The 113527-nt window shown below is 71.4% G+C and carries 102 protein-coding genes, 4 tRNA genes and 2 pseudogenes (1 of these 108 cut by a window edge); 53 read left to right on the top strand and 55 right to left on the bottom strand.

The annotated features are described in order from the left end of the window. Positions 1-703, top strand: the 3' portion of a protein-coding gene (locus AC07DS_RS32000) for an MrcB family domain-containing protein (protein WP_479150945.1). The gene continues 410 nt to the left of window position 1, outside the view; only the last 703 of its 1113 coding nucleotides appear in the window; the start codon falls outside the window, past its left edge; it ends in the stop codon at positions 701-703. Positions 704-760: 57 nt separating this feature from the next. On the opposite strand, the gene AC07DS_RS31995 is transcribed toward AC07DS_RS32000, so the two are convergent. Next, the gene (locus AC07DS_RS31995) at positions 761-1780 is read right to left on the bottom strand and encodes a hypothetical protein (RefSeq protein ID WP_479150943.1); all 1020 of its coding nucleotides are present in this window, start codon (positions 1778-1780) and stop codon (positions 761-763) included. 161 nt (positions 1781-1941) lie between these two features. Between AC07DS_RS31995 and AC07DS_RS31990 the strand changes: the two genes are divergently transcribed. Further along, entirely contained in the window at positions 1942-2985 is a 1044-nt protein-coding gene (locus AC07DS_RS31990) for a permease (protein WP_479150941.1), read from the top strand. Beyond that, positions 2982-3743 carry a TIGR03943 family putative permease subunit gene (locus AC07DS_RS31985; RefSeq protein WP_479150939.1) on the top strand — a complete coding sequence of 254 codons (762 nt, stop codon included), beginning with the start codon at positions 2982-2984 and terminating at the stop codon, positions 3741-3743. The genes AC07DS_RS31990 and AC07DS_RS31985 overlap by 4 nt, the downstream gene beginning before the upstream one ends. Here the strand turns inward: AC07DS_RS31985 and AC07DS_RS31980 are convergent. Then, positions 3736-3929, bottom strand: a pseudogene (locus AC07DS_RS31980) (beta-1,6-galactanase); the annotation flags it as partial. The gene AC07DS_RS31985 and the pseudogene AC07DS_RS31980 overlap by 8 nt on opposite strands. A 177-nt stretch (positions 3930-4106) precedes the next feature. Between AC07DS_RS31980 and AC07DS_RS31975 the strand changes: the two are divergent. Beyond that, the gene (locus tag AC07DS_RS31975) at positions 4107-4877 is read left to right on the top strand and encodes a class E sortase (RefSeq protein ID WP_479150937.1); all 771 of its coding nucleotides are present in this window, start codon (positions 4107-4109) and stop codon (positions 4875-4877) included. A 15-nt stretch (positions 4878-4892) separates the two neighbouring features. Here AC07DS_RS31975 and AC07DS_RS31970 read toward each other — a convergent pair whose 3' ends face one another. Then, on the bottom strand, positions 4893-6302 hold the full coding sequence (locus tag AC07DS_RS31970; protein ID WP_479150935.1) for an MFS transporter: 1410 nt from the start codon (positions 6300-6302) through the stop codon (positions 4893-4895). A 68-nt stretch (positions 6303-6370) separates the two neighbouring features. On the opposite strand from AC07DS_RS31970, the gene AC07DS_RS31965 reads away from it, so the two are divergent. The 5 genes from AC07DS_RS31965 to AC07DS_RS31945 all read left to right on the top strand — a co-directional run bounded on the left by AC07DS_RS31965 (position 6371) and on the right by AC07DS_RS31945 (position 10192). Next, positions 6371-6898 (top strand): winged helix-turn-helix transcriptional regulator, encoded by a 528-nt coding sequence (locus AC07DS_RS31965; protein WP_479150933.1) that lies wholly within the window; start codon positions 6371-6373, stop codon positions 6896-6898. 42 nt (positions 6899-6940) lie between these two features. Further along, on the top strand, positions 6941-7267 hold the full coding sequence (locus AC07DS_RS31960) for a DUF6412 domain-containing protein (protein WP_479150932.1): 327 nt from the start codon (positions 6941-6943) through the stop codon (positions 7265-7267). 183 nt (positions 7268-7450) lie between these two features. Further along, positions 7451-8167, top strand: coding sequence for a YidC/Oxa1 family membrane protein insertase (locus AC07DS_RS31955; RefSeq protein WP_479151031.1), 717 nt, complete (start codon positions 7451-7453; stop codon positions 8165-8167). 186 nt (positions 8168-8353) lie between these two features. Further along, the gene (locus tag AC07DS_RS31950; protein WP_479150930.1) at positions 8354-9211 is read left to right on the top strand and encodes a fumarylacetoacetate hydrolase family protein; all 858 of its coding nucleotides are present in this window, start codon (positions 8354-8356) and stop codon (positions 9209-9211) included. 81 nt (positions 9212-9292) lie between these two features. Then, positions 9293-10192, top strand: a complete 900-nt coding sequence (locus AC07DS_RS31945) for a hypothetical protein (protein ID WP_479150928.1) — start codon at positions 9293-9295, stop codon at positions 10190-10192. Positions 10193-10208: 16 nt separating this feature from the next. On the opposite strand, the gene AC07DS_RS31940 is transcribed toward AC07DS_RS31945, so the two are convergent. From AC07DS_RS31940 to AC07DS_RS31930, 3 genes are all read right to left on the bottom strand, one after another. Continuing rightward, complete coding sequence (locus tag AC07DS_RS31940; RefSeq protein ID WP_479150926.1) at positions 10209-11093, bottom strand: LLM class F420-dependent oxidoreductase; 885 nt, start codon at positions 11091-11093, stop codon at positions 10209-10211. A gap of 92 nt (positions 11094-11185) precedes the next feature. Continuing rightward, positions 11186-11686, bottom strand: coding sequence for a heme-degrading domain-containing protein (locus tag AC07DS_RS31935; protein ID WP_479150924.1), 501 nt, complete (start codon positions 11684-11686; stop codon positions 11186-11188). Continuing rightward, positions 11686-12753 (bottom strand): Gfo/Idh/MocA family protein, encoded by a 1068-nt coding sequence (locus AC07DS_RS31930; protein ID WP_479150922.1) that lies wholly within the window; start codon positions 12751-12753, stop codon positions 11686-11688. The genes AC07DS_RS31935 and AC07DS_RS31930 overlap by 1 nt, the downstream gene beginning before the upstream one ends. Positions 12754-12809: 56 nt before the next feature. On the opposite strand from AC07DS_RS31930, the gene AC07DS_RS31925 reads away from it, so the two are divergent. The 15 genes from AC07DS_RS31925 (at position 12810) to AC07DS_RS31855 (ending at position 27068) form a co-directional block, all read left to right on the top strand. Then, positions 12810-13943: an ROK family transcriptional regulator gene (locus tag AC07DS_RS31925; RefSeq protein ID WP_479150920.1), complete on the top strand. Its 1134-nt coding sequence runs from the start codon at positions 12810-12812 to the stop codon at positions 13941-13943. A gap of 186 nt (positions 13944-14129) precedes the next feature. Then, the gene (locus AC07DS_RS31920) at positions 14130-14414 is read left to right on the top strand and encodes a hypothetical protein (RefSeq protein ID WP_479150918.1); all 285 of its coding nucleotides are present in this window, start codon (positions 14130-14132) and stop codon (positions 14412-14414) included. A 22-nt stretch (positions 14415-14436) separates the two neighbouring features. After that, positions 14437-15396, top strand: a complete 960-nt coding sequence (locus AC07DS_RS31915) for a hypothetical protein (RefSeq protein WP_479150916.1) — start codon at positions 14437-14439, stop codon at positions 15394-15396. A gap of 50 nt (positions 15397-15446) precedes the next feature. Further along, positions 15447-16202: a GntR family transcriptional regulator gene (locus AC07DS_RS31910; protein WP_479150914.1), complete on the top strand. Its 756-nt coding sequence runs from the start codon at positions 15447-15449 to the stop codon at positions 16200-16202. A 141-nt stretch (positions 16203-16343) separates the two neighbouring features. Then, the gene (locus AC07DS_RS31905; RefSeq protein ID WP_479150912.1) at positions 16344-17468 is read left to right on the top strand and encodes a TIGR03364 family FAD-dependent oxidoreductase; all 1125 of its coding nucleotides are present in this window, start codon (positions 16344-16346) and stop codon (positions 17466-17468) included. Then, positions 17465-18172, top strand: coding sequence for a phosphonatase-like hydrolase (locus AC07DS_RS31900; protein ID WP_479150910.1), 708 nt, complete (start codon positions 17465-17467; stop codon positions 18170-18172). Before AC07DS_RS31905 ends, AC07DS_RS31900 begins: the two co-directional genes overlap by 4 nt. A 1-nt stretch (position 18173) precedes the next feature. After that, on the top strand, positions 18174-19220 hold the full coding sequence (locus AC07DS_RS31895; RefSeq protein ID WP_479150908.1) for an ABC transporter ATP-binding protein: 1047 nt from the start codon (positions 18174-18176) through the stop codon (positions 19218-19220). Beyond that, entirely contained in the window at positions 19213-20058 is an 846-nt protein-coding gene (locus AC07DS_RS31890; protein WP_479150904.1) for a 2-aminoethylphosphonate ABC transporter permease subunit, read from the top strand. Before AC07DS_RS31895 ends, AC07DS_RS31890 begins: the two co-directional genes overlap by 8 nt. Continuing rightward, positions 20045-20842 carry an ABC transporter permease gene (locus AC07DS_RS31885; protein WP_479150902.1) on the top strand — a complete coding sequence of 266 codons (798 nt, stop codon included), beginning with the start codon at positions 20045-20047 and terminating at the stop codon, positions 20840-20842. The genes AC07DS_RS31890 and AC07DS_RS31885 overlap by 14 nt, the downstream gene beginning before the upstream one ends. A 50-nt stretch (positions 20843-20892) precedes the next feature. Continuing rightward, positions 20893-21948, top strand: coding sequence for a 2-aminoethylphosphonate ABC transporter substrate-binding protein (locus AC07DS_RS31880; protein WP_479150900.1), 1056 nt, complete (start codon positions 20893-20895; stop codon positions 21946-21948). A 224-nt stretch (positions 21949-22172) separates the two neighbouring features. After that, a complete protein-coding gene (locus AC07DS_RS31875; protein ID WP_479150898.1) occupies positions 22173-23699 on the top strand; it encodes an alkaline phosphatase family protein in 1527 nt (508 codons plus the stop codon). 128 nt (positions 23700-23827) lie between these two features. Further along, positions 23828-24607, top strand: a complete 780-nt coding sequence (locus AC07DS_RS31870; protein WP_145882469.1) for an HAD-IIA family hydrolase — start codon at positions 23828-23830, stop codon at positions 24605-24607. 117 nt (positions 24608-24724) lie between these two features. Continuing rightward, a complete protein-coding gene (locus tag AC07DS_RS31865; protein ID WP_479150896.1) occupies positions 24725-25270 on the top strand; it encodes a hypothetical protein in 546 nt (181 codons plus the stop codon). A gap of 15 nt (positions 25271-25285) precedes the next feature. Continuing rightward, complete coding sequence (locus tag AC07DS_RS31860; protein WP_479150894.1) at positions 25286-25945, top strand: class F sortase; 660 nt, start codon at positions 25286-25288, stop codon at positions 25943-25945. A gap of 103 nt (positions 25946-26048) precedes the next feature. Next, positions 26049-27068: a glycoside hydrolase family 6 protein gene (locus AC07DS_RS31855; protein ID WP_479150891.1), complete on the top strand. Its 1020-nt coding sequence runs from the start codon at positions 26049-26051 to the stop codon at positions 27066-27068. Here the strand turns inward: AC07DS_RS31855 and glxA are convergent, their stop codons facing one another. The 4 genes from glxA to AC07DS_RS31835 all read right to left on the bottom strand — a co-directional run bounded on the left by glxA (position 27069) and on the right by AC07DS_RS31835 (position 32220). Next, on the bottom strand, positions 27069-29006 hold the full coding sequence (gene glxA / locus AC07DS_RS31850; protein WP_479150889.1) for a radical copper oxidase GlxA: 1938 nt from the start codon (positions 29004-29006) through the stop codon (positions 27069-27071). Continuing rightward, entirely contained in the window at positions 29003-31051 is a 2049-nt protein-coding gene (locus AC07DS_RS31845) for a glycosyltransferase family 2 protein (RefSeq protein WP_479150887.1), read from the bottom strand. Before AC07DS_RS31845 ends, glxA begins: the two co-directional genes overlap by 4 nt. A 306-nt stretch (positions 31052-31357) precedes the next feature. Then, positions 31358-32080, bottom strand: coding sequence for a FadR/GntR family transcriptional regulator (locus AC07DS_RS31840; RefSeq protein WP_479150885.1), 723 nt, complete (start codon positions 32078-32080; stop codon positions 31358-31360). A gap of 66 nt (positions 32081-32146) precedes the next feature. Then, a tRNA-Lys gene (locus AC07DS_RS31835) sits at positions 32147-32220 on the bottom strand. Positions 32221-32405: 185 nt separating this feature from the next. On the opposite strand from AC07DS_RS31835, the gene AC07DS_RS31830 reads away from it, so the two are divergent. From AC07DS_RS31830 to AC07DS_RS31810, 5 genes are all read left to right on the top strand, one after another. Next, entirely contained in the window at positions 32406-33704 is a 1299-nt protein-coding gene (locus tag AC07DS_RS31830; protein WP_479150883.1) for a peptidoglycan-binding protein, read from the top strand. A gap of 88 nt (positions 33705-33792) precedes the next feature. Next, positions 33793-34932, top strand: coding sequence for an SPFH domain-containing protein (locus AC07DS_RS31825; protein ID WP_479150881.1), 1140 nt, complete (start codon positions 33793-33795; stop codon positions 34930-34932). Between the two features lie 159 nt (positions 34933-35091). Then, a complete protein-coding gene (locus AC07DS_RS31820; protein ID WP_479150879.1) occupies positions 35092-35706 on the top strand; it encodes a lytic polysaccharide monooxygenase auxiliary activity family 9 protein in 615 nt (204 codons plus the stop codon). Positions 35707-35796: 90 nt separating this feature from the next. After that, positions 35797-36261, top strand: a complete 465-nt coding sequence (locus AC07DS_RS31815; protein WP_479150878.1) for a DUF3592 domain-containing protein — start codon at positions 35797-35799, stop codon at positions 36259-36261. 40 nt (positions 36262-36301) lie between these two features. Beyond that, positions 36302-37972, top strand: coding sequence for an AMP-binding protein (locus tag AC07DS_RS31810; protein ID WP_479150876.1), 1671 nt, complete (start codon positions 36302-36304; stop codon positions 37970-37972). 56 nt (positions 37973-38028) lie between these two features. On the opposite strand, the gene AC07DS_RS31805 is transcribed toward AC07DS_RS31810, so the two are convergent. The 6 genes from AC07DS_RS31805 to ehuB form a co-directional block, all read right to left on the bottom strand. Beyond that, positions 38029-38102: transfer RNA gene (locus tag AC07DS_RS31805), tRNA-Lys, on the bottom strand. Between the two features lie 82 nt (positions 38103-38184). After that, positions 38185-38943 (bottom strand): IclR family transcriptional regulator, encoded by a 759-nt coding sequence (locus AC07DS_RS31800; RefSeq protein WP_479150874.1) that lies wholly within the window; start codon positions 38941-38943, stop codon positions 38185-38187. A gap of 213 nt (positions 38944-39156) precedes the next feature. After that, entirely contained in the window at positions 39157-39939 is a 783-nt protein-coding gene (gene ehuA, locus AC07DS_RS31795) for an ectoine/hydroxyectoine ABC transporter ATP-binding protein EhuA (RefSeq protein ID WP_479150872.1), read from the bottom strand. Continuing rightward, entirely contained in the window at positions 39929-40579 is a 651-nt protein-coding gene (gene ehuD / locus AC07DS_RS31790) for an ectoine/hydroxyectoine ABC transporter permease subunit EhuD (protein WP_479150870.1), read from the bottom strand. The genes ehuA and ehuD overlap by 11 nt, the downstream gene beginning before the upstream one ends. After that, positions 40576-41295, bottom strand: a complete 720-nt coding sequence (ehuC, locus tag AC07DS_RS31785) for an ectoine/hydroxyectoine ABC transporter permease subunit EhuC (RefSeq protein ID WP_479150868.1) — start codon at positions 41293-41295, stop codon at positions 40576-40578. The genes ehuD and ehuC overlap by 4 nt, the downstream gene beginning before the upstream one ends. Then, positions 41292-42218, bottom strand: coding sequence for an ectoine/hydroxyectoine ABC transporter substrate-binding protein EhuB (ehuB, locus tag AC07DS_RS31780; protein WP_479150866.1), 927 nt, complete (start codon positions 42216-42218; stop codon positions 41292-41294). The genes ehuC and ehuB overlap by 4 nt, the downstream gene beginning before the upstream one ends. Before the next feature lie 47 nt (positions 42219-42265). Here ehuB and AC07DS_RS31775 point away from each other — a divergent pair, with 47 nt between their 5' ends. Then, positions 42266-42760, top strand: a complete 495-nt coding sequence (locus AC07DS_RS31775) for a DUF3830 family protein (RefSeq protein ID WP_479150864.1) — start codon at positions 42266-42268, stop codon at positions 42758-42760. On the opposite strand, the gene AC07DS_RS31770 is transcribed toward AC07DS_RS31775, so the two are convergent. Both AC07DS_RS31770 and AC07DS_RS31765 read right to left on the bottom strand, forming a co-directional pair. After that, complete coding sequence (locus AC07DS_RS31770) at positions 42741-44129, bottom strand: amidase (protein WP_479150862.1); 1389 nt, start codon at positions 44127-44129, stop codon at positions 42741-42743. The genes AC07DS_RS31775 and AC07DS_RS31770 overlap by 20 nt on opposite strands. A gap of 16 nt (positions 44130-44145) precedes the next feature. Next, positions 44146-45099 carry a D-2-hydroxyacid dehydrogenase gene (locus AC07DS_RS31765; protein WP_479150860.1) on the bottom strand — a complete coding sequence of 318 codons (954 nt, stop codon included), beginning with the start codon at positions 45097-45099 and terminating at the stop codon, positions 44146-44148. Positions 45100-45226: 127 nt separating this feature from the next. On the opposite strand from AC07DS_RS31765, the gene AC07DS_RS31760 reads away from it, so the two are divergent. The 3 genes from AC07DS_RS31760 (at position 45227) to AC07DS_RS31750 (ending at position 47982) form a co-directional block, all read left to right on the top strand. Next, positions 45227-46057: a maleate cis-trans isomerase family protein gene (locus AC07DS_RS31760; RefSeq protein WP_479150858.1), complete on the top strand. Its 831-nt coding sequence runs from the start codon at positions 45227-45229 to the stop codon at positions 46055-46057. Continuing rightward, positions 46054-46797, top strand: a complete 744-nt coding sequence (locus AC07DS_RS31755; protein WP_479150856.1) for a maleate cis-trans isomerase family protein — start codon at positions 46054-46056, stop codon at positions 46795-46797. Before AC07DS_RS31760 ends, AC07DS_RS31755 begins: the two co-directional genes overlap by 4 nt. Before the next feature lie 96 nt (positions 46798-46893). Continuing rightward, positions 46894-47982, top strand: coding sequence for an LLM class flavin-dependent oxidoreductase (locus tag AC07DS_RS31750; protein WP_479150854.1), 1089 nt, complete (start codon positions 46894-46896; stop codon positions 47980-47982). Here the strand turns inward: AC07DS_RS31750 and AC07DS_RS31745 are convergent. Next, positions 47961-49775: a putative bifunctional diguanylate cyclase/phosphodiesterase gene (locus tag AC07DS_RS31745; RefSeq protein WP_479150852.1), complete on the bottom strand. Its 1815-nt coding sequence runs from the start codon at positions 49773-49775 to the stop codon at positions 47961-47963. The genes AC07DS_RS31750 and AC07DS_RS31745 overlap by 22 nt on opposite strands. A gap of 365 nt (positions 49776-50140) precedes the next feature. On the opposite strand from AC07DS_RS31745, the gene AC07DS_RS31740 reads away from it, so the two are divergent. Then, on the top strand, positions 50141-51355 hold the full coding sequence (locus AC07DS_RS31740; RefSeq protein ID WP_479151029.1) for a M6 family metalloprotease domain-containing protein: 1215 nt from the start codon (positions 50141-50143) through the stop codon (positions 51353-51355). Between the two features lie 233 nt (positions 51356-51588). On the opposite strand, the gene AC07DS_RS31735 is transcribed toward AC07DS_RS31740, so the two are convergent. The 7 genes from AC07DS_RS31735 to AC07DS_RS31705 form a co-directional block, all read right to left on the bottom strand. Continuing rightward, a tRNA-Lys gene (locus AC07DS_RS31735) sits at positions 51589-51662 on the bottom strand. Next, entirely contained in the window at positions 51653-52228 is a 576-nt protein-coding gene (locus AC07DS_RS31730; RefSeq protein WP_479150850.1) for a bifunctional DNA primase/polymerase, read from the bottom strand. Before AC07DS_RS31730 ends, AC07DS_RS31735 begins: the two co-directional genes overlap by 10 nt. A gap of 113 nt (positions 52229-52341) precedes the next feature. Beyond that, positions 52342-52713, bottom strand: coding sequence for a hypothetical protein (locus AC07DS_RS31725; RefSeq protein ID WP_145882444.1), 372 nt, complete (start codon positions 52711-52713; stop codon positions 52342-52344). A 124-nt stretch (positions 52714-52837) separates the two neighbouring features. Then, on the bottom strand, positions 52838-54175 hold the full coding sequence (locus tag AC07DS_RS31720; protein ID WP_479150848.1) for an AAA domain-containing protein: 1338 nt from the start codon (positions 54173-54175) through the stop codon (positions 52838-52840). Beyond that, complete coding sequence (locus tag AC07DS_RS31715; RefSeq protein WP_479150846.1) at positions 54172-55770, bottom strand: hypothetical protein; 1599 nt, start codon at positions 55768-55770, stop codon at positions 54172-54174. Before AC07DS_RS31715 ends, AC07DS_RS31720 begins: the two co-directional genes overlap by 4 nt. After that, a complete protein-coding gene (locus tag AC07DS_RS31710; RefSeq protein WP_479150844.1) occupies positions 55761-56993 on the bottom strand; it encodes a hypothetical protein in 1233 nt (410 codons plus the stop codon). The genes AC07DS_RS31715 and AC07DS_RS31710 overlap by 10 nt, the downstream gene beginning before the upstream one ends. Beyond that, the gene (locus AC07DS_RS31705) at positions 56890-57834 is read right to left on the bottom strand and encodes a phosphatase PAP2 family protein (protein WP_479150842.1); all 945 of its coding nucleotides are present in this window, start codon (positions 57832-57834) and stop codon (positions 56890-56892) included. Before AC07DS_RS31705 ends, AC07DS_RS31710 begins: the two co-directional genes overlap by 104 nt. Before the next feature lie 181 nt (positions 57835-58015). On the opposite strand from AC07DS_RS31705, the gene AC07DS_RS31700 reads away from it, so the two are divergent. Then, positions 58016-58612 carry a histidine phosphatase family protein gene (locus tag AC07DS_RS31700; RefSeq protein ID WP_336115267.1) on the top strand — a complete coding sequence of 199 codons (597 nt, stop codon included), beginning with the start codon at positions 58016-58018 and terminating at the stop codon, positions 58610-58612. A 127-nt stretch (positions 58613-58739) separates the two neighbouring features. Here AC07DS_RS31700 and AC07DS_RS31695 read toward each other — a convergent pair whose 3' ends face one another. Next, a complete protein-coding gene (locus AC07DS_RS31695) occupies positions 58740-60209 on the bottom strand; it encodes a hypothetical protein (protein ID WP_479150840.1) in 1470 nt (489 codons plus the stop codon). 266 nt (positions 60210-60475) lie between these two features. Between AC07DS_RS31695 and AC07DS_RS31690 the strand changes: the two genes are divergently transcribed. Together AC07DS_RS31690 and AC07DS_RS31685 are read left to right on the top strand one after the other, a co-directional pair. Beyond that, entirely contained in the window at positions 60476-60895 is a 420-nt protein-coding gene (locus tag AC07DS_RS31690; RefSeq protein ID WP_479150838.1) for a hypothetical protein, read from the top strand. A 34-nt stretch (positions 60896-60929) separates the two neighbouring features. Further along, entirely contained in the window at positions 60930-61799 is an 870-nt protein-coding gene (locus AC07DS_RS31685; RefSeq protein WP_479150836.1) for a spermidine synthase, read from the top strand. Between the two features lie 15 nt (positions 61800-61814). On the opposite strand, the gene AC07DS_RS31680 is transcribed toward AC07DS_RS31685, so the two are convergent. After that, positions 61815-62327, bottom strand: a complete 513-nt coding sequence (locus tag AC07DS_RS31680; protein WP_479150833.1) for a hypothetical protein — start codon at positions 62325-62327, stop codon at positions 61815-61817. A gap of 98 nt (positions 62328-62425) precedes the next feature. Here AC07DS_RS31680 and AC07DS_RS31675 point away from each other — a divergent pair, with 98 nt between their 5' ends. From AC07DS_RS31675 to AC07DS_RS31660, 4 genes are all read left to right on the top strand, one after another. Then, entirely contained in the window at positions 62426-63145 is a 720-nt protein-coding gene (locus tag AC07DS_RS31675) for a response regulator transcription factor (protein ID WP_479150830.1), read from the top strand. Beyond that, complete coding sequence (locus AC07DS_RS31670) at positions 63142-64542, top strand: HAMP domain-containing sensor histidine kinase (protein WP_479150828.1); 1401 nt, start codon at positions 63142-63144, stop codon at positions 64540-64542. Before AC07DS_RS31675 ends, AC07DS_RS31670 begins: the two co-directional genes overlap by 4 nt. Before the next feature lie 110 nt (positions 64543-64652). After that, positions 64653-66125: a glycoside hydrolase family 18 protein gene (locus AC07DS_RS31665; protein WP_479150826.1), complete on the top strand. Its 1473-nt coding sequence runs from the start codon at positions 64653-64655 to the stop codon at positions 66123-66125. A 172-nt stretch (positions 66126-66297) separates the two neighbouring features. Further along, positions 66298-66828, top strand: coding sequence for a hypothetical protein (locus tag AC07DS_RS31660; RefSeq protein WP_479150824.1), 531 nt, complete (start codon positions 66298-66300; stop codon positions 66826-66828). A 165-nt stretch (positions 66829-66993) separates the two neighbouring features. Here the strand turns inward: AC07DS_RS31660 and AC07DS_RS31655 are convergent, their stop codons facing one another. From AC07DS_RS31655 to AC07DS_RS31640, 4 genes are all read right to left on the bottom strand, one after another. Then, a complete protein-coding gene (locus AC07DS_RS31655; RefSeq protein ID WP_479150822.1) occupies positions 66994-68421 on the bottom strand; it encodes a GH1 family beta-glucosidase in 1428 nt (475 codons plus the stop codon). Positions 68422-68563: 142 nt separating this feature from the next. Continuing rightward, positions 68564-69448, bottom strand: a complete 885-nt coding sequence (locus AC07DS_RS31650) for a carbohydrate ABC transporter permease (protein WP_145878036.1) — start codon at positions 69446-69448, stop codon at positions 68564-68566. Next, positions 69445-70470 carry a carbohydrate ABC transporter permease gene (locus tag AC07DS_RS31645; protein WP_145878037.1) on the bottom strand — a complete coding sequence of 342 codons (1026 nt, stop codon included), beginning with the start codon at positions 70468-70470 and terminating at the stop codon, positions 69445-69447. The genes AC07DS_RS31650 and AC07DS_RS31645 overlap by 4 nt, the downstream gene beginning before the upstream one ends. Then, a complete protein-coding gene (locus AC07DS_RS31640) occupies positions 70467-71795 on the bottom strand; it encodes an ABC transporter substrate-binding protein (protein ID WP_479150819.1) in 1329 nt (442 codons plus the stop codon). The genes AC07DS_RS31645 and AC07DS_RS31640 overlap by 4 nt, the downstream gene beginning before the upstream one ends. Before the next feature lie 311 nt (positions 71796-72106). On the opposite strand from AC07DS_RS31640, the gene AC07DS_RS31635 reads away from it, so the two are divergent. Next, positions 72107-73162, top strand: a complete 1056-nt coding sequence (locus AC07DS_RS31635; protein ID WP_479150817.1) for a LacI family DNA-binding transcriptional regulator — start codon at positions 72107-72109, stop codon at positions 73160-73162. Between the two features lie 104 nt (positions 73163-73266). On the opposite strand, the gene AC07DS_RS31630 is transcribed toward AC07DS_RS31635, so the two are convergent. The 4 genes from AC07DS_RS31630 to AC07DS_RS31615 form a co-directional block, all read right to left on the bottom strand. Next, positions 73267-73339: transfer RNA gene (locus tag AC07DS_RS31630), tRNA-His, on the bottom strand. A 107-nt stretch (positions 73340-73446) separates the two neighbouring features. Beyond that, positions 73447-74049, bottom strand: a complete 603-nt coding sequence (gene orn / locus AC07DS_RS31625; RefSeq protein WP_145878042.1) for an oligoribonuclease — start codon at positions 74047-74049, stop codon at positions 73447-73449. Positions 74050-74198: 149 nt separating this feature from the next. Beyond that, a complete protein-coding gene (locus tag AC07DS_RS31620) occupies positions 74199-75419 on the bottom strand; it encodes a helix-turn-helix domain-containing protein (protein ID WP_479150815.1) in 1221 nt (406 codons plus the stop codon). A 378-nt stretch (positions 75420-75797) separates the two neighbouring features. After that, positions 75798-76055 carry a hypothetical protein gene (locus AC07DS_RS31615; protein ID WP_479150813.1) on the bottom strand — a complete coding sequence of 86 codons (258 nt, stop codon included), beginning with the start codon at positions 76053-76055 and terminating at the stop codon, positions 75798-75800. A 315-nt stretch (positions 76056-76370) separates the two neighbouring features. On the opposite strand from AC07DS_RS31615, the gene AC07DS_RS31610 reads away from it, so the two are divergent. Beyond that, entirely contained in the window at positions 76371-76898 is a 528-nt protein-coding gene (locus AC07DS_RS31610) for a universal stress protein (protein ID WP_479150811.1), read from the top strand. A gap of 125 nt (positions 76899-77023) precedes the next feature. After that, positions 77024-77584, top strand: coding sequence for a GPR1/FUN34/YaaH family transporter (locus tag AC07DS_RS31605; protein WP_479150809.1), 561 nt, complete (start codon positions 77024-77026; stop codon positions 77582-77584). Positions 77585-77656: 72 nt separating this feature from the next. Here the strand turns inward: AC07DS_RS31605 and glmS are convergent, their stop codons facing one another. Continuing rightward, on the bottom strand, positions 77657-79474 hold the full coding sequence (gene glmS / locus AC07DS_RS31600) for a glutamine--fructose-6-phosphate transaminase (isomerizing) (RefSeq protein WP_145878049.1): 1818 nt from the start codon (positions 79472-79474) through the stop codon (positions 77657-77659). 38 nt (positions 79475-79512) lie between these two features. After that, a complete protein-coding gene (locus tag AC07DS_RS31595; RefSeq protein WP_145878051.1) occupies positions 79513-79770 on the bottom strand; it encodes a hypothetical protein in 258 nt (85 codons plus the stop codon). A 165-nt stretch (positions 79771-79935) separates the two neighbouring features. Between AC07DS_RS31595 and AC07DS_RS31590 the strand changes: the two genes are divergently transcribed. Further along, positions 79936-81504, top strand: coding sequence for a purple acid phosphatase family protein (locus AC07DS_RS31590; RefSeq protein WP_479150807.1), 1569 nt, complete (start codon positions 79936-79938; stop codon positions 81502-81504). Between the two features lie 55 nt (positions 81505-81559). On the opposite strand, the gene AC07DS_RS31585 is transcribed toward AC07DS_RS31590, so the two are convergent. Further along, positions 81560-82441, bottom strand: a complete 882-nt coding sequence (locus tag AC07DS_RS31585; protein ID WP_479150805.1) for a DUF4429 domain-containing protein — start codon at positions 82439-82441, stop codon at positions 81560-81562. Between the two features lie 62 nt (positions 82442-82503). Between AC07DS_RS31585 and AC07DS_RS31580 the strand changes: the two genes are divergently transcribed. Continuing rightward, entirely contained in the window at positions 82504-84105 is a 1602-nt protein-coding gene (locus tag AC07DS_RS31580) for a beta-N-acetylhexosaminidase (RefSeq protein WP_479150802.1), read from the top strand. On the opposite strand, the gene AC07DS_RS31575 is transcribed toward AC07DS_RS31580, so the two are convergent. The 11 genes from AC07DS_RS31575 to AC07DS_RS31525 form a co-directional block, all read right to left on the bottom strand. Then, positions 84102-86756, bottom strand: a complete 2655-nt coding sequence (locus AC07DS_RS31575; protein ID WP_479150799.1) for a DUF3376 domain-containing protein — start codon at positions 86754-86756, stop codon at positions 84102-84104. The genes AC07DS_RS31580 and AC07DS_RS31575 overlap by 4 nt on opposite strands. A 224-nt stretch (positions 86757-86980) precedes the next feature. Further along, positions 86981-88750: an IucA/IucC family protein gene (locus tag AC07DS_RS31570; RefSeq protein WP_479150797.1), complete on the bottom strand. Its 1770-nt coding sequence runs from the start codon at positions 88748-88750 to the stop codon at positions 86981-86983. Beyond that, a complete protein-coding gene (locus AC07DS_RS31565; RefSeq protein ID WP_479150795.1) occupies positions 88747-89271 on the bottom strand; it encodes a GNAT family N-acetyltransferase in 525 nt (174 codons plus the stop codon). The genes AC07DS_RS31570 and AC07DS_RS31565 overlap by 4 nt, the downstream gene beginning before the upstream one ends. Next, the gene (locus AC07DS_RS31560) at positions 89268-90554 is read right to left on the bottom strand and encodes a lysine N(6)-hydroxylase/L-ornithine N(5)-oxygenase family protein (protein WP_479150794.1); all 1287 of its coding nucleotides are present in this window, start codon (positions 90552-90554) and stop codon (positions 89268-89270) included. The genes AC07DS_RS31565 and AC07DS_RS31560 overlap by 4 nt, the downstream gene beginning before the upstream one ends. After that, on the bottom strand, positions 90538-92010 hold the full coding sequence (desA, locus tag AC07DS_RS31555) for a lysine decarboxylase DesA (RefSeq protein WP_479150792.1): 1473 nt from the start codon (positions 92008-92010) through the stop codon (positions 90538-90540). The genes AC07DS_RS31560 and desA overlap by 17 nt, the downstream gene beginning before the upstream one ends. A 114-nt stretch (positions 92011-92124) precedes the next feature. Next, positions 92125-92979: a siderophore-interacting protein gene (locus AC07DS_RS31550; protein ID WP_479150790.1), complete on the bottom strand. Its 855-nt coding sequence runs from the start codon at positions 92977-92979 to the stop codon at positions 92125-92127. A gap of 136 nt (positions 92980-93115) precedes the next feature. After that, entirely contained in the window at positions 93116-94162 is a 1047-nt protein-coding gene (locus tag AC07DS_RS31545) for an ABC transporter substrate-binding protein (RefSeq protein ID WP_479150788.1), read from the bottom strand. A gap of 140 nt (positions 94163-94302) precedes the next feature. Then, positions 94303-95463: an acyl-CoA dehydrogenase family protein gene (locus AC07DS_RS31540; RefSeq protein ID WP_479151027.1), complete on the bottom strand. Its 1161-nt coding sequence runs from the start codon at positions 95461-95463 to the stop codon at positions 94303-94305. Positions 95464-95468: 5 nt separating this feature from the next. Continuing rightward, positions 95469-96410, bottom strand: a complete 942-nt coding sequence (locus AC07DS_RS31535) for a hydroxymethylglutaryl-CoA lyase (RefSeq protein WP_479150786.1) — start codon at positions 96408-96410, stop codon at positions 95469-95471. Then, the gene (locus tag AC07DS_RS31530; RefSeq protein ID WP_479150785.1) at positions 96407-98347 is read right to left on the bottom strand and encodes an acetyl/propionyl/methylcrotonyl-CoA carboxylase subunit alpha; all 1941 of its coding nucleotides are present in this window, start codon (positions 98345-98347) and stop codon (positions 96407-96409) included. The genes AC07DS_RS31535 and AC07DS_RS31530 overlap by 4 nt, the downstream gene beginning before the upstream one ends. Before the next feature lie 11 nt (positions 98348-98358). Next, positions 98359-99975: a carboxyl transferase domain-containing protein gene (locus AC07DS_RS31525; protein WP_479150783.1), complete on the bottom strand. Its 1617-nt coding sequence runs from the start codon at positions 99973-99975 to the stop codon at positions 98359-98361. A gap of 97 nt (positions 99976-100072) precedes the next feature. Between AC07DS_RS31525 and AC07DS_RS31520 the strand changes: the two genes are divergently transcribed. From AC07DS_RS31520 to AC07DS_RS31505, 4 genes are all read left to right on the top strand, one after another. Beyond that, complete coding sequence (locus tag AC07DS_RS31520; RefSeq protein WP_479150781.1) at positions 100073-100672, top strand: SACE_7040 family transcriptional regulator; 600 nt, start codon at positions 100073-100075, stop codon at positions 100670-100672. 513 nt (positions 100673-101185) lie between these two features. Continuing rightward, on the top strand, positions 101186-102343 hold the full coding sequence (locus AC07DS_RS31515) for an acyl-CoA dehydrogenase family protein (protein ID WP_479150779.1): 1158 nt from the start codon (positions 101186-101188) through the stop codon (positions 102341-102343). Between the two features lie 35 nt (positions 102344-102378). Beyond that, the gene (tesB, locus tag AC07DS_RS31510) at positions 102379-103245 is read left to right on the top strand and encodes an acyl-CoA thioesterase II (protein ID WP_479150777.1); all 867 of its coding nucleotides are present in this window, start codon (positions 102379-102381) and stop codon (positions 103243-103245) included. 428 nt (positions 103246-103673) lie between these two features. Further along, a complete protein-coding gene (locus tag AC07DS_RS31505; RefSeq protein WP_479150776.1) occupies positions 103674-104060 on the top strand; it encodes a hypothetical protein in 387 nt (128 codons plus the stop codon). Positions 104061-104134: 74 nt separating this feature from the next. On the opposite strand, the gene AC07DS_RS31500 is transcribed toward AC07DS_RS31505, so the two are convergent. Together AC07DS_RS31500 and AC07DS_RS31495 are read right to left on the bottom strand one after the other, a co-directional pair. Further along, on the bottom strand, positions 104135-104923 hold the full coding sequence (locus AC07DS_RS31500; RefSeq protein ID WP_479150774.1) for a phosphatase: 789 nt from the start codon (positions 104921-104923) through the stop codon (positions 104135-104137). Between the two features lie 67 nt (positions 104924-104990). Continuing rightward, positions 104991-106760 (bottom strand): PucR family transcriptional regulator, encoded by a 1770-nt coding sequence (locus AC07DS_RS31495; RefSeq protein WP_479150772.1) that lies wholly within the window; start codon positions 106758-106760, stop codon positions 104991-104993. A 186-nt stretch (positions 106761-106946) separates the two neighbouring features. Here AC07DS_RS31495 and AC07DS_RS31490 point away from each other — a divergent pair, with 186 nt between their 5' ends. The 3 genes from AC07DS_RS31490 to AC07DS_RS31480 are packed head-to-tail and all read left to right on the top strand — an operon-like array spanning position 106947 to position 111126. Continuing rightward, positions 106947-108407: a sodium:solute symporter family protein gene (locus tag AC07DS_RS31490; protein ID WP_479150770.1), complete on the top strand. Its 1461-nt coding sequence runs from the start codon at positions 106947-106949 to the stop codon at positions 108405-108407. Positions 108408-108463: 56 nt separating this feature from the next. Continuing rightward, positions 108464-109435 carry an agmatinase gene (speB, locus tag AC07DS_RS31485; protein ID WP_067131203.1) on the top strand — a complete coding sequence of 324 codons (972 nt, stop codon included), beginning with the start codon at positions 108464-108466 and terminating at the stop codon, positions 109433-109435. Positions 109436-109440: 5 nt separating this feature from the next. Next, positions 109441-111126, top strand: a complete 1686-nt coding sequence (locus tag AC07DS_RS31480; protein WP_479150767.1) for a thiamine pyrophosphate-binding protein — start codon at positions 109441-109443, stop codon at positions 111124-111126. A gap of 30 nt (positions 111127-111156) precedes the next feature. Here the strand turns inward: AC07DS_RS31480 and AC07DS_RS31475 are convergent. The 3 genes and pseudogenes from AC07DS_RS31475 to AC07DS_RS31465 form a co-directional block, all read right to left on the bottom strand. Then, positions 111157-111291: pseudogene (locus AC07DS_RS31475) on the bottom strand (DUF6210 family protein); the annotation flags it as partial. A gap of 111 nt (positions 111292-111402) precedes the next feature. Next, positions 111403-112752 (bottom strand): VanZ family protein, encoded by a 1350-nt coding sequence (locus AC07DS_RS31470; protein ID WP_479150765.1) that lies wholly within the window; start codon positions 112750-112752, stop codon positions 111403-111405. A 167-nt stretch (positions 112753-112919) separates the two neighbouring features. Beyond that, the gene (locus AC07DS_RS31465) at positions 112920-113273 is read right to left on the bottom strand and encodes a peptidase inhibitor family I36 protein (RefSeq protein WP_145878095.1); all 354 of its coding nucleotides are present in this window, start codon (positions 113271-113273) and stop codon (positions 112920-112922) included. Between the last annotated feature and the right edge of the window lie 254 nt (positions 113274-113527).

Below are 113527 nucleotides of genomic sequence, written 5' to 3'. Positions count from 1 at the left end.
GTCCTTCGGCGCGCGGCAGGACCGACCTCGCGCATACGAGGCAGGGAGCGTGGCGGCCCGACGCTACGAAACGGCCAACCTGCCTGCAGAGAAGGTCCTCGCCGAGGACCTTCGCACTGCATCCCTACTGCTTCGTGATGCTGCTGCGAGCCAGCGCATCTGGCTGCAGACGACCACCCCGGATGATGAGCCCTTCGTGTACGCGAACGAGGGACATGTCCCTGCTGATGATCCCCTGGATGGATTCCACCCCAACGACAGCAGCGACTATTTCGTCCGCATCGAGGGAGGTCAGCACCGCAGGGAGCGTCCGCACGAAGAGCTCATCCACGACTTTGGACTCCACGTCGTCACCCGCGGATACACCCCGATCACCCGAGACATGTACCCCAGAGACCTGGTCCTGCGCCGACGTGTTGCCAACGAGTCGCGCACGTGGCTGGTTGAAGGGAAGGCGGTGATGAAGGGGAACGTCACCAAGGCCGTCCGCGAAGCCGTGGCTCAGCTCCTGGAGTACAGCTACTACTGGCATGAGAAGCGCGGTGAACCGAAGCCCCACCTCATTGCGCTCTTCACTGAAGGTATTGGGCAGTACGCCGAATACCTTGAGGACCACGGCATTGCCTCGATCTGGCGCACTGCAGATGGAGACTGGGCGGGATCATCCGAGGCTGTTGCCTGGAATCTCGCCGTGGAGGCCTGAGCCAGTCAGCCCCTGGGGGCTGCATCGTGGGCCCAGGCCGATGCCGGGGGCACGGCATCACGCCCCGTGACACCCCCCATACCCCTGAGCCGACCCACACCAACACTCCGCCCCCCTCTGCGGCGGCCAAACCACAGCCCGCCCCCGCGCAGCCAAAGTCGTCGCATACTGCGGCAGCAACGTCACATCCCCAGGCGACGACCCCTCCGACGCCGCGAACGCCTCGTACGACGGGACCGTGCCCGTGACGATGCCGAGGTTCGGGGTGCCGGAACCCGCCAGCTCCCTCAGGGAGGTCTCTATGGTCGTGAGGTGCTCGGGGTGGGAGGGGTACTCGTCGGCCAGGTCCGGGTACGCCGAGAGCAGTTCGCCCAGTTCGTCGGACGGCCAGTGCAGCACGGCCACCGGGAAGGGCCGGGACAGCGCCTCGCGGTACGCGCCCAGCTCCGCCCGCAGGCGGGAGATCTCGGCCTCCAGTTCCGCGGGGTTGTCCGAGCCGAGGGACCACACGCGCTTCGGGTCGTGGAGTTCGTCCAGGGAGACCGAGGAGACCGGGGACGAGTGGAGGGTGTCCGCCAGGGTGTCCCAGTCGTCGTGGTCCATGCCCAGCATCCTGCGTACGCGGTGGCGGCCGAAGAGCAGCGGGTGGGTCGAGTAGGGGGGCTCCGAGCCGTCCGTCAGCAGCAGGGTCGCCGCCTCCGTGAAGGTCTCCGCCGCCGCCTGCAGCTCGTCGTGCGCCTCCAGGGACTCGGCCACGATCACCCAGGGGGCCGGGTCGCGGGGCGCCGACGCCCGGATTCCGTCGATGATCGCCCTTGCCTCTGCCTCGTGGTCGTACTCCCAGAGGTTCGACGCCTTCAGGGCCCGCACCAGGTGGGGGTTCTCCAGCGGAGCGGGATCGGACAGCAGGCGGTCGTAGAGCGTCGTCGCGGCTGGGCGGTCGCCTGACAGTTCGAGGTGGGCCGCGGCGCGTAGCAGCAGGGCCTCGGCGTCCTCGGGGTACAGGCCGGCGGTCCGCTCCAGGCGTGCCGCCTCGGCGGTGTGGTCGACATTCTCGGCAGACGTGTCGGGGCGCATGGGTGACACCGTACTGCCGGGTGGTGACAAACGTGAGGCGCAAAGGGGAGGGAAAGAGGTGAGAAAGGGGAGGTGGGAAGTGGGGCCGGGCGCGCGGGAGATGGCGTGAGGGGCGATATGGGCCGCTATCGTCGACGCTGACATCGACAAGCGGAGTCGGCATGGAGAACACAGGCGCCCTGGTCGCCGAGGAGCAGGCGCCGGCCGGCGCCGTGGCGGACGGTGCGGGAGACCGAGACGCGAGGCAGGAGCGGGCCCGGTACTGGCCGCTTCTGCTGATCGGATCAGCCGTCGTGCCCGGCACGGTCGTGGTTCTCCTGGGGCGCTGGGGGGACGCCCCCGCCGTGCAGGCCTGGCGGACGGTGTGTCTGGCCGTCACGGTGCAGGCCCTGCCCTTCCTGCTGCTCGGCACGGCCCTGTCCGGGGCGATCAACGCATTCGTGCCGGAGCGGGTGTTCACCCGGGTGCTGCCGCGGCGGCCCGTGCTCGCCGTACCGGTCGCCGGTGTCGCCGGGGCCGTCCTGCCCGGGTGCGAGTGTGCCTCCGTGCCGGTCGCGAGCAGTCTGATCGGGCGTGGGGTCGCACCCGCCGCGGCCTTCGCCTTCCTGCTGTCCGCCCCGGCCATCAATCCGGTCGTGCTCACCGCCACCGCCATCGCGTTCCCCGGGAACCCGGCCATGGTGCTGGCCCGCCTGCTCGCCTCGCTCACCGCCGCCGTCGTCATGGGGTGGCTCTGGCTGAGGTTCGGGCGGGAGGAGTGGCTGCGGCCCTCCGTACGGCACACCGGGCACCAGGAGGGGCACAGCCGGTGGAACGAGTTCCGGCTCGGGTTCCAGCACGACTTCCTGCATGCCGGCGGGTTTCTCGTCCTCGGGGCCATGGCGGCCGCCACCTTCAACGTCGCCGTTCCCCGCTCCGTCCTCGACACCTTCGCCGGGGCGCCCTGGCTGTCCGTGCTCTTCCTGGCAGGTCTGGCCGTGCTGCTCGCCGTGTGTTCCGAGGCGGATGCCTTTCTGGCCGCCTCGCTGACCGGGTTCCCGCCGGTCGCACGGCTGGCGTTCATGGTGGTGGGTCCCATGGTCGACCTGAAGCTCATCGCCCTGCAGGCCGGCACCTTCGGGCGGGCCTTCGCCGTACGGTTCTCCGCCGCCACCGTCGTCGTGGCCGTCGCGTGCAGCTCGGTGATCGGCGGGGTGCTGCTGTGAAGCGATTCCTCCAGCCGCTCCTGCTCGTGCTCTGCGGGCTCGGGCTGCTGCACGTCTCCCTCTTCACCGACCTGTACCTGAGGTACGTCAAGGAGGGGATGCGGCCCCTGCTGATCGCCTCCGGGGCGGTGCTGCTCCTGCTGGGCCTGGCCGGCGCCGTGCTCGACAGGCAGAAGGAGGAGAAGGAGGAAGAGGAGGGGCACGGTGGGCACGGGCACGATCACTCAGGCCTGCCCCGCGTCGCCTGGCTGCTCCTTCTCCCGGCGCTCAGCCTGCTCTTCTACGCGCCTCCCGCCCTCGGCGCCTACACCGCCTCCCGGCAGCCTCCCAAGGTCATCGCCGAGGAGAGCGACTTCGATCCGCTCCCCGCCACCTCGCCCGTCCCCATGACCCTCTCCGACTTCACCAGCCGGGTGCAGCAGGACCGGGACGACCAGGACGTCAAGGGGCGCAGCATCCTGATGACCGGGTTCGTGACACCCGGAGGGCCGGGCGGGAGCTGGGACCTGACCCGGGTCATCCTCAACTGCTGTGCCGCGGACGCCCAGTCCGTGAAGGTGCGGATCTACGGCCGTCCCGCGCTCTCCGCCAACACCTGGGTGACGGTCACCGGGACCTGGCACCCGGGCGGGAAGCTGGGTACCAGGTCCGCGCCGGTCGCGCTCGACGCCCGTACGGTCAAGAAGGTGCCCCGCCCGTGGAACGCGTACCAGGACTCGCTCCCGCCCGGGGCGCTGAGCCTCGGGGCTGCACGGTGACCCCGTCGACCTGCAGCGTCTGCACCGACTTCGCCGCGAAGGGGACGGCCACGGTCCTGCCGGACAGGTTCGTGTCCGAGTGGGAGGCGTAGAGGTCCCCCCGCCGCCGGTGGTCACCGTGTTCCAGCGGGGGACCGGACCGCCCGTCCCGCCCGTCACCGTCGTGAACCGAGACAGGCCGAACGTGAACCCGCATGCCAACAGGAAGCATCGGGTGTGCCGCGTGAGGTTGTCGAGGGTTGTGACAGCCCTTTCTAAAACCGGTGGAGGAAGCTGACGTCAGCGGCAAGAGGCCTTACGGCTCTGGTGAGTTCACCCGGCTCGCCCTATCGTGCGGGCGGCTCCTGGGAGGCGGGTGTGCGGATGCGTGTCGTGCAGCACCGTGATCGGCGCAGGCGTGCCAGGTGGCGGCGGGGGCTGTGGGGTGGCGGCGAGGTGCTCGTCACCGTCGGGGCCGTGCTCATGCTGCTTGTCGTACACCAGTTGTGGTGGACCAACAGGGAGGCGCGGCAGGGGGCCGAGCGGAAGGTCGCCGCCCTGGAGAAGGAGTGGGGGAGCGGCAGCCCCGCTCCGGGTGACGCGCCCTCCGCGTCGGCGCCGGCGCCGGCGGCCACGAGGGCTCCCGGACGTGCGCGGCAGCGGTCGTACACCCCCGTCCTCGTCTCGGGCACGCCCCGCCGTTCCCAGGCGTACGCCGTCCTCACCGTCCCGAGGCTGCATCTGCGTGTCCCCGTCGCCGAAGGCGTGAGCAAGCCGGACGTCCTCAACAAGGGGTACGTCGGCCACTACCCGGGCACCCAGCAGCCCGGCCAGGCGGGGAACTTCGCGCTCGCCGGGCACCGGAACACCCACGGCGAGCCCTTCCGGTACCTGCCGAGGCTCCGGCCCGAGGACATCCTGCAGGTGGAGACGGAGGCGGCCACGTACACATACGCCGTCGACAAGATCCTTCCGCAGACGTCCTCCCGGGACTCCGGGGTCGTACGGCCCGTGCCGCGGTCGCTCGTCCGGCCGTCCTACGGGTACGACCAGCCGGGCTACTACATCACCCTGACCACCTGCACCCCGGAGTTCACCTCGCGCTACCGGATGGTGGTCTGGGGGAAGCTGGTGTCGATGCGGCCCAGGGGGTAGCAGGACCGAGCCGGTTCACCCCCGCTCCCGCAGCACGCCCACGGCCACGGCACCGAGTGCGGCCAGGCCCGCCGACACCACCATCGCCACGTCCGCGCCGCGCGCCGGGCCGCCGCCCGACGATGTGACGAGGGCGATGGTCAGGGCCACGCCCGCGCAGGAGCCTATGTAGCGGAACGTCTGCTGGGCGCCGGAGCCCATGGCAGCCCGGGCGACCGGTACCGACTCCACCGCAAGGAGCGGCAGGGCGGCGTTTAGGAGGCCGCTGCCCACGCCGCCGAGCACGAGTCCGGGCAGGAGCCGCGTCCAGGAGCCCGAGCCGATCGCGCCCAGCATCGTCAGCGCGCCGATGGCGTGGAGCAGGAAGCCGGCCGCCAGCTGCCGGCGCGGTGCCACCCGCCCCGCCAGCCGCTTGGCCTGCAGCGCGACGGTGAAGGAGACGCCGGACCAGAGCAGGAACAGCCACGCCGTGTCCATCGCGGACATGCCCATGGCCTGCTGCAACAGGGCGGGCAGGAAACTGAACAGGCCGATCACGGTCAGCCCGGTGAACAGGCCGCCGGCGGAAGAGGCCAGGAAGCGGGGGCGGCGCAGCAGGCCCAGGTCGATCATCGGGGTCTTCGCCACGCGGGTCTCCACCAGGGCGAACAGCCCGAGCAGCACCACGGCCGCCGCCAGCAGCAGGCCGACCGGCGCCCGCAGCCACCCGTCCCGGCCCAGCGTCAGCGCGGCCACCAGGGCCACCAGCGCCGGCCCGAAGGTGAGGGCGCCGAGCACGTCGGGGCGCCCGCCCCTCGGCGCCCGGGACTCGGAGAGCCGGCCGAGCGCCAGGCCCGCCACGACCAGCGTGGCCGCGCCGAGGACGACGTAGGCCAGCCGCCAGTCGGGTATCGCGCCCGAGACCAGCGGGCCGACGGCGATGCCACCGCTCACGAAGGCACCCCACACGCCGGTCGCGTGCAGCCGGCCGCGCGGGCTCGGGAAGGCGGTCACGAGCAGGCCCAGGCTGCTGGCCAGGATCGCCGCGCTCGCCGCGCCCTGCGCGACCCGGGTCAGGGTGAAGGCCCAGGTGGACGTGGTCAGCCCGCTCAGCGCGGTGGTGAGGCCCAGGGCCAGGGTGCCGGCGAGGAAGACGCGGCGGCGGCCGTAGTCGTCGGCCAGGCTGCCGGCCACCAGGAGCAGGGCCGCGAGGCCCAGCGGTGTGCCGTTCAGGAGCCAGGCCTGGGCAGAGAGAGGGGTGTGCAGCGCGGCCGCGGTGTCCGGGAGGGAGACCGCGGGCGCCGTGTACGTCATCAGGGCCACGCCGGTCGCGGCGCTGGTCAGAGCCAGGGTCGCCCGGGGGTGGTGCGCGGGTGCCGGGGGGTGGGTGTCCGGTCGCGCGGCCGTGGGGCGCGCGACCAGAGTTCGTTCATTGAACCTAGACATGGATGTACCGTAGCACCGGAGGTTCGGTCACTGAACCAACATGTCGGAAAGTGGCTAAGGTGGACGTCATGGCACTGGGCAAGGACTACGCGACGCAGGAATGCGCGATCGCCCGCGCGCTCGAGGTCGTCGGCGAGCGGTGGACGCTCCTCGTCGTCCGCGACGCGATCTACGGCGTCCGGCGCTACAACGACTTCCTCGTCCACCTCGGCATCCCGCGCGCGGTCCTGTCGGCCCGGCTGAAGACGCTCACCGAGGAGGGGGTGCTCGACAGGCGCCGGTACCAGGAGTCGCCGCCGCGCTACGAGTACGTCGTCACCGAGCGCGGTATCGCGCTGTGGCCGACGCTGCGGGCCCTCGGGCTGTGGGGCCGCGAGAACTTCCAGGCGAGCCGTCTGCGGTCCTTCCGGCACGCGGAGTGCGGCACCGAAATCGGCACGTACGACGAATGTCCCGCATGCGGAACCGTCGTACCCGTCGCGGACGTTGTCATGGTGCCGGGCCCGGGACTCGATCCCGACCCGGCGGATCCGGTCAGCAGGGCACTGCTCGAGCCGAAGAGGCTCCTGGAGCCCCTGGAGATCGATCCTGTATAACCGGAAGTGAGCAGAAACAGCAGGTCGGCGGAGGGGGAGGAAGTGGATCGCAGTCGTTTCGTCGGCGCGCGTCCCGTCGCCCTGCTGCTCGTTCTGGTGAATCTGCTCCTGCTCCAGGCCGCGCTCCTCGACACCGGCAGCCTCTCCACCACCGTCGCGCTCGCCGCGACCGCCGCCGCCGGTTCCGCGCTCGCCGCGAGCTCGCTCGTCGCCGCCCGCTGCGCACCCGCCGTCCCGCCCACCCGGGTCCGTACGGCGATACGCGACCGGGCCCGCCGTACGGCCTTCCTTCCCCAGCGCGACCCCGACGCCTCGGGCCGCCGCCGGCCCCGGGCACCCGGACACGCCCTCGCGACGATCTGCGCGTAGGGCGCCACTGAACCCGGTCGCACACCCGGCTTCCGCCGAGCCCGGTCAATCCGGTCAAGCCCGGCCCCAGCCGAACCCGGTCACCCCCTGTCCCCGCGCGGGTCGTCATGCCGCCATGCCATCTCCGGTCACCCCGGCACGACGACACACCCCTGCACGGAGGGTCCCGCCATGTCCGCGTTCATGTCCGTTTTCGCCCACCTGGTCGAGCAGCTCGCCGACCTGCTCCAGCCGCTCTTCCACGCCTCCGCGGCAGCTGCCGCGATCGTCCTGTTCACCGCGCTCGTACGGCTGCTCGTGCATCCCCTGTCCCGGGCCGCCGCCCGCGGCCAGCGTGCCCGGGCCGAGCTGCAGCCGAGAATCGCCGAGCTGCGCAAGGAGCACGCGAAGGACTCCGAGCGGCTGCAGAAGGCGGTGCTGGAACTGCACGCCGAGGAGAAGGTCTCGCCGCTCTCCGGCTGCCTGCCCAGCCTGCTCCAGCTGCCCGCCTTCTTCCTCCTCTACCACCTGTTCTCCAACACCTCGATCGGCGGCGAGACCAACACGCTGCTGACCCACTCGCTGTTCGCCGCGCCGCTCGGCGGACGCTGGGCCGACGCCCTCTCGGGCGGCGGGGTCTTCGGGGCGGCCGGACTCGTCTACCTCGCGCTCTTCGCCCTCGTCGCGGCCGTCGCCGCCTTCAACTACCGGCGCACGAAGCTGATGACGGCCAAGAACCCGGTCACGGTCACCGCCGGTGAGGGCGCGCAGGTGCCGGGGCTCGGCGCGGTCAACAAGGTCATGCCGTTCATGTCCTTCTTCACGCTCGTCACCGTGGCGGTGATGCCGCTCGCGGCCGCGCTGTACGTCGTCACCAGCACGACGTGGAGCGCGGTGGAGCGGGCCGCGCTCTACCGCTGAGCCGGCTCTACCGGAGCGACCGGTCCGGCTCACCCGGAGTGCGGGGCCGCCTCCTCGGCAGGGGTGTGGTTACGGTCCAGTCCGTGAACAGGGTCTTGCGGACTGGACAACCGGATTGGAGGATCGACCAGTCCTCCGATGGCTGCACCCATTGGCGGGCGCTCGCGATCGAGGGAGATTGTGACCATGAAGCTGCTGCGAGTCGGTACGGCAGGGGCTGAGCGCCCCGCGCTGCTCGACGCCGAGGGGACCCTGCGGGATCTGTCGGGGATCGTGGACGACATCGACGGGGCGCTGCTCGCGGACGCCGGCGCACTCGGCCGGGTACGGGCGGCGGCGGAGGCCGGTGAGCTGCCCGCGCTGGACGCGGAGGGTCTCAGGATCGGGCCCCCGCTCGGCCGGATCGGCAAGGTCGTGTGCATCGGGCTCAACTACCACGACCACGCCCGCGAGACGGGGGCCGAGCCGCCCGCCGAGCCCGTGATCTTCTTCAAGGCCGCGGACACGGTCGTCGGTCCGAACGACACCGTGCTCGTGCCGCGCCGGTCCACCAAGACCGACTGGGAGGTGGAGCTGGCCGTGGTCGTCGGACGTACGGGCCGCTACCTGGAGTCGGCCGAGGAGGGGCTCGCGCATGTCGCCGGGTACGCGGTGGCGCACGACGTGTCCGAGCGGGAGTTCCAGATCGAGCGGGGCGGGACCTGGGACAAGGGGAAGAACTGCGAGACGTTCAACCCGCTGGGGCCGTGGCTGGTGACCGCCGACGAGATCGCCGACCCGCAGGCCCTGCCGCTGCGGCTGTGGGTCAACGGGGAGCTGAAGCAGGACGGGACCACCGCCGACCAGATCTTCCCCGTGGGTGAAGTCGTCCGCTACGTCAGCCAGTTCATGACCCTGTACCCCGGCGACGTCATCAACACCGGTACGCCGGCGGGCGTCGCGCTCGGGCAGCCCGAGCCGAAGCCTTTCCTGCGGGCCGGGGACGTGGTGGAGCTGGAGATCGACGGACTCGGCCGGCAGCGGCAGGAGTTCAAGGACGCCTGAGGCACCGGGGCGTCGTGCTTGCCAAGCGACACTCCCGCGGGCAAGCATGGCGCCGTTGCCGGCAGTGCCGAAGGGTGGGGGATGGCCGCGACGGGAGCTGATGAGACCTCGACGACCGGTCGGAGAGGAGTCAGGCCGTTCCAGTGGGCGGCGGCCGTGCTGGTGGCACTCGCTGCGGGCGCGGCCATCGTTCTGTTCTTCACCACCGACGTGTGCGACCAGCAGATGGCTTCGAACGGGAACGTCGTCACGGTCTGCCGGCACCCGCAGATGACGGATCCTCCGATGGTCGTCCTCGGCCTCGTGATCCTGGTGCTGCTGGGTGTCTTCTTCTCCGAGATCTCCGGATTCGGCATCACCCTGAAGCGCCAGGTGGAGGAGGCCCGGAGTACGGCGCAGGAGGCCATCCGCGAGACGCGGGAGATCGAAGCCAGGCATCAGGAGGCGGCCGGCGACCTGGCCGACGGGGTGCGGGAGGCGCTCAACAGAGCGCAGCCGGGCGGCCTGCCCGCCGCGCCGACGCCGGCCGACCCGGTCGATCGGCTGGCGGCGCGGTACAACGAGATCCGGTGGACCATGTCCAGCGGGCGGGGGCGGACGCGTGCGATGTCCGAGGTGGCGGACGAGATGGTCGGTCTGCTGCGAGACGCCCGGGACTTCGACGTCGAGAGCCGTCTGCGCAGCAGCGACAGCGGCTTGCGACTGACCGCCGCCACATACCTCTACGCCAATCCGGACCCGGCGTGGGTGGGCCCGCTCGCCCGGGCGGCGGTGTCCGAGGACAAGCCGTTCAACGAGTACTGGGCGCTCAAGGCGCTGCGCGAGGTGCTCCGGGGGCACTGCGAGGCACTCGACGAGGAGACGAGAGGCCTGCTCCGACGGCGCATGCGCCGACTGCCCCCGGGCACCGACCGCGCCGAGCAGATCGGGAAGCTGCTGCGCGACTGCCCGGAGCAGGGCGGCGGTCAGGACACGATCTGAGGCACGCCGACCGAGTTCAGTCCAGCACGGACGCCAGCCTGCGCCATGCCTCGCGCGGCAGCGCGTCGCGCGAACCCCCGTCGACCACCTGGATCGCCACATGGTCCGCGCCCGCCTCGTGGAACGCGTTGATCCGCTCCCGGATCCGGTTCTCGTCCCCCCACGCGTAGAGCGCGTCGACCAGACGGTCGCTGCCACCGGCGGTCAGGTCGTCCTCGGTGAAGCCGATGCGCAGGAAGCTGTTGGTGTAGTTGGGGAGCGCGAGGTACAGGGTGAGGTGCTCGCGGGCCAGTTCGCGGGCGCGGGCCGGGTCGGTCTCCAGGACGACCCCGAACTCGGGGGCCAGCAGCGGCTCTTCGCCCAGGATCTCGCGGGCCTGAGCGGTGTGCTCGGGGGTGACGAGGTAGGGGATCGCGCCCGCTGCCCGGTCCCGGGACAGCTCCAGGGTCTTCGGGCCGAGGGCCGCCAGGACCCGGTGCCCGGCCGGGACGCCGGCCGCGTCCAGGGCGTCCAGGTAGGCGACCAGCGCCGAGTACGGGCGGCGGTACTGGTCCGCGAGCTTGGCGTGGCTCACGCCGAGGCCGAGCAGGAAGCGGCCGGTGTGGGCCTGTTCCACCTCGGCGAAGGCGGCCGCGCTCGCGTCGGCCTCGTACTGCCAGATGCTCTGGATGCTCGTGCCGACGACCAGCCGCGACGTCGCTTCCAGGAGCGGGGTGGCATGCCGGACGGCGCTGCTGCCGCCCAGCCAGGCCGTGCCGTACCCGAGTTGTTCCAGTTCCGCCGCGGCCTCGGCGATGTCGCCGCGCCGGGCCGGGTCCTCCGAGCGGAGCCCCACGCTCCAGACGCCGTACCGGCCGATCGACTCCTTGACGGAGCGCGCGCTGCTCGTCGACTCGCTCATCGGGTCCGTTCCCTCCGGGTGGGTGTCGTGCCGTGATCGTCGTGCACGTCGGTGCCAACCGGAGGGAGCCGCGCGGTAATCCCACGCACGGGCTATTCGCCCAGGAACTGCTCCAGAACCTCCACCACGAAGCGGTGGTCCTGCAGTTGGGGCAGGCCGGACACGGTCACCGTGCCGATGACGCCCACGTCCTCGACATGGATCGGGAACGAGCCGCCGTGGGCCGCGTAGGTGTCCGGGTCCAGCCGGGAGGACTCCTCGAACGTCGTGCCCTTGGCGCGGAAGCGGGCGCCGACCAGGTAGGAGGAGGCGCCGTAGCGCTCCGTCACCCGGCGCTTGCGGTCGATCCAGGCGTCGTTGTCGGGCGCGGAACCGGGCAGGGCTGCGTGGAAGAGCTGCTGGCCGGTGCGGTGGATGTCGATGGCCACCGGCGCCTGGCGCTCCCTGGCCAGCTCGACCAGGAGGGAGCCGAGGGCCCACGCGTCGTCGTGGGTGAACCGGCGGAAGACCAGGCGGCGTTCCTGCGCCTCCAGCTCCTCGACGCTCGGGGTGATCTCGGGGGCGAACTTCGGGGTGATCTTCGGGTGGTGCATCAGAGGGTCACCGTCACCTTGTCGCGGGCGGAGCGCCGGGCGGCTTCCAGCACGTCGAGTGCGGCGGCCGCCTCGAGGGCGGTCACCGGGTTGCGTCCGGCGCCGGTCAGGGCCGCGGCCACGGCCGCGTAGTAGGCCGGGTAGTCGCCGGGGACGCCCGGTACGGGGCGGCCGCCGCCGGTGAGCGGGGACTCGCCGGAGCCGATGCGGCCCCACAGGGACTCGGGTTCGGCGCCCCAGGCGGGGCCCGGCCGCAGGCCTTCCCTGAGCGCCGCCTCCTGCGGGTCCAGGCCGTACTTCACGAAGCCCGCCTGCGAGCCGAGGACCCGGAAGCGCGGGCCGAGCTGGGCCGTGGTGGCGGAGACGTAGAGGTGGGAGCGGGTGCCGTTCTCGTGGGTGAGCGCGATGAAGGTGTCGTCGTCCGTCTCGGCTCCGGGGCGGCGGACGTCGGTCTCGGCGTACACCTCGGTGACCGGACCGAACAGGACCAGGGCCTGGTCGACGACATGGCTGCCGAGGTCGTAGAGCAGACCTCCGATCTCTGCCGGGTCGCCGGACTCGCGCCAGCCGCCCTTCGGCTGCGGGCGCCAGCGCTCGAAGCGGGACTCGAAGCGCCAGACGTCGCCGAGTTCACCCTTCTCCAGCAGCTGGCGCAGGGTCAGGAAGTCGCTGTCCCAGCGGCGGTTCTGGAAGACCGAGAGCAGCAGGCCGCGCTCCTCGGCGAGGGCTGCCAGCTCGCGCGCCTCGGCCGCCGTACCCGCCACCGGCTTGTCCACGACCACCGGCAGGCCCGCCTCGAGGGCGGTGGTGGCGAGCGGGACGTGCGTCTTGTTCGGCGAGGCGACGACGATCAGGTCCAGCTCGTCGGCGCGGTCGAACAGCTCGTCGGGGGTGCTGACGACGCGGACGCCCGGGAACTCGGCCTGGGCCTGCTGCTGCCGCTCGGGGTACGAGGTGACCACCGTGTCCAGGGCGAGGCCCTCGGTGGCGGCGATCAGCGGGGCGTGGAAGACGGAGCCTGCGAGGCCGTAGCCGACCAGGCCGACGCGGAGGGGGGTACCAGTCATGCATCCTACTTTCGCAACGCTGTTGCCAAAGTGCAAGCGGAGGGGAGAATGGTGGCGTGAACAGGACGAAGAGCGGCGGGCCGGTGGGAGCGAACCTGCTGGCCGTGCGCAGTCACAACACCGCGCTGGTGCTGGATCTGCTGCGCGCGGCGGGGGCGGAGGGCATCAGCCGTCTGGAGCTGGCCGAGCGGACCGGGCTGACCCCGCAGGCCGTCAGCAAGATCACCGCACGGCTGCGCGAGGAGGGGTTCGCGGCGGAGGCCGGGCGCCGGGCGTCCACCGGGGGCAAGCCGCGCACCGTGCTGCGGCTGGTGCCGGACGCCGGGCATGCGGTGGGGGTGCATCTGGACCGCGACGAGCTGCGGGCCGTGCTGGTGGATCTCGACGGGGCGGTGGTCGGGGAGCGGCGCCGGAGCGTGGACCTCGGGGCCGGGGCGGAGGCCGTGCTGGGGGTGGTCGCCGACGCGGTGACCGGGCTGGTCGGGGAGGTCCTGGGCGGCGCCGGCGGAGGACTTCCCGCCGTCGGGTCGCTGCTCGGTGTGGGGGTCGCTCTCCCCGGGCCGCTCGATCACGCGCGCGGCGTGCTGCACCGGGTCACCGGGTTTCCCGAGTGGGACGGATTCCCGCTGCGGGACGCGCTGGCCGAGCGGCTCGGGGTGCCGGTCGTGGTGGACAAGGACACCAACGCGGCGGCGCTCGGGCTCTCGGTGGACGGCGAGGGCGGGTCCTTCGCCTATCTGCATCTCGGTACGGGCCTGGGTGCCGGCCTGGTGATCGGCGGCAGCGTGCACCGAGGGGCGCGGACCGGAGCCGGGGAGTTCGGGCACCAGGTGCTGCAGCTGGACGGACCGCCGTGCGAGTGCGGGAACCGGGGCTGCGTGGAGGTGCTGTGCCTGGGGGCCGTGGCGCGGGGAGAGGTGGCGCAGGCCGCGCGGGTGCTGGGGGTCGGGGCCGGGAACCTGGTGGGGCTGCTGGACATCGACCTGGTGCTGCTCGGCGGGCGGACGGTCTCCGCAGCGCCGGAGCCGTTCGTGCGCGGGGTCGCCGAGATGCTCGACGCACGGGCCCGGCGGGAGGGTGTGCCCGGCGGGACGGTCCCCGTGCGGGTCGTTCCACGAGGGGAGCGGGTCGTCGCGGAGGGCGCGGCGCAGCTCCTGCTGGCGCCGCTGTTCGGGCGGGCGGACGGCTGACCCGGGCGGGCGGTCCGCCGGTCCGGGCGGGTGGCCGGGCCGGGCGGGCGACCGGGCCGGGGGTGCACCGTCCGGACCACTCGCCTGCCCCTTCAGGTGATTGCCGGACGAGTCGCGAGCGGAGCGCGCGTCGCACGGGTACGGCCTCTGCGCACGGAGATGCCCCGGACTCGTGAGGAGAACAGCGTGTACGCAGCCGTCAGACGGTACGAAGGGGTCACCGATCCGGCCGAGGCCGGCCGCCAGGTGAACGAGGGATTCGTGCCGCTCATCCGTGACATCCCCGGCCTCCTCGCCTACTACTGGGTCGACGCCGGCGGCGGGGTCATGGTCTCGACCAGCGTCTTCCAGGACGAGGCGGGGGCCGACGAGTCGATCAGAAGGGCGGCGGTCTTCGTGCGCGACCACCTCGCGTCGCTGCTCCCCAACCCTCCCCAGGTCATGTCCGGCCAGGTCGTGGCCTCCGTCTAGCCCGTCGGCCGATCGAGCGGACTTGCCGACCACCCCGGAGCGGCACACCGTGCCCGCGCTCCCCACCCGGCATGGTCATGTGTTCATGCGACTGTGCACGTCCCTGCCCTTCTGTCTCGCCGCGGCCGTCGCTCTCGTGCCCGTGTCGTCGGCTGCCGCGCACGCGGACGCGTCCTCCTCCTGCGCGGCACCCGGCGGCCGTGCCTTTCCGGTGACCACCCGGATCCACGGCGGGCCCGCCTCCTACGAGGCGGGCGGTGGCTTCGGCACCTGGTACATCGACCTCACCAACACCACCGGCCGCACCTGCACCGAGGTCCACCCCGTCGTCGTCCTCGTCGACGACAAACGCACCCTGAAGCCGTCCCAGCCCAAGCTGGACTTCTACGACGGCTCCCGCGCCCGGCCCGTCACCTTCGAGAGCACCGACGAGCAGGAACTGGTCGGCGTACTGGACGGCACGGGGTTCGACGGGTTCACCGTGGCGCCCGGCGCGACCGTCAGCGTCAAGGTCAGGCTCTCGCTCACCTCCGACGCCGTACCCGACGACATCACCGTCAAGGCGGCCGTCGTCCAGCGCCGGGGCGAGGACGGCGACTGGATCGGGGAGTCCAACGACTACCGCTTCGGCATCGGGGACGAGCCGGACGAGTCCGTGGCTCCACAGGATTCGCGAGGTCCGGGGGACCCGGAGCCGACGGCGACCACCCCGTCCGGCACGCCCACGGCCACCCCGAGCAGCACCGGCGACCCCGACGGACTCGACGACCCCGACGACTTCGGAGACCCCCACGACTTCGGAGACCCCCACGACTTCGACGACCCCTCCCTCCCCTTCGCGGCCGAGGCGGAGGAAGCCGGAGAGCGGGCCCGGGAGCTCGCCCGCACCGGGCTCGGGCTCGCACACGGGCTGCTCGCGGCGGGCGCCGCCCTCCTCTCCGTCGGCGCGGGCGCGTTCCTCCTGGCCCGCCGACGCCGCTGAGGCGCGGGCCGCCGTAGGACCGGCCCGCCCCCGTCTGCGACGATCCCTGCGTGGACTACCCGAACGACCAGGCCCCCGGCGCCCCCGTCCGCTCCGGCATCCCCGAGCACGGGCGCATCCCGAAGTACTACGCGGTCAAGGCGCGCATCGCCGGACTGCTGGAGGAGCTGGGGGAGGGCGGCCTCATCCCCACCGAGCGCGATCTCGCCGAGCGGTACGACGTCGCCCGCGAGACCGTGCGGCAGGCCGTGCGGGAGCTGGTGCTGGAGGGGCGCCTGCAGCGGCGCGGCCGGGGAACCGTCGTCGCCGGGCCCAAGCTGGCCCAGCCGCTGTCCCTCGCCAGCTACACCGAGGGCGTACGCCGGCAGGGCCGTACACCCGGCCGTACGCTCGTCACCCTCGACCGCTTCCCGTGCCCGGAGCCCCTCGCCGCCGAGACCGGGCTGACCCGGGGCGAACCCGTCTGGCACCTGGAGCGCGTGCTGCTCGCCGACGACGAGCGGGTCGGCCTGGAGAGCACCTACGTCGCCGTCGACCGGGTCCCCGACCTCGACTCCCGCTTCGACCCCGACTCCTCCTTCTACGCCTATCTGAAGGATCAGGGCATCGAGTTCGGCGACGCCGACGAACGCATCGAGACCGTGCTGGCCACCCCCCGCGAGGCCCTGCTCATCGGCACCCCGCCCGCCCTTCCGATGCTGCTGATCCACCGCGTGTCCCGGGACACCGGCGGACAGCCGCTGGAGCGCGTGCGCACCCTGTACCGGGGCGACCGGTTCTCCTTCACCACGCACCTGAAGGGCTGAAAACCGCCTGAAATCACCCATAATCCATCCCTTCTATTATCACGAGAAGATAACGGGTCTAGCCCAAACGTGATGGGTCGTTCACGCTCTCGTTGTCAGCCGGACCCTTCCGGTTCCCTGTGCGCGAGGAGCGTTGCCGCCGTGAGAGTGACAGTCGTAGGAGCAGGCGTGGTGGGCACCATGCACGCCTGGCAAGCAGTGCAGCGCGGCCACCAGGTCGTCCAGATCGAGCGTGAGGCGGAGGCGCGCGGCGCCTCGCTGCGCAACTTCGGGCAGATCTGGGTCAGTGGGCGCGCCGGTGGCGAAGAGCTGGAGACCGCGCTGCGGGCGCGGGAGTTGTGGGAAGGGATGGGCGGGCGCGTGCCCGGGCTCGGCTTCCGGGCCAACGGGTCGCTCACCCCGGTGCGCGGCCCCCTCGAACTCGCCGTCGCCGAGGCCGCCGTGGCCCGTCCGGACGCCGCCGAACGCGGCTACAAGCTGCTGACCCCCGGCGAGGCACGAGCCCTCAACCCCGCCCTGCGCGGCGAGTTCACCGCCGCCCTGCACTGCGAACGCGACGCCGCCGTCGAACCGCGCACCGCCCAGCTGGCGTTGCGCGCGGAGCTGCTGAAGTCCCCGGACTACACCTTCCTGCCGGGGCGCGAGGTGCGCGAGGTGGTCGGTGCCGGGGCCGTCCGGGACGACCACGGCGACGTGCACCACGCGGACGCCGTCGTGCTGTGCACCGGCGCCTGGCTCGGCGGACTGGTGCGGGAACTGGCCGGGCCCGAGCTGCCCGTGCGCCGCGTCCGTCTCCAGATGATGCAGACCGACCCGCTCGGCGAGCCGCTCACCACCTCGGTCGCGGACGCCGACAGCTTCCGCTACTACCCGGCCTACGCCTCCCCGGCGCTCGACGCGCTCAACGCCGGGCAGCCGCAGCCGGCGACCGCCGCCGAGCACAGGATGCAGCTGCTCATGGTGCAGCGCGCCGACGGCGGCCTGACCATCGGCGACACCCACGAGTACGAGCACCCCTTCGCCTTCGACACGCTCGAGGACCCCTACGACCACCTCACCGAGGTCGTCGAGTCCCTCCTCGGCCGGCCGCTGCCGAAGATCCGGCGCCGCTGGGCCGGCGTGTACGCGCAGTGCACCGACACCAGCCGGGTCGTGCACCGCCAACAGGTGAGCGACGGCGTGTGGCTGGTCACCGGGCCCGGCGGGCGCGGCATGACCTGCTCGCCGGCGATCGCCGAAACCACCGCGAACGAACTGGGCTGGTGAGAGAGTTGACCAACGACATCCACGACATCCGTCTCGTCGTCCTCGACATGGCCGGCACCACCGTCGCCGACGGCGGCCTGGTCGAGCGCGCCTTCGCGGCGGCCGCCGCCGAACTGGGCGTCGAGCCCGGCTCCGCCGACCACGCCGAGAAGCTGGACTACGTCCGCGCCACCATGGGCGAGTCCAAGATCTCCGTCTTCCGGCACCTGTTCGGGGACGAGAGCCGTGCCCAGCGCGCCAACACCGCCTTCGAGAAGGCGTACGGCGACCTCGTCGACGCGGGCCTGATCGCACCGGTCCCCGGCGCCCGCGAGGCGATCGAGGAACTCATGGGCAGCGGCCGTACGGTCGTCCTGACCACCGGCTTCGCCCGCGTCACCCAGGACGCCATCCTGGCCGCCCTCGGCTGGCAGGACCTCGTACCGCTCACCCTCTGCCCGGCCGACGCGGGCGGACGCGGACGGCCCTTCCCGGACATGGTCCTGGAGGCCTTCGTGCGGACCAAGGCCGCGGTGGACGTCCGGCAGGTCGCCGTGGCCGGGGACACCTCCTACGACGTGCTGAGCGGCGTACGGGCCGGTGCCGGCCTGGTCGCGGGTGTGCGCACCGGGGCCCACGGGGACGCCGAGCTCCGCGCCGCCGGCGCCACCCATGTCCTCGACTCCGTCACCGCCCTGCCCGCCCTGCTCACGGGAGCCCGGTGAGATGGGCATCCGCTTCGACTCCGTCACGGTCGCCTACGACGGCAACGTCGTCCTCGACTCCCTCGACCTGACCGTCGAGCCCGGCGAGGTCATGGCGCTGCTCGGGCCGTCCGGCTCCGGCAAGACCACCGCGCTGCGGGCGGTCGCCGGGTTCGTACGGCCCGCCTCCGGGCGGGTGTTCCTCGGCGACCGGGACGTGACGGACCTGCCGCCCCACCGGCGGGGCATCGGCATGGTCGTCCAGCAGTACGCCCTCTTCCCGCACATGCGGGTGGACGACAACGTGGCCTTCGGCCTGAAGGCCCGCAAGGCCCCCAAGGGCGAGATACGGGGGCGGGTGGCCGAGGCGCTGGAGATGACCGGCATGGCCGCCTACGCCCGCCGCTTCCCGCGGGAGCTGTCCGGCGGGCAGCAGCAGCGCGTCGCCATCGCCCGCGCGCTCGCCATCCGGCCGGACGTGCTGCTCCTGGACGAGCCGCTGTCCGCGCTGGACGCCCAGCTGCGGTCCGGGATGCTGGCCGAACTGGCACGACTCCACCGGGAGTTGCCGGAGGTGTCGATGCTGTACGTCACCCACGACCAGGTCGAGGCGCTGACTCTGGCCGACCGGATCGCCGTGATGGACGCGGCGCGGCTCCAGCAGTGCGGGACTCCTCGCGAGCTGTACCGGGCGCCGAAGAGCGAGTTCACGGCTTCCTTCGTGGGCGGCGCGAATCTGCTGCCGGTGACCGTCGGGGCCGCAGGCGTCTCCTTCGCGGGGACCGAGCTGAAGGTCGACACGACGCAGGTGGTCGCGGGGGCGCGGGCCACACTGTGTGTACGGCCGCATCTCGTGGGGCTGGGCCAGGGACCCAATCAACTCGTCGGTTCCGTACGGGAGATCCAGTGGCGGGGGGCCACGCACCGGCTGTACGTCGATGTCGACGGGCACACGGTCATGGCGGACCTGCGTGAGCTGAAGGCCCCGCCGGTGCACGGGGACTCCGTGAGCCTGCACTTCGCTTCCGAGGACGCGGTGCTGCTGCCCGCTGGGGTGAGCCATGGCTGAGGCCGTTCGCAAACCGCGGGCCGTCCAGGGCTGGTCGCGCAGTTCCCCGCGCCCCTATGGGGCGCGGCTGCTCTGGACGCTTCCCCCAGTCGCCCTCCTGGCCCTCTTCTTCCTCTACCCCCTCGCCCTCGTCCTCCGGCAGTCCCTCCACCCCGACACCGGCGGGACCTCCTTCCGGCCGTACGCGGACGTCTTCGCCTCGGAGGCGTTCCGGCACGCGCTGTGGACCACCGTGTGGCTGGCATCGGCGTCCACCGTCGGATGCCTGGTCCTCGGCTTCCTGCTCTCCCTGGTCATCGCGTTCGTACCGTTCCCGGGGGCGAAGGCGGTGGCGCGGTTCATCGACGTGTACCTTTCCTTCCCGTCCTTCCTCATCACGCTGGCGCTGCTGTTCATCTACGGCACCACCGGCATCATCGGTTCCTTCCAGTTCCTCACCACACCGTGGGGCGTGCTGCTGGCGGAGGTCACGTACTTCACGCCGTTCGTGATGCGGCCGCTGCTCGCCGCCTTCTCGCAGCTCGACACCGCGCAGATGGAGGCGGCCGGTTCGCTCGGCGCCCGCGCGCCCAGAATCGTCCGGCAGGTGATCCTGCCGGAGGCGCTGCCCGCGCTCGCGGCCGGCGGGAGCCTCGTCCTGGTGCTGTGCCTCAACGAGTTCGGGATCGTGCTGTTCACCGGCGCGAAAGGGGTCACGACCCTCCCGATGCTCATCTACAGCAAGGCGATCCTGGAGTCCGACTATCCGGGCGCGTGCGTGGTCGCCGTCGTCAACGTCCTGATCTCCGTGGGGCTGTACGGCCTCTACCGGGTGGTGAGCCGTCGTGCTGGTGCATAGCCGCAAGGGCAAGTGGGCCGTGTGGGCGGTGTTCCTCGTCCTCTTCGTGCCGCTGTTCGCCCTGCCCCTCCTCGTCGTCCTCGGCGCCTCCTTCGCCACCCACTGGTCCGGCGTCCTGCCCTCGGGCCCGACGACCGCCAACTACCGCTCCGCCACCCGCGGCGAGGCCCTCCAGGCGGTGACCACCAGCCTGGTCACCGCCGTGACCGCGAGCCTGTTCGCCCTGGCCGTCGGCACCTGGGCCGCGCTGGCCGGTGCGGCCCTGAAGAAGCGCCACCGCCGGTTCCTCGACGCACTGTTCGTGCTGCCGGTCGCCGTGCCCTCGGTGGTGGTCGGACTGTCGGTCCTGGTGGCCTTCTCCCAGCCGCCGCTGCTGCTCAACGGCACCCGGTGGATCGTGATCCTCGCCCACACCGTGCTGGTCACCGCCTTCGCCCACCAGTCCGTGTCGGCGGCGGTCACCCGCCTCGACCCGGCCTACGAACAGGCCGCCGCCTCCCTCGGCGCCCGGCCCGCGTACGTCCTGTGGCGGGTGCGGCTGCCGCTCCTGCTGCCCTCGCTCACCGCTGCCGCCGGCCTCTGCTTCGCCCTCTCCATGGGCGAGCTGAGCGCCACGATGATGCTCTATCCGCCCGACTGGACCCCGCTTCCCGTCCTGATCTACGCGGCCACCGACCGCGGCGCCCTGTTCACCGGCTCCGCCGTCGCGGTGGTGCTGATGGCCGCGACCCTGCTCGTCCTGTTCGCCGTCTCCCGGGTCCGCACCCGGGCGTCGTACCGCTGAGCCACCACCCGCGCCCAACCCACCCTCATCCGCAAGGAGTTCGCCTCGCCATGCCCAGAAACAGCGTCACGCTCGCCATAGCCCTCACCCTGCTGGCCACCCCGCTGCTGTCCGCCTGCGGCGGCTCCTCCGCAGCCTCCGACGAGAAGGTCGTCACCGTCTACAGCGCCGACGGCCTCAAGGGCGAGAACGGCGACGGCTGGTACGACAAGGTCTTCGCCGACTTCCAGAAGCAGACCGGCATCAAGGTCAAGTACGTCGAGGGCGGCTCCGGCGAGATGGTGCAGCGCGCCGTCCGCGAGAAGAGCAACCCGCAGGCCGACGTGCTGGTCACCCTCCCGCCGTTCATCCAGCAGGCCGACAGCAAGGGCCTGCTGGAGAAGTACGAGCCGAAGGACGCCGTGATGGTCGGCGGGGGTGACAAGGCCACCGACGGCACCTGGACCTCCGTCGTCAACAACTACTTCGGCTTCGTCTACAACAAGAGGGAGCTGAAGCAGGCGCCGAAGACCTGGGACGAGCTGCTCGACGCCAAGTACAAGAACAAGCTCCAGTACTCCACCCCCGGCGTCGCCGGTGACGGCACCGCCGTCCTGATCAAGGCGATCCACGACCTCGGCGGCAAGGACGCGGCCCTCGCCTACCTGAAGAAGCTCCAGGCCAACAACGTCGGCCCGTCCGCCTCCACCGGCAAGCTCGCCCCCAAGGTCGACAAGGGCGAACTCCTCGTCGCCAACGGGGACGTGCAGATGAACTACGCCCAGTCCAAGGACATGCCGAACCTCGGCATCTGGTTCCCGGCCGGGAAGGACGGCAAGCCCACCACCTTCGCCCTGCCCTACGCGGCCGGCCTGGTCACCAAGGCCCCGCACAGCGAGAACGGCAGGAAGCTGCTCGACTTCATGCTCGCGCAGAAGCAGCAGCAGGAGGTCAGCGAGATCGGCGGCGGCTTCAGCGCCCGCGGGGACATCAAGGCCCACGACGCCAACGCCACCGCGCTCACCGGGCTGATGAACGGCGTGGACATCTTCCAGCCGGACTGGAACGACATCGACAAGAACCTCACGAGCTACGTCGAGGACTGGAAGTCCGCCACCGGCAGCTGAGCCCTCCCCTCCGGGGGTTCAGCCGCCCAAACGGGTTCCGCCCCGTCGTACGTACTCGCCCGCGCCGTCGTGGCTGGTCGCGCCCACGCGGCGTAGCCGCAGATCAAAGACAGCCCCGCGCCCCTAGGGAGTTGCCCGCCCTGTCGGCTGTTCCGCGCCGCTCCTGGGAGTTCCCCGCCCGTCGGCTGCTCCGCACCGCCCCTGGTACCACCGGGGGCGGTGTCATGCCCCCTGCACGTCCACCCTCTCCCACGGAGGACTCCGTGCCCAACCTGTCCCGCCGCACCTTCCTCGTCTCCGCCGCCGCGGTCGCCGCGTCGGCCGGCCCGCTCACCGCCCTCGCCCGCGCCGCCGCCAGGACTCCCAAGGTCCTCGTCATCGGCCTGGACGGCGCGCTGCTCCAGCGCATCAAGGACGCCGACGCCCCGAACCTCGACGCCCTGATGGCCGCCGGACTCACCGCGCCCAGCAGCATCTACGCCAACCCGCTCGCCCCCACCATGTCCGGGCCCGGCTGGTCCACGATCATCACCGGCGTCTGGCCCGACAAGCACAACGTCAAGGACAACACCTTCACCGGCGCCCGGTTCGCGCAGTACCCCGACTTCCTCACCCGGATCGAGACGGCCGAGCCGCAGCTGGTGACGTACGCGGTCGCCTCCTGGGCGCCGATCACCGACACCGTCTTCTCGTCGAAGGTCGACACCCGCGTCTCCACGCCGAGCGCCGAGTACGACACCGGCACCACCGCCCGTGCCGTCACCCAGCTCCGGGACGGCAACCCGGACGCGGTCTTCGTACAGCTCGACAACATCGACCACGCGGGACACAGCTACGGCGCCGCCTCCCAGCAGTACCTGGACGCCATCCACGGCGCCGACGCCCAGGTCGGGCAGCTGGTGGCCGCCGTCACGTCCCGCGCGGCCTACGCCGACGAGGACTGGCTGATCATGATCACGGCCGACCACGGCCACACCGACGCCGGCGGCCACGGCGGCTCCTCCCTGCAGGAGCGCCAGACCTTCCTCATCGCCACCGGGCCCACCCTGGCGGCGGGTTCGGTCCGCTACGACGTGAAGATGCCGGACGTCGCCGCCTCCGCGCTGGCCCACCTCGGCATCGCGATCGACCCCGCCTGGGACCTCGACGGCCGGCCCGTCCAGCAGCCCGCACCCGACGACTTCGACGCGCTGCGCGGCCGGCTGCAGCCCCGCGTCGACGAGACCGGCATCCCGGCGACCGTCCTCGGCTTCACCCACACCCCGCCCGCCGGCTGGTCCGTCGACAACTCGGCGATGGGCGGCGGCGGGGTCACCGAGTGGCGCGGCTGGTCCTTCACGACCGACGAGTTCTGGACCCAGGCCCAGCGCGACCAGAACCGCGAGTGCAACGTCCGCGCCCGGAACGTGTTCGCGGTCGCCGACGGCGACGAGTGGAGCGACAGGGCCCTCACCGGCACCTTCGACTCCACGCTCGTCAGCCCCGCGTACCCGGTCACCGGCGGCACCACCGCCACCCTCACCTACACCACCTACTACCGGCAGGAGTCCCCGCAGAAGGGCGAGGTCCTCGTCTCCTACGACGGCGCGGCCCCCGTCTCCGTGCGCACCTACACCGCCGACGTCCCCTCCCGCACCGAGATCGTCACGCTCCAGGTCCCGGCCGGGGCCCGCTCGGTCCGGGTCCGCTTCCGCTACACCGGCGGGAACAACTGGTACTGGGTGATCGACGGCGTACGGATCGGCCGGTGATCGGCCGGTGACGAGTCGGTCCTGACCAGGGTCAGGATCAGGCCTTCCTGATTAGGCTGGGGGCGTCGGTACGCCGTGGTTCCGGCGCCCCCGCTTCTTGACCGTACGCACGCAGGAGACGCAAGCACATGGCAGACCGCAAGCCCATCGAGTCGTGGCTCACCGACATGGACGGCGTCCTGATCCACGAGGGTGTCCCGATCCCCGGCGCCGACGCCTTCCTGAAGAAGCTCCGCGACTCCGGGCGGCCCTTCCTGGTGCTCACCAACAACTCCATCTACACCGCCCGGGACCTGCACGCCCGGCTGCGCCGGATGGGCCTGGACGTGCCGGTGGAGAACATCTGGACCTCCGCCCTGGCCACCGCCCAGTTCCTGGACGACCAGCGGCCCGGCGGCAGCGCCTACGTCATCGGCGAGGCGGGCCTGACCACCGCACTGCACGACGTCGGCTACATCCTCACCGACCACGACCCCGACTTCGTGATCCTCGGCGAGACCCGCACCTACTCCTTCGAGGCCCTGACCAAGGCCGTACGCCTGATCAACGCCGGTGCCCGGTTCATCGCCACCAACCCCGACAACGTCGGCCCCTCCACCGAGGGCGACCTGCCCGCCACCGGCTCGGTCGCCGCGCTGATCACCGCCGCGACCGGCAAGCAGCCGTACTTCGTCGGCAAGCCCAACCCGCTGATGATGCGGGCCGGGCTCAACGCGATCGGCGCCCACTCCGAGAACTCCGCGATGATCGGCGACCGCATGGACACCGACGTCCTCGCGGGCCTGGAGGCCGGGATGCGCACCTTCCTGGTGCTGACCGGCGTCACCCAGCCCGGGGACGTCGACCGCCACCCCTTCCGCCCCTCCCAGGTGGTCGACTCCATCGCGGACCTCGTCGACCTCGTCTGAGCAGGGACGGCCAAACCCGGCCCGTACCCCGGACCACCCGTATGGAGCAGTCGCGCGCCTCCCTGGGATGCGGAGGCGCGCCGTACGGGGGAGCCTCCCACTATCTGGAGGTTCACGATGGGCTCAGCACGCCTCACTCTCTGTACAGCAGTCCTGGCCGTCACCACCCTGACCCCGGCGGCGTACGCGGCCGACGGCGGCCCCGGTGTCACGGTGACCCCGGCCTCCCCGGCCCCGGGCGGTGATGTGTCCCTGCGTGTACAGGGCTGCACCGGAGCCCAGGGCACCGCCGTGTCCGACGCCTTCGTCTCCGACGCACGGCTCACCGGCAGCCAGGGCGCACTGGCCGGGGAGACCCGTATCCGCACCTCGCTCCAGCCGGGCGGCTACCAGGTGCGGATCAGTTGTTCCGGAACGGTTGTCACCGGCAGGATCACCGTCGCGGGGGCGTCCTCGGACCAGAACGAGGAGCCGTCCGACACCGCCGCATCGCCCGTCGCCCCCGTCGACGCGGGTGGCGGCGGCACCGCACACTTCGCCACGGTGGCCACCAGCGGGTCCGCCCCCGGCACCGGCCAGGCGGTGACCGGCCTGGCGCTCGCCGGGGTCGCCGCGGCCGCCGTCGGGCTGCTCAGGGCCCGCCGGAGCCGCGGCGCGGACTGAGGGCGTACCGCGGTCATGTCCGACGAACCCGGGCGCACCACCGGCGGCGCACGCCTGATCACCGTCCTGGCCTGGACGCTCCTGCTGCTCGGGCTGTGGCTGTGGGGCCGCGGCGTGACCGACGTGGCCGAGAGCCCGGCAGGCCCGGGCGACGTGGCCGGTCTGGGTGCCGACGCGGTCCGGCTGCCGCCCGCGGCCAAGCCGCTCGGCGCCGCGGTCCCGCAGCGCATCGACATCCCCCAACTGGGCGTGCAGGCACCGGTGATGGCCCGGGGCCTGGACAGCCGGGGCGCCGTCGACCCGCCGCCGTTCGGCCAGCCGGGAGTGGTCGGCTGGTACGGCTCCGGGACCGCGCCCGGCGCGGCAGGGGCCGCGCTGATGGTGGGTCATGTCGACACCCGGACCCGGCCCGCCGTCTTCTACAAGCTCAGCACCCTGAAGCCGGGCGAGACGGTTCGGGTGGTCCGCTCGGACGGCAAGGTCGCCCACTTCACCATCGACGGCATCCGCGTCCTGGCCCGCGCCGACTTCGACGCCGGGCAGGCCTACGGACCCCACAAGGCGGGCCGCGCCGAACTCCGCCTGATCACCTGCGGTGGCGCTTTCGACCGGGCCAGCCGCAGCTACACGGCCAACGTGGTGGTCTCCGCGTACCTCACGGGCACCGGTCCGTGAGACCCCTGACACCCCCCGCGCGACCTCGTGACGGGCACGGCCGGTATGCCACGATTGGTACTCGGTCGACCGGGCCGGGACGATGCGCTCAGGGGGGAATCGCATGTACGACACCAGGGGGGCCCGCTCTTCGGTACGGGCACGGGCGTCCGCGGCGGTGCTGGGGGCGGCACTGCTGCTCGCCGGATGCTCCTCCTCGGACGGGGACCGGGCGGCCGGCGCCGCCATCACTCAACAGCCCAGGTCCGCCGACCCGTTCTGGGTGAATCCGGACAGCACCGCGGCCCGCCGGGTCGCCGCCTACGAGAAGGCCGGCAAGAAGACCGAGGCCGCCCAGATCCGGAAGATCGCCGAGCAGCCGACGGGGGAGTGGATCGGCCCGGAGAACCCGGAGCGGGAGGCCCGCGGCTTCACCGAGGCCGCCGAGAAGTCCGACCGCACGGCCCTGCTCGTGCTGTACGACATCCCGCACCGCGACTGCGGCCAGTACTCCCAGGGCGGCGCGGCCGACGGCAACGCCTACCGCGCCTGGATCGACGGCGTCGCCCGGGGCATCGGGGACCGCCCCGCCACCGTCGTCCTGGAACCCGACGCCGTACTCCACCTCGCCGACGGCTGCACCCCGGACGAGTTCCACGAGGAGCGCTACGACCTCCTCAAGGGTGCCGTCGCCAAGCTCAAGTCCCTGAAGAACACCAAGGTCTACCTGGACGCCGGCAACACCGGCTGGGGCCATCCCGACCAGATCGTCCAGCCCCTGCGGCAGGCCGGCATCGACCAGGCCGACGGCTTCGCCGTCAACGTCTCCAACTTCTACTCCACCGAGGACTCCATCGCCTACGGCAAGCAGCTCTCCGCGAAGGTGGGCGGCAAGCACTTCGTCGTCGACACCAGCCGCAACGGCAACGGCCCCTACACCGAGGGAGATCCGGCCGAGAAGTGGTGCAACCCGCCCGGCCGGGCCCTGGGCGCGACGCCGACGACGAAGACGGCGGACCCCCTCGTGGACGCCTACCTGTGGGTCAAGCGCCCGGGAGAGTCGGACGGCACCTGCAAGGGTGGCCCGAAGGCGGGCCAGTGGTGGGCGAGTTACGCACTCGCCCTGGCCCGGAACAGCAAGTAGCTACGGCACCTTGACCCACTGAGCCTTGGACGGCGTCCCCCGGTCGTCGTCCACGAACAGCATGTACCAGCCCGACTGCACCAGGTTCCGGTTCTTCGGGACGGTGACCGTGATCTTGTCGCCGGCGGTCCTGAAGTCCAGGGCGATCGAACGCTGGTCCACGTCCGTCACATGGGTCGAGGCGCTCGGCCGGATCAGCCGCACCTTCTTGATGCTCGAGGCGTGCTTCGAGGTGAACGTCCCCGAGGCACCCCGGGCGATCGTCTGCGGCCCCCCGCCGAGCGACGGCCGGGAGTCCCGGTACAGGTAGGGAGGCGTGTAGATCTCGATGCGCTGCTCGAACTTGCCCGGCTTGGTGTTCGCCTTGTCCGCGTACAGCGAGTCGGACCCGAAGAACATGACCCGCCCGTCGGGCAGCAGGATCGACCCGGAGTGGTAGTTCCGCCCGACCAGCGGATCGGCGACCTGGGTGAAGCTGTTGCTGTCCGGGTGGTACAGCCGGGCCTGGCGGATGTTGGAGTCGCCGCGTCCCCGGTAGTCCTCCGAACCCCCGGACACCAGCACGGTGTCGTCGGGCAGGATCGAGGTCTGCGGATACCGGGTGCCCTTCGCCAGCTCGGGCCCGTCGACGAAGCGCGGGCTCTTCGCCTTCAGGTCGATGAGCCGCGTCCTGTTGCTGGACAGCTTGGACTCGCCGACCCCGCCCCCGCCGATCACCATGAACTTCTCGTTCTGCGCCGGAGGCAGCAGCACCGTCCCGGACGTCTCCATCCGGTCGGGGTCGCTGAGCCCGGGCAGTTTGGTGAACTTGTTGGTGTCGACGTCCCAGATGCCGGGAACCCGGCCCACGTTGTCCGGTCCGTAGCCCGCGTTGGACCCCGAGTAGAAGATCTTCCCGTTCTGCATCAGGAACAGCGCCGGGTACGTCGGGAACTGCCGGATCTTCTGCGTGTACGTCCACTTCTTGGTCTTGGGGTCGAAGATCTCGTTCTTTCCCGGGACCAGCTGACCGATGTCGTCGAGACCGGAGACGCTGAGGATCTTCCCGTCCGACAGGGTGGTGAGCGTCGGGTACCAGCGGGCCTCGTTCATCGGGTCGACCTTGATGTACCGCTCGGCGACCGGATCGAACTCGTAGGCGTCGCGGATGCCCTGGAAGTCCTTCTTGTCGAGGGCGAGCTTCTGCGCGATGCCGTACGTGTTGCGCGCGTCGGCGCCGGTCAGGCCCTGGATCCGGTAGTTGTCCTGGGTGCCGGTCTCGTACTTGGTGCCGCTTCGCTGCGCCTCGACGTAGATACGGCCGAGCCCGGGGTCGTTGCGCTGGAACGCACCGGTCTGCGGGTCGAAGACCTTCTTCGCGCGCGGTACGAGCACCGGGTCCTTCGAGACGAAGGTCTTGCCGTTCTCCTTGCCGGTGAACTTGGTGCCCGGGGGCAGTGTCATCGGCTTGTCGGGGTTCTCGTTGTGCACGACCATCAGGCCGCCGGCCTTGGTGACGTCGCCCTTGAGCTTCTCGTAGCGCTTCGTCCCGCCCGCGATCAGCAGGTTGCCGTTGGCCAGCTGGGTGTGCCCGGTGCAGAACAGGTCGGCGGGCGTCGGCACCTTCTTGATGGTGCCCTTGACCGGGTCCCAGATGCGGGTGTCGAACTTCTTCTTGTCGAAGTTGTCCTGGTTGTTGCCCGAGCCGGCGACCAGCAGCACCTTGCCGGTGTGCAGGAGCGCCGCGTGGATGGTGTCCTGGCGGTACTCCTCGGGGAACTCGACGATGTCCCAGTGGCCGTTGGCGGCCTTGTACTCGGGCTTGTTGATCTTGTACTGGTGGTACTGCTCGGTTCCGAAGCGGTACAGCCACGGCCCGTTCATCCCGGCCAGCGCGAGTACCACCGCCGTGCCTATCGCGAGTCGACGGGCGCGACGGCGGCCGGCCTGGTCCTTCATTCCTTACGTCCCCCAAGTCCACCGAGCGCGATCTGCATGGTCTGGTCGTCCCCCACCGCGGGGTCCCCGCCCCCGCCCGGCCCGCGGGGCGCGGCGGCCCAACTGGGCCGCTGCTGCGGGGCGTGGCCGCGTGCCGCGTGGGCGTACTGTGCGGGCACCGCGTCCTGCGGCTCCGCCGCCGGCCCGGGAGCGGCGGTCCCGGCGGCCGGGCCCGCGCCCGGGGTCGCCTGAGCCGTCTGCCGCGGGTTCTTCTTCTCCTGCCGCAGCGCGTGCCGCCAGGCGAAGATCGGCGAGGCGGTGATCAGCATGGCGAAGACCGCCCACGTGATCATCGCCGGGTGGGAGTGCCCGAACACGAAGCCCGCGGCGAGCGAACCGCCGAAGACCAGGATGAAGAACCAGTGGATGCGGAAGGTCCCGAACAGTGTGTCCGGGCTGGCCGAGTCGCCCTTGGGGGTCACCACGAACTTGCTCTTGCGGCGCAGCACCGCGTCCATCAGCGAGCGGGCGTAGATCGGCGCGGACAGCGCCGACATCACCATGCCCGCGACGCCGCCGGAGCCCTCCGGCTCGTGCGGCGAGACGTTGTGCCGGCGGTTCCAGATGTACAGGCCGATCTGCAGCGCGGACGCGTTGCCGTACAGCATCAGCCACACGGTCGGGTCGATGTTCACACCCGAGGCGCCCAGGCCCAGGAACAGCGCGCAACTCAGCGCCGCGAGGATCCAGTTGAGGGCGGACATCGGATAGAAGATGATCATCATCGTGTAGTTGAAGAGCTTGCCGGGCGGCAGCGAGTAGAAGCCCTTCCAGTACTGCTTGAGGATCGTCTCGTACGTCCCCCGGGACCAGCGCATCTGCTGGGTGAAGAAGTCCGTCCAGGCGTTCGGGCCCTCGCCGACGGCGAGGACGTCCGGGGTGTAGACCGACTTCCACTTCCGGCCCGTGGCAGGGTTCTTGGCGCGGTGCATCTCGAACCCGGTCGCCATGTCCTCGGTGATCGAGTCGTACAGGCCGCCGATCTGCTTGATCGCGCTGATCCGCACGGCGTTCGAGGTGCCCACGAACATCGGGGCGCCGTAGCGGTTGCCGGCGCGCTGGATGAGGGCGTGGAAGAGGAACTGCTGCGACTCGGCGGCCTTGGTGACGAACGTGTCGTAGTTGCCGTAGACCTGCGGACCGATGACGAAGCCGACGTCCGGGTCGCGGAAGTAACCGAGCATCCGCTCCAGGTAGTTGGGCATCGGCACGTGGTCGGTGTCGACGGAGGCGAAGAAGTCGTACTCGCCGCCGTGCGCCTCCAGCCAGGCGTTGTAGTTGCCGTGCTTGGTCTTGGCGCGGTGCGGGCCCTTGGGCTGGTTCCACCGGGCGACCCCCTTGCGGGAGAAGTGGTGGACGCCGAGCCGGGTGCAGACCTCCTTGACGGCCGGGTCGTCGCCCTCGTCCAGCAGCCACACGTGCATCAGGCCCCGGTGGCGCAGCTTGACCGCCGCCTCCAGGGTCTTGGTCACCATCTCCAGCGGCTCCTTGCCGGGCACGAAGGAGGTGAGGAAGGCGACGCGGGTGCCGGTCTCCGGCACGACCGGCACCGGGTCCCGGGCGACCAGCGTGGCGTGCGCGTTGGACAGCACGTTCATGCAGCGGAAGAACTCGATCAGACCGATCGAGACGAGCATGACGATGTCGAGCGCCGGCAGGAAGTCGTAGGCCGGGTAGTCCCGTTCGGTCCAGTGCTCGGGCTGCAGCAGCCAGAACAGCAGGACCAGGGAGAGCACCGGGGCGGCGCCCAGCATGAGCGCGGCTCGTATGCGGTGCGGCTCCTGCGAGAGCAGCGAACGGTACTGCACCGTGTAGGGCTTGCCCGGGTCGGGCTGGGTGAGGGGGCCCGCCAGCCGGCTGTAGTGCTCGTAGTCGTATCTCGGCAGGCTTTTTCTGATGCGGCGGAACTGGCCGGTCCGGTGTCCGATCGCTCGGAGCTGGGTGGTCTGTGACGGGTCGTTGTGCTGATCGTGGCTCTGCCGGGCGCCCTTCGGCGTCGACGTCATGAGTCATTCCCCCCACACGCAGGTCACCGCGTGTTCGTCGGTCCTTCGCCCGGTCCGGGCCCCCTCGGCCGTCACGGGCGGTTCAGTGGTGAGTCACCGTCACCACGTCTTGCTCACCCTATAGACATGGGACTGCGACCTTCCGGTTGCATGATGCCCCCCTCGGCACCGGTTCATGAGCGGGGCCCCCTCCCCGCCGGTGCGCAACCGCTTTCCCCCCAAGTGCCGCGAACCCGCGACTTCATGGGCAACCAGGGTTCTACGGTGCCTGCATGATCGCAAGACGCGAAACGCGGTGTTTACCGCTCAAACCCGTTCATTGTGGCGCGGGTGGGGCTCGGGAGGCTCGGGTGCGCCGGTGGGGGAGAGGCGGGCGCGGATGTTGCCGAAGTGATCTCTTATGGCCTCCTCCGCCCGTATGGAATCGCCGGACCGGACCGCGTCGAGGATCTCCCGGTGCTGACGGCAGGTGACCCGTGGGTCCTGCGGGACGTCCATCAGATCCCGCTGGACCCGGTGGAACGCGTCCCAGAACGCCTCCAGCACCTCGCTCAGCAGCACGTTGTCCAGCCCCCGGTAGAGGGTGGCGTGAAACGCTCGGTCGGTCGCGGCGAGGCCGCAGCGCTCGGCGGCCTCCTGTTCCATACGGTTCACGAGGGCCTCCAGTTCAACGAGGTCCGTCTGCGGCAGCCGTCCGGCCAGCCGCGAGACCAGTCCCGTCTCGACCGCCTCGCGCAGCTCCAGCAGCTGGAGCAGGGAGTCCTCGCCCCGGTAGTGCCCGGCGACGGTGCGGAAGGCGAGCCCCTCGATCATCGGGGCGAGCGACATCGGGCCCACGTAGGTCCCGAACCCGTGCCGGATCTCCACGATCCCCATCGCCTGCAGCGCCTTCAGTGCCTCCCGTACCGAGTTCCGGCTCGCCCCGAGGAACTCCATCAGCTCGGGCTCGGTCGGCAGCGGGGCGCCCGAGGGCAGCCGCCCGTCGATGATGAGCTTCTTGATCCGTTCCTGGAGGTCACGCGCTGCCATGGCCAGAGGGTATCCGGCCAAACAGCAGCAGGCCCCCCGTTCGCACGGGGGGCCTGCTGTCGTCTGTGCGCCGCCAGGGACTCGAACCCCGGACCCGCTGATTAAGAGTCAGCTGCTCTAACCAACTGAGCTAGCGGCGCCTGCTGACAAGAGAACTCTACCTGACCTGGAGGAGTGCTCCCGACCACCCTCGGACGGCCCGGAGGGCGGCCGTGCCGGTCTGTACATCATTCGGACCGTCAACATGCGCGCCCCGGAGACAGTTGTGAAACTGATCAACGTGCACATCCGCGGACAAATCAACCCCGAGTGTGAGGCAGATCGCATGACCGCTCCGGCGTTCGAGGAAGTCGACCCCGCGAGCGACTGCGGCTGCCCCGGCTGCGCCCGCCACCGGGCGAGTCCCCGCCCGTCCGGCCGCTTCGGCGGCAACCCGGCCGCCCGAGGGGCGGTGGTCGTGGCCGCCGCCGCGTCCGCCGCCTTCGGGGCGGTTCCCTCGGCCGCCGCCCTCGCCTCCCCGCACGCCCCGCCCCGCCCCGGCGCCTCCGCGGCGGACGACGGGCCCGCCACCCCGCAGGGCCCCCGGGCCCCGCTGCACGGCCCGGCCGGCGGGCCGGTCAAGCAGCCGGCCACCCCGTATCCCGCCGCCACCCGGACCCAGATCATCAACCGGGCCAAGCTCTGGGTGACCGCCAAGGTGCCCTACAGCATGGACGACTACTGGTCCGACGGTTACCGGCAGGACTGCTCGGGCTACGTCTCCATGACCTGGGGTCTGGGCACCAACGAGTGGACCGGCAGTCTCGACCAGTTCGGGGTGAAGATCACCAAGGAGGAGCTGCAGCCCGGCGACATGCTCCTCTTCCACAACCCGGACAACCCCGAGAAGGGCTCCCACGTCGTGATCTTCGGCGGCTGGACGGACCACACGCACGCCAACTACCTGGTCTACGAACAGACGCCCCCGCACGCCCGCAGTCAGCCCACCCCGTACCCCTACTGGACCCACGCCGACAAGTACGTGCCCTACCGCTACAAGGGCGTGACCACCGACACCGCGGGCGCCCAGCAGGCCGCCGACGGCAAGAAGCCGGCGCCCTTCCCCGGTGCCGGCTTCTTCGGCCCCGGCACGAACAACAAGTACGTCACCCAGCTCGGCCGGCTGCTCGTCTCCCGTGGCGCCGGCTCCTTCTACACCGAGGGCCCGGGGCCGGCCTGGGGCGAGGCGGACCGGCGGGCGACCAGGGCGTTCCAGCTGGCCCAGGGCTGGGCGGACGAGGACGCCGACGGGCTGCCCGGCCCCGGCACCTGGAAGCTGCTCGTCACCGGGCAGGGCAGGAGCCTGCCTTCCGGAGCGGCCGGCGCCCGGCCCGCCTCGCACGGGGTGCCCGGCTATCCCGGCCGGAACCTCTTCCGTCCGGGCGCGGAGAACGAGTACGTCACCCAGCTCGGGAGGCAGCTGTCGAAGAAAGGATTCGGCAGGTTCTACGCCGAAGGGCCCGGGCCGAGCTGGGGCGAAGCGGACCGGCGGGCCGTGGAGGCGTTCCAGCGCAGCCAGGGCTGGCGGGGCGGCGCGGCGGACGGCTACCCGGGCCCGGAGACCTGGCGCCGCCTGTTCGCGTAGCCGGCGCCGCCCACGCCCGTGAGCACACCTGATCCCACTCCCACTTCTCACTGTCATGACGCATCTGGCGCGGAGGCTGGAGGCACGCATGAGTACGACCACGTCACACACGTCCGAGTCCGGGGAGCAGCCGGAGAGCGCGGTGGCCACCGGGGGCATGGCCACCCGCCCGGCCCGGCTGATCCAGAACGAGGTGACCACCGAGATCCCCGTCCATCTGCTCTTCCGTGACGAGCCCGAGCCGGTGCCGGTGCCGGTGAAGCCCGCCGTCGTGGGCCGCCGGCAGGGCACCGGCGAGCAGCCCCGCCAGAGGCGCCCGGCCCCGGCCCGCAGCCGGACGGTGCCGCAGGTCGACCCGGAGCTGGTGGAGCGTCCGGCGCGGGTGCTGCCCGGACTGGCCGGGGTGCTGGCCGGGGCGGGCGGCGTCGTGGGGTGCCTGGCCACCTCGTGGTGGGCGGGCGTGCTGCCGCCGCTCGCGGCACAGGCGCTGCGCCTGCCGGTCTGCACCGGTGCCGGGCTCGGGCCCGCGCAGTGGGCGGCGTACGCCGGGGCCGGTTCGCTCGGCGTGCTCGGCTTCGGCGGGCTCGCCCGTGGCCGGACCGGACAGGCGCGGCTGCTCGGGCTGTTCGGCCGCTACCGGGGGACGGTGCGGCGCACCGGACTGCTCTGGGTGAACCCGCTGCTGGTGCGCCGCCGGGTGAATGTGCGGCTGCGGCACTGGCGCAGCGAGGCGATGCCGGCGGCGGACGCCAACGGGGTGGCGCTGCGGGTCGTCGTCCTGGTGGTCTGGCGGGTGCGGGACACCGCGCGGGCCGTGCTCGGCATCGACGACCACGAGACCTATCTGCAGGAGTGCGTGGAGGCCGCCCTCGCCCGGGTGCCGGTGGACCTGCCGGGCTCCGCACGGGGCGGGGTGGCCGTGGCGGGGGAGGCGCTGACCCGGCTGGTGGCGGCGGAGGCGGGGCCGATCGGCCTGGAGGTGTTCTCGGTGCAGCCGCTCCGGGTGGAGTACGCGCCCGAGGTCGCCGCGGCGATGCACCGGCGCACGATCGCCGCGCTGGACGCCCGGCAGCGGGCCACCATGCTCAACTCGGTCGTGGACTCGGTGGAGGACACGGTGACCCGGCTGACCGTGCGCGGTCTGGTCGAACTGGACGACTACGAGCGCAAGGTGCTCGTCCGGGACCTGACGGTGGCGTTCTGCTCGGGCCGCAGGGAGCCGATGTGACGGCCCGGCAGTGGCTCGGGACGGGCAGCGCGATTGGTATGGACACGTCTTGATATAGACACGGCCAACTAACGGCAATAATCTGGGACTTGGTCTAGACCTACTGCACGGCTCAGCTCGGCTCAGTGAACCTCCCCCACGTTCTCCAGGAGCGGCAGCATGCGTACGAAGACCAGATTCTCCGCGTTGTCCGCGGTCGTGCTGGGTGTGGTGACCGCCGGAGCCTTCGCGCTCTCCACCGGCGGCGCCAGCGGGCACGGCTACACCGACCTCCCCATCAGCAGGCAGAAGCTCTGCCAGAACGGCACCGTGACGAACTGCGGCGACATCCAGTGGGAGCCGCAGAGCGTCGAGGGCCCCAAGGGCTTCCCGGCCGCCGGACCCGCCGACGGTCAGATCTGCAACGGCGGTGTGAGCCGCTTCGCCCAGCTCAGCTCGCCGAAGACGCCGTCCGGCACGGCCTGGCCCACCACGAAGGTGACCGGCGGTCAGTCGTACACCTTCCGGTGGCAGTTCACCGCCATGCACGCCACGACGGACTTCAAGTACTACGTCACCAGGCAGGGCTGGAACCAGGACCACGCCCTGGCCCGCTCGGACCTCAGCACCACGCCGTTCCTGACGGTGCCGTACAACGGCCAGCGCCCGCCGGCCACCCTCAGCCACAGTGGCACCCTGCCCGGCGGGCTGAGCGGTCACCACGTCATCGTCGCGGTGTGGACGATCGCCGACACGGGCAACGCGTTCTACGCCTGTTCGGACGTCACGTTCTGAGCATTACTTGAGTCAGTCCGGCGGACTCCGCGGGTACCGTCCTGACACGCCTACCGACGAGTAGGGCGGTACCCAAGACCGGGGGATCCCATGGACGTGCTGTTCTACCTCGTGCCCTGCCTCATCATGGCCCTGGCTCTCTTCATGGCGTACCGCGTGCTGCGGCGCTGGCTGCAGATCCGCAGCGCCTGGAACAGCGGGCTCACGGCCCAGGGCCGCTGCCTGCGGATGTTCACGACGACCCACGGCGGGGCCAACGACACCTCGGTGCACACGACGATCCACCACGTCTACGAGTTCACGGCCCGCGACGGCCGGGAGATCCGCTTCGAGGAGGAGGACGGCCCCGCGACCCGCCTGGAGGGCGACCTCGTCACCGTCTACTACAAGGACGGCCCCATGGCGGTCGCCACGGCCCACGAGCCGGGGCAGGTCAGGCAGGCGGCGGCGACCTTCGGCACGCTCGTCTTCCTCGGCGTCGTGGTCGTGTTCTGCGTCGGCTTCATGGTCACGTACACCGACGTCTTCGTGAACAACGACATGAGCGGGTTCTGAGCCTCCCTATCTGATGGCATGTCAGTTACCGTGCCTCGCCATGAGGTCCACGATGCGCACGGTGGCCGAGCTGGTCGCGGCACGGTGGGGGGATCACCGGCCGGGGCTGTGGTGCGAGGAGCGGGTGCTGACCCATCACGAGGTGGCCGCGGGGGCGGCCGCCCGGGCCGCACTGCTCGCCGATCTGCTGCCACCGGACGCCGTCCCGCACATCGCCGTGCTGCTCGACAACACCGAGGAGTTCCCGCTGTGGCTCGGCGCGGCCGCGCTCGCCGGGGCCGCCGTCGCCGGGATCAACCCCACCCGCCGGGGCGCAGAGCTGGCCCGGGACATCCGGCACACCGAGTGCACGGTGCTGGTCACCGAGCGGGCGCGGCTGCCGTTGCTGGCCGGGCTCGAGATGCCGGACATGCGCGTCCTCGTCACCGACGACGACGGCTACGCCGCCCTCCTCGCCCCGTACGCCGGCGCCGTACCGGACCCCGCCCGGGCCGCGCCCGCCGACCGGATGCTGCTCTACTACACCTCCGGCTCCACCGGCGCACCCAAGGCCGCCCTCTGTTCCCAGGGGCGGCTGGCCGCGGCGGGGTATGCGCTGGCCGGGCAGTTCGGGGTCGGCGCGGACGACGTGCACTACGTCTGCATGCCGATGTTCCACGGCAACGCGGTGATCGCGGACTGGGCGCCCGCGCTGGCCGCCGGGGCCGGGGTGGCGCTGCGCCGGCGGTTCTCGGCGTCCGGGTTCCTGGCGGACGTGCGGCGGTACCGGGCGACGTACTTCACCTATGTCGGGCGGGCGATCCAGTACATCCTCGCCACCGAGGCGCGGCCCGACGACCGGGACAACCCGCTGCGGACGGGCTTCGGGACGGAGGCCGGGGCGGTGGACGCGGCAGCCTTCGAGCGGCGGTTCGGGGTGCGGCTGGTCGAGGGATACGGGTCGTCCGAGGGCGGGGCGGCCATCCAGTGGGCGCCGGGGACCCCGGCCGGGGCGGTGGGGCCGGCGGGGCCCGGCCTGGTGGTGCTCGATCCGGGTACCCGGCTTCAGTGTCCGGTGGCCGAGTTCGACGCCGCCGGGCAGCTCCTCAACGGTGACGAGGCCATAGGGGAGCTGGTCAACGAGGGGCCCAGTCCCTTCGAGGGCTACTGGCGCAATCCGGCGGCGGAAGCCGAGCGGCGGCGGGGCGGCGCCTACTGGACCGGGGATCTCTTCTACCGGGATGCCGAGGGGTACCTGTACTTCGCCGGCCGCACCGACGACCGCATCCGGGTCGACGGGGAGAACCTGGCCGCCGCGATGATCGAGAACATCGTCGCCCGGTACGAGGGGGCGGCGGCCGTCGCGGTGTACGGGGTGCCGGATCCGGTCACCGGGGACCAGGTGATGGCGACCGTCGCCGGGCGGTTCGACCCGTGGTCCTTCGCGGAGTTCCTGCGGGCCCAGCCCGACCTCGGGACGAAGATGGCGCCCCGGTTCGTGCGGGTGGTGGAACGGATGCCCGTGACCGCCACCAACAAGATCGAGCGGGCGCGGCTGCGGCGCGAGGGGTTCCGGTGCGCCGACCCGGTGTGGTGGCGGCCGCCCGGGGAGGACACGTACCGGAGGCTGACCTCGGAGGACGCCGAAGGGCCCCTCGCGACTGCGAAGGGCCCGCCAGTAGGGGGTGTGGGTGGCAGCGCCCCCACGGCGCGCGGCGCAGCCGCGCAATAACAGCGATGGCGAGCCAGGTCCGCGCTTTCCGCGGACGTGGCTCGCCATCGTCATTGTGCGCCGCCAGGGACTCGAACCCCGGACCCGCTGATTAAGAGTCAGCTGCTCTAACCAACTGAGCTAGCGGCGCATGACTCTCGCCTTCCACGAGTTTTCCCCGCGGTCGGCGACGAAGAAAATACTACCTGGTCCTCAGGGGTGCTCGTGACCACTTAGATCGCGAGCGAGAGCAGCACCGGAGCCGCGTTCCGGTTCAGTGTGTCCGCGGCCTGCCGGAGCCGGTGTGCGTGCTCCACCGGGAGGGACAGGGCCAGGCAGCCGACCGAGGAGCCCGCGGTGATCGGGACGGCCGCGCAGACCGTGCCGACCGCGTACTCCTGGAGGTCCAGGACCGGCACCGTCGGCGGCTGGGACTCCAGGCGGGACAGCAGCAGCTTGTCGCTGGTGATGGTGCGCGAGGTGAGGCGGGCCATCTTGTGCCGGGAGAGGTGGTCGCGGCGGCCGTTGTGGTCCAGCTGGGTCAGCAGGCTCTTGCCGACGGCGGTGGCGTGCGCGGAGTAGCGGAAGTCGACCCACTCGTTGACCGCCGGGGTGGCCGGCCCGGCGGCGTACTGGGTGACCGTGACCTCGCCGTCCACGTACCGGCTCAGGTAGACGGCCGCGCCGACGGAGTCCCGCAGCCGGTCCAGGGTGTGCTGGAGCTTCTCGCGCAGGGCGCGCTCGCGGTCGTGCGTCGAGGTGAGGCGGCGCAGCGTCTCGCCGGTGACGTACGCGCCGTCGGTGATCTGCTCGACGTAACCCTCGCGGCGCAGCATGCGCAGCAGCGCGCTCAGCCGCTCCGGGAGCAGGCCGGTGCGGCGGGCCAGTTCGGTGTCGGTGACGCCGGCGGGATGGCGGGCCACGCTCTCCAGCACGCGCAACGCGTCCTGGGCGGAGTGGTACGGGGCTGTCGGCTCGTGCATCAGCGCCACGGTGTTTCCCCCTGCGCTCGCCTGTCTGTGGCCGCTAAGTCCGGTCGGCGGATCGCTACCACGATAACGGGGAAAGGCCTGTTGGGGAGAGGGTGTTGGCGAGATTGTGGTGCCCGCCGCCCCTCTCCCAACTGGGACGCAGGCCCTCTGGCATATGCCAAAGTCATCACCCAGCGCCCGGACCTCGGCTCTTCATGTCTTCACACCTCGTAGTCACAGCACGGCGCTGAGGAAATCCCGGGTACGGTCCCGCTCCGGATCGCTGAAGATCTTCTCCGGCGGGCCCGACTCGATCACCCGTCCGGCGTCGAACATCAGTACCTGGTCGGAGATGTCCCGGGCGAAACCCATCTCGTGGGTCACACAGAGCATCGTGATGTCGGTGCTGCGGGCGATGTCCCTGAGCAGGTCGAGGACGCCCGCCACGAGTTCGGGGTCGAGCGCCGACGTCACCTCGTCCAGCAGCAGCACCCGCGGCCGCATCGCCAGCGCCCGGGCGATCGCCACCCGCTGCTGCTGGCCGCCGGAGAGCCGGGTGGGCCGTGCGTCGCTCTTGTCGGCCAGTCCCACCAGGTCCAGCAGCTCCCGTGCCCGCTCCTCCGCCTCGTCCCGGGACATGCCGAGCACCTGCACCGGTGCCTCGGTGATGTTCCGCAGCACGGACATGTTCGGGAACAGGTTGAACTGCTGGAACACCATCCCGATCTTCTTGCGGACCTCCCGGACCTGCTTCTCCGGCGCCGGGAACAGCGGCTGCCCGTCGACGGTGATCGTGCCCTCGTCCGGCTTGGTGAGCGTCATCAGCAGCCGGAGGATCGTCGTCTTGCCGGAGCCGGAGGGGCCGATCAGGGTCACGTGCCGGCCCGCTTCCACGGAGAGGTTCAGGCCGTCGAGGACCGTGTTGTCCCCGAACCGCTTGGTCACCCCCTCCAGGCGGACCAGCTCGGTCGGATGCGTGTCGGTGGCGGCGGTCTGTTTACGGGTCTCAACGGACAAGGCGTCGCTCCAGGGCTCGCAGGAGAAGGGAGGCCAGGTAGGAGATGAGGACGAAGGCCACCCCGATCACGGTCAGGGGCTCGGTGAACTGGAAGTGCTGCTGGGAGAAGAGCCGGGCCCGCCCGAGCATCTCCAGCACGGTGATCACCATCAGCATCGGCGTGTCCTTGAGCATGGCGATCACGTAGTTGCCGAGGGCGGGGACCACCCGGCGGATCGCCTGGGGCAGGATCACCGCGGCCCAGGTCCGGTGCCGGGGCAGGTTCAGCGCCGTGGCCGCCTCCCACTGGCCGACGGGCACCGCCTCGATACCGGCCCGGTAGACCTGCATGGTGTACGTCGAGTAGTGCAGGCCGATCGCGAAGACGCCGGTGGCCAGCGCCGAGAACGTCAGGCCCCACTCGGGCAGCACATAGAACAGGAAGAACAGCTGCACCAGCAGCGGGGTGTTGCGCACGAACTCCGTGACCACCCCGACCGGCCAGCGCACGAACCGGCTCGGCGTCCGCATCAGCAGCGCCCACACCAGGCCGAGGGTGAAGGACAGCAGCGAGCCGAGGGCCAGGGCCTGCAGGGTGACCAGCAGCCCGTCCCAGAAGTGCGGCATGAAGTCGCTCACCGCGTGCCAGTCCCACTTCATGCGACCCGCCCCCCCACTCCGGTCGTCTGCGCCCGCTTCAGCTCACGCGCCGCCGACTCCGTACCGGCGTCCTTGCCGACCCCGGCCTTCAGCCGCTTCTCCAGAGAGCGCATCAGCCGCGTGAGCACGAAGGCGATCGCGAAGTAGATCAGCAGCACGTACGTGTAGATCTCCGCGCTCTGCTGCAGCGCCAGCCGCACCAGGTTGGCGCTGAACGTCAGATCGCCCATGCCCATGACCGACACCAGTGCCGTGCCCTTGAGCAGCTCGATCAGCAGGTTGCAGAAGGACGGGATCATCTCCGGCACGGCCTGCGGCAGCAGGACCAGCCGCAGCCGCTGCCAGGGCGTGAGGCTGAGCGCGATCGCGCCCTCCCGCTGCGCCGGGTCGACCGCGTTCAGCGCGCCGCGCACGATCTCCGAGCCGTACGCGCCGTACGTCAGCCCGAGCGCCAGCGTGCCCGCCCACAGCGGCACCAGCTGCCAGCCGAAGGCGACCGGCAGCACGAAGAACACCCAGAAGATCATCACCAGTGCCGAGGTGCCGCGGAACACCTCGGTGTAGAAGCCGGCGAGGAAGCGCACGACCCACAGCCGGTGGGTGCGCGCGACACCGACGGCGAAGGACACCGCGCCGGCCAGCAGCGCGCCGAACACCAGCAGCTGGACGGTGGTCCAGACGCCTTTCAGTACGAGTTCCCAGAGCCCTGAGGTCATCCGCCGCACAGCTCCTTCGCGGTGAGGTCCGTCAGCTCGGCCTTGGTGAAGCCGAAGGGCCGCAGGATGCGGAAGAGTTCCCCGCTCTGCTTCAGCCGGTGCAGCTCGGCGTTGAAGGCGTCGCGCAGCTTCGTCTCGGTGGGCCGGAACGCGAACGCGCCGCCGTCGACATGCGGCTTGCCCTTGACCAGCGGTGCGAACGGCGCGGTGGCCTCCGCCTTGGCGGACTTCCTCACCACCTCGCGGGCGGTCAGCGCCGTGCCGGCGAACACGTCCACGCGCCCGGCCTCGACGGCGTTCAGGCCGGCGACCTGGTCCGGGACGATCAGGATGTCCCCCTCCTTGTACCCGGCCTCCACCGCGTACTGGATCTCGGCGTACCCGGTCCCGGTGGCGAACCTCGCCTTCTTCGCCACCACGTCCTTGTAGGAGTGCAACCCCTTCGGATTGCCCTTGCGGACGATGAAGGAGTCGAGCATCTGGTAGTCCGGATCCGCGAAGATCACCTGCGCGCAGCGCTCGGGATTGACGTACATCCCGGCGGCCACGACGTCGAACTGCTGCGAGTTCAGGCCGGGGATGAGCGAGCCGAACTCGGTCGGCACGGGCTGCACCCGGTCCACCCCGAGCCGCTTGAAGATCGCTTTGGCCAGTTCGGGCGCCTCCCCGGTGAGATGGCCGTTCCTGTCGATGTACCCGAAGGGGATCTCGCCGGCTATTCCGAGCCGTACGACGCCCTGCGCGCGCAGCCGGTCGAGCAGGTCGCCGCCCTTCACGCCGGACGCCGAGGCCACCCGCGTACAGCCCGCGGCACCCAGTGCGCCCATCGCGCCCAGCGCCGCGGCCCCCGCGAGCACCGAGCGTCTGCTGTGTCTGTGTTCCGACCGGATGGTGTGTACGTCGTTCCCAAGTGGTGGAGCCATGGCGGCGCGGCTACCCAAGCGCATCTGTCCTATGCACCCTGTATTCCATGGCCGATCGATTCGTCACCGTCTCGCTCGAGAAGCGGGAAGTGCACTGCACGGCACGACTGCTGGACGACCGCGCGCCCCTGACCTGCACGGCGGTGTGGGAGGCGCTGCCGCTCGCGGGGGACGTCTTCCACGCCAAGTACGCGCGCAACGAGATCTACGCCCTTTTTCCGCCCTTCGCCTCCACGGAACCCCCACTGGAGAACCCGACGGTCACCCCGATCCCCGGAGACCTCTGCTACTTCTCCTTCGCCGGCACCGAACTGGGCACGAAGGCCTACGGCTACGACCGCGAGGTCCGCCCCGGCACCACCGTGGTCGACCTGGCCCTGTTCTACGAGCGCAACAACCTGCTGCTCAACGGCGACGTGGGCTGGGTGCCCGGGATCGTCTGGGGCCAGGTCGTGGACGGGCTGGAGGAGATGGCCGAGGCCTGCAACGACCTGTGGCGCAGCGGGGCGGCGGGGGAGACGCTCAGTTTCCGCAGAGGGTGAGCCCCGCCTCGTAGAGGGCGTGCGAGGCCCGTAGCACCAGGTCGTCCCGGTGCCGGGCCGCGACGATCTGCATCCCGACCGGCAGCCCGTCGCCGTCGGTGCCCACGGGGACCGTCGCCGCGGGCTGCTGGGTGAGATTGAAGGGGTACGTGAACGGCGTCCAGCCGGTCCAGCGCCGCAGGCCGGACCTCCCGGGCACCTCCTCGTCCGCCTCGAAGGCGGTGATGGGCAGGGTGGGCGTGACCAGCAGGTCGTACCGCTCGTGGAAGCCGCCCGTCCGGCGGCCGAGGTCCATGCGGACGTCCACCGCGGCCAGATAGTCCAGCGCGCTGTACCGGGCGCCCTGGGCGCAGATCTCGCGCAGGCCGGGGTCGAGCAGCTGCCGCCGGTGCGGCGAGAAGCTCTGGGTGAGCCGGGCCGCGCCGCTGAACCACAGGGTGTGGAAGGCGTCCACCGGGTCGCAGAAGTCCGGGTCGGTCTCCTCGACGTACGCGCCGAGGTCCGCGAGCCCGGCCACCGCCCGCCGCACGGCCGCCGCGACCGCCGGGCGGACGGCCACCTGCCCGCCCAGGGTCGGCGAGTACGCCACCCGCAGCCCGCGCACGCCCTGGTCCAGGCCCGCGGTGAACGACTCCCGCGGCGGGCCCAGCGCCGACCAGTCGCGGGCGTCGGGGGCGGTGATCACGTCCATCATCAGTGCCGCGTCCGCCGCGTCCCGGGTCATCGGGCCGACGTGCGCCAGCGTGCCGAACGCGCTCGCCGGGTACAGGGGCACCCTGCCGTACGTCGGCTTGAGGCCGAAGATCCCGCAGAACGCGGCCGGGATGCGGATGCTGCCGCCGCCGTCCGTGCCCAGTGACAGCGGGCCCGCGCCGAGCGCGACGGCCGCCGCGCTGCCCCCGCTGGAGCCGCCCGCGGTGCGCGCGGGGTCGTGCGGGTTGCGGGTCACGCCGGTCAGCGGGGAGTCGGTGACGCCCTTCCAGCCGTACTCCGGTGTCGTCGTCTTGCCGAGGAAGACCGCGCCGTGCTCGCGCAGCCGGGCGACCGAGGGTGCGTCCTCCTCCCAACGGCCCTGCTCGGACACGGTCTTCGAGCCGCGCAGGGTGGGGTGGCCGCGCAGCAGCAGGATGTCCTTCACGGTCACCGGCACCCCGTCCAGCAGCCCGGCCGGCTCACCGCGCCGCCAGCGCTCCGCCGACTCCCGCGCCCGCGTGAGCGCGTCCTCCTCGGTGAGGCGCACGAACGCGTTCACCTCCGGCTGGATCCGCCGCGCCCGCTGCAGGGCCTGTTCGGTCGCCTCCACGGGACTGAACTCGCCCTTGCGGTAGCCGTCGAGGAGTTGTACGGCGGTCAGGTCGGTGAGCTGCATGCACCCTCCTGGTGGTTCAGTGACCGGGGACGTAGCCCCGCTTCTTGTCGACCACGTTCACCAGGGATCTGCCCGCGGCCCACCGCTCGTACAACTCCACGAACTGGATGCCGAGTTCATCGCGCCACCCCACCGTGTCGCCGCTCATGTGCGGAGAGACGATCAGCCCCGGCAGCCCCCACAACGGGCTGTCCTCGGGCAGGGGTTCGGCGGCGAACACGTCCAGGGCGGCGCCCGCGATCCAGCGCCGCCGCAGCGCCTCGGCGAGCGCGTCCTCGTCGACCAGCGGCCCGCGGCCGACGTTCACGAAGACCGTCGAGGGCTGCATCACGCCGAACCGGTGGGCGTCGAACATGCCGTGCGTCTGCTCGGTCAGCGGGGCGGCGGCGATCACCCAGTCCGCGCGCGAGATCAGCCGGTCCAGGTCGCCCGGGCCGTGTATGCCGGTGCGCGGGACCCGCCCGACCAGCGCCGTCGTCACGTCCAGGGCCTTCAGCGTGCGCGCGATCGCCCGGCCGATCGGCCCGGAGCCGACCACGCACGCGCGCGTGCCCGCCACCCGCCGGGTCTCCCGGTGCCGCCAGGTCCGCTCCCGCTGCAGCTCCAGCGTGCGCGGCAGATCCTTGGCGACCGCCAGCACCAGGGCGGCCACGTACTCGGCGATCGGCTGGTCGAAGATCCCGCGCGCGTTGGTCACCACCGTCTCGGAGACGGCGAGCTCCCGGCACATCAGGTGGTCCACCCCCGCGCTCGCCGTGTGCACCCAGCGCGGCCGCGGCCCCGCCCCGGGCCAGGCCTCCCGTACGGCGTGCGAGGTGAAGTCCCACACCAGCAGCACGTCCGCCTCCGGCAGCCGCCCGGCCAGTCCGGCCGCGTCGGTGTGCACGATCCGGGCACGCCCGGTGAGGCGGCCGAGCCGCGGTGGCGGGTCGGCGTCCAGGACGAGCAGGGTGGGCAGGGTCAGCGTCATTCGGGGCCGCTCCGAGCGTCTGACATGCACGGATTGACCACGCTCGCACCGGAACCTACCTTCGTCAACACGGGCGTACCCACCGACCGTTCCTCCGTCGTCTCTCAGCATGAGGGCGGTGCCAGTCATGGACGTCTCCTTTCTCGGCGGCCCCCGCCCCCAGCGCGGTGTCGGGGTGGTGGCCCCCTTCGACTTCGCCCTCGACCGGGAGCTGTGGCGCTGGGTGCCCGACGAGGTGTCGCTGCATCTGACCCGGACCCCGTTCGTGCCGGTCGAGGTGAGCCTGGACCTGGCACGGCTGGTCAGCGAGCACCAGACCCTCGGCGAGGCGGTGCGCGCGCTGATCGCCGTCGCCCCCGAGGTCGTCGCCTACGCCTGCACCTCCGGCAGCTTCGTCGACGGTGTCGCGGGCGAGCGGGCGATGTGCGCCCAGATGAGCAGCGCCGGCGGCGCCCTGCCCGCGGTCACCACCTCGGGCGCCCTGCTGGAGGCCCTGGCGGAGCTGCGGGTCCGCCGGGTCGCCCTGGTCACCCCGTACACGCTGTCCGTCACCCGGGCCCTGCAGGAGTACGTCGCCGAGGCCGGCGTACGGGTGACCGGCTGCGCCTTCATGGGGCTGACCCGGCACATCTGGCAGGTGCCGTACCGGGACGTGGTCGCCATGGCCCGTGCCGCGGTCCGCCCCGGCGCCGCCGACGCGCTGTTCATCTCCTGCACCAACCTTCCGACCTACGACGTCATTCCGCAGCTGGAGGCCGAGCTGCGCATCCCCGTGCTGTCGGCCAACCAGGTCACGATGTGGGCGGCCCTGCGCCGGCTGGGTACCCGAGCTGTGGGGCCCTATCAGGCGCTGCTGAGGGGGCACCTCCCACGCCCTTCGGGCAGTGGGGGAGCGGCCGCGCGGGAATGGCCCGTACTGCCGGAAGAAACGCAGGAACACCAAGAAGGGCCGTCATGACTGCACTCGGACTCCTCTACCCGGGCCACTCCGGCGAGGACGACTATCCACGCATCGAGCAGCTCCTGGGCAGCGACATCCGGGTGGATCTGGTCCACACCGACATCGGCGTGGACGCACACCGGGTCGACGCGCTGCGCGAGATGGGTTCGCCGCAGCGGCTCGCCGCCGGCGTGGCGGAGCTGCGGCTGACCGGCGTCGAGACGGTGGTGTGGGCGTGCACCAGCGGCAGCTTCGTGCACGGCTGGGAGGGCGCCCAGGAGCAGGTGCGGTCGCTGGCCCGGCTGGCCGGGATGCCGGCCTCCTCGACGTCCTTCGCCTTCGTGCACGCGGCCCGGGAGCTCGGGGTACGACGGGTCGCCGTGGGCGCGACCTACCCGGAGGAGGTGGCCGCGCTGTTCGCGGACTTCCTGCGGGCCGGGGGGCTCGAGGTGGTCGCGGTGCGGTCGTCCGGGATCGTCACGGCGGCCGAGGTCGGCACGTGGGGGGAGGAGGAGGTGCTGACGCTGGCGCGCGCGGCCGCCGCGGACGCGGACGCCGCCGGCGCGGAGGCGGTGCTGCTGCCGGACACGGCGTTGCACACGGCGGCGTACCTCGGTCTGCTGGAGAAGGCGTTGTCCAAGCCTGTGCTCACGGCCAACCAGGTGTCGGTGTGGGAGGGGCTGAGGCTGGCCGACCGCCGGGTGAACGCGCCGCGGCTGGGGGCGCTGTTCACCCGGGAGCCGATCGTCCAGGTCTGATCTGCCGGCCGGGCCCGGCCCGTCCGGAATAAACGGGGACCGCCTCCTGTTAGGCCCGGGCAGAACAGCTCACGGCCACAACAGGAGGCTCACACCGTGTCGGCAGACGAGATCCGGGGCACGACGCACGGGACCGCCCCCGTCCCCCTCTCCGTACTGGACCTGGTGACCGTCGGCGCGGGCAGTACCGCCACCGACGCGCTGCGCACCAGCGTGGAGCTGTCCCGGTTCGCGGAGTCGCGCGGCTTCCACCGGTACTGGGTGGCCGAGCACCACTCGATGCCCGGCGTCGCCTCCTCGTCGCCCGCCGTGATCCTCGCCCACCTCGCCGCCCACACCGACCGCATCCGGCTCGGCTCGGGCGGCGTCATGCTGCCCAACCACGCGCCCCTGGTGATCGCCGAGCAGTTCGGCACGCTGGAGGCCATGGCGCCGGGGCGGATCGACCTGGGGCTCGGCCGGGCGCCCGGCACGGACGGTGCCACCGCCGCCGCGCTCCGCCGCACCGACACCCTCGCCGAGGGCGCCGACGACTTCCCGCAGCAGCTGGCCGAACTCACCCGCTTCCTGGACGACGACTTCCCCGACGGGCATCCCTACCGGCGCATCCACGCGATCCCGGGCCCGGTGCAGGGCAGCAGCCCCGGCGGTGTCCAGTCCGCGCACCGGCCGCCGATCTGGCTGCTCGGCTCCTCGGGCTTCAGCGCCCGCCTCGCCGGTCTCCTCGGGCTGCCCTTCGCCTTCGCGCACCACTTCTCCGCGCAGAACACCATCCCGGCCCTCGACCTGTACCGGCAGACCTTCCGGCCCTCCGAGGTGCTGGCCGAGCCGTACGCCCTCATCGGCGTCTCCGCCCTCGCCACGGACGACGAGCGGGAGGCCGGCCGGCAGGTACGGGCCGCCGCGCTGAACATGCTCCGGCTGCGCACCGGCCGCCCGGGCCTGTTCCCCGACCCCGCCGACGCCGAGAAGTACGAGTTCGGCCCGATGGAGGAGGACTTCGTCGCCTCCTGGACCGGCAACATCGTGCACGGCACGGCGGACGAGGTCCGCTCCGGCCTGGACGACCTGCACAAGCGCACCGGCGCCGACGAGCTGATGCTCACCTCGCACGCCCACCGCGGCGAGCTGCGGCTGCGCTCCTACGAACTGATCGCCGACGCCTACGGCTTGCCCACCGCGTAGGCCGCCTGGCCGCCCAGCAGCTCGGAGATACGATCCGGCGGCACCGGACGGGAGTACAGCCAACCCTGCCCGGTGTCGCAGCCGATCCGGCGCAGCCGGGTGGCCTGCGCCGAGGTCTCCACGCACTCCGCGGTGACCGTCAGGCCGAGGCGGTGGGCCAGCTGGATCATCGCCTCCACGATCACCTCGTCGGCCGGGTTGGGCGGCACGGCCACCGTGCTCTTGTCGCCCTCGTACTGGAAGCCGCGCACGAAGGAGCCGTCCAGCTTCAGCACCGACACCGGCAGCCGGCTCAGGTAGGCCAGGTTCGAGTAGCCGGTGCCGAAGTCGTCGATGGCGATGCGGACGCCCATGTCGCTGAGGGCCTGCAGGGCCTGGAGCGGGCGGCCCGCCGAGCCCATGACGGCCGACTCGGTCAGCTCCAGCTGGAGCAGATGCGGGGCGAGCCCGGTCTCGGCGAGGGTCCGGGCCACGTCGGCCACCAGGTCGGAGTCCCACACCTGGCGTACGGCCACGTTCACGCTGACGAAGATGGGCGGCTCGTCGGGGTGGTCCACCTGCCAGCGGCGGGCCTGCCGGCAGGCGGTCTCCAGCGCCCAGCGGCCGAGCTGCACGATCGAACCGTCCTCCTCGGCCAGTCCGATGAACCGATTCGGCGTCAGTGTGCCGAACTGAGGATGATTCCAGCGGATCAACGCCTCGACCCCGCTCAGCCGGCCGTCCTCCATGCCCACCAACGGCTGGTACTCGAGGGCGAATTCACCGCGCTCGATGGCGGGGCGGAGGGTGGAGGAGAGGGCCTGACGGGTCACCAGGTGCGCGTTGCGCTCGGGGTCGAACAGGGTCCAGCGGGCCTTGCCGTCCGCCTTCGCCCAGTACAGCGTCGTGTCGGCGGCCTGCATCAGGCCCGTGGCGGTCGTACCTGCCGCGTGCCGTTCCACGACCCCGATGGACGCGGTCAGCGACAGCCGCTGTCCGGCCAGGTCGAAGGGTGCCTCCAGGGCCTTCAGCGCGGACTCGGCGAGGTCGGCGAGCTGCTCGGTGCCGGTGGAGTCCTCGACCAGCAGGGCGAATTCGTCGCCGCCGAGCCGGGCCACCAGGGGGGTGCCGGCGCGGGCGTACCCGGTCTCGTCGGCGACCCGGGTCAGCCGCTCGGCCACGGCCGAGAGCAGCCGGTCACCGACGCGGTGGCCGAGGGTGTCGTTGACGGCCTTGAAGCCGTCCACGTCCAGGTAGCACAGGCCGATCCGGCCGGTGCCGCTCTGCTCGTACGACTCCGCCTCCAGCGCGGCCGTCAGGCGCTCGAAGAACAGGGTCCGGTTGGGCAGCCGGGTCACCGGGTCGTGCATCTGCAAGTGCCGCAGCCGGGCCTGGAGTTCGCGGCGGGCGCCGATGTCCGCGACCGACACGAGGACGCCCGGCTCGCACCCGGTCAGCGGGGCGACGGTGACCTGCACCCACACCGAGTGTCCCTCGGGATGCTTCAGCCGGCGGGTGCAGCGCAGCCTGGCCTGCCGGCCGCGCAGGACCTCGCGGTAGGCGTGCCAGGTGCGTGCGTCCGCGGCCAGGTCCACCAGATCGGCGGCGGCCCGTCCGGTCAGCCCGTCCGGGTCGGCGCCGAGCAGGTCGCCGAGCGCGGGGTTGGCGCTGACGACGAGACCTTCGCGATCGACGACGGCCATGGCGAGCGCCGCCGCCGCGAAGACACGGCGATAGGTGTTGTGGTCACTGTCTGTGACGGCTGACCGGTCGAGGTCTGCCGCGGGCGTCGGCCCTTCGGACGTTCCGCTCACCGCTCGCTCCCGCAGTGCACTCGATCTCTGTCCGTGCCGGAAAGTGTGCCGATCATAGAGGCTGGCCCGGAGGCCTTCCAGCCACTCTCCAGTGTCCAGGACAGACCACAGGTTCTGACAGATCGTTTCTGCCCGCACCTGGACGGGTTCTTCAGGCCCCCGACCAGTTGTGACGTTCCGTGAGTGTTTCGGGGTGTCGGCCGTTGATGCACTCCGGCGCCCAAATGGGCGTACTCACCCTTCTGGTTCAGGCAAACAGGACGAACAGTTATGAACTACCACAGTCTGGATTCGGTGTCCCGTGAACCGCGTCCGGAGGTCCTTTCGTGCCCAAGCTGCGCAGCACCGCCGCCGTGTTCACCACGATGTCGGCGCTCGCCGCGACCTCGATCCTCACCGGCCCGTCGGTCGCCGAACCCTTCTCGACGGTCCCCTGTGCCCTGCACCGCAGCGAGGCCCACCACTCGGAGGGCGTGGACACCTGGAATCCCGAATACACCCGCCCGACCGGCGCGCTCGACGCCGTCATGGTCTTCCTGTCCTTCCCGGACGCCACCCCTCGCACCACCCCCGCCGAGCTGACCGCCGACCATTTCCCGGCCACCAGCCGCTTCTACGAACAGGCCTCGTACGGCCGGTTCACGCTGCGCCCGCACCCCCTCGACCACTGGCTGCGCATGCCGCAGCCGTCGACCTCGTACGCCATGAAGCGCGACTGGAGCGCCGATGACCGCGCCGCCTATCTGCGCGACGCATTCGCCGTGGCGGACCAGGAGGTCGACTTCTCCCGCTACCGCGTCGTCTACTTCGTCGCCGACCCGGACGCTCCCGGCGTCGACTCGGACGCGACGAAGGTCGTCAATCTCGACACCCCCATGCACGTGGACGGCACGGACGTGCGCCGGGTCGTCACGGTGTTCGAGAAACATCCGCCCGACCGGCTGGTCCTCGCCCACGAGACCGGTCACGTCTTCGACCTCCCCGACCTCTATCACCGCCCGGTCGACGGCAAGGGTGACTGGGACACCTACGTCGGCGACTGGGACCTGATGGGCAGCCAGTTCGGACTGTCCCCGGACCTGTTCGCCTGGCACAAGTGGAAGCTGGGCTGGCTGGACCCGCGCCAGGTGATGTGCGTGCGGGGTGCCGGGCCGACCCGGCTGACCCTGGAGCCGCTGGCGGCGGGCCCCGGCATCCCGGTGCAGGGCGCGGCCGGCGCCCCGGCCTTCGGCCTCGGCCACGGCACGAAACTGGCGGTGGTGCGCACCGGCGCGGACAGCGTCCTGGCCTTCGAGGCGCGCGGTCCGGTGGGCAACGACCGCGCGGGCTGCCGGCAGGGTGTCCTGGTCTACCGGGTGCGCGGTGGCGCGGAGTCCGGCGGCGGTCCGGTCGAGGTGGTGGACGCCCACCCGCACACCGAGGCGTGCTGGGAGAACTCGGTCTACCCGCCCCTGGCCGACGCCCCGGTCTCCCTCGGGGAGAGCTTCACGGTGCCCGGGGACGGTGTGAAGGTCGAGGTGGAGGGGCGGACGGCGTCCGGGGCGTGGACGGTGAAGATCACGCCGGGGCTGGAGGGCTGAATCCCGTCGCCCGCGGGGCTCGGCCGGATTCCGCTTTCCGGGAGGCTTGGCTGATTCTGCCTTCTGTGGCGCTCGTGTATACGAAAACAGCGGGCCGGAATCTTTCGAAACCGACCCGCCGTCGTACGGGGGTGTGGGTGGCGGAGCCCCCACAACGCGCGGCGAAGCCGCGCAGAAACAGAGATGGCGAGGAGATTCGCGCTTTCTGCGAACCCGCCTCGCCATCGTCATCGTGCGCCGCCAGGGACTCGAACCCCGGACCCGCTGATTAAGAGTCAGCTGCTCTAACCAACTGAGCTAGCGGCGCCTGCTGACGTCGTAGACCTTAGCATCCTGGTCGGCGGGAGGAAAAATCGAAATTCGCACCGCGGCACGGGCCGCCCGCACGGCCGCCCAGAGCAGGACCTCGGGGCCCGGCAGCCAGGGGTGACGGGTGTCCGGCGCGACCAGCCAGCGGGAGCCGCCGGGGGTGGGGCAGGTGTCGCCGGACAGGGCGGGGACGGTCACCGCGTCTCCCGTGCCGTGGCAGAGCAGCGGCGGTACCGCCTCCGTGCGGTGGGACCCCCACTCCTCCCAGCTCAGCAGCGAGGGCAGCCGCTGGGCCGTGCCCGGTGCGGCGAACAGCAGCATGCGGCCCCGGAACACCGCGACCGGGCCGGATCCCGGCCCCTCGTCCCATAAGCGGTCCAGCATCCGGCGCCCGAAGATCGCCGGGGCGCTCACCACGTCGAAGACCGCGCCGCACGGGAGGACCAGCGGGGCGTCCGGGCGCTCCTGCCACAGGGCGAGCGTGCTTCGCGGATACGTTCCTGCCGAGGCCAGCCACGCGGCTCCGTCGGCGGTGGCACAGGTGACATGCGGTGTGCAGCTCATGCCGACTACATCTACCGGCCGTGAGTACGCGGTTCTCCTGAGTTGCGGAAAACCGGGACAGGCGTGGGCGGGGAGGAGTATCTTGCCCGCCTGGCATATGCCAGGCGCGTGGGCTAGACCGGGTCGACGGGGCTGCGGCCCTCCGTGTCGGCGCCGCGCAGCAGATCCCGCCCGAACTCCACCATCTTCTGGGCGTAGTCCTCGGTCCACTCCGCCCGCTCGGCGATGTCCGCCGGGGTCAGCCGGTCGAACCGGCCCGGGTCGGCGAGCTGGGCCGCCGCGACGGCCTGGAACTCCACCGCCCGGTCGGCCGCCGCCTGGAACGCCAGGGCAAGCTCCGTCGCCCGCGCCAGCAGCGCGCCCGGATCCTCCATCGACTCCAGGTCGAAGAAATGCTCGGGATCGGAGGCCGCCTCCGCGGGCTCGAAGATCAGGGGCGCGGGGCGTAGCCGCGGTTCATGCCGACGCGGCGTGGGCTCCGCCATGTCTCGTCTCCTCCTCGTACGGTCCGGTGGGCCCCGCCGGGAGGCGGGCCACCCACCATTGTCTCGCGCGAGCGCAAGGGGACCCCTCGGTCGCCGGAAGTCCCGCGCACACCCACCGGAAGACTCAAGGCCGCCAGCTCACGCGATGTTCCGCCAGATGCGCCAGAACCGCGTGATTCGCCTCCCAGCCGTCGGGAAACTTCACCAGCGTTCCCAGCTGGACCGGTTCCGTGGACGGGTAGTCGTCCAGCAGGTCGCCGACTCCTGCCCGGCAGACCACGATGCAGGCGTGGCGGTGGCGGGAGGCCAGGACGCACAGCCGGCCGGTCTCCAGGTGGAAGGCGGTGGCGTCGGGGCGGCCGGAGAGGGGGTGGAGGACGACCGTGACGTCGTACTCGCGACCCTGGAGACGGTTGGCCGTGTCGACGGTGACGTCCGTGACGCCCAGCTCCGCGAGCGCCGAGCGGACCGCCGCCGCCTGGTCGCGGTGGGCCGTGCCGACGGCGACGCGGTCGGGGGTGAGAGAGGAGGGGGCCGGGGAACGTTCCGAGGCGGCCGCGCCCTCGCGGTCCAGCAGGCGCCGTACGACCGTCGCCACCGCCCGCACCGCCTCCGGGTCCGTGCGCGGGGTGTGCCGGGCCGGCAGCTCCAGCAGACCCCAGCCGGATTCCGCCGCCTCGTCGATCACCCGGTCCGGGCCCGAGCCGTCGGAGGGGACACCGAAGGTGAGACGGCGGTCGTCGGGGCCGGTGCCGCTGCGGAACCGCGTGTAGGGGTAGAAGGCGTCCGAGACCAGCGGGGCCGCGGAGGCCGGGAGGCGCCAGGAGACCGGGAGCCGGTGCTGGGGCAGGCCCGGGTTGTGCGCCAGAAGGGTGGTGACCGCCGAGGCCGAGGGGTCGTACGACAGGCCCGCCCACTGCTCGCTGCCCACGATCGCGAACGGGTCCAGCTGGCCCGGGTCGCCCACGAACAGCGCCCGCTCGAACAGGCCGGCCACGGCCAGCAGGGAGTCCGAGCGCATCTGGTACGCCTCGTCGACGATCGCGTGCCGCCACGGCTCGTCCACCTTGACGTGCGCCCACTTCGCCGCCGTGGACAGGACGACCGGGAGGCCGGTCAGCTCGGCCGCCCTGGCCGACGTGCGGACCTGCGGCAGCTCGTCCAGTGCCTTGTCGTAGGCGTCCGTGTCGCTGCTGTGCAGCCGGCCGACCGGCAGCTCGGGGTTCTTCTCGGCGAGCCGCAGCACCAGGTCGTCCACCTGGGCGTTCGTCTGCGCGACCACCATCAACGGGCGCCCGGCCTCGGCGAGTTCCAGGGCCGCGCGGACCACCAGGGTGGACTTCCCGGCGCCGGGCGGGGAGTCGACCACCACACCCCGCTCCGTGCCCCGCAGGGTGTCGTGGAGGATCGCGTCCGTGGCGCGGGCGGCAGCGGCCCCGGGGTCGAAGTCGACCGTCGTCACAGGACGTCCTCCTCGGTCACGCTGTCAGGGGCCTCCGGTACGGCCTCGCCCGGCGGGCCGCCGTGCGTCCACGGGGTCTCCTCCGGGTCGGGCAGCTTCGCGCCGCCGCGCTGCTCGTGCTCGAAGAGGGTGAAGCAGACCGCGTCGCCCTTCTCCGGCACCGAACCGGGCTCGGGCTCCTTGCCCCGGCCCATCTTGTCCACGATCCGCAGGACGAGCACACCGTCGTCCGCTGAGCCCTCGTACCCGGCGAACTCCGCGGCCTGCGGCTTGCCGCCCAGCGAGCGGTAGACCTTCGCGCGCTCCGCCAGATGCGGCCGGTCGTCCGTGCGGACCGTCACCAGCGGGCGCGGGCTCGGCCGCCTGCCCTCGCTGTACGCCATGACGACATCGGTCACCTCGCCCGCGAAGGCCTCCCCGGCCAGCCGCCGCCCGGCCATCACCAGCGGGTCGTCCAGCGCCTCCTGCGCCTCCAGCCGGGCCTGCTCACGCTCGCGCGTGGCCAGCTTGTTCGCCGCCGTCACCGCGTCGTCACGACGAGGCTGCGGCGGCTCGCCCGCCACGACCCGGTCCCGGTGGCCGGTGAACGACCAGCGGTCCCGGGTCCACCGCTCCTCGGCATGCGCCCCCTGCGGCAGCGCCCGCAACAGGTCCAGGCCCCGCCACACCGCGTCCCAGGTGGGCCGGGTACGGCTCTCGACCAGGTCGCGGATGTCCCGCTCGGCCGCGGTGAGCGCGGCCAGCCGGTAGTCGGCCTGCAGCGCGTCCTCGGCGGCGGCCAGCGCACCGCGCGCGCGGTCGTAGCGCTCGATGGCCGGGGCCAGGAGCTTGTTGTCGAACGCCGGGTCGGTGGCCGGACCGGCGGGCGGGCACAGCAGCTGGCCGTCGGCGTCGCGGGCCAGTTCGGCACGGTGGGCGGCCTCGGCGCCGGTGCCGCCCCCGGGAGGGGCGATCCAGGCGAGCAGCGCGCCCAGGTGCTGGTCCTCCAGGCTGGACTGGCCGGTCGCCCAGTGCCGGGACAGCACGTCGGTCAGGGCCAGCAGGAGCGAGGAGCCGGGTACCCGGGCCCGCTCGCCGTAGTGGGTGAGCCAGCGGCCCAGCAGGGGGATGCGGGGCGGCGCCGGGTGGGGCGTCTCCGGGTCCTGCTCGGCGGTGCGTCGAAAGCGCATGGAGCGGCCGAGCAGCCGTACGAAGTCCACGCCCGCGCGGCTCGGCACGATCAGCTGGGGCGCGTCCGTGCACAGCTCGACCTCGACCTTGACCCGCTTGCCGGTCTCCGGATCGGTCTCGCCCCGCTCGGCCGCCTCGACGTCGTCCGCGTAGGAGTCGAGGTAGGGCAGGACGACGTCGGCCAGCTCGGCGAGGAACGCGAAGCGCAGGTCACGGTCGCGGGGCTGGGGTACGACCAGCAGCCGGGGCGCGTCCCGGTCGGTGCCGACGAGCGCGCCGAGCGGGGCGCCGGCCTCACCGGCGGTGGTGAGCGGCACGAACACCAGGGGGTGCTCGGACAGGTGCCGGTGGCGGACGGTCGCGGCCGGCTGGGCGCGTCCGGTGCTGACGGCCTCGAGCCGGGCCAGGGTGGCGATCAGGGACACGGGGCCACCGCCCGGCCGGCCGTGGCCAGCGCCTCCGCGCGCAGGGTCGCCGCCCGGCGCAGGGCGGCCACCGCCGGGTCGTCGGGGTTGCCGCTCTCGCCGCGGGCCGCCGCGAGGACGTCCTCGACCGTGGTCAGGCCGCCCAGTTCGGCCCGCAGCGGACGGCCGAGACGGGCCACGGCATCCGCCGCGCGAGAGCGTTCCCGGCAGTGGAAGGCCAGTTCACAGGCCGACAGGCACTCGGGCGCGTACGTCGCCGGGACCGCCCCGACGGCCGCCGTCAGCTCCTCGGCCGGGCGGTCCGGTGCGAAGCACACGCCCTCGGGCAGGGCGTCGGCGATCTCCTCGACACGGGTGAGCCGGGCCAGCTGGCGGCCGGTGACCGCATGCTGTTTGCGCACGTCCACGGCGGAGGCCGTGGCCAGGTTGGAAAAGTCCTTCGGGCACACCAGCAGCACCCGGTGCCGTACCCGAGGGGCCGGGGCGCTCTCCCGGGCGGGCGCCTCGGCCGGCTCCGGCTGCGCGCCGAGCCGGGCCGCGACCTCCTCCAGGGCCAGCACGTACACCGCCGCCTGCCGGGCGGCCGCGCCCACCTTCGCCGGGTCGGCCGAGCCGTCCAGCATGGGGAAGGACTTGATCTCCACGACGGTCCAGCTGCCGTCCGGGTGCACGACCACCGCGTCCGGCTCCAGGAACGCGAGCGAGCCCGCCACGTCCAGCGCCAGCATCGGGTGGTCGAGCAGCGTCCAGCCGCCCGCCGCCACGGCCTCGCGCAGCGCCAGCGCCGTACGCGCCGTACGCCCCTCGGGGCCGTGCGCGGACAGGTCCGGGACGGCCGCCCCGGCGGGCGGCTCCGCGCCCGGGTCCAGCCGGGCGTGGACCAGCCGCAGCAGCTCGGCGCCGCCGTCCGCCTTCACCCGTGCCTCGAACGCGTTGCCCCGGGTCAGCGCGAACTGCGACTGCCCGAAGCCGGAGGGCGCGCCCAGCGCGCTCGCCAGCGCCGCCTTGTCCACTCCGGCGCCGTCCAGGATCGCCCGCCTGCGGCACCCGGGGTTCGCGGCGAGCGCCGCGAGGGCACGCGCGTCCAGGGCCTTGGCCGGTACGTCGGGACCGCGCAGCTCAGCGAGCCGCTGCCGGAGCCTCGTCCCCTGCGTCGGCAGGGGAGCCGTCCGGTTCGGCTGCGGATGCGCGCTGCGACTCGCGCTGCCGTGGAATTCGCTCACCCGCGGAAGTCTGGCATCCGTCACTGACAATCGGGGAACCCGTGCCCGACGGGACCGCAGGGGTACGGGGGTTGAACCGGGCCCGCAGCAGGTCGGCACCGCGCATCACGCGCGGCGCGAGCAGCAGACCGACGCCCATCACGGCGACGCCCGCGACCGCGTCCAGGAAGTAGTGGTTGGCGGTGCCCATGACGACGATCGCGGTCACCAGCGGGTAGACGACGCCGAGGACCTTGGTGAGACGGGTGCCGCCGTGCCGCCACAGCATGACCCCGCACCACAGTGCCCAGCCCACGTGCAGGCTCGGCATCGCCGCGTACTGGTTGGTCATGCCGCCCATGCCCCGCGGCGCGCTGGCCTCGCCGCCCCACCAGCCGTAGGAGCTGTACTGGGCCATCGTGTCGACGAAGCCGTGGCCGTCGGCGAGCAGCCGGGGCGGGCAGGTGGGCAGCAGGGTGAAGCCGATCAGGCCTATGAACGTCGACGTCATCAGCCAGGTGCGGGCCGCCCGGTAGCGCTCGGCGTGGGCCCGGAACAGCCAGACGAGGATGACGGGCGTGACCAGGTAGTGCAGCGAGGCGTACCAGAAGTCGGCGGGTATGCCGAGCCACGCCTCGCGCGTGAACAGCCGGTTGAGCGGGTGCTCTGCGTTGAGGTGCAGGGCCTTTTCGACTCGCAGGAGCGCCAGGCCGTGGTCGACGGCGGAGGAGACGTCGCCCCGCGCGAGGAGCCGGCCGGCCGAGTAGCAGCCGTAGACCAGCAGGATCAGGGGCAGCTCGGTCCACCACCGCAGCCGGGTTCGGGGGGCCGCCTCGGTGCCCGGTGTCTCGGTCTGCGGCATCCGATGTCCTCCCCCTTCTGCTGCGCGGCGCCCGGCGGGCGACCGTGTCACTTTACGCGGTCCGTATCCCGGCCATGCGGGCGCTTCAGCCCTCAAAGACGCCGGGATCTCCCGGCGGGTTGCCCCTGCCCGGAGTGAGCGATGATGGAGGGACCCCTCGCTGCTTCCGGAAAGGTCTCCCATGGCACCGCGCATCCTGCTGGCCCGGCACGGACAGACGGAATGGTCGCTGTCCGGCAAGCACACCGGCAGGACCGACGTACCGCTCCTGGAGGAGGGCCGGCGCGGGGCCAAGCTGCTCGGCGAACGGCTGCACCGCGCTCCGCTGGACGGGCTGCCGGGCGTCGAGGTGCGGACGAGTCCGCTGGCACGCGCGCGTGAGACCTGCGAGCTGGCCGGGTTCGGGGAGCGGGCCGAGTCCTGGGACACGCTCATGGAGTGGGACTACGGCGCCTACGAGGGCATGACGCCCGCCGAGATCCAGGCCGTGCGGCCGGGGTGGCTGATCTGGCGGGACGGTGTCCCCGAGGGCGAGAGCATCGCCGAGGTCACCGCGCGCGCGGACGAGGTCGTGGCCTGGGCCCGGTCGGCCGACCGGGACGTACTGGTCTTCGCCCACGGGCACATCCTGCGGTCCATCGGCGCGCGGTGGCTCGGCCTGCCCCTGGACTTCGCCGCGCGCATCCGCCTGAACCCGACCTCGCTGTCGGTGCTGGGCTGGGCGTACGGGGAGCCGGCGATCGAGAGCTGGAACGACCTGGGGCACTTGGCGGGGTAACCGGTTGCCCGGTGCTCGCCTCCCCGTGCCCCGAAGGGGCGCGGGGCTGTATCGATATGCGGTGCCGCCGCGTGGGCGCGGCCAGCCGCGATGTACCCGCAGACGACAGCGGACGGGACAGCGCCCCCTACGCCCGCCCAACCCGCGGCAACGACGCATGACGGTCCAGGAAGTCGGACACCCCCGACGCCCGCCGGTGCGGCAGCAGTACGCGTGCCGTCCCCGCCAGCATCGCCTGGATCCTGGACGACTGGACCTGGTCCAGCAGATCGAGCACGGACACCGCCGCCTGCGCCGCCTCGTCGGGGCGACCCCCGCGGGCCAGGTCGTCGGCCAGCTCGGCGGTGTACAGGGCGATGTTGCGGGTGAAGTGGGGATCCTGGAGGCCTGCCGCGCGCCGGGCGTGCCGGGACGCGCGCTGCCAGTCGCCCAGCATCGACCAGCACTGCGCCTCCAGCCCCTCCAGTTCGGCCTCTCCGTAGAAGCTCATCCACTCGGGGTCGGCGTCCGAGTGGCCCCGCTCGAAGAGGGCCTGGGCCCGAACCAGTGCCTGTTCGCAGCCGGCGCGGTCGGCGAGCCCCGCCCAGCCGCCCGCCTCGCGCAGGGCGAGCAGGGACATCAGACGGGCGGAGCCCAGGGGGCGGCCGACACGCTGGGCCGCCTGCGCGGCGCGCACCGCCTCGCGGGGGCGGCCGGCGTCGCGGGCCAGGAACGCCGTGTTGCAGAAGGCGTGGGCCTCCAGACCCGCGTCGCCGGTCATCCGGGCGGTCGCGAGTGCCTCCGCGTAGTGCGAGCGGGCGTCGTCGAAACGCCCGGAGTCGTGGGCCAGCCAGCCCACGGAGATGGCGAGTTCACCTGCGCCCGAGTGCAGCCGATCGGCGGTCGTCTGCCGGGTCGCCCCGGCGTCCAGGAGCGCGTAGGCAGCGCGCAGCGGCGCCGCTGCGCGCCGGTACAGGCCGTCCGCGCCATGGCGGTCGTCGAGCAGCCGGATGCGGCGGACGGCCTCCTCGAGGGCGGCCGCCTCGGGGCTTCCGGCGCGGCGCAGCGGCCGGGCCGCCGCCGCGGCGTCGGTGGTGAGCCCCAGCGGGCCCATGGTGGCGGCGGCGACCGTGGCGCCTCCGCCGGTCATGAATGCGCGACGCAGCACGTCGCTCTCCTCGTGGTCCAGGTGGTCGTTCTCGTACGGCTCGTGCGGGTCGTACGGGTCCTGCGGGTTGTACCGGTCCGTCGTGTCATACGGCTCGCGGACCCCTCGCGTCTCAGCGGTACCGAACGCTGGGGGTGCGTCCCCGGGCGTACGGGCCGCGCGTCCGCGGACGGAGGAGCGCGGCGCGAAGCCGAGGTCGGTGAGCGTGCGACCGGGGAACATGTGCAGGAACACCCGTTCGTAGGCGTAGTTCGGGCAGCGGATCTCACCCGCCTCCACCCTGCCGACGTAACGCGCGTCACAGCTCACCCGCTCGCCGATCCCGCGTGCGACCCGCCGCACCAGTGCCGCGAACTCGGCCGGTGAGCGCCGGCCGCGCAGCTGCCGGAAGGCAAGGTTCGGCCGGGGTGGCCGTTCGGGCTGTGACGAGGTCTCGGTTGACGACGCCATGGCCGGGTCCTCTCGTGCGAACCGTCGAACCATGCCGGGTCCGGGGTGAATTCGGGCTGAGTTGTCCGAGTGGCACCCTGGTCCCGGCGAGCAAGAACGTACCTGCTGTGTCGGACCCGCCACGCTGTGTTTGGCTACAAACCGGATATCTCATCCACGATCTGCCATGAACTGCCATCCTTTGCGGCGCACTTGTGCCGTAGCCGTTGACGCGCTCACGCGTTGTTCTCCGTGGACTGCAAGAGGGCAGCGTGGTGGAGGCCGGCATGGAGACCAGCCAGAGCAACGAACCTTGTATGCCGGACACCCCGGTTGCGGCACCGCCGGTGACGGCGGGCGACGCGGCATGCGACCTCGTGACGGTGCCGACCCGGCAGGGGCTGGAGGCGGTCGACATCCTGCGGCGGGGGGCCGGGGAGGCGGTGGGGCCCGTCCTGCACGACGACGGATGCGACACCCTCGGCTTCCTGGTGCCGGCGGGCACCGCCGCCTGCTGGGACGTACCGGGGAGCACGTGCACCGAGACGAACGGGCAGGGGCTGCGGCTCGCCCCGCAGCCGCCGGTCGAGGGCTCGGACTGGCTGCTGCCGCCCGGCGAGGCCGACCTCGCGACCGATCCGGTGGTGCTGCGCCGGGCCCTCGGGGAGGCGGCCCGGCTGATCAGGGCGGCCGACAGCTGCCGGTGAAGCGGGCGGTCGCCGCAGCTGCGAAAATGGACGGATGGGCAGGTCCAGGAACAACCGGCGCGGGTCGGCCGCCGTCGAGGCCGTGGTGGAAACGGTCGACGGCGGGCTCGCGCAGCTCATACCCGACCCGGACCGCGCCCGCGCCTGGACGCTGTTGATCGACGGTGCGCCCCAGTCGCACGTCGACCTGGACGACCCGGCGTACCTCTCCTTCGAGTACCAGCGCCGCCTCGGCCATGTCATCGACCTCGTCGCCCCGCCCGGCAGGCCGGTGCAGGCGGTGCACCTCGGCGGCGGCGCCCTCACCCTCGCCCGGTACGTCGCCGCCACCCGCCCCCGCTCCACCCAGCAGGTCGTCGAGCGGGACGCGGCGCTCGTCCAACTGGTCCGACGCGAGCTGCCGCTGGATCCGAACGCCCGTATCAGGGTGCGGGCGGCGGACGCCCGCGCGGGGCTGGCCAAGGTGCCGGACGGCTGGGCCGACCTGGTCATCGCCGACGTCTTCAGCGGCGCCCGGACCCCCGCCCACCTCACCTCCACCGAGTTCCTGGACGAGGTCCGCCGGGCCCTCAAGCCCTCCGGTGTCTACGCCGCCAATCTCGCCGACGGCCCGCCGCTCGCCCATCTGCGCGGCCAGATCGCCACCGCCGCAGCCCGATTCCCCGAACTCACCCTGATCGCGGACCCGGCCGTGCTGCGCGGCAAGCGCTTCGGCAACGCCATCCTGGCCGCCTCCGACCTCCCGCTGCCGCTCCCCGAACTCACCCGCCGCGCCGCCTCCGACCCGCACCCCGCCCGCGTCGAACACGGCAAGCAGCTCCTCGACTTCACCGGCGGCGCCACCCCCGTGACGGACGCGGCGGCAGTGGCCTCCCCGGCCCCGCCGCCCTCGGTGTTCCGCTGAGCCACCCGCCGCGGGTCAGTACGTGCCGATCTCCACATGCGGCGGTCCGTCGTGCCAGGTGCAGAACACCGACACGCGGTCCGCGCCGCTGCTGAACTCCACCCGGATCCACGTCTGCGTCTTCCACACCTGCATCGACCAGCCGGTGCCCGGGGTCGCCGAGACGAGGGTCGCGCTCGAACTGCCCAGGTCGAAGACCGCCCGGCCGCCGTCGGTGTCGTAGGACTTGACCTGGCCGGAGGTGGTGGCGGACGGGGCCGGGGGCCGGGTGGTGGTGCCGGACGGTGTCCGGGAGGGGGTGGGGGCCGGTGATCCGGATGATCTGCTCTTCGACGGGGACGGCCGGGTGCTCGGCGGATCCAGCGGCTTCGACCGCTGCGTGGTCGTGTCCGCCGCCGTGATCGGCAGGGCGCGCGGCGGGTCGTACGCCGTCCCCGCCATCACCGTGTGCACACCCCACCACGACAGCGTGACCGCCGCTCCGGTGGCGAGCAGCCACGCCAGTACGTGTACGAGTCCTCTGCGCATCGCGGGCCATACTGCCTCAGAGGTACGGCCGTGCGCACTCGTCCCGAGTTATCCACAGGCCCCGGCCGGCGTCGGCCGTATGGCGTACGGTGCGGCGCATGGCAAGTGTTCTCGTGGTCGAGGACGACCAGTTCGTACGTTCGGCGCTCATCCGGCATCTGACCGACGCCTCGCACACCGTGCGCAGCGTCGGTACGGCACTGGAGGCGCTGCGCGAGGTCGCCCATCTCCGTTTCGACGTGGTCATCCTGGACCTCGGACTGCCCGACCTGGACGGCTCCGAGGCCCTGAAGATGCTGCGCGGCATCACCGACGTGCCCGTCATCATCGCCACCGCGCGGGACGACGAGGCGGAGATCGTCCGACTGCTCAACGCCGGGGCGGACGACTACCTGACCAAGCCGTTCTCGGTCGAGCACCTGTCCGCGCGCATCGCGGCCGTGCTGCGCCGGGCCCGCTCCGGCGGCGGCGAGGCCCCGCCCTCGCCGGTCATCCGGGTCGGCGGGCTGACCGTCGACCCGATGCGCCGCCAGGCCGAACTGGACGGTGTCCGGCTCGACCTGACCCGCCGCGAGTTCGACCTGCTCGCCTTCCTCGCCGGCCGTCCCGGTGTCGTCGTGGCGCGCAAGGAACTCCTCGCCGAGGTCTGGCAGCAGTCCTACGGCGACGACCAGACCATCGACGTCCATCTGTCCTGGCTGCGCCGGAAGCTGGGGGAGACGGCCGCCCGGCCGCGCTATCTGCACACCCTGCGGGGGGTCGGCGTGAAGCTGGAGCCGCCCGTGCTCGCCGACGGGGAAGGGGAGCCGCCGCGATGAGATGGGCCCTGGTCAAGGTGTGCCTGGCGGTCACCACGATGGTCGTGGTCGCCTTCGCCGTGCCGCTCGGCCTCGTCGTCAAGGAGATGGCCCGCGACCGCGCGTTCTCCAACGCCGAGCGCGAGGCCGCCGCCGTCGCCCCCGCCCTGTCCATCACCACCGACCGGGACAAGCTGGAGCGGGTGGTGGCCGCCGCCGGAGCGGACTCCGGTATGGCGGTGCACCTGCCCGCCGCCGACGGCGGAGCCGCGCTCGACCTCGGCCGGCAGCGTGCCGCCCACCGGGACATCGAGGCCGTACGGAAGATGGGACGCGCCTCCACCACCTCGGTCAGCGGCGGCTCCACGCTGCTGCAGCCGGTCGCGCTCAGCTCCGGCATCGCGGTCGTCGAGGTGTACGTCCCCGAGTCCGAGGTGAGCAACGGCGTCGGCACGGCCTGGGCGGTGCTCGCCGGCGTCGGCCTCGCGCTGATCGTCGGCTCGGTCGCGGTCGCCGACCGGCTCGGGGTGCGCATGGTGCAGCCCGCGCAGCGACTGGTCGAGGGGGCGCACGAGCTGGGCGAGGGCAAGCTGGGCGCCCGGGTGCCCGAGGAGGGCCCGAACGAACTGAGGCTCGCGGCCGTCGCGTTCAACTCCATGGCGGACCAGGTCGTCCAGCTCCTGGCGAACGAACGAGAGCTGGCGGCCGACCTCTCGCACCGGCTGCGCACCCCGCTGACCGTGCTCCGGCTGAACGCGGCCTCCCTCGGCGGCGGTCCGGCCGCCGAGCAGACCCGCACCGCCGTCGCCCAGCTGGAGCGGGAGGTCGACACCATCATCCGTACGGCCCGGGAGGCCAAGCCGCAGACCGCGGCGGCCGGGCCCGGCGCCGGGTGCGACGCGGCCGAAGTGGTCCGCGAGCGCATGGAGTTCTGGTCCGCGCTCGCCGAGGACGAGGGCCGCAAGTGGCGGGTGGCCGGAGTGGAGCGGCCGGTGCGCATACCCGTGGCCCGCGCCGACCTGGCGGCCGCGCTGGACGCGCTGCTCGGCAACGTCTTCCGGCACACCGCCGAGGGCACCGCCTTCGCGGTCGACCTGCACAACGGCGAGGACGCGGTGATCGTGCTGATCTCCGACGCGGGCCCCGGTATACCCGACCCCGAGGCGGCGATGGCCCGCGGCCGCGGTTCCGGCAGCGCGGGCTCGACGGGCCTCGGTCTCGACATCGTGCGCCGGCTCGCGGAGGCCACCGGCGGCGACGTCCGCATCGGCTCCTCGGTGCTGGGCGGCACCGAGGTGCGGATCTGGTTCCAGCTGGACGGGCGCAAGCCGGGGGGCAGGGGACACCGCGGGGCGGTGCGGAGACGCCGATCGGGCAAATTGGTCTCGACCTTTAACCGTCCCCGATCCCTTCCTTAAGCGCACCATAAGATCCCCAACGACCGCCCCTATCAAGCCGTTTGTCCGATTCTCGCTCGCTAGCGTGCTGCCGCACCCCACTCCCGTGAACACCGAAAGCAGGCACGCGCATGAGCACGCACCGGCGCAGGATCAGTGGCAGGAACAAGGCGATCGGCGGCCTGGTGGCAGCGGCCGTGGTCGGTGGCGGCGCGGTCCTGCTGACCGGCACGGCGAACGCGGCCGGTGTGAACGCCGCGTACACGAAGACCAGCGACTGGTCGACGGGCTACACCGCGCAGTACGTGGTCACCAACAACAGCGGCCAGGCGGAGAAGACCTGGACGCTGGAGTTCGACCTCCCCGCGGGCGCGAAGCTCAGCTCGCTGTGGAACGGCGAGTCGAGCGTGAGCGGTCGGCACGTCACCGTGAAGCCGGCCAAGTGGGACACCGAGGGCCTCGCGCAAGGCAAGTCGGTCACCGTCGGCTTCGTCGTCAACGGCGCCGGAGATCCCACCGGTTGTCGTATCGACAACGCGAGCTGTTCCGCGGAGGGCGGCGCGACCCCCGAGCCGAGCGGCCGCCCGACCCAGACGCAGTCGGCGACTCCTACCCCCACCCCCACCAAGAGCACGACCCCGACCCAGAGCGCCACCCCCACACAGAGCGCGACGCCCACGCCGACCGGCAGCACCGGCAGCGGCACCACCGCCTCCGCCGGCTTCGCGCCCTACGTCGACACCTCCCTCTACCCGGCCTTCGACCTGCTCGCCGCGGCCGACGCGACCGGCGTGAAGAACTTCAACCTCGCCTTCGTCACCGACGGCGGCGGCTGCACCCCCAAGTGGGGCGGTGTCACGGACGTCACCAGTGACGGCGTGGCCGCGCAGATCGGCTCCCTGCGCGCCAAGGGCGGTGACGTCCGGGTCTCCTTCGGCGGCGCCTCCGGTTCCGAGCTGGCCACCACCTGCTCCTCCGCCGACGCGCTGGCCGCGGCCTACGGCAAGGTCGTCGACGCGTTCAAGCTGACCAAGGTCGACTTCGACGTCGAGGGCGGCGCGCTGCCCAACACGGCCGCCAACACCCGCCGCGCCCAGGCCATAGCCAAGCTCCAGGCCCAGCACCCGGGCCTGGACGTCTCCTACACCCTCCCGGTGCTGCCGCAGGGCCTCACCCAGGACGGCGTGAACCTCCTGTCCGACGCCAAGTCCAACGGTGTGAAGATCGGCACCGTCAACATCATGGCGATGGACTACGGCCCCTCGTTCAGCGGTGACATGGGTGACCTGGCCGAACAGGCGGCCACCGCCACCCAGGCGCAGGTCAGGAGCGTGCTCGGGCTGTCCGACTCCGCCGCCTGGAACACGGTCGCGGTCACCCCGATGATCGGCGTCAACGACGTCTCCTCCGAGGTCTTCAAGGTCGACGACGCCACCCAGCTGGCGAACTTCGCCAAGTCCAAGGGTCTCGGCGGGCTCTCCATGTGGTCCGCGACCCGCGACAAGCAGTGCGACGGGGGCACCAAGCCCACCGCCGACGCCACGTGCAGCTCGGTCACCCAGGACAAGTTCGCGTTCTCGAAGGCGCTCAACGCCTTCAAGTGACACACCAGGCGGGGAGAGTTCTGCACCAACTCGGCATGATCATGCCTATATAGTTCCGGCCCGGGTCGATCTTCGGCCCGGGCCGGCCGCCGTCCGCACACGGACGCACGGCCCGTTCGACATGCCATCACCCGGGCCGTTCCTGCCCGGGCCGCACCACTTCGGGGGAACAATGCCGTCCATCCGCCATGCCCTGGTAGCCACCGTCCTGGGCTGCGCCGCGCTCACGCTGACCGCCTGTCAGCCCACCGACACGACCGCCGAGGCCGACGGCACCGCCGGCCCGTCGGCCTCCGCGAGCCCCTCCGCCAAGGGCGGCTGCCCGACCCTCGCCAAGGGCCACAAGTACGTCCTGGTCGAGAGCGTCTCCGGCGCCATGAACACCCTCACCACCAAGGACGCCGTGCAGCACTGCAGCTCCAGCGAGGGTGCCTTCTACCAGGCGACCGGCAAGGAGCACGAGTACACCGTCGAGTCCGGCGACACCCCCATCACGGTCCTGCACGTGAAGAAGAGCGGCCCGGCGAAGATGACCGCCGCCGGCGGCGGCCTCCAGCACATCCGTGTCTGCGTCAACGGCACCGAGCAGGACACCGCCACCGCCAAGGCCGACACCAGCGACTGCTACGGCGAGAACTTCTTCGACGTGGCCGTGGGCGGCGACGGCAAGCTCACCGGGATGACCGAGCTGTTCGGCTCCTGACCGGCGGGGGGGGGGGGGGGGGGGGGGGGGGGGGGGGGGGCCCCCGGGGGGGGGGGGGGGGGGGGGGGGGGGGGGGGGGGAGGGGGGGGGGGGGGGGGGGGGTTTTGGGTGGGGGGGGGGGGGGGGGGCCGGGGGGGGGGGGGGCCCCCCCCCCCCCCCGGCCCGCTAGTGGGCCTGCGCCGTCGGCAGCGCCCCCGTCCGGGCGGCCTCGCCGTACCAGCGCGCACTCGACTTCGGCGTCCGCTCCAGCGTCGCGTAGTCCACGTACACCGCCCCGAACCGCTTCTCGTAGCCGTACGCCCACTCGAAGTTGTCCAGCAGGGACCACAGGTAGTAGCCGCGCACGTCCGCGCCGTCGGTGAGGGCGCGGCGGACCGCCGAGAGGTGGCCGCGCAGGTAGGCGATGCGCTCGGGGTCGTGCACCCGGCCGTCCGCGTCGGGCTTGTCGTCGTAGGCCGCGCCGTTCTCCGTCACGTACAGCGGCAGGCCCGGTGCCTCCCGCGTGTACCGCATGATCAGCTCGTGCAGGCCCGTCGGGTCGATCGTCCAGCCCATCTCGGTGCGCTCGCCCGGGCTCTGGTGGAACAGCACGTCGTCCGCGGCCGGCCAGGGGGAGTGGTCGCTGGCGCCGTGGCCGTCCGCCCGCGGGCCCCGGACCTTGTCGGGGGCCGCCGAGACCAGGGTCGGCGTGTAGTAGTTCAGGCCCAGCGCGTCCAGCGGCACATTGATCGCACCGACGTCGCCGTCGAGGACGTACGACCAGTCGGTGACCGAAGCCGTCGAGGACAACAGGGACTCCGGGTAGGCCCCGTGCAGCATCGGGCCGTGGAAGATCCCGTTGGCCAGGTCGTCGATGCGGCGGGCCGCCGCCAGATCGGCCGGGTCCTGCGAAAGGGGCCGAACCACCGAGGAGTTGAGGCTGACGGCGATCTGGTTGCGGGCCGGCATCGCCGAGCGCAGGGCCGCCGCGCCCAGGCCGTGGGCCAGGTTGAGGTGGTGGGCCGCGCGCAGGGCGGCGGCCGGGTCGGTGCGGCCCGGGGCATGGACGCCGGAGCCGTAGCCCAGGAAGGCGCTGCACCAGGGCTCGTTGAGGGTGATCCAGTGCTCCACCCGGTCGCCCAGCGCCTCGCCGACCAGCTGTGCGTACTCGGCGAACCGGAGCGCGGTGTCCCGCTCCGGCCAGCCGCCCGCGTCCTCCAGCTCCTGCGGCAGGTCCCAGTGGTAGAGCGTGAGCGCCGGCTTGATCCCGGCTTCCAGCAGCTCGTCCACCAGCCGGCGGTAGAAGTCCAGGCCCACCTGGACCGCCGGGCCGCGCCCGGTCGGCTGCACCCGGGACCAGGAGACGGAGAAGCGGTAGGCGTTCAGGCCCAGCTCCGCCATGAGCGCCACGTCCTCGCGGTAGCGGTGGTAGTGGTCGACGGCGATGTCACCGGTCTCGCCGCCGGCCGTCCGGCCCGGCGTATGGCTGAAGGTGTCCCAGATCGAGGGGGTGCGGCCGCCCTCGCGCACCGCCCCCTCGATCTGGTAGGCGGAGGTCGCGGCGCCCCAGAGAAAGGCGGGAGGGAAGGTCACGGACGTAACGGGTTCAGGCATGGAAGCGCTCCCATTGGGGTCGTGGAAGACCGACGAGACGAGTGGGGGGAGAGGGCGGAGAGAGGAAGAGAGGAGGGGGAGGAGGGGAGAGGCGAGGGCGGAAGGGGCCGGGGCGGCGGTGGCCCGGCCCCGCAAGGAGCGGTCAGCCCTTGATCGCGCCCTGCATGATCCCGCCCACGATCTGCTTGCCGAACAGCAGGAAGGCGATCAGCAGCGGCAGTGTGCCGAGCAGCGCACCCGCCATGATCACCGCCTGGTCCGGGACGTAGCCGGTGCCGAGCGAGTTCAGGGCCACCTGCACGGTCGGGTTCTGCTGGTTCAGGGCGATGATCGGCCACAGGAAGTCGTTCCACGCGAACACGAAGGTCAGCAGGCCGAGCACCGCCATCGCGGGCCGGGCCGCCGGGAACACCACGTGCCACACGATCCGGATGCTGCTCGCCCCGTCCACCCGGGCCGCCTCGATCAGCTCCGACGGCAGCGCCTGCAGCAGGTACTGCCGCATGAAGAACGTGCCGAACGCGGTCACCAGGCTCGGCAGGATCACCGTCTGCAGCTGGTTGGACCAGCCGAAGTCCGCCATCCACAGATACAGCGGTACGACGGCCAGTTGCGGCGGGATCATCATCGTGCCGACGGTCAGCAGCAACAGCAGACCGGAGAAGCGGAACCGCAGCTTGGCGAAGGCGAAGCCGGCCAGCGTCGCGAACAGCACGGTGCTCACCGTGATCGCGCCCGCCACGATCACCGAGTTGAACATCGCGGTACCGAGCCCGGCCTGGTCCCATGCGGCCTGCATGTTCTTGAACAGGTTGCCGCCGAACCACAGCGGCGGCGGGGTCTGGGCGAGACGCCGGTCGGTGCGCGAGGCCGCGATCGCCGTCCACACCAGCGGGGCCAGCGAGACCAGTGCGAAGACGGCCAGCACGACGTACGTCATCGGGCCCGCGTGCAGCTGCTTGCCCGCGCCCGTCACCCGGCGCCGCTTCGCCTTCGTCGCGGGCAGAGTCAGTTCACTGGTGGTCATTGGGACTTCCTCAGCCGTCGGGTGAGCAGCAGGTTGACCGCGGCGACGATCAGCAGGATCAGGAACATCGACCAGGCGATCGCGGACGCCTTGCCGAGGTTGCCGATGATCCAGCCCTGGTCGTACATGTACAGACCGAGCGTCTGGTACTGGTGCTCGGACCCGCCCTTGGACCCGCTGACCCCGCCGAACAGCAGCGGCTCACCGAAGAGCTGGGTGGCGCCGATGGTCGAGACGACGATCGTGAACAGAATCGTGGGCCTGAGCTGCGGGATCGTCACGTGCCGGAACTGCTGCCAGCGGTTGGCGCCGTCGATCGCCGCCGACTCGTACAGATCCGTCGGGATCGCCTGCATCGCGGCCAGGTAGATCAGCGCGTTGTACCCGGTCCACCGCCAGATCACGATCGAGGACACCGCGAACTGCGAACCCCAGTCCGACTCACGCCAGTTGACCGGATCCACCCCGAAGAAGTGCAGGACCCAGTTGACCATGCCGCCGTCCCACGAGTACAGCAGCGTGAACACCAGGGTCGCGGCGGCCACCGAGGTGGCGTACGGGGTCAGCATCACCACCCGCCACACGGTCGAGCCGCGCAGCTTGTAGTTCAGCAGATGGGCGAGGCCGAGCGCGGCCAGCAGCTGCGGGACCGTGGAGATCAGACCGATGGTGAACGTGTTCTCCAGGGCGTTCCAGAAGAAGTCCGAGGAGAGCAGGTTCTGGTAGTTGTCCAGGCCCGCCCAGGTCTGGTGGTCCAGCGCCGAAAGCTGCACGTTGTGCAGCGAGTACCAGGCCGTGTAGAGCAGCGGGACCAGTGTGAAGGCCCCGAACAGGACGAAGAACGGGGCGACGAACGCGTACGGCGACGCCTTCATGTCCCAGCGGTACAGCCGGCTGCGCCAGGAGTCGGTGCCCGCCGGCGTACCGCGACCGTGAGCGCCCCGGGCCGCGCCCGGCGAGCTGCCGGACGCGGCCTCGGCGCTCGACGCGGTGTGCGCGAGAGCCTGCTTGGAGCTGGTCACTGGCCGAGCACGTCCTTGATCTCCTTGGACGCGGCGTCCCAGCCCTGCGAGGGGGACTTGCCCTTCTGCTCGACCTGGAGGATGCCGACGTCACTGATCGCGTTGTCGATCGGCTTGTCCTTGGGGCCGAGGGGCTGCGCCGGGATGGTCTTCGCCGAGTCGGAGAAGATCTGGGTGAGCGGGGCCCCGGAGAAGTACGCGGTGGTGTCGGCGGCCGGCTTCAGGTTCGCGTACGCCGACGGGGTGGACGGGAAGCTCGCCTGCTTGGCGAAGACCTTCTCCTGCTGCGCGGGCGCGGTCAGCCACTTGGCCAGCTCGACGGCCTCCTTCTGGTGCTTGGTCGCCGTCGGCACACCGAGGAAGGAGCCGCCCCAGTTGGACGCCGCCGGCGCCGCCGCCACGTCCCACTTGCCCTTGCCGGAGTCACCGGACTTCTGCTCGATGTAGCCGATCATCCAGGCCGGGCAGGCGACGGACGCGAAGGTGCCGTTGGCGTAGCCCTGGTCCCACGTCGGGTCGAACTGCTTCAGCTTCGCCGACATGTTGCTGGTCGCCGCGGTCATGGCGACGTCCCAGGCCTTTTTCACGCCCTCGGACTTGTCCCAGACGACGTTGCCGTCCTTGTCGTAGTACCGCTCGCTCGCGCCGCCCACGGCCGCGTTGTAGACGGAGGACGCCGAGTCGACGAACTTGGTGCCCTTGGGCGCCTTCTTCATGTACTGCTTGCCGACGTCGACGTACTTGGACCAGTCGCCCTTCCACATCTCGGCGAGCTTCGTCCGGTCGGTCGGCAGACCGGCCTTCTGGAACAGGTCCTTGCGGTAGCAGATGGCCATCGGACCGATGTCGGTCCCGAGCCCGATCAGCTTGCCGTCCTTGGTGGTGGCCTGCGTGTTCTTCCAGTCCAGCCACTGCGACTTGTCGACGTCCTTGCCGAGGTCGACGAACTTGCTCCCCTGCGTCTGGACGGCCTCGGTGATGTTGCCGACCTCGATGGCCTGGATGTCGTCGGTGCCGGAACCGGCCTGGAGGCGGGTGAGCACCTTTGGCCAGTACACGTCGGTACGGGTGGTGACGTTCTCCTTGATGTTGATGTCCGGATGGAGCTTCATGTACTCGTCGTAGAGGCCGGCCTGCTTGTAGCCGAAGACGCCGAAGGTCCCGATGGTCAGCGTGATCTTGCCCTTGCCACTGCCGTTGCCGCCGTCCGCGTTGGACGAGCCGTCGTCCGAGTCGTTGGCGCAGCCGGCCAACAGCCCTGTGGTCAGCGCGGCGACGGCCGCGAAGGCCCCCAGCCTGCGGGACCGGCGGATGCTCGTGCGCATTGCGTCCTCCTGTTGCCTGACGTGCCGACCCCCCGGCCAACTGCATGGTTGGGCCCGTTCTTACTCGCTGCGGCTCGGGCGGGGAACGTGCGGGACGTGTATGTGTCAGGTACTGTGGGAGCGCTCCCATCAGTGATGTGTTGAAGAGTCGTAGGTTCGGGGCGGGGTGTCAAGGGACCGGACGCGGAGTGATGTGTTCAGTTATCCGAGCGTTAACTGGCTTTCCCCGTAGGTCCGCTCACCGCTCGCCGCTCTGGCCAGGACTGTTAGATTCCAGCCAGCCGGATGTTGGTGCGAGGGAGGCGGAGCGCATGGCAAGCCACGGAGCGCGGGGCCGGAGCGGAGGGCGGCCCACGCTCGAGGAGGTGGCCGCCCGGGCCGGGGTCGGCCGGGGCACGGTCTCGCGGGTGATCAACGGCTCGCCGCGGGTCAGTGAGGCGACCCGGGCCGCGGTCGAGGCGGCGGTCGCAGAACTCGGCTACGTCCCCAACACGGCGGCCCGCGCCCTCGCGGCCAACCGCACCGACGCCATCGCGCTGGTCGTCCCCGAGCCGGAGACCCGTTTCTTCGCGGAGCCGTACTTCTCGGACATGCTGCGCGGTGTCGGCAGCGAACTGTCCGAGACGGAGATGCAGCTGCTGCTGATCTTCGCGGGCAGCGACCGGGAGCGGCAGCGCCTCGCGCAGTATCTGGCGGCCCACCGGGTGGACGGCGTGCTGCTGGTCTCGGTGCACGCCGACGACCCGCTGCCCGACCTGCTCGCCCAGCTGGAGATCCCGGCGGTGATCAGCGGTCCGCGCTCGGCCGGGGAGACGCTCACCTCGGTGGACTCGGACAACTACGGCGGCGGCCGCTCGGCCGTGGAGCACCTGCTCTCCCGGGGGCGCCGCACGATCGCCCACATCACCGGCCGCCTCGATGTCTACGGCGCCCAGCGCCGCGTCGACGGCTACCGCGACGCCCTGCGGGACGCGGGCCTGGAGGTGGACGAACTCCTCGTCGAGCCGGGTGACTTCACCGAGGAGGGCGGCAGGCGGGCGATGGCCACGCTGCTGGAGCGGTACCCCGACCTGGACGCGGTCTTCGCCGGCTCCGACGTGATGGCGGCGGGCGCCCGCCAGGTGCTGCGCGAGGCGGGCCGCCGGATCCCGGACGACGTGGCACTGGTCGGTTACGACGACTCGGCCATCGCCCGGCACATGGACCCGCCGCTGACCAGCGTGCGCCAGCCCATCGAGGAGATGGGCCGCGCGATGATCGACATGCTGCTCTCGGAGATCGCCGACCGCCGGCCGGCCGTGTCCCGGGGTCTGGAGCGGCGGCATGCGGTGCTGCCGGCGGATCTGGTGGTGCGGGCATCGTCGTGACACGCGTCACAGCGCGAGGCCGCCCCCGACCGGGGGGCGGTGGACGCCCAAAACGAATCAGCCGGTGACCCGTCTCGCGACGGAGTCACCGGCTGATTACTCAGGGTGAGTGACGGGACTCGAACCCGCGGCATCCTGGACCACAACCAGGTGCTCTACCAGCTGAGCTACACCCACCATGACCGGTCGTTGACTTGGTGGTTTCCCCGACCGGCCGAGAAGAAGTCTACAGGGTCCGAAGGGGTGCTCGCGCACAGGTTTTCGCGGGGGTCTCCTACGTGGTCCTACTGCGCCGGCAGGACGTGCTTGGCGGCGATCGTCCTGGCGGTGTCGGAGTCCGGTCCGGGCTGCGGGACGAAGACGGCCTCGCGGTAGTAGCGCAGCTCGGCGATCGACTCGCGGATGTCGGCGAGGGCGCGGTGGTTGCCGTTCTTCTCCGGGCTGTTGAAGTACGCCCGCGGGTACCAGCGGCGGGCGAGCTCCTTGATGCTGGAGACGTCCACGATCCGGTAGTGGAGGTAGTCCTCCAGGGTCGGCATGTCCCGCAGCAGGAAGCCGCGGTCGGTGCCGACGGAGTTGCCGCACAGCGGGGCCTTGCCGGGCTCCTTCACCCACTGCCGTACGTACGCCAGCACCTGCTCCTCGGCGTCGGCAAGAGTCGTGCCCCCGGCCAGCTCGTCGAGGAGGCCGGACGCGGTGTGCATCTGACGCACCACCTCCGGCATCGTCTCCAGCGCCGAGTCCGGCGGACGGATGACGATGTCCACCCCCTCGCCGAGTACGTTCAGCTCGGAGTCGGTGACGAGGGCGGCCACCTCGATGAGAGCGTCGTCGGACAGCGAGAGGCCGGTCATCTCGCAGTCGATCCACACCATGCGATCGTTCATGCGACCACCCTAAAGCTGACGTCCGCTTTTGGGATGCCCCGCGTCGAAGCGGGACTCGCCCGCGGCCGCCGCCCCTGGGACCGGACACGGCGGGACAGAGAAAGAGGGGGGCGGGTGTGTACCCGCCCCCCTCTCCATGTGCGCCTCGTTCAGTGGCCGGTGCGCGGCCCCGGCAGCAGGCTCACCGCGCCCGCGGCCTGGCGGCGGCTCTGCATCGGCACCGCGCTCTCCCGCTCCGGGTGCAGCACGGCGGGCGGTGCGCCCATCGGGCCGTGGCCGGGCAGGCCGACGGGTGCGCCCGCCGGGCCGGAGTGGGTCAGCTGCGGCTCCGGGTCACCGGACCGCTCGCCCTGCGGCCGCCGGGCGCGGTAGGCGGCCCGGTAGGCGGCAGGGGACGAGCCGAGCTGGCGGCGGAAGTGCCCGCGCAGCGCGACCGGTGAGCGGAAGCCGCAGCGTCCCGCCACCTCGTCCACCGAGTAGTCCGACGTCTCCAGCAGCCGCTGCGCCTGCAGCACCCGCTGGGTGATCAGCCACTGCAGCGGTGCGCTGCCGGTGAGCGAGCGGAACCGGCGGTCGAACGTACGGCGGCTCATGTAGGCGCGTGCCGCCAGTGTCTCCACGTCGAACTGCTCGTGGAGGTGTTCCAGCGCCCAGGCGACGACCTCGGCGAGCGGGTCGGCGCCGATCTCCTCGGGTAAAGACCTGTCGAGGTAGCGCTCCTGACCGCCGCTGCGGCGCGGCGGGACCACCAGCCGGCGGGCCAGCGCACCGGCCGCCTCGTTGCCGTGGTCCGTCCGCACGATGTGCAGACACAGGTCGATCCCCGCGGCCGTCCCGGCGGAGGTCAGTACGTCTCCGTCGTCGACGAACAGTTCGCGCGGATCCACGTGCACCGACGGATAGCGCTTGGCCAGCGTCGGTGCGTACATCCAGTGTGTGGTCGCCGGGCGGCCGTCCAGCAGTCCGGCCGCGGCCAGGACGAACGCCCCGGTGCACAGCCCGACGATACGGGCGCCCTCCTCATGCGCACGGCGCAGCGCGTCGAGCGCTTCCTCCGGCGGCGGTGAGGTGATCGAGCGCCAGGCCGGTACGACGACCGTCCCTGCGCGTGAGATCGCCTCCAGCCCATGCGGCGCGGTGAGTTCCAGGCCCCCTGTGGTCCGCAGTGGGCCTTCCTCACCGGCGCTCACCAGCAGTCGGTAGCGCGGCACGCCGGCGTCCTGGCGGTCGATCCCGAACACCGACAACGGAATGGAACTCTCGAAGATGGGGCCGCCGCTGAACAGCAGCACCGCGACGATCTCCTTGCGGCGTCGCCCGGAGAGTTTCCGGGCCGCGGCTTCCGGTGCGGCAGTGGAGTCGTGGCTCATCCTGCTAAGCCCCCCTCGGTGGTCGCGGCTCCTCGGTTGTGTCGCTCCTGCACGTTTCCCCTCGGTCCTGCACGAGTCCCCCGCCATAAGACAGTCAAGATCGAATCTACTGGCTACCGCGGTCTCACGGTGGCCGGTTAGACACGCCGGACATTGTCGACATGACAACTTGGCGTGAAGCATTCGATCACGAAGGGTTGCACTCGTGGGCCGTGCAGGGAAGTGCGCCTTGTCGCAGTGGCCAAACCGCGTAGGGTGCGCGGGTCCGCCCAGACCCTTTCCGTGCAGGTGGAACGGGGGTTGGGGGGTAGGTGGGACCCCCTCCGGGCGGTACCCAGAAGTTGGCTGAAAAGAGGCGTTCAGAGGCGCAAAAACCGGTCAGTCGACCGGTGTCTTCTGCTTGGTGTGACGTCCGCCTCTTTGCGCGGCGCAACGCTCGGACTGCCGCAGCAGGACGCGGCAGACGGCCGTGACGGCGGCGAGGCCGAAGGCGGTGCCGGCGGCGCCGGCGAGCGAGGTGCCGTACCAGAGGAGGATCACGGGTACGAGAACGCAGCTGAAGGCCGCCCAGCGGATCACGTCGCTCGTGGTGTCCGGGGCGGGGTGCGGGTCGGAGGTGGAGCGGGGTCCGGACATCTCGTACTCCCTGTGGCGGTGACTCTCCGGGTTCAACGCCCGTTCGATCGGTCGGTCACCGGCCGTCGCTCCGGTAATCCCGTGCAAACCGCCTGTACGGGGCAGCAACCATTGCGTTGCGGGCGCTGCTCGTGCATGCTCCGGGGAACCCCTACGGACACCGGGGGGCTGCTTACGGAGCGTGTGCGGGATCTGGGCAGAGGAGGCGTGCCGCCGTACCCTTGGGGGTATGGGGTTGGGAAGACGAATCCCGGACACAGCACCGCCACCCGATGTCACCCCCCACCCACAAAGGATCACAACGCCGAGACAGCCATGGCCGGTCACGAATTCTTCGAACCCGCGGACCGCAAGCGGCCCGTCGCCGATCCCACGGCGGCCGATCCCCTCGCGGCGGAAGAGTCAAGCCCATCCTGCGACCCCGCCTTCAAGCACGGTGTGGTCGTCGGCTTCGACGGCTCGACGTCCAGCGAGCGCGCCCTCGCCTACGCCATCGGCATGGCCCACCGCTCCCGGGCGGGCCTGATCATCGTCCATGTGGCCAACCGGCTGCCCACCACGGTGTGGGCCGGCTGCGAGCCGCCCGTCTTCGTCGACGTGCCGGACCACCGCACCGAGGTACTCGGTCTGGAGCTGGCCTGCGCGGACTATCTGGCCGAAGTGCCCTGGATCCTGGTCGAGCGCGGCGGTGACATCTGCCACGAGCTCGAAGAGGTGGGACGGGAGTACGAGGCCGACGCGATCGTGGTCGGCTCGACGCACGGCATCGTGGGCCGCCTCTTCGGCTCCGTGGCCGGCCGGCTCGCCAAGCGCGCGCAGCGGCCCGTCATCGTCATTCCCTGAGCTTCCGACACTCTGTCAACTCCCTTGGTGCAAAGCGAAACTACTCGCGCGTAGAGGTGTTTGTGCTCTTGTGAAGGGCATATACCGGTCACCGCGCAACTGCACATGCATGAAGGGAGCCCGCAGTGGACAACGACGTCTCCGCGGGAAGCGGAAACACCACCGTGGTCGGCCGACTCGCCCTGGGTGTCACCCTGTTGGCGTTCGGACTCGGCACCACCGGCGTGATCGACGGCGTAGGGGCATCCGACGCCGTGTCATTGGCTCATTACGTGGGCGGCGTCGCCCTCTTCCTCGTCGGACTCCTGGCCTTCCGTACCGGTGACAGTGGATCAGGCACCGGTTTCGTCGCCCTCGGCGCGCTCTGGTTCACCTGGGCCGTCGCGGGTCAGATGCCGGCCAACGCGGCCGGCCTCTTCCTGCTGCTGTTCGCCCTCGTGGCGCTCACCCTCACCCTCGCGGGCGGGGACACCCTGGGTCAGGTCATGCACGGGCTGCTGTTCCTGGCGATGCTGGTGCTCGCCGTCGCGGCCTTCGCCGACAGTTCCTCCCTCGTGAAGGTCGGTGGCTGGGTGGCCGCGGTCTCCGGCGCGGTCGCCTGGTACGCGGCGACGGCGGCGCTGGCCCACTGGCCGACGGCGCTTCCCGGGCGTGCTGCGGGCCGGGGGGTGACGGCCGCCGGCTGATCCGAGCAGCACGAACGGACCCCCGCGTGCAGGTGGCACACGCGGGGGTCCGTTCTGTTCTGTCGCGGCCGACTACTCGACCGTCACCGACTTGGCGAGGTTGCGCGGCTTGTCGATGTCGCGGCCCAGGACCTTTGCCGTGTGGTACGACAACAGCTGGAGCGGGATGCCCATGAGGATCGGGTCCAGCTCGTCCTCGTTCTTCGGGACGACGATCGTCTCGTCGGCCTTCTCCTGGTTCCGGTGGGCGACCGCGAGGATCTTGCCGCTGCGGGCCTTGATCTCCTCCAGGGCCGCGCGGTTCTTCTCCAGCAGATCGTCGTCCGGGACGATCGCCACCGTGGGCAGGGCGGGCTCGATGAGGGCCAGCGGGCCGTGCTTCAGCTCGGAGGCGGGGTAGGCCTCGGCGTGGATGTAGGAGACCTCCTTGAGCTTCAGGGAGGCCTCGCGGGCGACCGGGTAGCCCCGGACGCGGCCGATGAAGAGCATCGAGCGGGCGTCGGCGTACTGCTCCGCCAGCTTCCTGATCTCGTCCTCCTGCTCGAGGATCTCGGCGATCTGGCCCGGCAGCCTGCGCAGGCCCTCGATGATCCGCTTGCCGTCGCGGACCGAGAGGTCACGGGTGCGGCCGAGGTGCAGGGCGAGCAGGGCGAAGGCGACCGTGGTGTTGGTGAAGCACTTCGTGGAGACCACGCAGACCTCGGGGCCGGCGTGCACGTAGATGCCGCCGTCGGCCTCGCGGGCGATCGCGGAGCCGACCACGTTGACCACGCCAAGAACCCGGGCGCCCTTGCGCTTCAGCTCCTGCACGGCGGCGAGGACGTCGTACGTCTCACCGGACTGGGAGACCGCGACGTAGAGGGTGTCGGGGTCCACGACCGCGTTGCGGTAGCGGAACTCGGAGGCCGGCTCGGCGTCGGCGGGGATGCGGGCCAGCTCCTCGATCATCTGGGCGCCGATCATGCCCGCGTGGTACGAGGTGCCGCAGCCGAGGATCTTCACGCGACGGATCTTGCGCGCCTCGCGGGCGTCCAGGTTCAGGCCGCCGAGGTGCACGGTGGAGAAGCGGTCGTCGATGCGGCCGCGCAGCACGCGGTCCACGGCCTCGGCCTGCTCGTGGATCTCCTTGTGCATGTACGTGTCGTGGCCGCCCATGTCGTAGGAGGCCGCCTCCCACTCCACGGTGGTCGGCTCGGCCGTCGTACGGGTGCCCTCGGTGGTGTAGGTGCGGAAGTCGTCGGCCTTGAGGGTGGCCATCTCGCCGTCGTCCAGCGTCACTATCTGCCGGGTGTGGGCGACCAGGGCGGCGATGTCCGATGCGACGAACATCTCCTTCTCGCCGATGCCGAGGACGACCGGGGAGCCGTTGCGGGCCACCACGATGCGGTCGGAGAAGTCGGCGTGCATGACCGCGATGCCGTAGGTGCCCTCGACGACCCGGAGGGTCTCGCGGACCTTGTCCTCCAGCTTCTCGGCCTGCGAGCGGGCGATCAGGTGGACGAGCACCTCGGTGTCGGTCTCGGAGAGGAACTCGACACCGTCCGCCTCCAGCTTGCGGCGCAGGTCGGAGGCGTTGTCGATGATGCCGTTGTGCACGACGGCGACCTTCTGGTCGGCCGACATGTGCGGGTGGGCGTTCACGTCGGAGGGGGCGCCGTGGGTGGCCCAGCGGGTGTGGGCGATGCCGGTGGTGCCCTTGAAGCGCGCGGGGACCTTGGCCTCCAGGTCGCGCACCCGGCCCTTGGCCTTGACCATCTTCAGGCCGGCCGTCTTCGGGGAGGTGACGACGATGCCCGCGGAGTCGTACCCGCGGTACTCCAGGCGCTGCAGGCCCTCCAGGAGCAGGGGCGCCACGTCACGCTTGCCGATGTATCCGACGATTCCGCACATATATAGGTATTCCTCAGTCCGTGGTTCCTGGCTGGTTCTCAGCCGTAGACCATGCGGCGCAGCTGCCGGAGCGTCAGCTCCGGCGGTGCGACCGCCCGGTATTTCAGGTCCGCCTCGATCCGTTCGAAGATCTCCGTGTTCTGCAGGCCCTGGACCTGCAGTTCTCGGTGGCGGCGACGGACGTAGTCCTGCGTCGTCTCGTCGAAGTAGGCGAGCACGTCCTGTATCACCCGAAGCGCCTCGCCCCGGTTCAGGGGCGTGGACCGCGTCAGGTGATCGACAAGTTCCTCGTGCACCCGGTAGATCCTGGGCCACCGGCGCGAGTTTCGCAAGAATCGTGCCCGATTCCGGGCAAGCGCCTGTTGAATCTCTTATGGGGCTCTGTTCGCAAGCTGTCCATCCTGCGTCTTGTGCCGCGTCGCCCGGACCCACGAGTTTCAGACGTCATGGACATTCCACGTATGGGAGTACCCGAGAAGCTGGCCGAGCGTATGAGCATGGCCGAGCAGCATGAGTACCTGCGCGGCAGATTCTCGCGGCGCACCATGATCAGAGGCGGTGCCGTCACTCTGGGCGCCGTCACGGGCGGCGCGTTCGTCCAGGGCGGCACCGCCCAGGCCGCGGTGCCGACGCAGCGCACCGCCGCCGCCACCGAGGAGGTCGACGGCGCCCTCGTCGCCCCCTTCGGCCGCCACCTCGCCTTCGGCAGCGACCCGCGCACCGAGATGACTGTCTCCTGGCAGGTCCCGGTCGCCGTCAAGAACCCCTTCATCCGTATCGGCGCCAACCCCTGGGACCTCTCCCGCAAGATCGAGGCCGAGGTCCGCAGCCTCTACACCCCGGCCGGTGTCGGCGCGAGCGGCGACCACACGCAGTACTACCTGCACGCCCAGCTCACCCACCTGCGCCCCGGCCGCACCTACTACTACGGCGTCGGCCACGACGGCTTCGACCCGGCCGAGCGGCACCTGCTGGGCACCCTGGGCACCTTCACCACCGCCCCGGCCCGCAGCGAGCCGTTCACCTTCACCGCCTTCGGCGACCAGGGCGTCAGCTACCACGCCCTGGCCAACGACAGCCTGATCCTCGGCCAGAACCCGGCCTTCCACCTGCACGCCGGCGACATCGCCTACGGCGACCCGTCCGGCGCGGGCAAGACCACCGACACCGGGTTCGACTCGCGCACCTGGGACCAGTTCCTGTACCAGACCGAGTCGGTCGCCAAGCAGATCCCGTGGATGGTCTCCTACGGGAACCACGACATGGAGGCCTGGTACTCGCCCAACGGCTACGGCGGCGAGGAAGCCCGCTGGACCCTCCCGGACAACGGCCCGGACCCGGAGAACCTCCCCGGCGTCTACTCCTTCGTCTACGGCAACACGGCGATCATCTCGCTGGACCCCAACGACATCTCCTTCGAGATCCCGGCGAACCTGGGCATTTCCGGTGGAACCCAGACCAAGTGGTTCGAAGCCCAGCTGAAGAAGTTCCGGGCCTGCGACGACATCGACTTCGTCATCGTGTTCTTCCACCACTGCGCGTACTGCACGTCCAAGGCGCACGCCTCGGAGGGGGGCGTGCGCCAGGAGTGGGTGCCGCTGTTCGACAAGTACCAGGTGGACCTGGTCATCAACGGTCACAACCACCAGTACGAGCGCACCGACGTCATCAAGGGCGGCGAGGTCACCAAGAAGCTGCCCATCGGCGGCACCGCCTACCCCGAGACCGAGGGCGTGGTCTACGTCACCGCCGGTGCGGCGGGCCGCAGCCTGTACGCCTTCACCGCCCCGGACTCCTACGAGGGCAACGAGAACGAGGTCGACTCCGTGTCCTCGTTCATCTGCCTCAAGGACGGCGCCCGGCAGCCCGAGACCGTCACCTGGTCGCGCGTCCGCTACCTGAACTACTCCTTCCTGCGCGTGGACGTCACCCCCGCGCCGAGGGGCCGCTACACCACCCTGAAGGTCTCGGGCATCGCCGAGACCGGTGACCGGATCGACCACTTCACGGTGGCGCGCCGGGCCAAGTAGGGCCACGCCCGCGCCCGGAGGGCAGGGCGTGACGTCCTGGGGAGCAGGCGGTCCGCTACATGCGTCGCAGGACCGCCTGCTTGGCCAGGGTGAACTCCTCGTCCGTCAGCACCCCCGAGCGGTGCAGCTCGCCCAGCTCGCGCAGCCGCCGCAGCAGCGCGTCGTGGTCGTCCTCGGCGGGGGACGCCTTCGTGAGCCGCGGCGGCTCGGGGTGTGCGTCCGTCCCGGCGGGCGGCGCCGACGGGTGCGGCAGCCGGGCCTGCACGGCGGCCGCGACCAGGGCCATCAGCGGGTCCCTCTTGAAGCCCCACAGCTCGACGGCGTTGGGGTCGTACTTCGGCGGTGCGGTGGCGGGCGCGCCGCGCACGGTGAAGCGCAGATGGCCGTTCTCCAGCCCCGCCGCCGGCTGCCACTCCACGGCCGTGATCTCGCCGACCGGGATCGTGCGGGGCCCGGTGGCGGCCTTCGCGTCCTCCGTCTTCCAGTTCCACTCCAGCCGCACCTGCTCGCCGTCGAAGCCCGCCGTGGCGTCCCCGGCCGAGGCGGACAGCGGCACGGACGGCCCCGGCAGCAGGTACTCGGCGACCGGGCCCGGCGAAACCCCGTCCAGCAGCAGGGCGTTGCGGACCTCGTCCGCGAAGTACTCGGCGACGCCGTAGCGGTCGGACTCCACGGTCAGCTGATAGGGGTCGTGCGGCTCGGTGAGCCGGCCGCCGGTGGCGTGCAGCAGCGGGTCGGCGCCGTCGCGCAGCCGCAGCCTGAGCCGTCCGGACTTCTTTCCCTGCTCGAACGAGACCCCCGCCAACGCCCCCAGCGGTACGACGAGTTCACCCAGCGACCCGCGCAACAGGCCGATGTTCCTGTCCCGGCCCGGAGTCAGCCTGAGCGCGTCGCCGTCGAAGGCCCAGGTGCCGTCCTTCTGGATGATTTCCGCCATGCGGGGATTGTTTCACCGGATCTGCGGGAGAGTGGTCTTTACCACTCGTGAAGGGAGCGCATGTGAGACAGAACCACAGCACGACTCCCCGATTCCCCCGGTTCCTCGGGTCCCTGCTGCTTCTGGCGGCGGCAGGCGTGTTCACCGTCGGCGCGGCACCCCTCCCGAGCGCCGCCGCGACGACCCCGCTGGACCGGGTGGTCCCCGCGCCCGCCTCGGTCAGGCCCGCCGGATCCCCGTACCGCATCACCCGCGCCACCCGGCTCCGCGTCGACGACTCGGCCGAGGTCCGCCGGATCGGCGCCTACCTCGCCGGCATCCTGCGCCCCTCCACCGGCTATCCGCTGCCGCTCACCGGGCAGGGCGCCGGCGGCATCCGACTCCACCTGGCCGACGGGCCGTTCGGCGCCGAGGGCTACCGCCTCAGCAGCGGACCCCACGGCGTCTCCCTCACCGCCGGCACCCCCGCCGGCCTCTTCCACGGCGTCCAGACCCTGCGTCAGCTGCTCCCGGCCTCGATCGAGAGGAAGACCGTCCAGTCCGGCCCCTGGCGGATCGCCGGCGGCACCATCGAGGACCGCCCGCGCTACGGCTACCGCGGCGCCATGCTGGACGTCTCCCGGCACTTCTTCACGGTCGCCCAGGTCAAGCGCTACATCGACCAGATGGCCCTCTACAAGATCAACACGCTGCATCTGCATCTCAGCGACGACCAGGGCTGGCGCATCGCCGTCGACTCCTGGCCGCGCCTGGCCACCTACGGCGGCTCGACCCAGGTGGGCGGCGGCCACGGCGGCTACTTCACCAAGGCCGACTACCAGGAGATCGTCCGCTACGCCGGCTCCCGCTACCTGGAGGTCGTCCCCGAGATCGACATGCCCGGCCACACCAACGCGGCCCTCGCCTCCTACGCGCAGCTCAACTGCAACGGCACCGCACCCCCGCTGTACACCGGCACCGACGTCGGCTTCAGCTCGCTGTGCGTGTCCAAGGAGGTGACGTACACCTTCGCGGACGACGTCATCCGCGAGCTGGCCGCGCTCACCCCCGGCCGCTACCTGCACATCGGCGGCGACGAGGCGCACTCCACCAGCCACCCCGACTACGTGAAGTTCATGAACCGTGTGCAGCCGATCGTCGCCAAGTACGGCAAGACGGTCATCGGCTGGCACCAGCTGACCGGCGCCACCCCCGCCCCGGGCGCCCTCGCCCAGTACTGGGGCGTGGACGGCACCAGCGCGGCCGACAAGGCCCAGGTGGCCAAGGCGGCCCAGAACGGCACCGGGCTGATCCTGTCCCCGGCCGACCGGGTCTACCTCGACATGAAGTACACCCGGAACACCAGGCCGGGCACGAAGTGGGCGGGCTACGTGGAGGTGCAGCGCTCCTACGACTGGAACCCGGGCGCCTACCTCCCCGGAGCACCCGCCTCGGCGATCAAGGGCGTCGAGGCACCGCTGTGGTCCGAGACGCTCACCAAGTCCGCCGACATCGAGTACATGGCCTTCCCGCGCCTGGCGGGAGCGGCCGAGCTGGGCTGGTCCCCGGCGGCCACCCATGACTGGGACCGCTACAAGGTGCGCCTCGCGGCCCAGGGCCCGCGCTGGACCGCCCTCGGCATCACGTACTACAGGTCACCCCAGGTGCCCTGGCCGGCGAGCTAGTCCCGCCCTGGACGGAACCGGACGCTACCGGTCCAGCCGCGCACCTGGCGGCGTCGGCCGGACCGGTAGCCGAGGAACCCGCCGAGCGCGGCGCCTGAAAGGGCCAGCAGCGCGGCCGCGCCGATTCCGGTCCGTCGCGCCGCTTTTTTCAACTCCTCGGGCAGAGTCCTCGGGTTGTGGGTATAGGCGAACTTCACTCTGCGCCGCACGTACCAGGTCGGCCACCGGAGCCAGCGCTTGTTCTGGCCCTCCCGAAGATCGCGCTTCCGGCGGGCGAAGACCGGGCGCGTGTAGTCGAGGCACTGGTGCCAGAAGACGCTCACCTTCGTGCCGGAGTCGGAAGAAGGGTTGATCAGGAGCGCGTGCACCGAGTCGATGGCGGCTTTCAGTGTCTCCTTGCTCTCCTCGTCGCCGAGGACCTGATCCAGCAGGTCCTGGTCGGTCCCTCGCAACTCGTCGAGGCGCTCTCTCATCCACGTCCAGGAGGTGACCTGGCCGTTCGGCGAGGTGTTCGCGGCGGCAGTTCTCCCGACCAGGCCGGGGAGCTTCGCGCTCCGGTCCGTCGGTGCTCCGCGCTCGGGCGCCTCCGCGTCGACGATGAGCCGGTGCAGCTCGGTCTCCAGCTCCCGGCGTTCCCGCTCGTTCCCCACGAGCAGGGCCAGCAGGTGGTGGGCCGCGTCGAGGCGGCCCCACACGAAGTCGGACTTGCGCCACTCCGCCTTCAGGAACGCACCGAAGTGATTGAACCGGATCCCGTACAGCTTCCGGTCGCCCAGATCCGCGTACAGGTCCTCGTCGAAGAGCGGACTCATCCTGTCCGGTCCCAGCCGCAGGAAGGTGAAGGGCGGGGTCACCGGCTGGATGATCTTCGCAGGGGGTGCGTACGCCTCGGTGACGACCTCCACGGCCAGGCAGGCCGACACGGGATCGAAGGGCAGTCGGTCCAGGCCCGCCTTGATACGGGCTTCCAGGTAGCACTCGCCGGCCTCACGGACGAGCCTGCCCAGCGCCTGGGCCGCATCGAGGTCCTCGAAGACGTCCTTCGCCAGCTGGTTCGCCGACCGGTCGGACAGTTCCCTACCGCGCGGGTGCCGGGCCCACAACTGCTTGGTGACGGCTTCCTGGACGGCCAGCGCATCGTGCAGGCGCTCACTGACGGTTGCCGCACCGGCGATCAGAACGTGCCGATGCTGTGCGTCGTCCGACGCCTGGGCCAGGTCGTACAGGTGGCTGCAGAGCGTGTCCAGGACCCGGGTCGCCGGTGTGATGCCCCAGTTCCATTCACTCCGCTTGTCGCCGAGTTCCGTTTTCGGGTCCCACCGGGGGAGCCAGGGCGGGTTCGTGCCGGCGATCTCGTCGATCTCGGCCGGGTCGGACTCCGCCGGGGCGATCAGAGAGGTCACCGTCTCGGCATCGGTGAGCAGTTTGCGGATGTGCCACAGGACACCGATCGTGCGGCTGCGCCGGTACTCGCCCAGAAGGCCCTTGGCCGCGGAGAGCAGGACGTCGGTCAGCCCCGGCTGCTCGGTCATCCGGAGGAACAGCTCCGGTCTGCTGCTGCGGAGGCTGCCGGCCAGCCGCGTGGACAGGTCGCTGGTCCCGGAGCGGAAGTCGGCCTCCCGCGGATACTGAATAGCGTTCAGCGCGGTCTCGATCCACGGCACCGCGTCGCCCTGCCGGTTCGCGGTGCCTTCGCGGCCGACGTGGCCGACGTGGCCGACGGACGGCACGACATAGACGACGACGCGTTTCAGCGGGCTGTTCACCGGGCGCTTGGTGATCTCTTCGAGTACCGGTCCGAACGGCGCGTTGTTGAGGACACCGCCGTCCATGACATGGCTCGCGGGGTCGAGCAGGAACGGTTCCGGCTGGCGCCGGTACTTCATCATCGTCCGCTCGCTGACCGCCGGGAAGGCCACCGGGAAGCTGGCGGTCGCCCGCGCGGCCTCCACCAGCGCATCGGTGCACCCGTCGGTGAAGTCGTCGGCGGGCAGCTCGCGGATCTTCCAGCTGCCGCCACCGTCCGCCGCGTACTCCCTGGCCTTCGTGTCATGCCGGAACCGGTAGAGGCGACGGTGGTCGCGGACGTCGAAACTGTCCTCGTAGCCGTCCTTGAAGCACCGGGGCCGCCCGTCGAGGGCCGTCGCCGTCATGAACAGGGTGATCGGTTCCGACTCGGACTTCCTGCCGTTGGTGATACCGGTCACCGCTTCCTGGAGCGTCTCTTTGAAGAAGTTGCCATTGAGCACGCTGTTCCCGGGACGGTCCTTCAGCAGTTCGTTCAGAGAGGCGGATCTCTCCCACATCGCCCGCAGATCCGGCAGCCGCGCCCCGCGGCCGATCGCGGTGGCGAGCAGCATGCCGTTAAGGCCGCCTGCCGAGGTGCCGGCCACTATGTCGACGGTCACCTTCGCGTTCCTTTGCTCGGTGAGTTCACGCCACTTCTGGAAAACGTCCCGGTCCGCCGCACAGACGCCGTCGAGATCGCCCCGTGACGCCCTGCGCAGCAGGTCCAGCTCATGGGTGACGCCACCCATCCACACCGCGAGACTGACGCCCCCGTTCAGTACGAGAGCGAGTCGGATGTCCTCTGTGTCCGCGGGGCGCCGTGTATTCGCACTGCGCCGCACGGTGGAATGCAATCTGGTCATGACGGCTCAGCTTCTGGTTCTCGGGGACACAGATCCAGGCCGATCCGGGCCTCTTCAATTCCAGCTTGTCACCGTGTGACCTGATGTCAAATAGGCCTCTACTTCAAGAGGCCCGATTCCGTTCGTCATTCAAATGCGGACGCTTCAATCATCGGCGAGCCGAACAAAGGCCGACGGGCGTCCCGGGGGACCGTACTCCGGGACGCCCATTCGTCCACGAGCCGTCAGAACCCGGCGATCGGGTTCCTCAGGTTCCCCACCAGCTGGAGTGCGCCCGACGGGTCGGCGAGGTCGACCATCTGCCGGTTGTTGCGCAGCTGGAGCCGGTTCAGGCAGGACAGGGCGAACTCCGGCGCGAACATGTCGTACTGCGCGAACCTGTCGGCGAGTTCCGGCGCCGACTCCTGGTACTCGCGGGTGACCTCCGCGACCGTGCGCCAGAAGTGGTCCTCCTCCAGGATCCCCTCAGCGGCGAGGTTCGCCGCGAGGAACCGGAAGAAGCAGTCGAAGACGTCGGTGAAGATCGACAGCAGCTTCTGGTCCTCGGGCACCTCGACACGGATCCGACGCACCTCCGGCGGCAAAATCGCGTCGGGGTCCATGACGACGATCTCCTCGGCGATGTCCTTGTAGACCGCCCGCTCGACGGCACCGTCCTTCAGCACGAGGATCACGTTCTCGCCGTGCGGCATGAAGGCCAGGTCGTAGGCGTAGAAGCTGTGCAGCAGCGGGGTGAAGTAGGCCCGCAGGTACTGCCGCAGCCACTCGGCGGGCGCCAGGCCCGACCGCTCGATCAGCGCGCCCGCGAACGAGGCGCCCGCGTGGTCCACGTGCAGCAGGGACGCCATGGTCGCGAGGGACTCGCCCTCCCGCAGCGACGGCACCGGGCTCTCCCGCCACAGTGCGGCCAGCATCTTGCGGTACGGCGAGTAGCGGTCGGTGGCCTGCTCGTACTCCAGATGCCGGTAGCCGACGGCCGCCCGCTCCCGGATGATCGAGAGGCCGGTCGACTTCAGCACGCCGTCGTTCTCGACGAGTTGGGCGAGCCAGTCGTTGATCGCCGGGGTCGCCTCCATGTAGGCCGCCGAAAGCCCGCGCATGAAGCCCATGTTGAGGACGGACAGGGCCGTCTTCACATAGTGCTTGTGCGGGTCGGAGGTGTTGAAGAAGGTCCGGATGGACTGCTGGGCCAGGTACTCGTCGTCGCCCTCGCCCAGGCACACCAGATGCCGGCGGGCCACCTCGGCGGCGAAGGTGACGCTGAGCTTGTTCCACCACTGCCAGGGGTGGACGGGTATGAGCAGGTACTCGGCGGGGTCGAGGCCCTGCTCCGTGAGCGTCCCGTGGAACCGCTCGACGGTGGCCGCCCCCAGCTCCTGCCGGAAGAAGTCCTCGTACTCGATCCCGGCCCCCGCCGTGAACGCGGCCCGCGAGCGGTGCGCGGCCAGCCACACCAGCCGGACGGGGCTCGCGGTCTCCGGGGCGTACGACAGGTACTCGTGGACGCCGAAGCCGAGCCGCCCGTTGTTCGCGACGAAGCACGGGTGGCCCTCGGTCATCCCGGTCTCGATCGCCTGGAAGCCGCTGCGCGCCAGCTCGGCGGAGGTGACCTTCGGCTTGGTCAGCTTGTAGCAGGTGCCGGAGAGCGTGGAGGAGATCTCCTCCAGGTAGACGGGCAGGACCTCGTCGCTCAGGCCCAGCGCCTGTCGCAGCTCGACGAAGAAGTCCATTGCGGCCAGGGGGAGTTCGGTCCCGGCGCGATGACGGGTGATCGAGTCGGCGTCGACCGCCCAGTGGTCGAGGCCGCGCAGGGTGGCCGCGAACCGGTAGGCGGTGAGCCCGTCGTCGCTGCGGACGACGTACCGGTCGCCCTCCCGCTCCGGCGTGATCAGCCGCTCATGCGCGAACTCGGCGAGCGCCTTGCGCACCAGCAGCCGGTTGGCGGTGTCCCAGCGCTCCGGGGACAGGTGGGTCACGGCGTCGGTGAGGCTCATCCGGCCACCGCCTTCGCGAACTGCTCCCGCGTGCAGAAACTCAGCAACGCCTTCTTCTCCGGCTTCTGTATCACCCGCTCGGGCACGAACCCGACCGCCTCGTTCAGGGCGTGCACGGCCTTGTTGCGCACGTCGGGCTCGACGACGACCCGCTCCACCTCCGGGTCCTCGAAGAGGTGGGCCATGACCGCGGTGATGACGGACCGGGTGAACCCGTGCACGGGCGTGTCGGTCGCGGGCGTGAGGAAGTGCATGCCGACATCGCCGGGCCGCGGCTCGTACAGGCCGACCAGCTCGCGGTGGGCGGGGTCGTACACCTCCGTCAGGAAGGCGGGCTCGCCGTCCCGCAGACCGAGCAGGGCGTGGTGGTGCTCGTCGGCGGCGATCTCCATGTAGGCCCGCTCGACGTCCTCCAGTTTCGCGTCCTGCATCATCCAGAACGCCGCCTTGGGGTGCGTCACCCAGGAGTGCAGCAGCCCCGCGTCCTTCAGGGGGTCGAGGGGGCGGAACGTGAAGGTCATGCGGCGAACTCCTGGAAGGCGATGGTCTTCTCGACCGGGTAGTACTCCGTGCCGAGCAGCTCACGGATGATGTACGAGTTCCGGTACGCGCCCATGCCCAGGTCGGGGCTGGTGATGCTGTGGGTGTGGACGCCGGCGTTCTGGAGGAAGACGCCACGGCCCGTCACGTCGATCGCGTAGTTGCGGGCGACGTCGAAGCGGCCGTGGCCGTCGAAGCGGAGGCGGTCGCGCAGCGGGGCGAGGAAGGCCGGGGGCTCGTAGTGGTAGCCGGTGGCCAGCACCAGGCCCTCGGTGCGGATCTCGAAGTCCTTGTCCTGCTCGTCCTGGTGGAAGCCGAGCGTGTAGGAGCCGTCCTCGTGAGCGGCGCTCCGCAGGGAGGAGTTGGTGAGCAGACGGGTGGGGACCGGGCGGTCGCCGCTTTCGACGTTCTTCTGGTAGAGCAGGTCGAAGACCGAGTCGATCAGGTCCGAGTTGATGCCCTTGAACAGGCCCTTCTGCTGCTTCTCCAGCCGGTAGCGGGTCTCCTCCGGCAGCGCGCGGAAGTAGTCGATGTAGTCCGGAGAGGTCATCTCCAGCGTCAGCTTGGTGTATTCGAGGGGGAAGAAGCGCGGGGAGCGGGTGACCCAGTTGAGGGCGTAGCCGTGGACGTCGATCTCGGAGAGCAGCTCGTAGTAGATCTCCGCCGCGCTCTGGCCGCTGCCGACGACGGTGATGGACTTCTTGGCCTGGAGCCCGGCCTTGCGGTGCATGTACTCGGAGGTGTGGATGAGATCGCCGCCCAGATCGCGGCAGGGCTGCGGGACGAAGGGGACCGTTCCCGTGCCGAGCACCAGATGCCGGGCGTGAAACGTTTCGCCGCCCCGGGTGCGGACGACGTACCGCTCGTCCTCGTAGGTGACCTCGGTGACCGTGGTGCCGAAGCGGACGTTGCCGAGTCTGTTCGCCGCCCAGCGGCAGTAGTCGTCGTACTCGACGCGCAGGGGATAGAAGTTCTCGCGGATGTAGAACGGGTACAGCCTGCCCTTCTCCTTCAGGTAGTTGAGGAAGGAGTACGGCGAGGTCGGGTCGGCCAGGGTGACCAGGTCCGACATGAACGGGGTCTGCAGATGGGCACCGTCGAGGAACATGCCCGCGTGCCACTCGAAGCCGGGCTTGGAGTCCAGGAAGACCCCGTCCAGTTCGGTGATCGGCTCGGTGAGGCAGGCGAGGCCGAGGTTGAAGGGGCCGAGCCCGATCCCCACGAAGTCGTAGGTCTTGGCGGGTGCTTCAGGACGCGCGGTCAAGGGACTCTCCCAGGTACTGCTCGGCGTGGCCGGCGATCAGGTCGAGGACGGCGGCGATGTCGGCCGTCGTCGTCTCGGGGTTGAGCAGGGTGAACTTCAGGTAGTGGCGGCCGCCGACCTTGGTGCCCGCGACCACGGCGTCGCCGGAGGCGAACAGGGCCCTGCGGGCGTACAGGTTGGCGCGGTCGATCTCGGCCGGGTCGGTGACGGCCGCCGGGATGTAGCGGAAGACGAGGGTGGAGAGCGAGGGCTCCACGACGACGTCGTAACGGGGGTCGGCGGCGAGCAGCTTCCAGCCCTCCTGGGCCAGCTCGCACACCTGGTCGAACAGCTCGCCGATGCCGTCGGCGCCCATCACCCGCAGCGTCATCCACAGCTTGAGGGCGTCGAAGCGGCGGGTGGTCTGCAGGGACTTGTCGACCTGGTTGGGGATGCGCTCCTGCACCATGCGGCGGGGGTTCAGGTACTCCGCGTGGTAGGTGGCGTGGCGCAGGGTGGCCGCGTCCCGGACCAGCACGGCGGAGGAACTCACCGGCTGGAAGAAGGACTTGTGGTAGTCGACGGTGACCGAGTCGGCGCGCTCGATGCCGTCGATGCGGTCCCGGTGCCTGAGCGAGGCGAGCAGACCGCAGCCGTAGGCCGCGTCCACGTGCATCCAGGCCCCGAACTGGGCGCACAGCTCCGCGATCTCCGGCAGCGGGTCGATGGAGCCGAAGTCGGTGGTGCCGGCGGTGGCGACGACGGCCATGGGTACGAGGCCGTCCTTCCTGCAGCGCTCCAGCTCGCGGGCGAGGACGAGGGTCTGCATGCGCTTGTCGTGATCGACCGGGACGCTGACCACGGATTCCGGGCTCAGCCCGAGCAGTTTGGCCGACTTCTGCACGCTGAAGTGACTCACCTCGGAGGCGAAGATGCGCAGTTCGCCGAGGGAGGCCCCGGCCCCCTCCTCCCGTCCGGCCCGCCCCGGCTTCGCCTCCTCCCGAGCCAGCAGCAGCGCCTGGAGGTTGGACTGGGTGCCGCCGGAGGTGAACACGCCGTCGGCGGCCGGGCCGAGGCCGATGCGCTCGGCCGTCCAGTCGATCAGCTTCCGCTCGATCAGGGTGCCGCCGGCGGACTGGTCCCAGGTGTCGAGGGAGGAGTTGACGGCGGAGAGCACGGCCTCGCCGAGCAGCGCCGGGATGACGACGGGGCAGTTGAGGTGGGCGAGGTAGCGGGGGTGGTGGAAGTAGATCGCGTCCCGGAGGTAGAGGTCCTCCAGCTCGTCCAGGACCGCGGCGGAGTCGCCCAGTGGCCGGTCGAGGTCGATCGCGTCGATGCGGGGGGCGAGGGCGTCCACGGTGACGCCGGTGAACGGACGGTCGGTGGTGGCGAGTTTGGCCGCCACCCGCTCGACTCCTTCGGTCACGGAGCGGCGGTAGTGCTCCGCGGTGAGGCCATTGAGCAGGTGCGAGCGCATGTGGGGGTCCTCCGAGGGGACTGTCCGTGCGGGGAGATGAGCTTAGGTTAGCCTAACCTAAGCTCCACGGGGCGAGGCGTGACTGTGCCGTGACCGGGGTCACTTCAAAGGGAGTTACTCGGCGGCGCGGAGCTGTTCCTCCGTCATGCCCTGGCGCCAGTAGCCGACGAAGGTGACGTGCCGCCGGTCGAACCCGCGCTCGCCGACGAAGTGCCGGCGCAGCTCCTTCACCCGCCCGGACTCACCGGCGATCCATGCGTACGGCCGCTCGGCGGCGGGCAGTCGGGCCGCTCGTACGGCATCGACGACCATGGGGGCGGGGGCACCGCCCGCGCCCTCGGGGCGGTGCGGGACCTCGTGCCGTACCAGCCACGTGATCTCCGCGTCCGCCTCGGTCGCCACGTCCTGGATGTCACCGGCGTGCGGCACCTCGAGCCAGGCGCGGGCGCGGGTACCTGCCGGGAGGGACTCGAGGACGGCGGTGGCGGCGGGCACGGCGGTCTCGTCGCCGCAGAGGACGACGAGACCGGTGCCTGCCGGCGGCCGGAACCGGATCGCCCGGTTGTCCGCGAGCGCCGGCCCGAGCAGCAGGACCCGGTCGCCGGCGGCGGCCCGGGAGGCCCAGCCGGAGGCGGGCCCGGCGGGGGTGTGCAGGACGAAGTCGATGTCGATCTCGTCGGGATTCCGGCGCAGGGACCGGAGCGTGTACGAGCGCATCACCGCCCGAACGTCGTCGGGCAGTTCGCGCCACCCCTGCCACCATCCGTCCCCGAATTCCAGCGGAACGACCGGCTCTTCCTGCCCCGGGTGCGGCAGGAAGAGCGACAGGGACTGGTCACGCCCGTCGGAGTGGAAGGCGTGCAGATCGGCACCGGTGAAGGTGACCCGGAGCAGAGACGGTCCGAGCCGCCTCGTCCGTGCGACCTGAAGGGAGAAGAAACGGAACGGGGCGGCTACGGCCGTGGTCATGGGGGACTCCTGAGTCGACGTCAGGTATGCGGGGGTGGGGAGTGCAGCCGACCTGAGGGGCGCGGGGAACTGCGCGTCCGGCCACATGCGGCTCGCAGTTGCCCACGATGTAACCCGCCCCCTCTCGGTGAAGCGTCTAGCTGACCTTCTTGGCCTTCTCCAAGGCCTCCGCCAGGCTCGTCAGCAGCGGTACGCACTTGTCGTACGACAGGATCGGCTCGGGCGAGCGTGCGATGACCTGACCCGCCTTCACCGCGGGCAGCTTCTTCCAGGTGGCCTTGGTGATGTCGGCCGGCTGGATCGCCGAGGAACGGTCGTCCATCATGATGATGTCGGCCTTGTACTTGTCGACGTTCTCCCAGCTCAGCGACTCGTACCAGCCGCCACCCTGCTTCTTGGCGCTCTCCGGGGGCTCGACGAAGTTCACGCCGAGGGCCTTGAAGTACTCCAGGTCGATGGAGAGGTTGGTGCCGGAGACGTAGAAGAGCTGGTCGCTCGCGGAGCCGGCCAGCACCTTGATGCCGGGCTTGGCCCTGGCCGCGGCGCGCAGCCGGGCGGCGGCGTCCTCGAACCGCTTCTTCGCGCCGGTGACGGCGGCTGCCTTCATGTCTGCGCCGAGCGACTCTGCCAGCTCCCACATGCGCTGCAGCGGCTGGGTGAGCTGACGGTCGTAGACGGAGATGCCGACGCTGGGCGCCAGCTGGGCGATCTTCTTCTTGGACTCGTCCGGGACGTACCAGAGGGTGCCGGCGGCGTCGAACATCGTCGTGAGGAGCACGTCAGGCGCGAGGGCCGCGTACTTCTCGATGTTGAACTGGCCCCAGGTGTTGCCGAGGACCGTCAGCCTGCTGATGTCCATGTCGCCGGCCTGGACATCGGCCTTGCCCGCGGCGGTCTTCGTCGGGCCGAAGACGCCCTTGACCTGGATGCCGTAGTCGTACAGCGCGGCGCCGACACCGGTGAACGCGACGATGTTCGCGGGGACCTTGCCCAGCTTCACGGTCGTGCCGCGGTCGTCCTTGAAGCTCCAGGGACCGGACTTGCCGCTCTTGGCCGCCTTCCCGGAGTCCGCGTCTTTCCCCTTGTCGTCCCCGCAGGCGGCGAGTGCCGCGCCGAGTCCGAGGGCGCCGCCCGCGGCGAGCAGTCCGCGGCGAGTGAAGTGGGTGGCACGGGCATGGGGCATGGGTGTGACTGCTTTCGAACGGGGCGGGGCAGCCCGCCGGACAAGTTCGAAGGTAGGTTAGCCTAACCTCAATCGATGTCCAGCGGGCGGAACGCCCCGCACCCGAACCTGTACGCGGCCTGTGGGCCGCGGGGGCTACCTCAGCCCACCAGCCCCAACTCCCGTGCGATCAGCATCCGCTGGACCTCGCTGGTGCCCTCGCCGATCTCCAGGATCTTGGAGTCGCGCCACATACGGGCCACCGGATACTCGTTCATGAAGCCGTAGCCGCCGTGGACCTGGGTGGCCTCGCGGGCGTTGTCCACGGCGACCGTGGAGGAGTACAGCTTGGCCAGGGCCGCCTCCTTCTTGAAGGGCTCGCCCGCCACCAGGCGGCTGGCCGCGTCGCGCCAGGCGAGGCGGGCCGTGTGGGCCTTCATCTCCATGTCCGCGATCTTGAACTGGATGGCCTGGTTGGCGCCGATGGGCCGCCCGAACGCGTGCCGCTCCTTGGCGTACTTGACCGACTCGTCGACACAACCCTGGGCCAGACCCGTCGCCAGGGCCGCGATGGCGATCCGGCCCTCGTCGAGGATGCGCAGGAACTGGGCGTAGCCCCGGCCCTCCTCGCCGAGCAGGTTGGCGGCGGGCACCCGGACGTCCTGGAAGGACAGTTCACGGGTGTCGGAGGCGTTCCAGCCGACCTTCGAGTAGGGGGCGGCGACCGTGAAGCCGGGGGTGCCCGACGGGACGATGATCGCCGAGATCTGCGGCCTGCCGTCCGGCCCCCGGCCGGTGACCGCCGTGACCGTCACCAACCCCGTGATGTCCGTGCCCGAGTTGGTGATGAAGCACTTCGTGCCGTTGATCACCCACTCGTTGGTGTCGGGGTCCAGGCGGGCCGTGGTGCGGGTGGCCCCGGCGTCCGAGCCGCCGTCCGGCTCCGTCAGGCCGAACGCGCCCAGGATCTCGCCCGTGCACAGACGGGGGAGCCACTCGCGCTTCTGCTCCTCGGTGCCGAACAGGTGCAGCGGCATGGCGCCCAGCGAGACACCGGCCTCCAGGGTGATGGCCACGGACGAGTCGACCCGGGCCAGTTCCTCGAGGGCGATGCCGAGGGCCAGGTAGTCGCCGCCCATGCCGCCGTACTCCTCGGGGAACGGCAGCCCGAACAGGCCCATGCGGCCCATCTCGCGGACGATCTCGTACGGGAACTCGTGCCGCTCGTAGAAGTCGCCGATCTTCGGCGCCACGACATCGTGTGCGAACTCCTCCACCGTACGGCGGAGTTCCTCGAGCTCGGGGGAGAGGCGGTGGTCCACAGTGATCACTGCTCCTTGTGGGACAGGGCTCGGACGGTGCGGGACGGGCTGGGTCGGCCCAGGTGGGCGGCCATCCAGACGCTGGTGGCGACGAGGCGGCCGAGGTCGACTCCGGTGTCGATGCCGAGGCCCTGCAGCATCCACACGAGGTCTTCGGTGGCGAGATTGCCGGTCGCGGACTTGGCGTAGGGGCAGCCGCCGAGACCTCCGGCGGAGGCGTCGATCGTCGTGACCCCGTGTTCCAGTGCCGCGTAGGTGTTGGCCAGTGCCTGGCCGTAGGTGTCGTGGAAGTGCACGCCGATGACGTTGGCCGGCACGCCCTCCTCGTTGAGCAGGGAGAGGAGTTCGAGGACGTGGCCCGGGGTCGCGACCCCGATGGTGTCCCCGAGGCTCAGCTCGTCGCAGCCCATGTCCATCAGCGCCTTGCAGACGCGGGCCACCTGGTGGAGCGGGACCGCACCCTCCCAGGGGTCGCCGAAGCACATGGACACATAGCCGCGCACATGCCCGCCGGCGTCCTTCGCCTGCCGCACCACCGGGTCGAAGACGGCCAGCGACTCGTCCACGGTCCGGTTGAGGTTGGCCTTCGCGAAGGACTCCGTGGCGCTGGCGAACACCGCGATCCGGCGCGCGCCGAGCGCCAGCGCCCGGTCCAGGCCGCGCTGGTTGGGCACCAGCACGGGGAGTTCGGCACCGAGGCCGCCGAGCAGCGGGTACAGCTGCTCGGCGTCGGCGAGCTGGGGCACCCACTTGGGGTGCACGAAGCTCGTCGCCTCGATGGTGGTCAGACCCGCGTCGGCGAGCCGGCGGATGAACTCCGCCTTGATCTCCGTCGGCACGGTCATCTTCTCGTTCTGCAGCCCGTCCCGCGCGCCGACCTCGTGGATCCGCACCCGCTGGGGCAGGTCCTGGGCCGGTACGACCATGGGCAGTCCGTCGGCGCTCATTCCGCCACCGCGCCTTCCTTGTCGTGCGGTGCGATCACGGCGAGCACCTGGTCCATGGCGACCGTCGCTCCCGGGGTCACGTCCAGCTCGGCGACCGTGCCGGCGTGCGGGGCAGAGATGACGTGCTCCATCTTCATCGCCTCGACCACCAGCAGGCTCTGGCCCGCGGCCACCTCGTCACCGACGGCCACCTTCACCACGGTCACCGTGCCGGGCATCGGAGCGGTCAGCGAGTCGGCGCCCGCGTGCGCGGCTCCGGTGAGGGAGGCGGCCACCGGGTCGTGGTCGCGCACCTGCCAGGCGTCGCCGTCCCGGCCGATCCAGTCACCGGCCCGGCGGAAGGAGTGCCGGACGCCGTCGAGGGTGACGGACACCCGGTCGGCGGTGACGGTGTGGGCGCCGCGCGGGGCGTACCTGACCGGGTCGGTCGCGCGCAGGTCGAACGCGGGCCGCTTCGGCGTCCCGCCGAGGCGCCAGCCGCTCGGCACCGAGAAGGGGTCGGTCCAGCCTGCGGAGTCGGGCCGCAGCTCCGCCAGCCGTACGGCCGCCGCCGCCTCGTACACCTCCTCCGGCACGTCCGTGGCGACCAGCTCGTCCACCACCCGCTCGACCAGACCGGTGTCCAGCTCGCCCGACACCACGGCCGGATGGGCCAGCAGCCGCCGCAGGAAGCCCGCGTTGGTCTGCACGCCCAGCGTCACGGTCTCGGCGAGGGCGGCCCTGAGCTTGCGCAGCGCCGTCTCCCGGTCGGGGCCGTACGCGATGACCTTGGAGAGCATCGGGTCGTACAGGCTGCCCACCTCGGTGCCCTCGCTGAGCCCGGAGTCCGTGCGCAGGCCGTCGCCCTGCGGCTCGTTCAGCAGCAGCACCGTGCCGCCGGACGGGAGGAACCCGCGCGCGGGGTCCTCGGCGCAGATCCGGGCCTCGACCGCGTGCCCGGTGAGCCGGATGTCCGCCTGCGCGAAGCCCAGCCGCTCCCCGGCCGCCACCCGCAGCTGCCACTCGACCAGGTCGAGTCCCGTGATCAGCTCCGTGACCGGGTGCTCAACCTGGAGACGGGTGTTCATCTCCATGAAGTAGTACGAGGACGGGTCGCCGCCCGGCACGATGAACTCCACCGTGCCCGCGCCCCGGTACCCGCACGAGCGCGCCGCCTGGACGGCGGCCTCGCCCATCGCGGCCCGGGTCTCCTCATCGAGGAGCACGCTCGGCGCCTCCTCGATGATCTTCTGGTGCCTGCGCTGCAGCGAGCACTCGCGCTCACCGAGGTGGACCACGTTCCCGTGGCCGTCCGCCAGCACCTGGATCTCGATGTGCCGGGGACGGTCGACCCACCGCTCCACCAGGAGCGTGTCGTCGCCGAAGGAAGCGCGGGCCTCGCGGCGGGCGGCCGCGATCTCCTCCTCCAGCATGGTCACGTCCCGCACCAGGCGCATGCCCTTGCCGCCGCCGCCCGCCGAGGGCTTGAGCAGCACGGGGGTCCCGATCTCCCGGGCCGCGTCGGCCAGCTGGGCGTCGGAGAGCCCGCTGCCGCTGGAACCCGGCACGACCGGCACCCCGGCCGCCTTCACCGTCTCCTTGGCCCGGATCTTGTCGCCCATCAGGGCGATCGCGTCCGCGGACGGGCCGATGAAGACCAGCCCGGCCTCCTCGCACGCGCGCGCGAAGCCCGCGTTCTCGGCGAGGAAGCCGTACCCGGGGTGGACGGCCTGGGCGCCGGTGCGGGCGGCGGCCTCCAGCAGCCGCTCCACCGACAGATAGCTCTCGGCCGCGGGCGCCGGACCGATCCGTACCGCCGTGTCGGCCTCCCGTACATGCCGCGCGTCCGCGTCGGCGTCGGAGAAGACCGCCACCGAGCGCACGCCCAGCGAGCGGAGCGTACGGATGACGCGTACGGCGATCTCGCCCCGGTTGGCCACCAGCACTGTGTCGAACACGGTTCCCCTCCTCACATCCGGAAGACGCCGAACTGGGGGTCACCCAGTGGCGCGTTGGCGCAGGCCGTCAGGGCGAGTCCCAGCACCTGACGGGTCTCCAGCGGGTCGATCACGCCGTCGTCCCAGAGGCGGGCGGTGGCGTAGTAGGCGTTGCCCTGGCGCTCGTACTGCTGCCGGATCGGCGCCTTGAAGCTCTCTTCGTCCTCGGCCGGCCAGTCCTCGCCGCGCGCCTCCAGCTGGTCGCGCTTGACGGTGGCGAGGACGGAGGCGGCCTGCTCGCCGCCCATCACGGAGATCTTGGCGTTGGGCCACATCCACAGGAAGCGCGGGGAGTAGGCCCGGCCGCACATCGAGTAGTTGCCCGCGCCGTACGAGCCGCCGACCACGACGGTCAGCTTGGGGACCCTGGTGCACGCCACGGCCGTCACCATCTTGGCGCCGTGCTTGGCGATGCCACCCGCCTCGTAGTCCCTGCCGACCATGAAGCCGGAGATGTTCTGCAGGAACACCAGCGGGATGCCGCGCTGGTCGCACAGCTCGATGAAGTGCGCGCCCTTCTGGGCGGACTCCGAGAACAGGATGCCGTTGTTGGCAACGATGCCGACCGGGTGGCCGTGGATCCGGGCGAAGCCGGTGATCAGGGTCTGCCCGAACTCGGCCTTGAACTCCGCGAAGCGGGAGCCGTCGACCACGCGCGCGATGATCTCGCGCACGTCGTAGGGGGTGCGGGAGTCCACCGGGACCGCGCCGTAGAGCCCGTACGGGTCCACCTTGGGCTCCGCGACCGGGGTGACCTCCCAGGGGAGGGACTGCCGGGCGGGCAGGGTGGCGACGATGTTGCGCACGATGCGCAGGGCGTGCGCGTCGTCCTCGGCGAGGTGGTCGGTGACGCCGGAGATCCGGGAGTGGACCTCGCCGCCGCCCAGTTCCTCCGCGGTGACGACCTCGCCGGTGGCCGCCTTCACCAGCGGTGGGCCGCCCAGGAAGATCGTGCCCTGGTTGCGGACGATCACGGCCTCGTCGCTCATGGCCGGGACGTACGCGCCGCCGGCCGTGCACGAGCCGAGGACCGCCGCGATCTGCGGGATCCCGGCGCCGGACATCCGCGCCTGGTTGTAGAAGATCCGCCCGAAGTGCTCCCGGTCGGGGAAGACCTCGTCCTGCATGGGCAGGAAGGCGCCCCCGGAGTCGACCAGGTAGAGACAGGGCAGCCGGTTCTCCAGGGCGACCTCCTGCGCCCGCAGATGCTTCTTCACCGTCATCGGGTAGTACGTGCCGCCCTTGACGGTGGCGTCGTTGGCGACGATCACGCACTCGCGTCCGCTGACCCGCCCGATCCCGGCGATCACGCCGGCCGCCGGTGCCTGCCCGTCGTACATCCCGTCGGCCGCCAGGGGGGCCAGCTCCAGGAAGGGCGAGCCGGGGTCGAGCAGTGTGTCCACCCGGTCCCTCGGCAGCAGCTTGCCGCGCGCGGTGTGCCGGGCGCGGGCCTTCTCGCCGCCGCCGAGAGCCGCGGCGCCCAGCTTGGCGCGCAGCTCGTCGACGAGTGCGAGATGGCCTTGTTCATTGGCCCGCCAGGCCTCCGACGCGGGATCTGCCGCGCTCGTCAGCTCCGGTGCCTCCTGCATCCTGCGGTCCCCTCACCCAGTGGTCCTACTGGTTAATGAGCGTTAACCATTTCCTCCAGGTTAACGACCGCTAACCTCGCTGTCTAGAATTGCTTGCATGGTCACCAGAACCGACGCCCCCACCCGTCGCGAGCAGATCCTCAAGGAGGCTGCCCGGCTCTTCGCCGAGCGCGGCTTCCACGGCGTCGGTGTCGACGAGATAGGCGCCGCGGTCGGCATCAGCGGCCCCGGTCTGTACCGGCACTTCCCGGGCAAGGACGCGATGCTCGCGGAGCTGCTGGTGGGCATCAGCGGCCAGCTGCTGACCGGGGCGAAGCGGCGCCTGGCGGAGTCCGACGGGGACACCGGCCCCGCCGCCGTCCTGGACTCGCTGATCGAGGGCCACATCGACTTCGCCCTGGACGACCGTCCGCTGATCACCCTGCACGACCGTGAGCTGGACCGCCTGCGCGAGAGCGACCGCAAGCTGGTTCGGCAGCTGCAGCGGCAGTACGTGGAGCTGTGGGTCGAGGTGGTCCGCGAGGTCTACCCCGCCCTGACCGAGCCCATGGCCCGCTCGGCGGTCCACTCCGTCTTCGGCCTGCTGAACTCGACCCCCCACCTCGGCCGCGCCGGCACCCTGCCCGGCCGCGGTGCCACCGCGGAGCTGCTGCACCGGATGGCGCGGGGCGCGTTCGCGGCGGCGGGCTCCGACTGAGCCGACGGGAGGACATTCCCGTGCGGTGATACGGCAGACCCGGCGTGGCGTGGGGCATCTCGTGCGACGGCCCGCGACGGGAGCATTCCGTGTCCTGCGTGCGCATGCGGTCCGCGCTCGCGGGGGTGCCGGCGATGCCGGCCGTGCCGGCCGGGATGGTGCCGGCGGGGGCGTGAACGGGATCATCCGGACGACGCCGCCCCCGATGCCGACGGCGCGTGACGCGCTGGGCGCGGCTGCCGCTCCCTGCCCGCCCGGCCGGACCGGCACGTGCCCGCGCCCCGCGCCTTCGCCGCAGTGGCCGCCACCGGCTGTCCGCCCGGCCGGACCGGTACCTGTGTCTGCGTCCCGGGCAACTCGACGGCCGCCGTCGAACTCCTCGGCCCTCCTCCGGTCCACCGGCGAGCGTGACGAGCGTTACCCCCGGCGAACCCTGGACCCTGCCGCCTACTCACCGGTACGCTCGAGTCTGAGCAAGCGCTTAGACATGCCGAGGTACGTGGAGGTGGCGGCGTGCGCCGTACGGTGTTCAACGAGGATCACGAGGCGTTCCGGGAGACCATCCGCGCCTTCATCGAGGCCGAGGTCGTGCCCGTCTACGACGACTGGTTCGCCGCCGGCCAGGCCCCGCGCGACTTCTACTACAAGCTCGCCGAGCTGGGCGTCTTCGGTATCCGGGTCGACGAGGAGTTCGGCGGCGCGGGCATCGACTCGTACAAGTTCGAGGCCGTCATCTACGAGGAGACCGCCCGCGCGGGTATCTCCTTCGGCGGCTCCGGCGTGCACGTGCTGCTCGGCCTGCCCTACATCAAGCTGCTCGCCAGCGACGAGCAGAAGAAGCGCTACCTGCCCAAGTTCGTCTCCGGCGAGGAGATGTGGGCCATCGCGATGACCGAGCCGGGCACCGGCTCCGACCTCGCGGGCATGAAGACCACCGCCAAGCTCTCCGAGGACGGCACCCACTACGTCCTCAACGGTGCCAAGACCTTCATCACCGGTGGCGTGCACGCCGACCGCATGATCGTCTGCGCCCGCACCGCCGCGCCCATCGCCGAGGACCGCCGTCACGGCATCTCCCTCTTCGTCGTGGACACCAAGGCCGAGGGCTACTCGGTCGGCCGCAAGCTCGACAAGCTGGGCCTGAAGACCTCCGACACCGCCGAGCTGGCGTTCGTCGACGTCAAGGTCCCCGTCGAGGACCTCCTCGGCGAGGAGAACAAGGGCTTCTACTACCTCGGCCACAACCTCGCCTCCGAGCGCTGGGGCATCGCCTTCGGCGCCTACGCGCAGGCCAAGGCCGCCGTCCGGTTCGCCAAGCAGTACGTCCAGGACCGCGTCGTCTTCGGCCAGCCCGTCGCCGCCTTCCAGAACACCAAGTTCGAGCTGGCCGCCTGCCAGGCCGAGGTGGACGCCGCCGAGGCCGTCGCCGACCGCGCCACGGAGGCCCTGGACGCCGGCGAGCTGACCCCGGCCGAGGCCGCCTCCGCGAAGCTGTTCTGCACCGAGGTCGCCCACCGCGTCATCGACCGCTGCCTCCAGCTGCACGGCGGCTACGGCTTCATGAACGAGTACCCGATCGCCCGCCTGTACGCGGACAACCGCGTCAACCGCATCTACGGCGGCACCAGCGAGATCATGAAGACGATCATCGCCAAGGACATGGGTCTGTAAGGCCACGGCAATCACTGGCCGGTACAACTAACGTCATGAGCCAGGCACTCCAGAACCTCCTCGAGCTGCTCGACATCGAGCAGCTCGAGGAGGACATCTTCCGCGGCCAGTCCCGCTCCGCCGTCGTCCCGCGCGTCTTCGGCGGGCAGGTCGCGGCGCAGGCGCTGGTCGCCGCCGGGCGGACGGTCCCCGCCGACCGGCTCGCCCACTCCCTGCACGCGTACTTCCTGCGCCCGGGAGACCCCGGCGCGCCGATCGTCTACAGCGTCGACCGCATCCGCGACGGCCGGTCGTTCACGACCCGGCGCGTGGTGGCCGTCCAGCACGGCAAGCCGATCTTCCACCTCTCGGCGTCCTTCCAGACGCACGAGGAGGGCCTCGACCACCAGGCCCCCATGCCGCCCGCCCCGGACCCGGAGACCCTGCCCACCTCCCAGGAGCGGCTGCGCGGCTACGACCACCTGGACCCGGCGGTCGTGGAGAAGTTCATCGAGGCCCGCGAGGCGATCGACCTGCGCTACGTGGACGAGCCGCCGTACGGGAGGTTCGGCGAGCCGCGCGAGCCGCACAGCCAGGTGTGGTTCCGGGCCAACGGCAAGCTCGACGACGACCCCCTGCTCCATGTCGTCCTCGCCACCTACGTCTCCGACATGACCCTCCTGGACGCGGTGCTGCTCGCGCACGGGCGCGGCGGCTGGGCCGTCGGGGACGTCGTCGGGGCGTCCCTGGACCACGCGATGTGGTTCCACCGGCCCTTCCGGGCCGACGAATGGCTGCTGTACGACCAGGAATCGCCGTCCGCGCACGGCGGCCGCGGCCTCGGCCAGGCCCGCATCTACACCCAGGACGGACAGCTCGCCATCTCCGTCATCCAGGAGGGCGTGGTCCGCGTCCCGCGGTGACCCGCACACAGCTGTTGAAGGCTGAACGCATGTGGCGCGCAGCGGAGTTGAGGATCCGGACGCGGACCGCGTGCCCGGCCGGGGGACGGGTGCGTCCGGGGTCCCTCCCGGGGGCCGGGAAACACATGGTCGCCCGAAGTGACGAGTGGCGCATGGGGTACTAGGCTTTTCGAGTGAAAGCCGCAGCGCGCGGCTTGCCAGGTCGACGAGGCCCCGCACCCGACGGGCCTCAGCCGCGGAGCCCGATGGTGCGACCACGCACCGGTGGCCGCAGGTGTCGACATCGTTGGCATCCACCGTGCCGCTCAACACACTGCGGCGACATCTGAAGACCGCGCCGCATCTTCCCCCCTGGTCGCGGCGTCGGCCATCACCTCGCGCCCCTCTCCGGGAGCCGCGGGAGACGATGGAGATGGAAGGTATAACCCATGCGATCACAGCGCACGAGGCGTCTTGTCGCGATGTCCGCAGCCGGGGTGCTGCTGGCCGGCGGAGCCGCGATCGGCACGGCCGGCACAGCCTTCGCGGGCTCGTCCCACGACGACCACGGTTCCTACAGCAGCAACTGTGACGACCACGGCTGGTGGGGCGACGACGACGGCGGCGACGGCGGCTATGGCGGAGACCACGGCGGCTATGACAACGGCGGCTACGGCGGAGACCACGGCGGCTATGACAACGGCGGCTACGGCGGTGACCACGGCGGTGGCGGTGGCTACGGCGGCGGCGGTGACCACGGCGGTGGCGGTGGCTACGGCGGCGGTGACCACGGCGGTGGCGGTGGCTACGGCGGCGGTGGCGGAGGAGGCCACTGATCCGACGAGCTGAGAGTGAGGTGCGGCCCTGCCGGCAGGGCCGCACCGCGTGTGCGGGGGAGGCCGTCGGCGCCTTATGCCAGGCCGGCCTCTGCCAGCAGATACGCCGTCATCGGGTCGTAGTGGCGCGGGCTCACCACATGGTCGTCGAGCGGCACCGCCACCTGGACGGTGCCCTCGGACTCGGCGAGGAACAGCGCGGGGTCGTTGCAGTCGGCGTACCCCACGGAGTCGACGCCGTGCTGTCCGGCGTACCCGGCCCAGCCGTGGTCGGCGACCACCAGGTCCGGCAGCGGCCGCCCCGCGCGCTCAAGTCCGGTCAGGACGGCCCGCATCGGCTCACCGGAGTGTGTGTGCCACAGCGTCGCGCCGTGCTCCAGGACGGCCACGTCCGCGAACTGCATGACGTATCCCTCGTCCGTCTGCAGCCCGTCCGGGATGACCACGATCTCGCAGCCTGCGGCACGCAGCGCGGCGGCCGTGGCCCGGTGCACGTCCAGCAGACCGCCCGGGTGGCCGGTCGCGAACAGCACCCGCTGCTGCCCGTCGGCCGCCTTGCGCAGCCGGAGCGCGAGGCGCTCCAGCGCGTCCAGGGTCAGCTCGGGGTCGATGGTGTCCTGCCCGTACCGGTACTCGGGATCGTCGTTGACACCCACCCGTTCGGCCATGACCGCGAGCACGTCCTGCTCGTCCGACCACCGGTCGCCCAGCTCCAGACCGAACCAGTAGTGGCGGTCGCCGTTGGCCAGCTTGCGGTAGTGGGAGAGGTTGTTCTCGCGGGGTGTGGCGACGTCCCCCGCGATACGGGTCCTCACCAGGTGGTCGACGAGCTGGGCGCGGCTGGGTGTCCCGGATATCGGCATGCCTCCCATTGTGGGGGCAGCGCACAGGGCGCGTCCTCGGCATGCCGCACCCTGGGACGTGGCTCACTCACCCCTGGCGCAGCGCGAACCACAGCTCCATCCGTACGTCCGGGTCGTCCAGGTCTGCCTCCAGCAGGGCCGCGCACCGGGCGATCCGCTGCCGGACGGTGTTGCGGTGCACGTCCAGCGCCACCGCCGTGCGGTCCCAACTGCCGTGCAGGGACAGCCACGAGCGGAGGGTCTCGGCGAGCGCGGGCTGCGCGGCGAGCGGGGCGAGCAGCGCCCGGGCGTGGGCCTCGGCGTCCGCCCGGGGCACCAGGTCCTCCAGGCCCGGCCGGGCGCCGTGCCGGACCAGCGGGCTGCGGGTGGCGCGGGCGCGGGCCAGGGCGCGGGCCGCCTGGGTGTCGGCGGCCGGCCACTCCCGCGGGCCGACGGCCGCGCTGACCCCGAGGGTCCAGCCAGGCTGCGGGACCGGCTCGCGCTCGGCGGGCACCAGCACCCGTACGACGTCCCGGGCGAGGTCGACCAGCGGCGACCCCAGCGCGGCGCCCAGCGCGGAGGCGGCCACGGCATCCGGCGCCTGGGCCTCCGGCCGGGCGTGCACGACGACCCACCGCCCTTCTCCCACGAGCGGCGCCACCTCCTCCGGCGCCGAACCGAGCAACAGCCGTACGAGCGCGGAGGACCGGGCGGCACCGGCACCGCTGTGGTGCTCGCCGGTGAGCAGGGAGAGCAGCACGGAGGCGACGGAGGCGATGGTGTGGTCCCCGGGTTCCCGGCGCGAACCGGCCACACCGAGTACGAACCCCTCCCCGGCGCCGAGCGCGTAGGCGGCGAGATGGGTGTCGCCGTGGGTGTCGGTGGCGGAGGTGGGGACCGGGCGGGTGGCCGTGGCCGGCCGGGCCGTTGCCGGGTCGGTGGCCGAGGGCGGGGCGGTGGCGCGGTCGACGGGGTGCAGGCCCGCCGACGGGCGGGAGCCCACGGGTGCGTCGGCCTCCGCTCCGCCGCTCGTACGGCGGCCGGCCGGCCTGCCGGCGCCGCCCGCCGCCGAGTCGGCCGTGCCTTCGGCGGTGGGGCCACCGGTGCCGGTGCTACCCGCGGTCGCCCCAGGGGGCGGTACCGGCTCGAGGGCACTCGGCGGGCGGACCACCCCGGCCAGTGCCGCCAGCGCCTCGCGGGCCCCCTGCGCCGGCTCCCGGCCCGCCGCCGCGATCTCGGTGCCGTCGGGGCCGTAGAGGATCGCGTGGCCGTGCAGGCGGCCGGCCAGCTGGCGCAGTACCGAGGGCACCGGATCGGGGCGGGAGGCGGCGGCCGCGAGGCTCTGCTGGGCCTCGGTGACCCGGCGCAGCTCGGCCAGGCGCGCCTGTGCCATCAGCTGCCAGACCGCGCGGGCCACACCCGAGAAGGTCGTCTGCGGCGGGACCTCCAGGAGCGGCAGGCCGTAAGCGTCACAGGCGGCGACCAGGGCGCGCGGGACCGTGTCGTGCACGGGCGCCAGACCGAAGCCGAGGGCCGCCCCGCCCGCGGCCACGATCCGCGAGACGTAGCCGTCGAAGTAGTCCGCCAGGCTCTGGGCTCCGCCCGAGGACGGGGGACCCCCGTCCGGTCCCGCCGCCTCCGGGACGTGCACCCCGGCCGTGAGCAGCAGCTCGCCGCCGAGCAGGTAGGGGTACGGGTCGGCCATCTCCGAGGTGTGCGCCCAGTGGATCACGGTGTCCCGGTCCGAGGGCCCCGCGATCTGGCGAAGCGCGAGATCCTCACGGGCCAGCAGGGCCGAGAGCGGTACCGGTGGGGTCGGTGGGACGGCTGGGGTGATCGACTCCGGCATGGTGTGCATTCCCTCCACCCTGCCCCGTTCGTATGGATGAAACGTACACTTCGCAGTCGCTTTCCGGCCACCTAGTGTCAAGTCAGCACGGCAGCCGCGGGTACGGGCGGATGTCCCCGCGATCCGCTGCCTGCACCTTCACCCCCCATGTATCAGCACGACACGCCACCGACAGTGCGCGAAGGAGGGCCCCACATGGCCGTTGACTACACAGTGATCGTCCTCTACTTGGCCGGCATGCTGGCCATGGGCTGGTGGGGCATGCGCCGCGCCAAGTCCAAGAGCGAGTTCCTGGTGGCCGGGCGCCGCCTCGGGCCCGCCATGTACTCCGGCACCATGGCCGCGATCGTCCTCGGCGGCGCCTCCACCATCGGCGGCGTCGGCCTCGGCTACCAGTACGGGCTCTCCGGCGCCTGGATGGTCTTCACCATCGGCCTCGGCCTGCTGGCCCTGTCGGTCTTCTTCTCCGCCCGCATCGCCCGCCTGAAGGTCTACACCGTCTCCGAGATGCTGGACCTGCGCTACGGCGGCCGCGCCGGTGTCATCTCCGGTGTGGTCATGTGGGCGTACACCCTGATGCTCGCCGTCACCTCGACCATCGCCTACGCCACCATCTTCGACGTGCTCTTCGACATGAACCGCACGGTCGCGATCGTTCTCGGCGGCTCGATCGTCGTCGCGTACTCGGCGCTCGGCGGCATGTGGTCCATCACGCTGACCGACATGGTGCAGTTCGTCGTCAAGACCGTCGGTGTGCTGCTCCTGCTCCTGCCCATCGCGGTGGTCAAGGCCGGCGGCTTCTCCGAGATGAAGGCCAAGCTGCCCACGTCGTACTTCGACCCGCTGGGCATAGGCGGCGAGACGATCTTCACGTACGTGCTGATCTACACCTTCGGCATGCTGATCGGCCAGGACATCTGGCAGCGCGTGTTCACCGCCCGCAGCGACAGGACCGCGAAGTGGGGCGGCACGGTGGCCGGGACCTACTGTCTGGCCTACGCCCTCGCCGGCGCCGTCATCGGTACGGCCGCCAAGGTCCTCTACCCCAAGCTCGGCAGCCCCGACGACGCCTTCGCGACCATCGTCAAGGACGAGCTGCCCGTGGGCGTCCGCGGCCTGGTGCTGGCCGCCGCCCTCGCCGCCGTGATGTCCACGTCCTCCGGTGCCCTGATCGCCTGCGCCACGGTCGCCAACAACGACATCTGGTCCCGGCTGCGCGGCGCGGTGCGCCCTGACGGCGAAGCGCACGACGAGGTCAAGGGCAACCGCGCCTTCATCCTGATCATGGGTGTCGCGGTGATCGGCACCGCGATCGCGCTCAACAACGTCGTCGAGGCCCTGACGGTCGCCTACAACCTCCTGGTCGGCGGCCTGCTCGTCCCGATCCTCGGCGGCCTGCTGTGGAAGCGCGGCACCGTGCAGGGGGCGCTGGCCTCCGTGACCGTCGGCGGCCTCGCCGTGATCGGCCTGATGGCGGGCTACGGCATCCTCGCCAACGAGCCCGTCTACTACGGCCTGCTCGCCTCCCTCGCCGCCTACGTCGCCGTCTCCCTGGCGACCAGGCCCACCGACGAGGCCGTCCTCACCACCTGGCGCGAGCGCCTGGCCGGACGATCTCCCGAACTCGCGTCCGAACCGGTCCCGGCTCACCAGTAGAGTCGTATGAAAAGCAGTACATGCGCGATGAAGCGCAAGAAAGAAGGCATTTCATCATGAGCAGCAACGAGACGCCCCGCGGCCCCGTCGACTCCTCCCGCATCCCGCGGTACGCCGGCCCCGCGACCTTCGCCCGGTTGCCCCGCCTCGACGAGGTCGGCACCGCCGACGTCGCCGTCGTGGGCGTGCCGTTCGACTCCGGCGTCTCGTACCGGCCGGGCGCCCGCTTCGGCGGCAACGCCATCCGCGAGGCGTCCCGGCTGCTGCGCCCGTACAACCCGGCGCAGGACGCCTCCCCCTTCGCCCTCGCCCAGGTCGCGGACGGCGGCGACATCGCCGTGAACCCGTTCAACATCAACGAGGCGGTCGACACCATCGAGGCCGCGGCCGACGAGCTGCTCGGCACCGGCGCCCGCCTGATGACCCTGGGCGGCGACCACACCATCGCCCTGCCCCTGCTCCGCTCGGTCGCGAAGAAGCACGGCCCGGTGGCCCTGCTCCACTTCGACGCGCACCTGGACACCTGGGACACCTACTTCGGCGCCGAGTACACCCACGGCACCCCGTTCCGCCGCGCGGTGGAGGAGGGCATCCTCGACACCGAGGCGCTCTCCCACGTCGGCACCCGCGGCCCGCTGTACGGCAAGCAGGACCTGACCGACGACGAGAAGATGGGCTTCGGCATCGTCACCTCCGCGGACATCTACCGCCGCGGCGCCGACGAGGTCGCCGACCAGCTGCGCCAGCGCATCGGCGACCGCCCGCTGTACATCTCCATCGACATCGACTGCCTGGACCCGGCCCACGCGCCCGGCACCGGCACCCCGGAGGCGGGCGGCATGACCTCCCGCGAGCTGCTGGAGATCCTGCGCGGGCTGGCGTCGTGCAACCTGGTCTCGGCGGACGTCGTCGAGGTGGCCCCCGCGTACGACCACGCGGAGATCACGTCGGTGGCGGCCTCCCACACGGCGTACGAACTGACCACCATCATGAGCCGCCAGATCGCGGCGGCGCGGAAGGACGCGTAAGCGCAGTGACTCACGACCACGACCTGGTACTCCGCCCGACGGCGGCACAGATCTCGACCGCTCTGAACCCGCCCCCCGGGCGCAACGGCGGAGACCTGGTCGTGGAGACGCTGGCCGGGCTCGGCGCGACGACGGTCTTCGGGCTGCCCGGCCAGCACGCGCTGGGCATGTTCGACGCCCTGCGCCGCTCGTCCCTGCGGTATGTGGGCCTGCGGGTGGAGAACAACGCGGGCTTCGCGGCGGACGCGTACGGCCGCGTCACCGGCGAGGCGGCCCCGCTGCTGCTCTCGACCGGCCCGGGCGCGCTGACCTCACTGGCCGCGCTGCAGGAGGCCTCCGCCGCCTCCGCCCCCATCCTGGCGATCAGCAGCCAGATCCCGACGCCGGGCCTGGGCGGCGGCCGCCACGGCTACCTGCACGAACTCCCGGACCAGGCGGCCTCGTTCCGGGGTGTGGTGAAGTCGGTCCACACGGTCCGCACCCAGTCCCAGATCCCCTCGGCCATCGCGGCGGCCTGGCAGTCGGCGCTGACCGCCCCGCACGGTCCGGTGTGGGTGGAGATCCCGCAGGACGTGCTGCTCGCCGAGACCGCCCTGCCGGTGGTGACGGCGATGGACGCGACTCCGGAGGACCTGGTCCCGCGCCCCGAACTGACGGCGGTGGCCGCGGACCTGCTGTCCCGCGCCGCCCGCCCGGCGATCATCGCGGGCGGCGGAGTCGTACGCTCGGACGCCTCGGGGAAGCTGAAGGCGCTGGCGGAGAAGCTGGACGCCCCCGTGGTCACCACCTTCGGCGGCAAGGGTGCCTTCCCCTGGAACCACCCCCTCTCCCTCCAGTCCTGGCTGGAGGACCGCCACACGACGGACTTCCTGGAGGACGCGGACGTCCTGCTGGTGGTCGGCTCGGGCCTCGGCGAACTCTCCTCGAACTACCACACGTTCAAGCCCCGGGGCCGGGTCGTCCAGATCGAGGCGGACCTCGGCAAGCTGGAGTCCAACCATCCGGCCCTCGGCATCCACGCGGACGCCCGGCTGGCTCTCCAGGCCCTGCTGGAGACGGTGGAGGAGCGCACAGACGCGTCGGCGCCGGAGCGCGTACGCGAGGTGCTCTCCCGGGTCACCTCCCGCATCGCCGCCCAGGAACTGACCCTGGAACAGGACGTGTTGGCATCGGTCCGGCGCGCCCTCCCCGCCGACTCCCCGTCCTTCTGGGACATGACGATCCTGGCCTACTGGGCATGGTCGGCCTTCGACGCGCAGGGCCCGAACACCATGCACTCCGCACAGGGCGCCGGTGGCCTCGGCTACGGCTTCCCGGCGGCGCTCGGCGCGGCCGCCGCGGACCCCGGCCGGCCGGTCCTGGCGGTCTCGGGCGACGGCGGAGCCCTGTACTCGATCGCCGAGCTGGCCACGGCGAGGCAGTACGACCTCCCCGTGACCTGGCTGATCGTCGACGACGGCGGCTACGGCATCCTCCGCGAGTACATGACCGACGCCTTCGGTGAGGCGACGGCCACGGAACTGACCCGCCCCGACTACGTCGCCCTCGCCGAGTCCTTCGGCGTCCCCGGGGTCCGCACGACCCCGGAGGCCCTGGAGGAGGACCTGACGAAGGCACTCGCGTCCCCCGGCCCCTCGGTCGTCGTACTCCCCGCCGTACTGCGGATGTTCGCGCCCACGCACCTGGGCTAGGGCGCCTGCGGCCCAGCCGGAGTTCTCCCGGACCAGCAACCCGGGGCCATCCGGCGTCACGACCGGGACCCACGCCTCGTCGACCTCGGCGAGGCGGGTCTCGTCGAGGGCCAGCGGGGTGGGGGACAGGCCGTCCCGGTCGGCGGAGCCGTAGATGTAGACCACCCCGGTCTCCGCCGCCACGATGAGGAACGCCCAGCCCTGGTGTGTGCCGGTGCCGTCCGGGTCGAGGAAGATGTGCCGCCGGTCGTCGTCCACTTCAGCCACAGGGCGCCTTCACTCGTCGTAGATCTCTCCGGTGGCCGCGTCGAGGACCGTGTTCATCGGGTCGCAGCTCTCGCCGTTCTTGCCGGGCTTGCAGTGCGTGTCCACGACGCTCACGGACCACACCGCGCGCCAGGGCCCCTGCCAGCCCTTGGCGCGTTCGGTCCTCAGCTCGTCGGCGTGGATCTTCAGATGGTCGAGATCGGCGCCGTTCCTCTTCCACTCCTTGGCGGCGATCTGCTCGGCCTGCTTCGCCGAGAGCAGCCGGGCCGGAAGGTCCAGGTGCCTGGGGCCGAAGTCGGCCAGCAGCTGGGAGACGCGGCCCGAGCGGTTGATCTGCACGTCGAGGATGCGCGGCATCGCCACCCCGCGCTCCTTGAACCGCCATGACGTGCGCCAGCCGAACTCGGCCTTCCGGCCGACGGGTTGCGTCGCGTGGAAGGAGGCCGCACCGGCCCAGGGGTAGTGGGCCTGCATGTAGGAGCGGGCGATGCGGTACGCGTCCTGGGCGTCGTGGGGCGTGCCCGCGCCGGGGACCGGGAAGCTCGCCGGCGTCGGCGGCTCGGATTCCTCGAAGCTCACGTTCAGCCGGCGTCCGCCGGGCCACATCAGCTCCGCGGGGTACGCGCCGGCGATCTGTATGGACATCCAGCCGTTGAAGCCGTCGAGGCCGGGGCTGACGCGCACGTCGCCGACGTGGTACCGGTCGCCGAAGGCCGCACGGATGACGTGCTCGGCGGTCTCCCGCTCGTCGCCGTGCGCGTCACGCACGCTGGAACCGTCCACGTGGTTCACGGTGACCGCGGTCCGGAAGACGACCGCTCCCGCCACGGCGCACACCACGGCCACGATCAGCGTGGGCGTGGCCCATGCACGCCAGGCGACCCGGCCTCGCACCAGCAGCAGCCCCGCAGCCACGCCCAGGACGCCGCCACCGGCGTTCATCTCCACGTCGGCGCTGTCGCAGATACCGCTCGCGAACGGAGCGAGTGTCTGGGTGAGTTCGATGAGACAGGGCAGCGCGAGGACACCGACGAGCACGGGAAGCGGACGCCGCAGTGCCAGGACACCGAACAGGCCGAGCGGGACGAACATCGCCAGGTTCCACAGGCCCTGCGTGGTGTACAGCGGCTCGGTGATCTCGTGGTTGATCACGCACTCGGCGTGTCCCGCCGCGCCGCCGCGCAAGGCGAGGGTGACGCCGAGGACACCGGTCAGACAGAACGCCAGTGGCAGCCACCACACCGCGTGCTCCACTTCGCGGCGACGGGCCACGGCCCACATGGCCATGCCCATGACAGCGGCGACGACGGTGAGTCCGGCAAGGAACCCCATGTCGTCGCCGAAGACAGCTTCGAACAACTTGCTCTTCCCCCGTGAAGCGCCACCGGTCCCGCCGGTGGCGCGCGCTCCGACGACCTGGTCAGGGTGTCGGGCGTCGAATTGACCAGAGTTTCGAAATCGACCCTACCTTGCGGTAGTTGTCGCCGAAGCGCCTGAGCGAGGGGGGCGGGCCGGTGGGCCCGGGATCAGCAGGCGCCCGGGCCCACCCCGTCGATGCGGCCGCCGAAGTCTCCGTAGTACTGGGAGCGCCAGTCGCCGTTGAAGACGTCCCGCTTCTCGGTCGGGTCCCAGTTGATGAAGCAGGCCCGGGTGGAGGCGACGAAGGAGCCCACGTTGTCATGGAGGTTGGGCGGCATGTCGCGGTAGCCGCTGCGGGCCGTCCACTCCCAGTAGTCCCCGCCGAAGCCCTCCCCGCTCCAGAAGCACACCGAGCCGTCGGGGCAGGAGGGCGCGGCGGCCTGGGCCGCGGCGGTCTGGGTGGGCAGGAGGAGGGCGGTCAGGGCGAGAGCGGCGGCCAGGGACCAGGAGCGAAACTTCACGAGCCTCTCCAGAAAAGGGAGTTGGGATACCTCGGCGGTCGTGCCGAGCTGTCGCCATGCTCCTGTTCCGGAACGGGGACACGCCCGGGCCCAAGATCGGCATCACTGGTGTGGGCGAACAAATAGAACTATTGACACTGTACGTTTTTCCGGCTCGGTCGAACGGCGGGGGGGGGGGGGGGGGGGGGGGGGGGGGGGGGGGGAGGGGGGGGGGGGGGGGGGGGGGTGGGTTGGGCGGTTCAGGACGTAGGGGA

The sequence above is a fragment of the Streptomyces sp. NPDC044064 genome, assembly GCF_056434245.1.
This window is presented reverse-complemented; position numbering and strand designations above follow the sequence as displayed.

Coding starts and splice junctions, on each gene's coding strand:
- AC07DS_RS31825 (WP_479150881.1), top strand. CDS start 33,793: ATGAGTACGACCACGTCACACACGTCCGAGTCCGGGGAGCAGCCGGAG.
- AC07DS_RS31965 (WP_479150933.1), top strand. CDS start 6,371: ATGGCACTGGGCAAGGACTACGCGACGCAGGAATGCGCGATCGCCCGC.
- AC07DS_RS31755 (WP_479150856.1), top strand. CDS start 46,054: ATGACTGCACTCGGACTCCTCTACCCGGGCCACTCCGGCGAGGACGAC.
- AC07DS_RS31615 (WP_479150813.1), bottom strand. CDS start 76,055: ATGTCCGGACCCCGCTCCACCTCCGACCCGCACCCCGCCCCGGACACC.
- ehuB (WP_479150866.1), bottom strand. CDS start 42,218: ATGGCTCCACCACTTGGGAACGACGTACACACCATCCGGTCGGAACAC.
- AC07DS_RS31590 (WP_479150807.1), top strand. CDS start 79,936: ATGGGAGTACCCGAGAAGCTGGCCGAGCGTATGAGCATGGCCGAGCAG.
- AC07DS_RS31730 (WP_479150850.1), bottom strand. CDS start 52,228: ATGAGCTGCACACCGCATGTCACCTGTGCCACCGCCGACGGAGCCGCG.
- AC07DS_RS31655 (WP_479150822.1), bottom strand. CDS start 68,421: ATGCCTGAACCCGTTACGTCCGTGACCTTCCCTCCCGCCTTTCTCTGG.
- AC07DS_RS31675 (WP_479150830.1), top strand. CDS start 62,426: ATGGCAAGTGTTCTCGTGGTCGAGGACGACCAGTTCGTACGTTCGGCG.
- AC07DS_RS31740 (WP_479151029.1), top strand. CDS start 50,141: ATGTCGGCGCTCGCCGCGACCTCGATCCTCACCGGCCCGTCGGTCGCC.
- AC07DS_RS31840 (WP_479150885.1), bottom strand. CDS start 32,080: ATGGCAGCGCGTGACCTCCAGGAACGGATCAAGAAGCTCATCATCGAC.
- AC07DS_RS31565 (WP_479150795.1), bottom strand. CDS start 89,271: ATGACCTTCACGTTCCGCCCCCTCGACCCCCTGAAGGACGCGGGGCTG.
- AC07DS_RS31650 (WP_145878036.1), bottom strand. CDS start 69,448: ATGACCACCAGTGAACTGACTCTGCCCGCGACGAAGGCGAAGCGGCGC.
- AC07DS_RS31535 (WP_479150786.1), bottom strand. CDS start 96,410: ATGAGCGCCGACGGACTGCCCATGGTCGTACCGGCCCAGGACCTGCCC.
- AC07DS_RS31940 (WP_479150926.1), bottom strand. CDS start 11,093: ATGAGCGAGTCGACGAGCAGCGCGCGCTCCGTCAAGGAGTCGATCGGC.
- AC07DS_RS31585 (WP_479150805.1), bottom strand. CDS start 82,441: ATGGCGGAAATCATCCAGAAGGACGGCACCTGGGCCTTCGACGGCGAC.
- orn (WP_145878042.1), bottom strand. CDS start 74,049: ATGAACGATCGCATGGTGTGGATCGACTGCGAGATGACCGGCCTCTCG.
- AC07DS_RS31955 (WP_479151031.1), top strand. CDS start 7,451: ATGTCCGTTTTCGCCCACCTGGTCGAGCAGCTCGCCGACCTGCTCCAG.
- AC07DS_RS31935 (WP_479150924.1), bottom strand. CDS start 11,686: ATGCACCACCCGAAGATCACCCCGAAGTTCGCCCCCGAGATCACCCCG.
- AC07DS_RS31670 (WP_479150828.1), top strand. CDS start 63,142: ATGAGATGGGCCCTGGTCAAGGTGTGCCTGGCGGTCACCACGATGGTC.
- ehuD (WP_479150870.1), bottom strand. CDS start 40,579: ATGAAGTGGGACTGGCACGCGGTGAGCGACTTCATGCCGCACTTCTGG.
- AC07DS_RS31520 (WP_479150781.1), top strand. CDS start 100,073: ATGGTCACCAGAACCGACGCCCCCACCCGTCGCGAGCAGATCCTCAAG.
- AC07DS_RS31570 (WP_479150797.1), bottom strand. CDS start 88,750: ATGAGCCTCACCGACGCCGTGACCCACCTGTCCCCGGAGCGCTGGGAC.
- AC07DS_RS31970 (WP_479150935.1), bottom strand. CDS start 6,302: ATGTCTAGGTTCAATGAACGAACTCTGGTCGCGCGCCCCACGGCCGCG.
- AC07DS_RS31875 (WP_479150898.1), top strand. CDS start 22,173: ATGCCCCCTGCACGTCCACCCTCTCCCACGGAGGACTCCGTGCCCAAC.
- AC07DS_RS31760 (WP_479150858.1), top strand. CDS start 45,227: ATGGACGTCTCCTTTCTCGGCGGCCCCCGCCCCCAGCGCGGTGTCGGG.
- AC07DS_RS31855 (WP_479150891.1), top strand. CDS start 26,049: ATGTACGACACCAGGGGGGCCCGCTCTTCGGTACGGGCACGGGCGTCC.
- AC07DS_RS31975 (WP_479150937.1), top strand. CDS start 4,107: ATGCGTGTCGTGCAGCACCGTGATCGGCGCAGGCGTGCCAGGTGGCGG.
- AC07DS_RS31690 (WP_479150838.1), top strand. CDS start 60,476: ATGGAGACCAGCCAGAGCAACGAACCTTGTATGCCGGACACCCCGGTT.
- AC07DS_RS31500 (WP_479150774.1), bottom strand. CDS start 104,923: ATGCCGATATCCGGGACACCCAGCCGCGCCCAGCTCGTCGACCACCTG.
- ehuC (WP_479150868.1), bottom strand. CDS start 41,295: ATGACCTCAGGGCTCTGGGAACTCGTACTGAAAGGCGTCTGGACCACC.
- AC07DS_RS31995 (WP_479150943.1), bottom strand. CDS start 1,780: ATGCGCCCCGACACGTCTGCCGAGAATGTCGACCACACCGCCGAGGCG.
- AC07DS_RS31725 (WP_145882444.1), bottom strand. CDS start 52,713: ATGGCGGAGCCCACGCCGCGTCGGCATGAACCGCGGCTACGCCCCGCG.
- AC07DS_RS31770 (WP_479150862.1), bottom strand. CDS start 44,129: ATGCAGCTCACCGACCTGACCGCCGTACAACTCCTCGACGGCTACCGC.
- AC07DS_RS31950 (WP_479150930.1), top strand. CDS start 8,354: ATGAAGCTGCTGCGAGTCGGTACGGCAGGGGCTGAGCGCCCCGCGCTG.
- AC07DS_RS31890 (WP_479150904.1), top strand. CDS start 19,213: ATGGCTGAGGCCGTTCGCAAACCGCGGGCCGTCCAGGGCTGGTCGCGC.
- AC07DS_RS31775 (WP_479150864.1), top strand. CDS start 42,266: ATGGCCGATCGATTCGTCACCGTCTCGCTCGAGAAGCGGGAAGTGCAC.
- AC07DS_RS31845 (WP_479150887.1), bottom strand. CDS start 31,051: ATGACGTCGACGCCGAAGGGCGCCCGGCAGAGCCACGATCAGCACAAC.
- AC07DS_RS31545 (WP_479150788.1), bottom strand. CDS start 94,162: ATGCCCCATGCCCGTGCCACCCACTTCACTCGCCGCGGACTGCTCGCC.
- AC07DS_RS31525 (WP_479150783.1), bottom strand. CDS start 99,975: ATGCAGGAGGCACCGGAGCTGACGAGCGCGGCAGATCCCGCGTCGGAG.
- AC07DS_RS31550 (WP_479150790.1), bottom strand. CDS start 92,979: ATGACCACGGCCGTAGCCGCCCCGTTCCGTTTCTTCTCCCTTCAGGTC.
- AC07DS_RS31865 (WP_479150896.1), top strand. CDS start 24,725: ATGGGCTCAGCACGCCTCACTCTCTGTACAGCAGTCCTGGCCGTCACC.
- AC07DS_RS31765 (WP_479150860.1), bottom strand. CDS start 45,099: ATGACGCTGACCCTGCCCACCCTGCTCGTCCTGGACGCCGACCCGCCA.
- AC07DS_RS31945 (WP_479150928.1), top strand. CDS start 9,293: ATGGCCGCGACGGGAGCTGATGAGACCTCGACGACCGGTCGGAGAGGA.
- desA (WP_479150792.1), bottom strand. CDS start 92,010: ATGCGCTCGCACCTGCTCAATGGCCTCACCGCGGAGCACTACCGCCGC.
- AC07DS_RS31990 (WP_479150941.1), top strand. CDS start 1,942: ATGGAGAACACAGGCGCCCTGGTCGCCGAGGAGCAGGCGCCGGCCGGC.
- AC07DS_RS31660 (WP_479150824.1), top strand. CDS start 66,298: ATGCCGTCCATCCGCCATGCCCTGGTAGCCACCGTCCTGGGCTGCGCC.
- AC07DS_RS31680 (WP_479150833.1), bottom strand. CDS start 62,327: ATGCGCAGAGGACTCGTACACGTACTGGCGTGGCTGCTCGCCACCGGA.
- AC07DS_RS31880 (WP_479150900.1), top strand. CDS start 20,893: ATGCCCAGAAACAGCGTCACGCTCGCCATAGCCCTCACCCTGCTGGCC.
- AC07DS_RS31495 (WP_479150772.1), bottom strand. CDS start 106,760: ATGCACACCATGCCGGAGTCGATCACCCCAGCCGTCCCACCGACCCCA.
- AC07DS_RS31635 (WP_479150817.1), top strand. CDS start 72,107: ATGGCAAGCCACGGAGCGCGGGGCCGGAGCGGAGGGCGGCCCACGCTC.
- AC07DS_RS31815 (WP_479150878.1), top strand. CDS start 35,797: ATGGACGTGCTGTTCTACCTCGTGCCCTGCCTCATCATGGCCCTGGCT.
- speB (WP_067131203.1), top strand. CDS start 108,464: ATGAGCAGCAACGAGACGCCCCGCGGCCCCGTCGACTCCTCCCGCATC.
- AC07DS_RS31575 (WP_479150799.1), bottom strand. CDS start 86,756: ATGACCAGATTGCATTCCACCGTGCGGCGCAGTGCGAATACACGGCGC.
- AC07DS_RS31620 (WP_479150815.1), bottom strand. CDS start 75,419: ATGAGCCACGACTCCACTGCCGCACCGGAAGCCGCGGCCCGGAAACTC.
- AC07DS_RS31930 (WP_479150922.1), bottom strand. CDS start 12,753: ATGACTGGTACCCCCCTCCGCGTCGGCCTGGTCGGCTACGGCCTCGCA.
- glmS (WP_145878049.1), bottom strand. CDS start 79,474: ATGTGCGGAATCGTCGGATACATCGGCAAGCGTGACGTGGCGCCCCTG.
- AC07DS_RS31505 (WP_479150776.1), top strand. CDS start 103,674: ATGCGATCACAGCGCACGAGGCGTCTTGTCGCGATGTCCGCAGCCGGG.
- AC07DS_RS31820 (WP_479150879.1), top strand. CDS start 35,092: ATGCGTACGAAGACCAGATTCTCCGCGTTGTCCGCGGTCGTGCTGGGT.
- AC07DS_RS31640 (WP_479150819.1), bottom strand. CDS start 71,795: ATGCGCACGAGCATCCGCCGGTCCCGCAGGCTGGGGGCCTTCGCGGCC.
- AC07DS_RS31810 (WP_479150876.1), top strand. CDS start 36,302: ATGAGGTCCACGATGCGCACGGTGGCCGAGCTGGTCGCGGCACGGTGG.
- AC07DS_RS31700 (WP_336115267.1), top strand. CDS start 58,016: ATGGCACCGCGCATCCTGCTGGCCCGGCACGGACAGACGGAATGGTCG.
- AC07DS_RS31870 (WP_145882469.1), top strand. CDS start 23,828: ATGGCAGACCGCAAGCCCATCGAGTCGTGGCTCACCGACATGGACGGC.
- AC07DS_RS31610 (WP_479150811.1), top strand. CDS start 76,371: ATGGCCGGTCACGAATTCTTCGAACCCGCGGACCGCAAGCGGCCCGTC.
- tesB (WP_479150777.1), top strand. CDS start 102,379: ATGAGCCAGGCACTCCAGAACCTCCTCGAGCTGCTCGACATCGAGCAG.
- AC07DS_RS31695 (WP_479150840.1), bottom strand. CDS start 60,209: ATGGCGTCGTCAACCGAGACCTCGTCACAGCCCGAACGGCCACCCCGG.
- glxA (WP_479150889.1), bottom strand. CDS start 29,006: ATGAAGGACCAGGCCGGCCGCCGTCGCGCCCGTCGACTCGCGATAGGC.
- AC07DS_RS31895 (WP_479150908.1), top strand. CDS start 18,174: ATGGGCATCCGCTTCGACTCCGTCACGGTCGCCTACGACGGCAACGTC.
- AC07DS_RS31830 (WP_479150883.1), top strand. CDS start 32,406: ATGACCGCTCCGGCGTTCGAGGAAGTCGACCCCGCGAGCGACTGCGGC.
- AC07DS_RS31705 (WP_479150842.1), bottom strand. CDS start 57,834: ATGCCGCAGACCGAGACACCGGGCACCGAGGCGGCCCCCCGAACCCGG.
- AC07DS_RS31860 (WP_479150894.1), top strand. CDS start 25,286: ATGTCCGACGAACCCGGGCGCACCACCGGCGGCGCACGCCTGATCACC.
- AC07DS_RS31490 (WP_479150770.1), top strand. CDS start 106,947: ATGGCCGTTGACTACACAGTGATCGTCCTCTACTTGGCCGGCATGCTG.
- AC07DS_RS31685 (WP_479150836.1), top strand. CDS start 60,930: ATGGGCAGGTCCAGGAACAACCGGCGCGGGTCGGCCGCCGTCGAGGCC.
- AC07DS_RS31665 (WP_479150826.1), top strand. CDS start 64,653: ATGAGCACGCACCGGCGCAGGATCAGTGGCAGGAACAAGGCGATCGGC.